A 107,827-nucleotide genomic window follows, 5' to 3' on the forward strand; every position below is an offset into this window, starting at 1 on the left:
CGATGATAGTGTAGCATTTGCTATGTGAAAGTAGGACATTACCAGGCTTCAAATTGTAGAGAGCCCGACTAGAAATAGTCGGGCTTTTTTACGTCTGCAGAAAAGTGAAATATGCGCAATTAACATACACTCATATCGCGCACAAAGAGAGTGTAGCATTTGCTATGTGACTTTCTACCGCTGTGGGCACTACGACATCCTACTGCGTAGCGCACCGACTTCAAATTGTAGAGAGCCCGACTAGAAATAGTCGGACTTTTTTACGTCTGCAGAAAAGTAAAATGTGCGCAATTAACACACTCATAGCAACACCATCACGTAGGTCGGGCGAGCGTAGCGACTCCCGACACAACGAGAGTGTAGCATTTCACTGTGGCTCTCCACCGCCGTGGGCACTACGACATTCTACTGCGTAGCGCACAGACCTCAAATTGTAGAGAGCCTGACTAGAAATAGTCGGGCTTTTTTACATCTTCACAAAAGTGAAATATGGGGAGTAACGGACATTACATACTCGATTCTTCTCTAATTCATCTAAATGTACAAGTTGAGCGGAATAGCTCATTATTCCAGTACTAAAGTTAATAACGCTATTTAAAATAGTCCATAAGCTTGGGTTTCTTCACTTTCAGATTCTTCTAGTTGAGCTGGTTTAAATATTACGCTTGGATCAATTAATACACTATGCTTTTGGGGGAGCTTGATTAATCCTAGCATCATATTTTTAGTTTGTGGGTCTAGATCAAAACCAACCTCAGTGAGCTTATCCAGTGGCTTTATGTCTTCTTCTTTATAGTCGATATTATCTTCAACCTTATCTACTAATAAACCAACATGTGGATTTAGTCCGTCTTTGGTGGTGAAAACAATAATAGGTTTATAGTCTAAGGTTATTTGCTCTTTAGCGGATTCAAATAAACGCTCAAGCTGAATTAGACTATTACGCTTAATTTTGTCGAGCAGAGCTGATACTTGTTTATGATCACTTCGATTATGGGCTGCTATAGCTGCTTTTGCTGTCTCTAGTAATGATTGGAAGGGCTCGTCAAGCCGAGACATTGTTAATTTTAAGTCTTCATTGTCGGTGTTGAATTCTTTGTAAAACAAAACAAAATCTTGTAGTTCTGCGTCATTATTTGAAATAGAAGCCGAGCTATTTAATAAGTTACTTTGAAGGGTATTAAACCAGTTTAATAGTTTGTCTTGCCATATTCTTAGTTGTTTTAGTACATGCGCATTACTTTGTTCAGTCGAGATATTATTTAAAATAATACCTAAATCAAAAACAGGTGTTGGTATATCCATATAATCTTTAACACCAATAAAGCTTTTATTATTGTTTGGTAAAGTTGTTAGATTATTGTCAAAGCGCTCAGTTAATAAAATATCGAGTATTTTTAGCGAAATTGTTTTGCAGCCCACTTTAAAGTTTATTAATTCCATGCCTTTATCTTAATTTACCTATTAATGCTTTAAGGATAGAACAAATTAAATAAATAGCTTAAAGATGGATAAAATTTAACAGAGATAGGGCAACTAGAAATTATTAGATGGTGCTAGTGAGGTTTTTTATGGCACGTTTAAATTGATTCTCAAGCTGCTTTTTTCCTAATAAACCTAAGTGTTGAATCACTTTTTCATTACTTTCATTTTGAAGTACTAATTTTATTAAAAGTTGTTTATCCGACTCTGTTAATTGAGATATATAAGAAGGTGACTGACTCAGTAACTGCCAAAGAGTTGCAGAGATACTAAATTGAGTGAAGTTACTTTTAGTGAGCAGTGCTAATCGCTCGTGAGTCTCTAGGCTTATTAACTCGTCGCTAAATCCTTCAATTATAATATTCACGAGTTGCCAATCTAGTGTTTTAAAGTGTGTTAGAAGAGCATAAAAGAAATCGTTTTTAAACTGCTTTTTTAGGGGTTGGAGAATTGTACTTTTGTCACTCAAGCATTTAACCACAAGCGCCGAATGTTCAGCGGTGCTTTTATCGCGTTGATAACCTAATTTTACAGTATCAAACCCTAGGTTTTGCCAAAAATTAAGTAACTGCGCTGTTGCGCCAAAGCTTGCACCAAGCCAACTACATTGGCTTTTTACCTGCGACTCGCAATAACTAAGTAACTTTTTACCAAGTCCTATATTGTGGGAACTCGGATCAATCGCTATTCGTACAACGCGGGCGCTCAGTTGTGTTAAACAGTCATTATTAAAGCTAAGTTGTGAGAGTGCTTGCGCCATTAAATGTCCTTGCGGACGGCGCTCTCCACTTATAACTTGTAGGGCAAGTTCTTCACTCAAACCACCTTCTATGGCGATTAAGCATACGCCAACTAATTGATTATTAATTTTGCTAATAAATAGTCTTTGCGATGGTGCGTCTAGTAGTTGGCGTAAGTCGTTGACACTACTTTGATAGTGAGCCAGTGCAAGTAGGGCAATAACTTGCTGCAGTAAAGATTCATTGTTTACAAGGGATTGCTGAGTTACTTCGCTATGAATTGGCTGCTCTAATTCATCACTCCTTAACTCTATATATTCTGCATCGAGTGCAAGCAAGGTGCGAATGTGCTTCTCGAGGGGATCGTGTTTAGCAAAACGCAGTGGCTCATCAAGCGTTACAACTTTAGAGGCTTTATAGTGTGCTTTAATATAGTTACTAAAGCGAATGGTATAACCCCTACCATTGCCCTCATACCCAACCAGAGTGCTTGCAAATACTATACGAGGGTAATGAGCTAGCATTAGTAGTAATAACGGAACAGGGATTGCTGCAGCTTCATCAACGAGTAGTAAATCGCACTCAGGTAGTGTGTTTAATAACGCGTCAGGTGCAACGTAGTGCAAGTTGGCGAGCTGTTTATGTTCAGCGTTGTATTGAAGGCTTAACTCTTGGGCTAAATGTTTGAAGCTGCTATGGGTCGCTTTAAACTGAGTGCTGCAAATAATTACTTTTTTATCAGTTAGTTTTGCCGCGGCTAAGCCAAGTGCTGCCGACTTACCTCTGCCTCTATCAGCATTAATGAGTAAAGGCCTGTTTGCACGGCCATTAGCTACTTTTACTATCTGCTCAATACAGTTTTGCTGTGGCTCATAATCAATTTTATTATGCATTACATAGCTAGCGTTATTACTAATACAGCCATTTTTTTCACTAAAGTGAAAAGCAGGTAACGGTTCAATAATAGTCGCGAAACGCTGATTAAATATGCTGTAGTCAATGCTCTGACCGTGTGATTGCACTGTACTTAATGCGGGATCTTGCCAAGAGGCTAAATCATCTAGTTCAGGCAGTAATAAAAACAGTATACCGCCTGCTTTAATGGTTCCGGCAAGTGCTGCAAGTTTATCAGGGTGCAAACCACTAAAACCATCGTAAACAGCATGAGCAAATTCTTGCCCTAAAATTTGGTGTGTGCGAGTAGGCCAGTACGAATTTTTAATTGCGCACTGCTTTGATACAACAAGTGTATTGTTTTCATCTATTAATGAGTTAAGTATTTCATAACACCAAGCTGGGCTGCCCGTGATCAACACTAGCTGACGATGATACGCGCCAGCTAATTGTTGCTCTAACTCATTTAGGTGTGCTTTATACCGCTTGTAATCGTGCATAAGCCGTTACTAACCATTTGCTACCAAGGTCGTCAAAGTTAACTTGTACGCGAGATTGTGCGCCACTACCTTCATAATTCAGTACAGTACCAATACCAAACTTAGCATGCAGTACGCGTTGTCCTAAGTTAAAGCCACTGTCTTCAAATGCGGCATGGCTAACTGATGCGCTAAAACGCCCAGCGGCAGGCGGGCGAGAAACCTGTGTTTTAATACGGATTTCTTCTACGCAGTCTTCAGGGATTTCGCGTAAAAAGCGAGATGGGCTATGGTATTTTTCTTGCCCGTATAAACGGCGACTCTCAGCATGGCTAATGTATAACTTATCCATTGCTCGTGTCATGCCTACATAACAAAGGCGGCGCTCTTCTTCTAAGCGACCCGACTCTTCGTTGCTTTGCTGAGAAGGGAACATGCCTTCTTCTACGCCTACCATAAACACTAGCGGAAACTCTAAGCCTTTAGCTGAGTGAAGCGTCATCATTTGTACGGCGTCTTCGTGTTCTTCTGCTTGTCCTTCACCTGACTCAAGTGACGTGTGGGCTAAAAAGCCTTGTAAAGGTGAGCTGTACTCTTCGTCTTCAGGCAGCTCATACTGATCACAAGCGCTAATTAGCTCTTCTAAGTTTTCTACGCGAGCACGGCCTTTTTCACCTTTTTCGGCTTGGTACATTGCCATCAAGCCTGAGGTTTGAATTGTGTACTTGGCTTGCTCATGCAAAGTTAGGTCGCTAATTTTATCTTCTATTTGTTCAACGAGTTCTACAAACTTACTTACTGCACCAGAAGCACGACCAGATAAATGCTGTTGTTCTACAATTGCTTTTGCGGCATACCAAAGCGGTAACGATTCTGCTCGTGCACAATCGCGTATATGGCTCAATGTTTTATCGCCAATACCGCGTGCTGGCGTATTAATTACACGCTCAAACGCGGCATCGTCTTGACGATTACCTACTAGGCGTAAGTACGACAACGCATCTTTAATTTCTTGTCGTTCGAAGAATCGCATACCCCCATAAATACGGTATTTTAAGCCTTCTTGCAGCATGGCCTCCTCGAGTACACGAGATTGCGCGTTACTACGGTATAAAATTGCGGCATCTTGTAGGGCATTACCTGCATTTAACCAGCTTCGTAGTTTGCTACTTACAAAGCGTGCTTCGTCTAACTCATTAAATGCCGCATAAATAGAAATTGGCTCGCCATCGTTACCGTCGGTCCATAAGCTTTTACCCATACGCTCTGAGTTATTTTGAATTAATGCATTAGACGCTTTCAAAATAGTTGCTGTTGAACGGTAGTTTTGTTCAAGACGAATGGTTTCTGCGCTAAAGTCAGTTAAAAATCGTTTAATATTTTCGATTTTAGCACCGCGCCAACCGTAAATACTTTGGTCATCGTCGCCTACAATCATGATACTGCTTGTATCGCCTGCAAGTAACTTTAACCAAGCATATTGAATGGTATTTGTATCTTGGAACTCGTCTACGAGCATATGTGCAAAGCGTTGCTGATAATGACGCAGTAACGTTGGGTTATTTTTTAACACTTCGTAGCTGCGTAGTAATATTTCGGCAAAATCTACTAGGCCTGCTCTATCACAGGCCTCTTGGTAGGCGGCGTAAACACGCAGCATCATTTGCTCGTTAATATCGTATGCTTGAATATCTTTAGGGCGAAGTGCTTCATCTTTTTTAGCGCTGATGTACCAGCCAAATTGTTTGGCGGGCCATTTTTTATCATCGATATTCATCGATTTTAATAAGCGCTTGATCATCCGAAGTTGATCGTCAGAGTCTAAAATTTGAAAGGCTTCTGGTAAGTTAGCTTCACGGTGATGAGCACGTAAAATACGATGCGACAAACCATGGAACGTACCAATCCACATACCACCTACAGGGGCTTTTAGTGTTTCTTCAACGCGGCTGCGCATTTCTTTAGCCGCTTTATTAGTAAAGGTTACGGCAAAAATACTGTAAGCAGATGCTTGCTCAACTTGCATAAGCCACGCAATACGATGAACTAACACTCGTGTTTTACCAGACCCTGCACCTGCTAATACCAGCATGTTTTGTAGTGGGGCTGCAACGGCATCGCGTTGTTTGTCATTTAAGCCATCGAGTAATTGTGAAACGTCCATCGTTACGCCTTTTTAATCAATATTGTGGGCAGTATAACAGGTGTTTTTGTTAGGCTAAATAAAATACTGTTTTTATAAACAGCTATTTATAAAATAGCCTTAAAAACGAGTAACTTGATAATTTTTTGAACAAACAAAAAAGCGTAAACGCACAATAAAAATTGCTAATTTGACCTAAAGTTAGCAAAATTTACTAACTCTCTAAATCTAGACTAATTTAACTATTTGATTTGTAAGCTTTAATAAATTGGCATAGAGTGTGTAAGTAAATAATTATAAAATCAAATAAATACAGAGGTTAGTATGGCAGATCAAGGTTCTGGCGGTAACGTAATCGCAGCATTATGTAATATATTTTTTCCTGGTTTAGGGCAGTTAGTGCAAGGGCGTATTTTAGCGGCTATATTTTTTGCACTCGCTATTATAATAAGTTACGCACTAATTTATGTGCTTGTAGGTTTTGTACTAGTGCCTATTATTTACTTATGGTCGATTATTGACGCAGCGCGTTATAGATCGCGAAGTTAACTGCTTTAAAGTTGAATAAAATAGCGCCCTTGTGGCGCTATTTTACTTTATATGTCCTGTGGTTTGCGGGCGTTTACGTATATAATTACGCAATTAAAGATTTACAGGCAAATCCTATGGAATATCAATTTATTCGCGACCCTATTAGTGGGCTACGTATTAAAATAAGTAGTGAACACGCTATTATTGGTCGCTGGCTAAACGAAGAAATAGGCAAAGACAAAGTAGCTATGGTTCAAGCGCTTATTGCATCGGTGAGTTCAAGCTATGAGCCGCTAACGCTAAAAGGCCAAGAAATAGATTTAATATTAACCAAAGACGAAGCACTATTTGAAGCCCATGCGCTTCATCAAGACAGTGAAGACCTAATAGCGTATCAAGATGACGATTTAGCGCTTGAAGAAAATGGTTTAAGTAGTGGTTGTGGCTTTGAAGATTTCATTGATTTAATTGATTCATGGGCTGAATTTAGCGGCTCAAAGTAAACTACATATTAAGATAGTGCTGATGCGTTAAGCTTCCTTTATCGGTACTATTACACTAATCAAAAACGACAGGAATGAATATGTCTGCCAATTTAAACAAGCTAGTAGTTATGCTAGAAATGCAAAACGCCATGAACACTAAAGTACATGAGCAATGGTTTACTCAAGGATTCGAATGGTACCGCGCTATTTGGGTTGAGTGCGCTGAAATGCTGGATCATCATGGTTGGAAATGGTGGAAAAAACAAACACCAGATACTGAACAAGTTATTTTAGAGTTGGTTGATATTTTTCATTTTGGTCTATCGCTTAGAATTGACGGCAAAACTAGCTACGAAGACTTAGCAAAGCAACTTGAAGCTGAGCTTAGTAATGCTCAACAAGCGGATGACTTTAAACAAACGCTAGAAATATTAGCGGCTTCCGCCGTTGCAGATAAAACGTTTAATGCCGCTGCCTTTGCCGGCTGTATGGCGCAAATGGGTATGGATATTGATGATTTATATCGCGGCTACGTAGGTAAAAATACGTTAAACTTTTTCCGCCAAGATCACGGCTACAAAGATGGTAGCTATATTAAAGAATGGAACGGGCAAGAAGATAACGAGCATTTAGTTGAAGTAGTTAAAAGCCTTGATACAGAACATGCAGATTTTGCAAAGTTAGTATACCAAGGCCTTGAAGCGCGTTACCCAAAAATCTAGCCCACGTAAACTGAGTTAAATAATCTTACGATAGTCGGTAACACTCAGGTAATCGGCTATTTCGTTATGTGGTTGTTGGCTATCAGGGTTAGCAACTGCAAGTAAGTGCTCGATGCCGTATTCTCGTGCGGCATTTAATACCGGCACACTGTCATCTACAAACAAAGTGCGCTGCTTATTAAACCCTAAGTCTTTTTGTACTTGGTGCCACAAACTTTGCTGCTCTTTACTTACTCCATATTCATGAGTAGACACTACACCATCTAGGTAGTTATCAATCGCTGTATGCTCAAATTTCAGCATGACACTCTCAGGGTGGGCGTTGGTAAGTAAAATTAACTCTTTGCCTGCTTTTTTAAGCTCGGTTAAAAAATGAGGTACGTCTTCGCGCATTTTAATTAAATGCTGAGACTCTCGTTTAAGCTCCATTATAGGCAAGTTTAATTGCTGCTCCCAATAATCTAAACAATACCACTGTATTTGACCGCTCACAGCTTGATAGCGTTTTAAAATATCTGCTTTAGCTGCATCTAGGCTAATGCCTCTAGCTAATGCGTGTTGCGCAGGGATAACGTTAAGCCAAAAATGACTGTCGTAATGTAAATCGAGTAATGTTCCATCCATGTCGAGCAAAACGGTATCGATTTTTGACCAATTTAACATAGGAATTTCAACTTATAAGGTTTATTATTGAACTAACTGCCATGATAGCAAATTAACGCCAATGACACAGAAAAAGCACCCAACACCACCACAAATCCTCAGTAACAATGTTGTTGCTAAAAGTCGCCTGTTTACTGTGGAGTCTTTAGAGTTAAAGTTTTCTAATAACGAAGAGCGCCAGTATGAGCGAATTCGCGGCGGTGGCCGGGGAGCAGTGATGATTGTTCCGTTAAGTGCAGATAATGAGTTACTACTTGTACGTGAATACTGTGCGGGCACAAACAATTACCAGTTAGGTTTTCCTAAAGGCTTAATCGATCCGGGCGAAACCCCAGAGCAAGCTGCTAACAGAGAACTTAAAGAAGAAATTGGCTTTGGCGCTGAGTATTTTAAACCATTAAGAACAGTAACAATGGCGCCGAGTTACTTTAATGCCACAATGCATATTTTATTTGCTAAGCAATTATACCCTCAAACCCTTATTGGTGACGAACCAGAGCCGCTAGTTGTTGTTAAGTGGCCATTAACTCAGTGGCAGTCATTATTAGACCAAGAAGATTTTACCGAAGCACGCAGTGTTGCAGCTTTGCTATTATTAGATAAGTATTTAGCGTCTGGAGCTGCCGATGAATAAATTAATCGAACCGTGCATTGAATTAGCTGAGCGTGCTGGCGATGCAATTATGGCCATTTATAAAAAAGGCGATATTGGCCAACAAGAGAAATCAGATAATACGCCTGTTACCAAAGCTGATCTAGCAGCAAATGACGTACTTGTTGCTGGATTAAAAGCACTTGCACCCGATATCCCAATTATGTCGGAAGAAACACCTATACCAGCACTCGCCGACAGACAAGATTGGCAGCGTTATTGGTTGCTCGATCCGATGGATGGTACAGGCGAATTTATTTTAGAAAGTGGCGACTTTGCAGTAAACATTGCATTGATTGAAAATAATCACCCTGTGCTTGGCGTTATTCATTGGCCTGCAAAAGGTGTGACTTATTTTGCTACTGCTAAAAATGGTGCCTTTAAACGTGAAAACTCAATTGATAAGCAAATATCTGTAGCGCCGCCAGAGAGCTTGACGCTTGCAGTGAGCCGCCGCCAAAAAATAGAAGCGGTGAGTCAGTATTTAAATAGTCAGTTTACAACGATTGCTATTGGTTCGTGTTCTTTAAAAGCCTGTACTGTTGCAGAGGGCAAAGCAGATTGTTTTTTAAGAATTGGTCCAACGGGAGAGTGGGATACAGGTGCTTCACAAGTTATTGTTGAAGAAGCCGGTGGTTGTATTACGGATGCAGAATTTAATCCGCTAACGTACAACCAACGAGAGAGTACTGAGAACCCTGACTTTATAGTGATGGGACATCCCGACTGGGAATGGCAAAAAATGATTAATCCACATCAAAGATTGATCGCAGAGTAGTAATTTGATTGCTTTTTGTTCGGTTGAACAACTTTAATTAGTTTAGGTCTTGCATTAAATGTTTATTCCTATATAGTAGCGCTCTCTTCAAGGCAGGCAAGTAAATATCACGAAAATGCTTTAAAGAAATTACAGGCGCGGGATGGAGCAGTCTGGTAGCTCGTCGGGCTCATAACCCGAAGGTCGTCGGTTCAAATCCGGCTCCCGCAACCAATTTCCTTAGGGATTGAGGTTACTGTAAACTCTAACTTAAGAGATAAAATAAAGTAGTCGATAGGCTTAAAATATACAGGCGCGGGATGGAGCAGTCTGGTAGCTCGTCGGGCTCATAACCCGAAGGTCGTCGGTTCAAATCCGGCTCCCGCAACCAATTCTTTAATTGGAAGCCAAGTTGTAATGTAAGCAACTTTAAATAAGTCTACAAATTTCAGGCGCGGGATGGAGCAGTCTGGTAGCTCGTCGGGCTCATAACCCGAAGGTCGTCGGTTCAAATCCGGCTCCCGCAACCACTGAAATAAATAAGAATGAAACGACACGCTTAAAGCGTGTTTTTTTATGTCTAAAATTTGGTGTGTATATTGTGGCTCATAACCCGAAGGTCGTCGGTTCACCTTTTATAAGTTCAGGCTCCCGCAACCACTGAAATAAATAAGAATGAAACGACACGCTTAAAGCGTGTTTTTTTATGTCTAAAATTTGATGAGAGTGGTGAGATCATCTTCACTGCATGAGGCATTCACTTCTCATAAGCGCAAGCTCCCGCCCCCCTGAGATACACTTTAAAATGTTATAAACTTCTTAAAATAAATCGTTATTACTTAAAACCTTGTTTGGTTTGTGTTAAAACGACACAAATATTTTTAGGTTGTTACAAATATGACTGAACTTTACCACTGGTTTGATTTAATAGGCATTGCGGTGTTTGCTGTATCGGGCACTTTGCTAGCGTATGAGAAAAAAATGGATGGCTTTGGGGTCGTAGTTTTAGCGACAGTAACTGCTATTGGTGGTGGTACAGTGCGAGATCTAATTTTAGATGTTCCAGTGTTTTGGTTACACGATCAAAGTTACTTTTTTGCCATACTCGCTTCAGTATTTGTTACAACACGCCTTATAAATAAACAAAAGCCGATACCTCATTATATTTTACAAACAGCGGACGCGTTTGGGTTAGCTTTTTTTGCAGTAATGGGGGCGCAAAAAGCACAGCTTGTTGGTATGCCCGATATGACTGCGGTAATTATGGCTGTAATTACAGGCTGCTTTGGTGGATTAATTCGAGATGTGCTTGCACGCGAGATCCCTATGCTATTAAAAGGTGAGCTTTACGCTATTACCTGTATAGCGGGTGGTACTGTTTATACGCTTGGCATTAGTTTTTCGTTAGTAACCGAAATGGCGATGGTATTAGGTATGTTAATGACCTTATTACTTCGTTTAGCTGCTATAAAATGGCAAATCACATTACACGTTTTTAAATATCCTGACTAAACTGGTGTAATCACACCATTTACTAGGATAAGGAATGTCGTTAGCTCGTATATTTTCTCGTGCTCAAGTGGGTATAAATGCCCCTGAAGTTATTGTAGAAGTTCACCTAGGAAATGGTTTACCCGCTTTTCATATAGTAGGCCTGCCTGAAGCGTCCGTTAAAGAATCAAAAGATAGAGTACGTAGCGCAATCGAAAACTCACAATTTGGTTTTCCCGATCAACGAATAACTGTAAATTTAGCCCCTGCCGATTTGCCAAAAGATGGCGGACGGTTTGATCTTGCTATTGCGGTGGGTATTTTAGTCGCCTCTGGGCAAATAGTGTGTCCTGATATTCACAAGTACGAGTTTTATGGTGAGCTTGCTCTTAATGGTGAGGTGCGTGGTGTAAACGCTATTTTACCTTCGGTACTTGCTGCAAAAGAGCAAGATCGTTGCTGCTTTTTACCTCTTGCAAACGACAGCCTAGCAAGCCTAGTTAATGGCGTTAAACGCAAAGCCGTAAGCTCTATTCAAGAAGTGTGGGGGGATTTACTTAATCAACAACCCTTACCATTAAATATAGAGTATCCCGACTGCACACAAGCCCCTGACTTTTTACTCGATTTAAGCGATGTGAAAGGTCAGCCCGGTGCAAAGCGAGTACTCGAAATTGCTGCAGCTGGCGGGCATAATTTATTATTTTTAGGTCCTCCAGGTACTGGTAAATCGATGCTGGCCCAGCGAATGGCAACTATAATGCCTACTATGTCGGACGATGAAGCTATTTCGACAGCTGCGCTTTACTCTATTATTGGGCAATCCATAGATTTAACTAATTGGCGACAGCGGCCATTTCGTAATCCACATCATACTTGTTCAGCTGTTGCCTTGGTGGGGGGCTCTTCGAATCCCAAACCTGGTGAAATTTCTCTGGCACATAATGGTGTGCTCTTCTTAGATGAGTTACCGGAATTCGAGCGTAAGGTACTTGATTCACTGCGTGAACCAATGGAGACCGGCACAGTAACTATTTCACGTGCAGCTAGGCAAATGGAGTTTCCAGCGCAGTTTCAGCTTATTACAGCATTAAATCCAAGCCCAACAGGAAGTCATACAGATAAGCGGGCAACTCCCGATCAAGTTATGCGTTATTTATCGCGCGTGTCGGGGCCTTTTATTGACCGTATTGATTTGCAAATAGAACTACCTCGTTTAACGAGTGTTGAACTACAAAGTACTCAGCCGGAGGAAAGTAGTGCTGAGGTTAGAGCAAGAGTTGAAACGGCTTATTATCTACAACTAAAACGTCAAGGTAAGGTTAATGCGAGGCTTAATAATAAAGAAATGAGTGTGCACTGTGAACTTGCGCCTGCAGAGTTGCAATTTTTAGCTAGAGCAAGCGAGAAGTTGTCTTTATCGCCACGCTCTTACCATAGAGTAATTAAGGTGGCGCGGACTATTAGTGATTTAAAAGGCGCTGAAAACATTAGTTTAAATGAGCTTAAAGAAGCACTTAATTACCGCGCATTTGAGCGCCTTATTGCGCAATTAACTAAGTATTAAATAGAAAGCATATAGCCTTTACCGCGTACGGTAACGATGCGTTTTTGATCTTTTTCGTCATTTAATTTTTTACGTAAACGACCAATAAGCACATCAACAGTACGATCGTTTGGGCTCCAATCGGGCTGGCCTATTTCTTCTGATATTTTTTCACGGGATGTGGCTTTACCTGCATTACTAATTAAGCAAATAAGCACTTTATGTTCGGCTTCAGTTAAGCGTGACTCAACGCCCGCAGCAGTAATTAATGTGCGGTTATCAGGATGAAGCTTAAAGTCAGCATATTCTATAAACTCTTCGCTTTCGTCGTCTTCTAGGTTAACTGCAACACGCTTATAGAGCGCGCGCATGCGAAGTTCTAACTCAAGTAAATCGACGGGCTTACAAATATAGTCATCAGCACCTTGTGCAAGACCTGCAATACGATCGGCTTGGGAGTCACGACTCGATAATACAATAACGCCAATATCGGTCAGTGTGTTTAATTCTTTTGCGAGCTGAAGCCCGTCGCGCTTTGGTAAGACAATGTCAATTATGGCTAATGATATAGCACCGCGCAGGTTTACCCGCTGCCTTACAATGTTAAGTGCATCAGCGCCAGTGGGGTCTACCTCTATTGTAAATTCGGTATCTGCAAAGTGATTTTGGATGCGTTTAACGAGTAGTTCATCGTCTTCAACCAATAAAACATTAATAGCCATAGTACTTTATTTTGAATGCTTATAGCTCTGTATGGTAGCACCAATAGGTAAATGCTGAGAAGGGGGTTTATTAGTTTTAAGTAACTTAATATTTCAAAGGGGTATAAGACGTTATTAGAGGATGAGGTTAGCACCTTTAAACTAATTAAAAGGTGCTAAATAATTAATTCTACTACTAATAAATCTGTATTAAGTTGTTATTTTAAAGGTTCAGGCTCAGTCATTTTTATACATCGAGTCCCACCATTGAGGCTCGTTTTTTAGCTTTTTATCAAAGTATGCGAGCATAGTGTTCCACCAATCAAATCGTTTATCGCGTGCAAAAATTTGATGGTCGGCGCCTTTGTATTCGATTAACTCTACGTCCTTATTAAGCAGTTTAAGTGCAGTGTACATTGTTAAGCTTTCGCCAACAGGTACATTGGTATCGCTATCACCATGAAGAAGTAGCATAGGTGTTGTTACTTTGTCGGCATGAAATACAGGGCTATGTTGGCTGTAAAGCTCAGGGTTATTCCACGGGAAGCTATTTTTTGATGCTTCGCCAGAATATAAGTAGCCCCACCAACCTTCACCCCAATACGAGGTAATATTAGAAATACCCGCATGAGCTATTGAAGCACTAAATATATCGGTTTTAGTTGCCAATAACATGGTCATGAAGCCACCGTACGATGCCCCTAAGTTACCTACTTTTTTACTATCAACATAGTTGTATTTATTTAAAAAGGCTTGTGTGCCTTCGATAATATCATCTGCGGTGTAGTCGCCCCAGGCATTAACATGCTGCGCTGAAAACTTTTGTCCAAACCCTGTTGCGCCAGTAGGTTGCACTACATAAACAACGTAGCCATTTTCTGCCCATAAGTTAAACGGGTAACGACCTGTAAAACCACGCGTAACTGGTGAAGTACCGCCGTAGTAATACACGAGCGCTGGGTGCTTTTTAGTTTTATCTAAATTGCTTGGAATGTAAACACGGCCCGTTATTTCAACCCCATGTTTATTTTTAAAATTAAACTCTTCTAATGTAGGGAGTCGTGTATTTGCATAGCTACTTGGTTTTGAATCCCATATTAAATCTGTTTTATTTTTACTTACGTTCAGGCGCTTTAGTTGTTGTGGTGTTAAAGCGTTAGTGCCACTTAATAAAATTTCGGTATTACGGTCGTGTGAGTAACTAAATTGTTCAACAATATCCAATCCTGTATTTAACTTTTTAAAGCGCTGTTTACTTAAATCAAATAGGTAAAGTGGTTGAGTGTCTTGCTCTGTTACTTTAATAAGCGCATCGCCGTTTTCTAAAACGTGCAGTTGGCCAATAGCGGGGTCGAACTGTTTACTGAGTGCTTTTACGTTTTTACCGCCTTCAGTAAGTAGGTAAAGTTGCCCGTCGTAGTTATTAGCAAGCATTGCTTTTGGTAATGCTCTGCCTGCGCCATTTTTAAAGTCAGGGCCTGCAACTACATAAATGTCTTTATTTGCATATTTAGCTAAATTAAACGTTTTAAATTTACCAAGCGATGAAAGCTTATTTGATTTTAAATCGAGTTCGACTAACTCTGTTTCAGGGTGTGTTGATGCCTGCATTGCCATTACTGGGCGGCTCATTAATATTTTGCCACGGTTACTATTTGAATCTTCAAGGCTGTAAGAAAGAGGGCCTTGGCTAAGTGCTTTTGTTAAACCACTTTTAGTATCAAGCATATAAATTTGGCTGGTGGAGCGTGCATACGACCAGCGATCTTGTAGACCTTTATAGTGCTTAGTTAAGTTGTTAGTGTTCTCAGGTGATTTAGACCAGCTAAACAAAAGACTGGTGTCGTTATAAAAGGTAAAGCCATTGGCTCCTTCTAAATCGTTTGCTAATGTTTTTATTGAGAAGTTTTTACGGCTAAGTTGTTTAAGCTCACCATTTAACAAATACACTAAATATTGGTTATCTGGACTCCAAATAATGTTACTTGGTTGGCCTGCTTCGAAGCGATAAGGCGTTTGATTATCTGAATCTTTAAGGACAGTAACTGTATTTGCTTGGTTTTGTGTTTTATCGCTATAAGTGCGAGTAGTAGTAACGTACTGCTTGGCGTTAGGTGCGAGTGATAATTGGCTAATTGTAGGAGCATCAAACAATTGTTTTGCAGATAAGCGCTTTGTTTGTGAGGCACTAAGCGTAATTTTATCAATGTCGTTTTTAGGTGCAAAATCAAGCATTACGTCGTGCCAATTAGCTACTTGCTGGGCTACTATTAAAACAGTGTGAGTACTGTTATTTAAAGCTAACTTATAGCTATTTTTATCACCTGTTTGTAGTTCGCCATTAATAAATAACTGACCTTGCTCAATCCCTTTTAAGGTAAGCGTACCTTGTGTAAAGCGGGTTGTTTCAATATTAAATTTTAGTGCCTGTAACCCACCTAAAGTGAGCGCATTGATTTTATTAAATGGCTGCCAATTTTGTTTTTTCCCAAATACAGAAAAACTATCTGAGTCTGCTTGTAATTGAGGTAATAGGTTATTAATAATGGCATTACCATGAGGTGTTTGAAAAGGCTTTAACTGCATGTCTTCGGCAAGTGGGCCGATAAACTGAATTTTTGATTTATCCAATGGTGCCGCTATTGCAGCAAAGCTTAAGCTGCTAAGCGTTAAAAGAGCTGCTGCGTACTTAAATAGCTTATTTTGATGACACCATGGTGCGCTAAATTTCATTATTATGCCTATTATTATTGGAAGTTTGGCCAAATATAGCATGTATTGTTACCATGCTCACATATCCAATATAGAGGAGAGAAAGTGACTTTACTGATAGTTTATATGGTAGTGGCGATTGTTATTTCGTTTTTATGTTCTGTGATGGAGGCTGTGTTATTAAGTATTTCGCCCAGCTATGTTGCATCACTTAGAAAAAAACACCCTGAGCTTGCTAAACAGCTCGAAAAGCTTAAAAACAATATAGATCAGCCTTTAGCTGCTATTTTAACTTTAAATACAGTTGCCCATACTGCAGGTGCAGCGGGAGTTGGCGCACAAGCGGCTGTCGTTTTTTCCGATGCGGCTGTAGGTATTGCATCAGCCATTATGACATTTCTCGTATTAATTCTTTCTGAAATTATACCTAAAACCTTGGGGGCTAATTACTGGCGAGCTTTAACCCCAAGTGTTACCTACGCTTTGCGTTTTTTAGTTATATCGCTAAAGCCTTTTGTATGGTTTGCTCAAAAGCTAACAAATTTAATGGGTCCAAAGCACGATGAGGCTTACTATATTCGTCAAGAGATAGAGGCAATGGCAGATATAGGCACGGAGTCGGGAGCATTACATCAAGATGAATCTGATATTATCCGTAATTTGTTGCATTTTAAGCATGCAAAATTATGTGATTTAATGACGCCGCGAACTGTTATTTTCAAAATCCATAAAAATTTAACAGTTAATCAGTATTTAAATGAACATGGGTCGTCATCGTTTTCTAGAGTGTTGGTATTTGATAAAGATGCCGATGATATCGTTGGGTTTGTGCATAAAAACGATATTATGCTGGCATTTCACCGCTTAGGCACCGATTACAAAATTAGCAAATTGATTAAGCCTATTTATACCGTACCAACTTCTCAGAACGTATCGTCGTTACTGCAAACTCTTTTAACAAAGCGCACGCATATATGCCTAGTTGTAGATGAGTACGGTGACGTGCAAGGTATTGTAACGCTAGAGGATATGATTGAAGCTTTAATGGGGCTAGAGATTGTAGATGAGCGTGACCAATCTACTAATATGCGCGCAGTAGCAAGGCAGCGTTGGCACAAACGTTTAGCAAGTAGTGCGCATATAGTCAGTGAAGAAGATAAACACACTCGGGGTGATAATTAGTTAACCAGCCCCGATTAAATATTAATACCTCTTTAAGCGGGGCTGCCATCAGTCTTCAGCCAATCTTTAGCCCAAGATATAAATTCGTCTTGTGGTTTAGGGCGGCTAAATAAAAAACCTTGTATGGCTAGTTTTCTTCTATAATGCCTTAAATAAACGAGCTCTTCTGGGCGTTCAACGCCTTCTGCTACTAAGTCTAAATTATCTTTACTCGTAATATTAAATAACGAACTTACGACCACTTGAGAAAATAAATCTGTTTCTATATGGCTAATAAGTGAACGGTCTATTTTAATTTCAGTAAAAGGAAGATTTCGAAGCTGATTCATATTAGTAAAACCAACACCAAAGTCGTCTAGCGATATACCAAAGCCATGCATTCTTAATCTGTTTAGTGTTTCTAATTGCATTAGGCTTGAGAGTGCATGTTGTTCTGTTATTTCTATAATTATGTTACTAGGCGTGAGTTGGTTTAATTCTAAAATGAGCAGTAATTTATTAGGGCAGTTTAAGTCGTCGAGCTGAGTTGGCGATAAATTAAATGCCATTTTAAAATCATGACCTAGTTGCGCTTTCATATTTTTGAATTCGCTGGTGGCCTTTTCAAAAAGAGAAAATGTAATTTGATTAATTAAGTTGTGTTGTTCGGCAGTGTTTATAAAACGGTTAGGTAAAATAATATTGCCGTCTTTACTTGATAAAATACGTGCTAAGACTTCAACGCTTTCAATTTTATTGTTATCAGCGTTTATTTTTGGTTGGTAAAAAGGCGTTATTTCATCGTTTTTTAATGCATCAATAAGCTCATCTTTTGAAATGGCTGACTCTTTTAATAAAGTGTGGCTGTTTAATTGCGCCACTTTAATAAGTAACCTACTAACCTGAGACAGTTGCACTGGTTTTGTAATATTACCAATGAGGTGAGCGTTATGTTGTTTCGCGAGATTGGCAGCTAAGCTAATAACTTTATGGTCCATTTCAGAAACAATTATAATACCGCCTTGATAATGTAGCTCTCCTAAGTGGCGGATTAGTTCCATGCCGTCCATTTCGGGCATATTGAGATCAGTAAAAATAGCATCAAAGTAGTTGATATCCTCTTTAACTTTTTCAAGAGCTTCTTTTGCATTCAGGCACGTAGTTATAGTGTTAGACATACCCAATTCGTTAAGTATAGCTTCCATAACGATCAAAATTGCTTTTGAATCGTCAACAACTAAAATATTAGGCACTATCTTCTTCACTGTTATCCCTTTCAATGTATCGCTTGGAGTTACTATAAAAGTAGTAGTGTTTTTTTATTTTGTCAGTATCAAATACTTTTATTTTGAAAATAGTTACCTAGCACCTTCACTCGTGTTTTTAAGCTGATTAGGTATACTAGCGCCATTATTTTAAACGGTCTTAATTATGATAAGAATAGATCTTACTTTAGCCGAGCAACCATTTTCGCTTATGGTGTCTGGGCAAAAAATTGTGCAGGTATTTCATGCGCAACAAGCCATTACCTTTGATAACCCTCGTGAAAACTACTATCAGTTTACTTACGACAATAAAAAAATAGGTATCGATACAGGGGCAGTCGAAGAGCAAAGCATTTCGCTTTTTGTAGATGATCAATTTGCAACACAACTTGCGCTACCAGCACCTACAAATGGCTCACCTAAAAAAGGCTTTTTAGGGCTAGCTGCATTAGGTTTTAAGCTTTTTAAAAGCGCTAAGGTAATTAAAGTAGTGCTTGCAGGGGCTTCTGTTGCTGGCTATGCGTGGCTATTTAGCATCGAATTTGCGCTGATGCTTATTGCGTGTTTAGTAGTACATGAATATGGGCACGTAAGAGCCATGAAATACTTTGGCATAAAAACCAAAGGTATTTACCTTATTCCCTTTGTTGGCGGGCTTGCTGTAAGCGACGATAAAATAACAACTCGCTGGCAAGATGTGGTTATATCACTAATGGGTCCTGCATTTGGCTTATTCACCTCTGTACTGGGCGTGGTTTTGTATTACGCCACGGAGATGGACATATTTGCAGGTGTTGCGGTATTAAGCGCACTACTTAACTTATTTAACCTACTACCCATTTTACCCCTTGATGGCGGACATGTATTGAAAAGTATCAGCTTTTCTATGCGCTCTTGGGTTGGTTTAAGTGTGTGTTTACTCGGTGTGTTATTTGGCTTATGGCTTAGTTATACATTTGGTTTAATGTTACTGGTATTCTTTTTGTTTGTAGGTGCGCTGGAAATTGTATTTGAATGGCGAGGCCGACATTACTCCCATTTAATACCACTAGATAAATACGGACAAGGTTTTTCAGCGGTTATGTATGCACTGGTAGTTGCTGGGCATGTAGCTGTAATGATGCACTTTGCCGATTCAGAAAATCCAATATTGAGCCTGCCGATGACTATTTTATCGAGCTAGCAATAATAACAGCATGGTAGCTCAAATCTCGCTCACTATGCTGTTTTTTGTACGTTGCTTTTAAGGTTTTTGTGCATTTGTTGTTTAGAAAGGAAGCTGTCGCTCAGTAAAGTGGGCGTTTAACAGGGGCAATTACGCTTGCCCAACCACTCTGAATAAAATTAATTGTGTTTATTTTAGCTTGTGTGGCGATAGCAAGATGTTAGTTTTGATTTGTTTCTTAATGGGGGAATTGATATGGTACTATCCCTCAGAATGAAAAATAACAATAAGCCGTGAGCTGATAAAATTATGGATGATGCGATAAAACAACAAGTAAATCAAAGCACAGGGGAATCTTTATTGTACACGCTTTATTGGTTAGCCTTTTTTGTACTGGTGCTCCCAATGGCCTCATACTTGATTATTTTTTTATCGGGTGGTGGGGCATTATTGTTAAATGACCTTACACATTTAGAGCAACTAGATTCGAATCCCGGCTTAGTTTTTATATCTACCTTCCTCACTGCTGTACTTACACTGCCATTTTTAAAGCCTACTCTTGATGCGCAAAATAAAAGCGAAGTTATTGGGCGCTTAGCAATAAAAAAAGTGGCTCTTTTTCCTTTAATCATCACAATGTTATTAACAGCGGCTTACGTTTTATTGGAACAATGGCTTTTTGGTTTTATGGAAGTCGCCTTGCCAGATTTTATGTTAGAAGTTGAAGCACAAACAAATTCGCTTTTAGCCAAAATTATGCTGCTTTTAGCAGTAGTACTTATTGGGCCTATATATGAGGAGGTGATTTTTCGAGGAGTGGCATTCTATAGGCTGAAAAAAACCGCTTTAGGAGTCAGTGGCGCAATTATTATCTCAAGTATTGTGTTTACATTGATACATGGGCAGTATGATCAAGTTGAAATTTTTATTTCTCTGTTTGTATTTTCTTGCTTGGTGGGGTTAATTCGTCATTTATCGGGTAATCTGTGGTATTGCATTATCGCTCACATGATCTGTAATTTATTAGCACTAGGTGAAATTATTTGGTGATATTAAATTACTTACCAGTTAGCTTTATTTTCTTGCTTAGTTCTTTTTGGTTTGCAGCTAGCAAGCGCGAAATAAAATCGCGCCTATTTATTACCAAAATACTTACGGATAAAAACTTAGCATCAATGCAATGAACACCCCTGTAATAAACAACTGCACAACACAAAACCCCATAATATCTTTTGCTCTTAAGCCTGCGATAGCAAGGACTGGTAATGCCCAAAAAGGTTGAATTAGGTTAGTCCACGCATCACCCCACGCAACAGCCATTGCAACGCGAGATATATCGGCACCTAGCTCTTGTGCTGCGGGTATAACAATAGGCGCTTGTACTGCCCATTGGCCGCCGCCAGAGGGTACAAACATATTAACGAGTCCTGCACTTATAAAACTAAAAAATGGCAAGCTATCAGCATCTGCAACGGCAATAAAGCCACGTGATATCTGTTGTGCTAATCCGCTATCAACCATTACCGCCATAATGCCAGCATAAAAAGGAAATTGAATAACAATTCCAGCCCCGCTTGGAATTGCTTGTTGCAGACTGTTAAGTAAATTATGGGGTGTTTGATGCAGCGTAATAGCTAAAAACAAAAATACGGCAATAACGCTATTAAGGTTTAAGTTTCCGCCAGTAATAAAGAAGTAATAGCCTAAATATGCCAAACCTAATAAGCCAATTGTCATACCGAGTAGTTTACTTTGTTCCAAATGTTGGGCAGGTCTGGTTATTGTTGTGGGCTTAGGTGTTGTCTCTTGTAAAAGAGCTGGGTCGATATATACGCTTTCTTGCTCGCTTGGCAGCATATAGCGATTAACGAGCGGCATAATAATGAATAAACCAACTAATATGGCTATATTAAAGCCCGCAAATAAAGTGTGCTCTGTACTAATAATACCAATGCTGGCCTCTGAAAAGTGACCATCGGTTGCGATGGTTAAAGGAATCGAACCCGCTAATCCGCCATGCCATACAACAAAACCTGAGTAAGCGCTGGCTACTAATAATCGATAATCAACACGAGTATGTTTAGCAATTGCTTTGGCAAAAAGGGCACCAATAACTAAGCCAAATCCCCAATTTATCCAGCTCGCTAAAAGCGAAATAAGCGTGACTAATATAATTGCTTTAGGTGCGGTGCTTGCAAATGTTGCTAGCTTTTCTAATAACTTACTTATAGGTGGCGTACTTGCCAACATATAGCCTGTAATTAACACTAGTAGCATTTGCATAGCAAAACTTAATAAGTTCCAAAACCCACCTCCCCACGCTTGTAATACTTCAATGTTAGTTGCGGTTGTAAATAAGCTCGCACTGACAAGGGTAATTATTGTAAGTAAAATTACAAATATAAAAGGGTCGGGAAGATAACGCTCTACAATTTTAGTAAAAGGGCGGGCTATTTTATTAAGCATAAGCACAACTGTTTTGGTTATTATTTTAACGCTAATTAATCATGAAAAATCACCATTGGCAAACAGCATTTAGTCTAATATTTGCGGTTAAAAGCTTAAACATTGCTTAAAAGCATCGCTTACAGTAACGTACTGTTTATAGATAATTTACTAACGAAGACTTTGTATTATGCCGGTGATATTTAAAAGGCTAGCGTTACTTGTTCGCGCTCATATAGATCAGTTGAGTTGGCAAGCAGTGGCATTAGCTATTTTGACTCATATGCTATTAACATGGAGCTTACTATTTATAGCGAATGAGAAAGCGTTAACCTCGCTTACTACCTTTTTTTACTATTACACAGTAACAACATCAACAGTGGGATATGGTGACTTTAGTCCAACTACTGATCTTGGTCGTTGGGTGGTTGCATTAATACAAATTCCATTTGGTTTAGCTTTATTTGGTGTTTTGCTAGGAAAAGCAGGACAAACTGTTACTTACTTAATTAGGCGCGCTATGACTGGTGATAAAAACTTTGCCCACAGTAACCACCATATTATTATTTTTGGTTGGCACGACACTCGTACAAAAAAGATGATTGATTACATTTTGGCAGATACGAAACGTACTGACCGTCGTATTTTACTCGCGGTAACAGAGCAAATGGATCATCCTTTTTTAGCTAACGAAAGCGTTGATTTTGCACGTTTAACGAGCTTTACTAATTTAGCTGAGCTAGAGCGGGTAGCTATTCGTAGTGCTGATAAGGTGATTATTGATGGTCAAGATGACGATCAGACATTTACAACAGCCCTGCGCATAAGTCGCTTAGTAAAAGATGATTGTCATATAAGTGCTCACTTTTTGGATGAAACCAAAGTTGAGATGATGTTAGAGCATTGCCAAAATGTAGAGTGTAGTAGTGCAAAATCAGCTGAGATACTCGTACGCTCAATGCAAGATCCAGGTTCGAGCCGTGTGCAAGAGGAGCTGCTATCTACTTTGCACGGCGATACACAATTTAGTTTGAAAATACCAGGCGGCTGCAAAGATATGGAATTTGGTACTTTGTTTCATCATTTTAAGCTTGAGCATGATGCAATACTGTTGGGTGTTGCTCATAATTTAAGTGCGCAAAATATGGATTTAAATCCACCATTAGATTACAAAGTAAGTGAAGGCGATATTCTGCACTATATATCGGTGGATCGAGTATTAAGTAGTGAAGTAGACTGGTCGAGCCTAGAAAAATAATGAATGAAGTTGTATTTTTAATTGTTGTTTTAAGTGCTTATATATTACCTGTCGTTATTGTACTCAACAGTAAGCGTACACAGGGTCATGAAAAGAATGGCTGGCTAATGGGAATAATTATATTTTCTTGGTTAGGGTTAATGATGTACTTTGCCATTGTGCCCAAGTATGGGCACAAAAAGAAAAAGGCCAAATAGAGTAGTTGGCCTTTACAGCTGCTTTTACTGGCGTAACTACTCTTCTAGTTGCTTAATTTTATGCTCAATTAAAGGATCGTCAGGTACAAGTTGTTGAGCAACTTCTAATAACTGAATGGCATCATTAGGATGCTCATCTTGATGCTTAAGGGCAACATCTATTAATGGCTGAATATCAATTTTTGCCTGATGTTCCTGTACGTGAACTTCTTTTTCATCAATCAAAATATTATGAGCTTTGCTTAATAGTGTTTGACGGTGAGCTGAGTTTACATTCGCTTTATTAAGGCTTTTGTAATAATCCTCTTTAAAGCGTAAGGTTTTAGTTTGCATACGAAATTGCGCAATATCAATTTGCTGATGCTGGATAAAATCGACGGCTACTTGCTTATAAAATCCAAACTTATTCAAATATGTGGCATGTGTGCCATGTCCCATACCAAATACTCGTAAGTGAGTTAACTGCTTATAGCGCTTAGCGTGCATTCGGTCTATACGATTAGTAGGATCGTAAATAATATAGCCTTGGGCATCTCCTAAATCTAGATCGTGATAATCTTGCTGCCAATCAAACTGCTGAGCTATATCGGTACTAGAGCGGTCATCCCACGGTACTAATTCTTTATTTTTAGTACTTACCGGATGGAAGAACAACACCTGATTTAGCTTTAATAGTTTAGCAAAAGCGCCAACAGCAAATCCGCCACGACTTAAACCATAGCCAAGTCGACAGTCAAACGGCGTAAGTAATGTTGATAATTGCTCGAGAAAAAAGATTAAATTACGATTACGAAACCAATTACTTTTACCCAAATGCTGAAAAGCGATTACGTTTACGTTTTGTTTTTGAGCTAAGTGATAACCCCATGGTGCAAAATCAGGATGAAGATCTTGCTCTTGCACGTTAGTGCCAGCTGGGGAAAAGGTAAAAAGCAGGGGTTTATTAACGTCAACAAAATCATACTTAACAAATACATCGCCGAGTAAATCACTACCCGTCATGGGTAATCGAGTTTGTTGCTCATTGTGCGGGAGAGTTAACCATTCATCTAACCAATACAGTAATTTCATTAATCCTCCAGCTATAAGTCAGCATAGATCATATCAAACTCAATGAAATTAGGTCAAACCGATAGGGTATTACTGCGCCATTTTGATTATTTCATCCCAGTCATTTTTAGTAACAGGCATTATTGATAGACGTCCGCCCTTTTTAAGTGCGATTTCAGTAATATTGTCATTGGCTTTAATATCTTTAAGGCTAATTAATTTTTTTAAATGGCTTTGATAAGTAACCTCAACAACAACCCAACGTGGTTTGTCGCTGGTGGCTTTTGCATCGTAATAGTCGCTGCTTAAATCAAATTGAGTGGGGTCTGGGTAGGCTTCTTTAGTAACCTCGGCAATGCCCGCTACGCCCACGTGTTTACAGCTTGAATGGTAAATCATGACTGAATCACCGACTTTGACGTCGTCACGCATAAAATTTCGTGCTTGGTAATTACGCACACCTTCCCAAAGAGTCGTTTGTTTTGGTGCGTTTTTTAAGTCATCTAATGAAAACGCATCGGGTTCAGTTTTAAATAGCCAGTAAGCCATAACAGTATTCCTAACAAATATTTACTTCCCACTATTGTATAGTATCATTTGGACACTAGGGTAATGAGGAAGAAATAATGAGCCAAGTATTAGATGATTTATTGTCGTTGTTAACACTTGAAGAAATTGAGCAAGGTTTATATCGAGGACAAAGCCAAGATTTAGGCTTTGGTGCTGTATTTGGTGGTCAAGTAATGGGGCAGGCGCTTTCTGCTGCCAAAGAAACTCTACCTGAAGGGCGAATAGTTCATTCATTACATTCTTACTTTTTACGCCCAGGCGATCCGGCTAAACCCATTGTTTATGACGTTGAAACTATTCGTGATGGTAAGAGCTTTAGTACGCGCCGAGTCAAAGCAATTCAGTACGGTAAACCTATTTTTTATATGACCGCGTCATTCCAAGGTGAAGAGAGTGGGTTATCGCATCAAGCGACAATGCCTGATGTTCCCGCACCTGAGGAATTACGTTCATCGCTTGAGTTTTACCAAGATAACGCTTCGCATATCCCAGAGGTTATCCGTAATAAGTTTACCCGTGAAATGCCAATTGAAATGCGACCGGTTACTTTTCATAACCCGTTTAAACCAGAAGTTATGGAGCCGGTAAAGCATATTTGGTTTAAAGCTAATGGTGAAATGCCGGACGATCAGCGTATCCATAATTACTTATTAGCGTATGCGTCTGATTTTGAGTTTTTACCAACTGCATTACAACCTCATGGTGTATCGTTTATGCAGCCAAATATGCAAGTAGCTACTATTGATCATGCAATGTGGTTTCATCGTCCATTTAGAATGGATGATTGGATTTTGTATTCAATTGATAGTCCAAGTGCGAGTAATGGGTGTGGTTTGGTACGGGGGCAGTTTTTTGATCGCCAAGGCAACTTGGTTGCCTCAACAATGCAAGAAGGGGTTATGCGTCAACGTTAACCCCTTCTGTAAATGCATTGCTAGTTACACTGATCTTGAACTATATCGCTGATTGACTGCCAGACGCGTGCTGGCAGTAATGTTTTAAGGTGTGCGTAGGTTTCACATAGTTGTGTGCTACCTACTAAGCCCTTATCACCCTCTGTTATTAACGACTCGCCACGTAAGTTTTCGATAAAACTAACAAGTACTTTTTTGTCAAAAAACTCAGGTGTTTTAATACCATGCAGTGTACCTAAACGTTGTGCGAGTACTTGGCTTTCTCTTTCAAGCTCGGCTTTTTCAATGCCATCACTTGTTTGAATAAAACCAATCACAATAGCGTAACGTTGTAGGGTAAAGCTAAGTGCTCGTCCAAGCATTTCTAGCTTAGCTAAGCAGTCGTTACTGTTTGTTATATGAATGTTATCGCCATCAAACTCAATTAAATTTTGATCGGCAAAATTAGCTAAAATACGCGTTATGTAGTTTTCATCAAGAGGTTGTAAATACCATTCTTTAGCAAATAGCGGATAAAATGTTTTTACAAGTTGTTGGCATTGAGCAATCGTAGTGCTGTGTTGTTTAAATAGATGTAGTGCAATTAAGCTTGGTACTGCAAACAAGTGCAAAATATTGTTTCGGTAGTAATTAAACAGTACTTTTTCTTTATCGCTAATCGTAATAATTTCGCCAAACTCATCACTGATAACTTCAAACTTATTAAGCTTTAATGCATGCGTTAGTAATTGCTCTGGTGTTTCGTCTGGTGTAGTTACTTTGTTACTGTAGCTTGCATCACGCTGTAAGCGCAGATAAAAATCAAGCTGAGCTAATAGCTTTGGTTTACTCAATGCTTGTTTATCGTTAACCAGCAATATCATCGCTAGTAAGTTAACCGCATTAAGCGCCGCTGCATTATTAATTTTAACCATTACTTGGTCGGCAAGTTTAGTTACTTGTGGTGCTAACCATTGTGGCTTTTGCACGTCAGTTGGGTGTATTGAATCACGCCAATCAGGTTGGTTATCGTTTAAGTATTGGTTAATAGAGATTGGATCGCCAAAGTTTAAGTTACCACGACCGTAGTTTTTAAGGTTTTTGATTGCCTTAAAAATACCAAATATAGATTCGCCTTTTTTATCTTTACCATCCAGCTCTTTAAGGTAGGTGTTAATTTCCATGACGTGCTCGTAGCCAATGTACACAGGAACAATAGATATTGGTCTGTCTATTCCGCGTAGCATTGCTTGTAATGTCATAGATAGCATACCCGTTTTAGGCGGAAGTAAGCGTCCAGTCCGGCTTCGACCGCCCTCCGTGTAAAACTTAACAGAGTAACCTTTAATAAACAGTTGGCTTAAATACTCTTTGAATATGGCAGAATAAAGTTTATTACCTGCAAATGAACGGCGAATAAAAAACGCACCAGAGCGTCTAAATATGCCTCCGGCAGGGAAAAAGTTAAGATTTATACCAGCAGCTATATGCGGAGGTACTAAACCCAAATGATAAATAGAGTAAGTAAGCAGTAAGTAATCCATATGGCTGCGATGACAAGGCATATAAATTATTTCATGTCCTTTATCTGTTAGTTCATGAATTTGTTCGGCGTGTTTAATATCAATACCATTATAAAGCTTATTCCATAACCAAGTTAAAAACCTTTCGGCCACACGTATCATTGCTTCAGAGTAATTAGCGGCTATTTCATCAAGTAGCTTAAGTGCATTTTGACGAGCTTCTGTTTGGCTAATGTTTTTAGCGTTAGCTTCATCTTGAATTGCTTTTTTTATAGTAGGTGACGCTAATAATGAATTAAATAATTGCTCACGAGATGGCATTTTAGGGCCTGTAGCAGCTAGCTTTTGGCGCTTAAAGTGAACACGCGCTACGCGTAATAATTTATGAGGTAACTCACTTACGTCGGCTTTTTCATTGACCAAAAGTGATAAGTCGAGTGGTTGGCTAAAGCGAATAAAGTTATCGCGCCCTGAAAATAACACCACAAAAAACTTTCTAAACCAGCTTGGAGTAAGAGAGTGTGTAATTAAAGTACGTAGTCCTGGCTTTTCTTTACCTGGATCGCGCCCCCATAAAATAGTAACAGGCACCACTTGTACGTTTTGCTGACCGCTTTTTATTAAGTACTCAATAATTTGCTTGCCTTGGGCTAAAGCATTGGTTGGTTTTGCTTCATCACCAAATAACGGTGGAGGATTTTTAATACCAATAAAACGGTCTAAATTTTGGGTCCCTAGCACTTGCTCTTCTGTTGGGCTAGGTAGGCCATTCTTTTTACAAACATGCGCCAGCGCGGCTAAATCAAAACGTGAATTTAAACGCACTATGTAAAATGTAGGGTACTCAGGGTTTAGATCATACTGTTTAATAGGATTTTCTGGCAGCACTTTGCTTTTCACAAATAAGCGGCTAAATCCAGCAGACATAACATTTAAACAATAATTTAAAATACGCATCGACTCACCATATTGAGAGTATTAAGGGCAAAATTAGCGCAACAGGATACCATAATATCTAAAAATCCCTTAGTTTGCGCAATTAAGATGTTTAGTTGTTTGTTGACTAGCATCAAAAGCATTAGTTCAAGTATAGCTATTGAACATGTATGGACGCATATTTAATCAAATTAGTATTCATTACATTGTTTCTAAATAGTTGTTGCATTTATCACCAATACCTCTATAATACGCAGGCTTTCAAAATTCCTCTGGGAATTAGAAAGGATAAATTAAGCTTGGATTTCAAGCTAATAAACAGGAGTTCCGATTTGGAACTCAACGTAGATATAATCAAACAGCCGACATCTTAAGTTTTAAGATTGTTTCGGTCGTTTTTTTATGCTCTTTTATATGCTCTTTATATTGAGGTTAAGAATGTCAAATCAACGCATTCGTATTCGCCTAAAAGCTTTTGACCACCGTTTGATTGACCAATCAACGGCAGAAATCGTGGAAACTGCGAAACGCACTGGCGCACAAGTACGTGGTCCAATCCCACTACCTACACGCTTTGAACGTTTTACTGTACTAACTTCACCGCACGTTAATAAAGATGCGCGTGATCAGTACGAGATCCGCACCCATAAACGTCTGATAGACATCGTAGAACCAACTGACAAGACTGTAGACGCGCTTATGCGTTTAGATCTTGCTGCTGGTGTTGATGTTCAAATCAGCCTGGGTTAATCGAAAGATTAGAGAGGTTTTAGGAAAATGGCATTAGGTCTAGTCGGTCGTAAAGTGGGTATGACACGAATCTTCACTGAAGATGGTGTATCTATCCCTGTGACAGTTATTGAAGCGACACCTAACCGCATTGCTCAGATCAAATCTGACGCAACAGACGGTTATAACGCGCTTCAAGTAACCGCAGGCACTAAAAAAGCAAGTCGTGTAAACAAAGCTAAAGCGGGTCATTTCGCTAAAGCTGGTGTTGAAGCGGGTCGCGGTCTGTGGGAATTCCGCCTTAACGGTGGTGAAGGCGATTTTGAAGTAGGCGCTGAGCTTACTGTTGAATTATTCAACGAAATCAACAAGGTTGACGTAACCGGTACTTCTAAAGGTAAAGGTTTCCAAGGTGGTGTTAAGCGCTGGAATTTCAGCATGCAAGACGCTACACATGGTAACTCTCTATCTCACCGTGCTCCTGGTTCAATCGGTCAAAACCAATCACCTGGTAAGGTGTTTAAAGGTAAGAAAATGGCCGGTCATATGGGTGCTGAGCGTGTAACGACTCAAAACTTAGAACTAGTTCGCGTTGACGCTGAGCGTAATTTGCTTTTAGTTAAGGGTGCAGTACCTGGAGCTATTGGCGGTGACGTTATCGTTAAACCAGCTGTTAAAGCATAAGTCCTGGAGATTTAGTGATGGAATTAGCAATTAAAGACGCTTCTGGCGGTCTTGAAGTTTCTGAAGCTACTTTTGGACGTGAGTTTAACGAAGCATTAGTACACCAAGTAGTTGTTGCATACGCAGCAGGTGCTCGTCAAGGTACTCGTGCTCAGAAGACACGTTCTGAAGTAAGCGGTGGTGGTAAAAAACCATGGGCTCAAAAAGGTACTGGCCGTGCACGTGCCGGTACAATCCGTAGCCCAATTTGGCGTTCAGGTGGCGTTAGCTTTGCAGCTAAACCACAAGACCACAGCCAAAAAGTAAACCGTAAAATGTACCGTGGTGCGATTAAAAGCATCTTATCTGAATTAGTTCGTCAAGAGCGTTTAATCGTTGTTGAAAGTTTTGCTCTAGCAGCACCAAAAACTAAAGAACTAGTTGCTAAGCTTAAAGAACTTGAGCTTAAAGATGTTCTTATCGTGACTGAAGAAGTAGATGAAAATCTTTTCTTATCGGCACGTAACCTTTATAAGGTTGACACACGTGATGTAGCTGGTATCGATCCTGTAAGCTTAATTGCTTTCGATAAGGTACTTATTACAGCCGCTGCTGTTAAGCAACTTGAGGAGGCGCTAGCATGATTCGCGAAGAACGTCTTTTAAAAGTGATCCTTGCTCCACATATCTCTGAAAAAAGCACAATTGCTGCTGAAGAAAACAATACTATTGTTTTTAAAGTAGTAAATGACGCAACTAAAGCTGAAATTAAAGTAGCAGTTGAGAAGCTTTTTGAAGTAGAAGTAACGGGTGTTCGCACACTTAACGTTAAGGGTAAAACAAAACGTACTGGCGCACGTTTCGGTCGTCGTAGCGACTGGAAAAAAGCTTACGTTACTCTTAAAGAAGGCAGCGAGCTAGACTTTGTCGGCGGCGCCGAGTAATAAGGGGATAGAATTATGGCACTTCAAAAGTGTAAGCCTACTTCTGCGGGCCGTCGTCACCTAGTTAAAGTGGTTAACTCTGATCTACATAAGGGTAAGCCATACGCACCACTTTTAGAGAAAAACTCTAAATCAGGTGGTCGTAATAACAATGGTCGTATTACGGTTCGTCATATCGGTGGTGGTCATAAACAACATTACCGTTTAATCGATTTTAAACGTACTAAAGATGGCATTCCAGCCACTGTTGAACGTTTAGAATACGATCCAAATCGTAGCGCAAACATCGCTCTTGTATTATATGCAGACGGTGAGCGTCGTTACATTATCGCACCAAAAGGCTTAAAAGCTGGCGATGCAATCCAGTCTGGTGTTGATGCACCAATCAAACCTGGTAATGCATTACCAATGCGTAATATGCCTGTAGGTTCGACTGTTCACAACGTAGAATTAAAACCAGGTAAAGGTGCTCAAATCGCACGTTCTGCTGGTGCATACGTTCAAATCCTTGCTCGTGATGGTCAGTATGTAACATTACGTCTTCGTTCAGGCGAAGTTCGTAAAGTTGAATCTGATTGTCGTGCGACACTAGGTGAAGTAGGCAATGCTGAGCATATGCTTCGTTCACTTGGTAAAGCAGGTGCAAATCGCTGGCGTGGTATTCGTCCGACAGTTCGTGGTGTTGCCATGAACCCGGTAGATCACCCACACGGTGGTGGTGAAGGTCGTACATCTGGTGGTCGTCATCCTGTGTCTCCATGGGGTAAGCCGACTAAAGGTGCGAAGACGCGTAAGAACAAGCGTACGGATAAATTTATAGTACGTCGTCGTACTAAGTAATATTGAGGAATAGCCATGCCACGCTCTCTCAAGAAGGGTCCTTTTATAGACCTACACTTGCTGAAGAAGGTAGAGAAAGCTTTGGAAAGCGGTGAGAAAAAGCCAATTAAAACTTGGAGCCGTCGTTCAATGATCATACCTAACATGATCGGATTGACCATTGCTGTCCATAATGGTCGCCAGCACGTACCAGTTTTCGTTTCTGACGAAATGATCGGTCACAAACTAGGTGAATTTGCACCAACTCGCACTTACCGTGGCCATGCTGCGGATAAGAAAGCGAAGAAACGATAAGAGGGGAAGATAAATGCAAGCATTAGCTAAACATAAATTCGCCTCTGGTTCGGCGCAAAAAGCACGTCTAGTTGCAGATCAGATCCGCGGGTTACCTGTAGATCGCGCACTAGAAATCCTGGCGTACAGCCCTAAGAAAGCGGCTGTATTAGTTAAGAAAGTACTTGAGTCTGCTATTGCTAACGCAGAGCATAACGAAGGTGCTGACATTGATGAGCTTCGTATAACAACGATCTTTGTGGACGATGGTCCTACAATGAAACGTATTATGCCTCGTGCTAAAGGACGCGCAGATCGCATCCTTAAGCGTACAAGCCATATCACTGTTATGGTTTCAGATAGCTAGGAGTATAAGTAATGGGACAAAAAGTTCATCCTACTGGTATTCGCCTAGGTATATCTAAACCTTGGGTTTCTACCTGGTACGCGAGTTCAAAAGATTTCTCTGCACAGCTTTTTGGCGATCACAAAGTTCGTACATTCCTTACTAAGGAATTAAAAACGGCTTCTGTGTCTAAAATCGTTATTGAGCGTCCAGCAAAATCAATCCGAGTAACAATTCACACGGCTCGTCCGGGTGTTGTTATCGGTAAAAAAGGCGAAGACGTAGAAAAATTACGTCAAGCGGTAACTAAAATCGCTGGTGTACCTGCTCAGATTAATATCTCTGAAGTACGTAAACCAGAACTAGATGCACAACTAGTAGCAGACGGCATTGCCTCTCAACTAGAACGTCGTGTTATGTTCCGTCGCGCTATGAAGCGTTCGGTACAAAATGCAATGCGCATCGGTTCTAAAGGGATTAAAGTTGAAGTTAGCGGTCGTCTTGGCGGCGCTGAAATCGCACGTTCAGAATGGTATCGTGAAGGTCGTGTACCTCTACATACTCTTCGTGCTGATATCGATTACGCAACTTCTGAAGCCTTAACCACTTATGGTATCATTGGTGTTAAAGTTTGGATCTTCAAAGGCGAAGTTATTGGTGGTTTACCACTAGTACAAGAGCAAGAGAAGCCAGCTAAACGCGCACCAAAGAAAGCCAAGAAAAGTGCTAAGTAGAGGTAGCGAGTAATGTTACAGCCAAAACGTACAAAATTCCGTAAAATGCACAAAGGCCGCAACCGCGGTTTAGCGCAAAACGGTAACAAAGTAAGCTTCGGTACTTTCGGATTGAAAGCAACTGGCCGTGGCCGTATGACTGCTCGTCAAATCGAAGCAGCTCGTCGTGCTATGACGCGTCACGTGAAACGTCAAGGTAAAATCTGGATTCGTGTCTTCCCTGACAAACCGATTACAGAAAAACCTCTTGAAGTTCGTATGGGTAAAGGTAAAGGTTCTGTTGAATATTGGGTTGCTGAAATTCAGCCTGGTAAAGTACTTTACGAAATGGAAGGTGTTTCAGAAGAGCTTGCTCGTGAAGCGTTTGACCTTGCTGCTCGTAAACTGCCATTCAAAACAACTTTCGTAACTCGGACGGTAATGTGATGAAAGCTAGCGAACTAAAAGATAAAAGCGTAGAAGAGCTTAATGCTGAACTTCTAGGACTACTTCGTGAGCAATTTAATATGCGCATGCAAGCTAGCACTGGTCAGTTAGCTCAGACACACACGCTAAGAACAGTACGCCGCGATATCGCGCGTGTAAAAACAGTTATTAACCAGAAGGCAGGTCAATAATGAGCGATAAAATTCGTACTCTTCAAGGCCGTGTAATCAGCGACAAGATGGAAAAATCTTTCACTATCGCTATCGCACGTTATGTGAAGCACCCAATCTATGGGAAATTCATTAAACGTACGACTAAGTTACACGTACATGACGAAAATAACACAGCAAAAGCGGGTGACGTAGTTACTATCCGTGAATGCGCACCAATTTCTAAGAATAAATCTTGGACTTTAGTAGACGTTATTTCTAGTCCAAAACAAGCTTAATTTTTAATTAAGTTAGTTTTGTAAAAAAGCCCTGGCATTAGCCGGGGCTTTTTGTTTTCTGGAACTGCCTTGTCTTGAAACGTGTTTACACATTTAGGACTTATACCAATCCGCAATAATACTTAATCATTTTGTGGGGCTAAACGTGTCGCTACCTGCTTTAAAAAATGCTCATTTAGAACAACTAAATAGCGAATTTCTGCCTAGCTATCAACACGTTTTTCCAGCCTCAAAATAGATCACTTAATTAAGCGAATTGGTATTATCTTTTTATCAGAAATACAAAAGCATGCAGGGTAGTTTTCTGGTTTGTGTCATCAACTCCGTTGTTGCTATATATTTTTTAGTATCAGAACTAGTGGCTGAATCATAAAAGTTTGATTATAAGCTTACATATCTCAGTAACTTTAATACTTGCTATAGGCATATAAGCCGTAGCGTTACTTTTCTCTTACTTTATTTCAATGTTACAGTTTTAAGGTATCGAAAATAGATATTCAAATATAACTTAATCATTCGCTTGTCTGGTTTTTTTATGTCTAAAACCTCAATTTATCGCCTTAAATGAATATTCTGGTATGATTAGCAAATATGCGCTTTTGAATGAATTTTTGAGGTAATAATGACGCGTAGTTTTGAATTTCATTTAACTGATGAGATTGCCACGGTTACAATGGGTAATCGCGTTGCTGATATTATAGAGCAAGGTGCGGTTATTTATTTACATGGTGATTTAGGTGCTGGTAAAACAACGTTTACACGAGGTGTAGTGCAAGGCTTTGGCCATACAGGTAAGGTTAAAAGCCCGACCTATACACTAGTAGAACCTTATGAGCTTGAGCGTGCAAATGTTTATCATTTTGACTTATACCGCTTAGGTGATCCTGAAGAACTCGAATACATGGGAATACGCGATTATTTCTCAGCAGACGCAATTTGTGTTGTTGAATGGCCTGAAAAGGGTGGTGAATTTATTCCTGTGCCTGATTTAGATATTACTCTAAGCTATGTGGGTAACGAACGTAAAATTGTTATAAATAGTGCGAGTGAGCGCGGTATAGCAATTGTCGAAAAACTAAATAATCAATAATAATATAGTTAAGGCAGTAATTATCCAATGAGCCGAGGTGTAGTTAAACTTTTTATTTATCTTATGGTTATCACCATAAGCTTGCCGCTATGGGCTAAAAACACAATCAATAGTGTGCGTGTATGGCCGTCTCCAGATAGTACGCGCGTGGTATTTGATTTAAATGATAAGCCCGACTTTAGCTATTTCATGCTTAAAAACCCTAGCCGCCTAGTGATTGATTTAGAAAATACTAGCGAGTTAAAAACATTGCCAGGTGTGCCCCCGAAACATCAAATAGTAAGCAAATTACGTTACTCAAAACCTAAAAATAAACAAAGCGTACGTTTAGTATTTGAATTAAGTGCGCCAATAAAGCCAGTGGTATTTGCCCTCGCACCTACAGGCCCTTATAAAAATAGACTCGTTGTTGATTTATACAATAAAAGCAAAGCTACTACAGTTGTTTCTCCTGCTCAAACAGCCGCTAAAAACCGTCAACTAAGCCAAGAACGCGACATTGTTATTGCAATTGATGCGGGGCATGGCGGCGAAGATCCTGGTTCAATTGGGCCATCAGGCACCTACGAAAAAACAGTTACACTGCAAATTGCGAAACGTTTAGAGCGCATGATTGATGGCGAACGTGGCATGATTTCGCGCATGGTACGAAGCGGTGACTATTTTGTAAAATTAAATACCCGTACTAATCGAGCCCGTGAAAAAAAGGCAGATTTTTTTGTTTCTATTCATGCTGATGCATTTACAAGCCCTGGGCCAAATGGTGCCTCTGTGTGGGTTTTGTCATTAAGACGTGCTAATTCAGAAATAGGTAAATGGATAGAAGATAAAGAAAAACACTCCGAGCTTTTAGGTGGCGCTGCTGATGTAATGAAAGATGCCGCCAATGAAAAATATCTAGCACAAGCGTTGCTTGATATGTCGATGGACCACTCTATGAAAACTGGCTTAAATGTAGCTGATGAAGTGGTTAAAGAGCTTCGTAAGGTTGCCAAACTGCATAAAAAAGATCCCCAGCATGCGAGCCTTGCAGTACTAAAATCACCAGATATTCCATCTATTTTGGTAGAAACAGGGTTTATATCTAACCCGCGAGAAGAAAAGCTACTTAAAAGTCCTAATCATCAAGAGCGTTTAGCTAAAGCTATATTTACTTCAATTAAAAATTATTATTTGAAAAATCCGCCGGATGATTCTTTATTTGCTAAATTAAAGTCGCAATATCCAACAAAGCATAAAGTACGCCCCGGTGAATCTTTAAGTATGTTAGCGAGTCGCTATGGCGTTACAGTCAATAAATTAAAACAAGTTAATAAGCTTAGTTCTAATACCTTATTTATTGGGCAAGAGCTCGATATACCTCAAAGTTAGTCATTATTATTAGCGCAATGTTTGCTAGGAAGTCTCATGAATATTGAAATATTACCCGCGCGTTTAGCCAACCAAATTGCCGCAGGCGAAGTGGTTGAGCGCCCAGCGTCGGTAGTAAAAGAGCTTGTTGAAAATAGCTTAGATGCTGGCGCAACGCGTATTCAAATTGATATTGAGCGCGGCGGCCACAAACTTATTCGTATTCGTGATAATGGCGCAGGGATAAGTAAAGATGAGCTAACGCTTGCACTTTCTCGCCACGCGACAAGTAAATTAAAATCACTTGATGACCTTGAAAACATTTGCTCACTTGGCTTTAGAGGGGAAGCACTTGCGTCAATTAGTTCTGTGTCGCGTTTAACGCTGAGCTCAAAACCAAAAGAGCAAGAAGCGGCTTGGCAAGCTTTTGCAGAAGGCCGCGACATGGCCGTTCAAGTAAAACCTGTAGCGCATCCCGATGGCACAACCATTGAAGTAAAAGATTTATTTTTTAATACTCCAGCACGTCGTAAATTTTTACGCACCGAAAAAACTGAATTTAGCCATATTGATGAGTTGATAAAGCGTATTGCGCTTAGTCGCTTTGATGTCTCTATTACACTAACTCACAACGAAAAAGTAGTAAGGCAGTATCGTGCCAAAACTGATCCCTCTCAGGCTATAACACGCGTAGCACAAGTTGCAGGCAAGGCCTTTGCCGAGCAAGGTTTGCATATTCAATCAGGAGAAGGCGGTTTACAGTTGCATGGTTGGGTGCTACCTGTAGGCTCAGCTAATACGACTCAGTACACTTATGTGAATAATCGCATGATGCGCGATAAGCTTATTTTGCATGCTATACGCCAGGCATTTGAAGAAGTAAGTGGAACACAAGAATTACCCGGTTTTGTCATTTATATTGATATTGACCCTCGGCAGGTTGATGTAAATGTTCACCCTGCTAAGCATGAAGTGCGTTTTCATCAAGGGCGGTTAATTCATGATTTTATATTGCAAGCTATTAAGCAGGTAGTAGTGCCATTGCAAGGCGAATTCACTAACGAATCAGCGAGCACAGCAGCAGAACTCACGCCAGCGTTCATTGAGTCGTCTCATAGCAGTACTAATAATATAGAAAGCGAAGGAGTGTTTGATTACCCTAAATCGCAATTACAGCCCTCTTCCTCTGGAAGTGCTGGTAGCTCAAGTTCGTCCTCAGGTACTAGAAGTGTTGGCGGTGCATACCGTGCTGCACCAAGTACGAGCCATCATGACGTAAATGCGTTTTATCAAGGAGTGAGTGAGCAACACGCCGCGCATTTTGATAATGCAGCCAATATATCTGCTGCACCACACCAGTCCATATCTGTGGATAATGTCTTAAAAGCTGTTTCTATTATAAGTGTTAGTGAAGGAGTGTGTGTCTTTAGTGAAGAGCAGCAATTGTATTGCTCACATTTTAAATATGCATTAGTTGATGATTGGCATAATCAAATTAAAGAGTTCGGAAGTTTAGAAGGGAAAGCCCTTTTGTTACCAGTGCGAGTAAACTTAGAAAAAGAAGATTGCTTACTTATAGAATCCCAGCAATCGTGGTTTACCTTACTTGGTTTTGAACTTGTAATAGAAAAACAATTTGTAATGGTTAAAAAATTGCCAGCGTGTTTATATTTACTTGACGTAAGTGCAGCGGTAGGTGAGCTACTTGATGCGTGTAAAGCAAAACTTGAAAATATAGAGAATTGGTTAGAATGGCAAATGAAATGCGTGCCGACCCGATTTTATTTAAGCAATGTATTTTTAGCGCAACAAATGCGCTTAAAAAATAATCCACAAACTATTGAACGCTTGCGTAAAAAAGCAGTTAAAATAGAGCTAAATCACTATTTAACGCAATTAGATTAAGGTATCAGTGTTGAGTAATTTACCAGTTATATTTTTAATGGGTCCAACTGCAGCAGGTAAAACAGCATTGGCAATCTCGCTGTGCGAGCATTTAAATACAGAAATAATCAGCGTAGATTCAGCGCTAGTGTATAAAGGTATGGACATTGGTACAGCAAAACCTGATGCCGAAGAATTAGCCAAAGCTCCGCATCATTTAATTGATCTACTTGACCCGAGTGAAACGTATTCAGTTGCAGATTTTAGGCGCGATGCAGTGCAAAAAATTGACGAATTTCACAGACAAGGTAAAGTACCTGTGTTGGTTGGAGGTACAATGCTGTACTTCAAATCTTTAATTGATGGTTTATCGCCTTTACCTGAAGCAGATACAGAGATAAGAGCAGAGCTAGAAGCGCAAGCTAAAGAATTTGGCTGGCCTCATTTATATAAAGAATTAGTTAAAGTTGACCCAAAAGCAGCCGAAAAAATAAGTGAAAATGATTCACAAAGAATTAATCGAGCTTTAGAGGTTTACAGGTTAACTGGTAAGACCATAACTGAGTTGCAAATGCAAAAACAGCCGGCTTTACCTTATACTTTTCATCAATTTGCAATTGCACCGCAAGAACGCAGTGAATTACACCGCCGAATTGAAGAAAGGTTTAAAATAATGATTGATCAGGGGTTTGAAAATGAAGTTTCGACCCTATATCTACGTGAGGATTTACACCCCAATATGCCTTCTATTCGTTGTGTTGGTTATAGACAAATGTGGGATTACCTTGCGGGTGAAACAAACCATGATGAAATGGTTTTTCGTGGCATCGCAGCAACACGTCAGCTGGCAAAACGGCAGTTAACGTGGCTTCGTAGTTGGCCTGATGTTACTTGGTTAACAACAGGCGACGAAGAAAACTTGCATCGTGTAGTAAGTTCGCTAAGCTAGTAGTAGTTGAATATTGTTTTTTATCAAATAAGTTCAGCCACTTAATTATAATAACACCTAGAACGAAGGAACAATAACATGGCAAAAGGCCAATCGTTACAAGACCCATTTTTGAATGCACTACGACGTGAGCGCATTCCAGTATCAATCTTTTTGGTAAATGGCATAAAATTACAAGGCAAAATTCAGTCATTTGACCAATTTGTTATTTTACTAGAGAACACCGTAAATCAAATGGTTTATAAGCATGCAATTTCTACAGTTGTCCCTGCTCGCGCAGTTAACTTCCAAGCAGTTCAAGGAAGTGATGACACTGAAGAGGCAGAAGCTGGAAACTTTTAATTAGGAGCATAATGTTTGTTTGACCGCTATGAATCCGGCGAACAGGCAATTTTAGTTCATATCGACTTGCCTAAAGAAGGAGATCGTGAAGATCTTCACGAATTAGAAATGTTGGTATCTTCTGCTGGTGTTAGTAGTTTGGCGGTTGTGCAAGGCAGCCGTCAAGCACCACATCCGAAACTATTCGTCGGTACCGGTAAAGCAGAAGAAATAGCTGAGATTGTCAAAATCCACAAAGCAGATGTCGTAATTTTTAATCATCAACTCAGGCCATCACAAGAGCGTAATTTAGAGCGCGTTTGTCAATGTCGTGTGCTTGATAGAACGACGCTAATTCTTGATATTTTTGCCCAACGCGCACGTACCCACGAGGGTAAGCTGCAAGTTGAATTGGCTCAACTTCGCCATATGTCGACTCGATTAATTCGAGGCTGGACTCACCTTGAACGTCAAAAAGGCGGGATTGGTTTACGTGGTCCTGGTGAAACTCAACTTGAAACTGACAGAAGATTACTTCGTGCCCGTATTCAAAATATTCGTGCACGTTTAGCTAAAGTTGCAGTGCAACGTGAACAAGGTAGGCGAGCTCGTACTCGCAACGAAATACCTACAGTTTCATTAGTTGGTTATACCAATGCGGGTAAATCTACATTATTTAATCGAATTACAAATTCAGATGTATACGCGGCCGATCAGTTGTTTGCCACGCTTGACCCGACTCTACGTAAGCTTGAGTTAGGTGATGTTGGCCCTGTTATCTTAGCTGATACAGTGGGCTTTATTCGTCACCTACCACATGACTTAGTTGCTGCTTTTAAAGCAACGCTTACTGAAACTCGCGAAGCTGATTTGCAGTTACATGTAATTGATGCCGCAGACTCACGTCTGCAAGAAAATATTGAACAAGTACAATCGGTGCTTAAAGAAATTGAGGCCGATGAAGTACCACAGCTATTAATTTATAATAAAATTGATGCGCTGGATAACGTAAGCCCACGTATTGATCGAGATGACGAAGGTCAACCTATAAGAGTATGGCTTAGCGCTCAGACTGGTGAAGGGTGTGAATTACTTAGCGAGGCTATCAGTGAGTTACTAGCTAAGAAGATGTTTAACGAAACATTATTTCTTACGCCATTGTATGGTCGCTTAAGAGCTGCATTGTTCAGTTTAAATGCAGTGCATGAAGAGCAATTTGATGAGCAAGGTAATTGGCTGTTAGATGTTAGAATGCCAATGGTTGAGTGGAATCGTTTAATTAAAGAATTTGGTCCTGAAATTGCTGGTTTTATCAACCGTAATTAAAAATTGACGTTTTAATGTCGGTTTTAGTATGAGAAACGCGGTAGATTTGTTAGATTTAACACAATTTCCTAATTTATTTAGATAACAATGGAGTATAGCTATGGCCTGGAATGAACCGGGTAATAATGGCAATGACAAAGATCCGTGGAATAATAAAGGCGGACGTGATCAAGGCCCACCTGATTTAGACGAGGTGTTCCGCAAGTTTAGTAACAAGTTCAGCGGCTTATTTGGCGGGAAAAAATCCGGCAATGGTAGCGGCGGTGGACTTGGCGGAGCCGGTATTTCATTCATACTTATTATCGCCGTTATTGTATGGGCGTTAAGTGGTATTTATACGGTTAAAGAAGCCGAGCGTGGTGTGGTTCTACAATTTGGTAAATATGACCGAATTGCTGATCCTGGTTTGCGTTGGAAAATGACTTTCATCGAAACGGTAATCCCAGTAGATATTGAAGCTGTTCGTTCATTATCGGCTTCTGGTTTTATGCTTACTGAAGACGAAAACGTCGTGAGCGTTGAGTTTCAGGTGCAATACCGTGTTATTGACCCATACCTTTATGAATTTAGCGTAACTAACGCTGATAGTAGCTTAGAAGAAGCGCTAGACAGTGCCCTGCGTTATGTTGTGGGCCATGCAAAAATGGACCAAGTATTAACTAATGGCCGTGAGGTTGTTCGTCAAAATACATGGGATGAGCTTAATAAGATTATCGAACCATATAACTTAGGTTTAATTGTTACTGACGTGAACTTTAAAGACTCTCGTCCACCAACTGAAGTTAAAGATGCATTTGATGATGCAATTGCTGCACAAGAAGATGAAGAACGTTTCATCCGTGAAGCAGAAGCATATGCTCGTGAAATTGAACCGCGTGCTCGTGGTCAAGTAACGCGTATGACTCAAGAAGCGGAAGGTTATCAAGAGCGCATTACATTGGAAGCACAAGGTGAGGTAGCTCGCTTTGAAAAGCTTTTACCTGAATATCAAGCAGCTAAAGAAGTTACTCGTGAGCGCTTATACATTGATGCAATGGAAGAAGTGTTAGGGAGTAGTTCTAAAATATTGGTTGATGTTAAAGGCGGCAATAACATGATGTATTTACCTCTTGATAAAATCATGGACAAGCAAGGAACCGCAACACGAGTTGCACTTCCAAGTTCAAGTGATATTCAAGACTTACGTAATAAAGTTAATACGTCGCGCAATAGCTCTGTTAATAGTGGCAATGACCGCTTTAACAACGACCGCTTCAATGATGGGAGATAATCATAATGAAAAACTTTAGTTTAGTAATACTATTAGCTGCCATTGTTATGTCTTTCTCATCGGTATTTGTTGTACCTGAAGGGCAAAAAGCAATTGTAATGTTATTCAGTAAAGTACAAAAAGATAGCGACGACAAAGCGATTGTATATGGCCCAGGCCTACAATTTAAAGTACCATTTTTTAGCCAAGTACGTCGTATTGATGCACGTATTCAAACGCTAGATGGTGCGCCAGATCGCTTTGTTACTAGCGAGAAAAAAGACTTAATTGTTGATTCGTTTGTAAAATGGCGAGTTAATGACTTTAGTGCTTTTTACTTACGTGCTCGTGGCGATAAGCAATATGCTGAAACGCTACTTAAGCAAAAAGTAAACAATGGTCTTCGTACAAACTTTGGTACACGTACAATTCGCGAAATTGTATCAGGTGAGCGTAGCGAGTTGATGGAAGAAGCGTTAGTACAAGCTTCTGAAAGTGCACGTGAGCTAGGTATTGAAGTACTAGACGTACGTGTTAAGCAAATCAACTTACCACAAGAAGTGAGTAGCTCTATTTACCAACGTATGCGCGCTGAGCGTACTGCGGTTGCAAAAGAGCACCGTTCTGAAGGTCAGGAAAAAGCAGAGACTATTCGTGCGGGAGTTGACCGTCGAGTAACTGTAATGCTTGCTGATGCTGAGCGTAATGCACGTTCTGTACGTGGTCAAGGCGATGCTGATGCTGCAGGCATTTATGCTAATGCGTATAACAAAGACCCTGAGTTCTTTAGTTTTGTACGTTCACTTGAAGCTTACAAAAAGACTTTTAAAGATAAGCAAGATGTTATGGTGCTTTCACCAGATAGCGACTTCTTCCAATATATGAAAGGCGCTAAAGCTCAATAGACTTTACGTTAATTATTTAAAAGTTAAAAAGCCTCGCATTTGCGGGGCTTTTTGTTAAATACAAACTAGTGCGTTAAATCACTGTTATTTATGTGGTTATTGGTCAATATTTGGATATAACAATTGCCCGCAGAAAAAATAAGCTGAACAGGGGTGATCTTTACTTTAGTTTTCTGGTAAAATCTCGTCCTAATTTTCTCTAAGTGAATTTACGATGGGTAAAAACGTTGTTGTATTAGGCACCCAATGGGGTGACGAAGGAAAGGGTAAGGTAGTTGATCTCCTTACAGACAAAGCATCTTTAGTAGTTCGTTATCAAGGTGGCCACAATGCGGGTCATACTTTAGTTATCGAAGGTGAAAAGACGGTTCTACACCTTATTCCATCGGGTGTATTACGTGACAATGTTAAATGTGTGATTGGTAATGGTGTAGTTTTATCACCAGAAGCGCTAATGAGAGAAATTGGCATGCTTGAAGAGCGCGGCGTACCAGTACGCGAGCGTCTTTTAATAAGTGAAGCATGTCCGCTAATCTTGCCTTTCCATGTTGCATTAGATGTAGCCCGCGAAACAGCTCGTGGCGATAAGCCTATTGGTACAACTGGCCGTGGAATCGGTCCTGCGTACGAAGATAAAGTAGCACGTCGTGGTTTACGCGTAGGCGATTTATTTAATCCTGAAGTATTTGCAGCTAAATTAAAAGAAGTGCTTGAGTACCACAACTTCACTTTAGTTAACTACTACAAAGTAGATGCTGTAGATTTCCAAAAAACGTTTGATGATGCAATGGCTGTTGCTGATATCTTAAAAGCAATGGTTGTAGATGTAACTGAGCTTTTAGATCAAACGCGTTTAGCAGGCGAAAACATTTTATTTGAAGGTGCACAAGGTACGTTACTTGATATAGATCACGGTACTTACCCTTATGTAACATCTTCAAACACTACCGCTGGTGGCGTTGCGACTGGTGCAGGTTTTGGTCCATTAAACCTTGATTACGTTTTAGGTATTATTAAAGCGTACACGACACGTGTTGGTTCAGGTCCTTTCCCTACAGAGCTTTACGACGGTCTTGATAAACAAGATCCAGTTGGTAAGCACCTAGGTGATAAAGGCCATGAGTTTGGCGCTACAACAGGTCGACTTCGTCGTACTGGTTGGTTAGATGCAGTGGCTATGCGCCGTGCAGTTCAAATCAACAGTATTTCAGGTTTTTGTTTAACTAAGCTTGATGTTTTAGATGGCTTAGAAACACTTAAAATCTGTACTGGTTACAAGCTTGAAGATGGCACAGTTACTAACGTAACACCATTAGCGGCTGAAGGTTACGATAAAGTAACACCAGTATACGAAGAAATGCCAGGTTGGTCAGAAAACACTGTTGGTGTAACTAGTCTTGACGGTTTACCAAAAGCTGCGATTGACTACATCAAACGTATTGAAGAAATTACGGGTGTTCCAATTGATATTATTTCTACAGGTCCTGACCGTGTAGAAACTATGGTGCTTCGCAATCCGTTTGCGTAATTACCATTAGATTAAAAAAAGCTGCTTCGTGCAGCTTTTTTTGTGTCTAAAATTCACCTTGGAACGATCTTTGTATATTATTTAATAAGTTTATTTATATAAGTGGTGAACATGCGTTTATTTAATCGTAATTGCGTACTAAGGCTTTCGTTAATACCGCTGTCTTTATTTATAGCAACCAACAGCTTAGCTACAGAAAGCCCTGCTGCTGTGCCGCTATATACAGAATCAGAGCTAATTGCGTTAATAAATAAAAATACGCATTTAGCGCGCGTAAAGGCAGATGATTGCCAGTTGGTGCAAGATATAGAAGCACGAGCCAATAAAATGGCATTGCCGTCTTATCAATTTTTATACGGCGATATGCTGGCTTATAACGTGTGCGTTGATCGCAATGTAGAGTTAGGTGTGTATTACATGCGAAAAGCAGCTGAGCAAGGCTTAGCGGCAGCGCTAGAGCAATTGGGACGATACTACGACACTGGTCGCTTAGTTCAGCAAGATAAAGCAATGGCAATTACCTATTTGCGTGAAGCCTCGTCGCAAGGCAATTTAAAAGCACAGCTACGTTTAGTTAAATTATTTAATGATGGTTATGGCAGCCCGCGTGATTTTGAAGATGCCTATCGTTGGCTATTTAATTCTATGGTGGCAGATAAAGCGACTCATAGAAAAATTGAGCGAGCGCTGACTAAGTTAGCGCAAAAAATGCCAGATAGTGTGGTTGCTCGAGCTCGCCTTCCTATTTAATGGCTGTTAAAAACAAAACCCTAACTTTTTAAGTTAGGGTTTTTTAGTTTTTACAGACTGTAAAAGTATTTAACTGTCTTCTTTAGCCTTTGTTTGCGGGTCTTTTAAAACTGACATTTTAGGCGGCTGTAAAGCAACAACGCGTTCGCCTTCTTGCGGCGGTTTTTCCATGTTGATTGTAAACGGTCTTAGCTTAATTGGTGTATCGTCATCACTGTCTTTATCACCTTTGAGAATAAATAAAGGGATAGCCTCAGGGTTCATTTCTAAGTATTGTTCCCAGCTAAACTCATCCGAGATACGTGTTGAACTAACCTTACCGCCTTTAGCTATAATACTGCTTAAACGTGCATACGAGCCTTCGTCTCCAAACAGTATTTGTCTAGATAAAAACGTTGCGCTGTCTTTATTTGCTTTTGCATGCGACGTTGATGAGCGTAGCGAAAATACATTTTTCTCATTAAGTAAATGCGAAAAGTATTGAACACCTAACGCATTATGATGACGATTTGGCGATAATGCTAATACACTACGAATCGTTGTTAGAGGTAAGTAGCGTTCAGCATGCTCTGATTGCGGGTTACCATAATAACAAGCTAAACCATCCATACGTGCCATTCTGCAGTTTTCCCATGCAGGATCTGACAGGTGAACCGGAATGTTTTGCTCTTGTAAGCCTCGGCCGATTGCACGCGATACATGGTTTGCACCAATAATTAATATTGTATTTGGCGATGGCTGGCGTACACCTAATAGCTTGGCGACAGGAATGGCGGTTAAGCTCTGTAGTACAACGGTAATTATAATTACTGTAAATATAAGAGGTACCATTTTTTCAGCATCAGCAACACCAGACTCCATCATGCTAAGCGCAAATACCGACCCAACGGCTGCGGCGACTATACCGCGTGGAGCTATCCAGGCAAGTACCAAACGAGACTTCATTGGTAAATCAGTACCAAAGGTCGAAATAGCAATACACAGTGGACGAGCAACAAAAAGCACGATAGCTAAAAATATAAATACATCGCTGTCGAGCATCATTAAATCAGAGAGCTGTAAGCGTGCTGCAAGTAAAATAAACAGCGTTGATATTAATATCATCGACAAGTCTTCTTTGAACTCAAGTACAGAATCTATTTCTAAATCGTCTTGGTTAGCAAGCCAAATACCAAATACAGTCACTGCTAATAGGCCTGATTCATGGCTTAAATAGTTTGATACAGAAAAACTAATGAGTACTAATGCCAATATACCAAACTTATGTAATTCAAATGGTAGCCACTCGCGGCGCATTAATAGTGTTGTTAACCAACCAGCAGCAACACCAATACTTAATCCAACACCTAGGGTTTTAACTAAAGCAATAATAGTGTGGCTAAATACTTCGCCTTGGCCTACCAGCATTACGGCTTCAAATACTAATACAGCGAATAATGCGCCGATCGGGTCTATTACAATACCTTCCCATCGAAGTATGCGGTCAATGTCTTGTGTTGGGCGCATTGAGTTTAATAGCGGTGCTATAACAGTAGGGCCTGTTACAACTAGCACTGCACCTAATACCGCAGCTACACGCCAATTAAGTTCAAGCAACCAATAGGCGCTGAGGCTAATAATAATACAGGTAGTAAGCATGCCGATGGAGCAAAGGTTCCTTACAACTTTTCCGATTCCTTTTAGCTCTCTGAAATGCAGAGTTAAGGATCCTTCAAATAAAATGATGGCAACACTTAGTGATACAACTGGAAACAGTAAATCACCTAACAATGCATCAGGGTCTAAAACACCACTAAATGGCCCAAGTAAAAGACCAGTAAGCAATAAGAAAAGAATAGCGGGCACTCTAAAAGCCCACGCGACCCATTGGGCAAGCACAGAGCAAAGTGCGATACCGGCTATGTAAATTGCTGACATAGATTAAGAATTCCTTATTTATGACGGTTTGTTTAGAAAGTATAACTTTTGTTAATTATTAATACAGGGGTATACACGGGAAATTCAAATATTACTAATCAATTTTAGCTGCTTATAGAAGATTAGTAGGCTTAAATTATTTTGCGCGTGTTAAGCCGCCTTATTTTAGGCTGTATTAATTGTTTAATTGGTTGAATTTTAATAACAATCTAACACCACAAACGAGGAGGAATTAGCTTCGCTCGAATTTTAACCTTGATTTTTAAGGGGGATTTAGTGTAATATGCTTCGTGTTCTAATAATTAGTTATCTAATGAAGTTTATTGGAAGTAAAAGTGGTTTGTTAATCTTAACGTCATTTTTAACCTTTATAATCATACATTAGTGGTGTTACTAGTATTCGAACACTATATAATTTCATTTGCCGAACTCTTGGTATGGTTTTGCTAAACAAGTTTATTTAATTATTTAAGTAAATAAAGGTTTGAGTTGAACTATTACTTTCAATGTTTAACCCCCATCGTGGCGGTTAAATCTCGGTCCTTTGGTCTTCACCCTATCTGTTGGTGTATCAGACTTTAGAGGCTCTATGTATGTTGTTAATAAAAAAGCCACACACAGCTTTTTACAGCGATGCATAAACAACACTTTTAAATTTTTTGATTAGTGCTGCTCGATATTATTGGGTTGTTGCTACTTTATACTTAACCTTAAATCTAAGCTTATTGTTTTAGATATGGTTTTCGCGTGTGTGTAAAAAAGTGTTGCCTAAATGAAAGACAAATTCGAAGCTATGTTTTAAACCTAGCTACTTAGTTTTAGCTCGTCTAATTAAGGTGAGCGCAGATAAAATGGAAAGTTGAGCATTTATGCAAAAGTTAAATTGGCGACGTATCGTACTTAAAGTAGGTAGTGCATTAATTGCACCAGATCAAGATGGCTGCCGTTCGCGTTACATATTAACCATCGCACAGTTCATTGTTCGTTGTCGTGCCCGTGGAATCGAGGTGATTTTAGTATCATCGGGTTCTGTAGCTGCTGGCGCGCATTTATTCCCATCAGACAAACCACGCTCTGTGGTAATGAAAAAAGCAATGGCGGCAGCAGGTCAAACAGAAATGATCGCCATGTGGGACCGCTTTTTTGACTTTCCATCTGCGCAGCTATTATTAACGCACGGTGATTTACGTGATCGAGAGCGTTACCAAAGTATTCGTGAAACAGTGTTTACTTTACTTGAGCATGGTGTTCTTCCTATCATTAATGAAAATGATGCTGTAACTACCGACGACTTAAGAGTGGGTGATAACGATAACTTATCAGCAATGGTTGCAGCAGCTGCCGACGCTGATGCTTTATTAATATTCTCAGATGTTGACGGGCTATATGATAAAAACCCTAACTTACATGATGATGCGGTGTTACTGCCTGAAATAAAATCAATTGATGAATCTATTTATGCTATGGCAGGATGTGCTACAAGTGCCGTTGGTACTGGTGGTATGAAAACTAAAATAGAAGCGGCAGAAAAAGCAACGTCACATGGTATAGCAACTTATATTATAAACGGCTTTAAAGAAGAAACATTTACGAAATTGCTAGCTGGGGAAAATCCTGGTAGCGTATTTTTACCGTACGAAAAACCGATGCAGGACTCTATTCATTGGATGACACATACAGCAAATGAGCAAGGTGAAGTTGTTGTTGATGGATCATTTGATGAATCTCTTGAAGGTGAAAGTGGATGTATTCGTGGTGACGAAATTATGGAAGTTCACGGTGAATTTGCCGTTGGTGATACTATTTTAGTTCGTAGTGAAGATGGCACCCGGTTAGCGAAAGCGACCGCAAATTATAGTAGCTGTTTGTTAAACTTTATTGCAGACAACGAACAGAGTGAATTCAGCGAAAAAATGCAGGATTCAATTGGACCAGTTATATCTGAAAAACATATCGCATTATTGGAGAAGTCATGAGCTTAATTACGGACATTTCACGCCAGACAGCTAAAGCTGCCCATACACTTGCTTTACTCGACACCGAGACTAAAAATCAAGTACTAGTTGAAATGGCAGCGGCACTAAGAGAGCAAAAAGCATTTATAATCAAAGAAAACGAGAGTGACCTAAGCGCAGCACGCGACAATAACTTAGCAGCCTCAATGATAGACCGCTTAACGCTAAACGATGAGCGTATTGAAGCAATGGCAGAAGGCATTGAAGTAATAGTAAGCCTAGATGATCCTGTTGGTCAGCTACGTGATATTACAGAGCGTCCAAATGGCATTAAAATTCGTAAAATGCGCGTACCTCTTGGCGTTGTATGTATGATTTACGAAGCACGCCCAAATGTAACAGCAGACGCTGGCGCATTATGTTTTAAATCAGGTAATGGCGTAATTTTACGTGGCGGTAAAGAAGCACTTAAAAGTTCGCAAGCTATCGCAAGTGTAATGCACAGCGTACTTGAAAAGCATAACTTACCAGTATCACTTATTTCAGTGATCCCAGATCCAGACCGTGCACTATTAATGGAATTGATGCAGCAACGTGAAAGCATTGATTTAATAATTCCACGTGGCGGTGAAGGCTTAATTAACTTTGTTACCGAAAACAGTACGATCCCAGTAATTCAGCATTACAAAGGCGTTTGTCATCTATATGTAGATAAAGATGCAGATCTTGAAATTGCGATTAACTTACTACTTAACGGTAAAACGCAGCGTACCGGTGTTTGTAATGCACTTGAGGGCTTAGTAGTTCATCAAGATGTTGCAGATGAGTTTTTAAATCTTTGCGCAGTTGTATTACGCCAAGAAGGTGTAAAAATAAATGCCGACAGCTTTGCAGCTAAATACTTTGATAATGCAACTGTGTTAGCCGATAACGAATTTGGTGAAGAATATCTAGACCTAGAAATCGCTATTCGCGTTGTACCAAACTTTACGGCAGCGGTTGAACACATTGCAAAGTTTGGATCAAACCATACAGAAGTAATTTGTACTAAAAATGAAGCTGCTGCAGAGTTATTCCAACGTAGTGTTGATGCTTCTGTAGTAATGGTTAACGCATCGTCTCGTTTTTCTGATGGCTCACAATTGGGCCTAGGTGCAGAGATTGGAATAGCTACTTCCAAGCTACATGCATACGGTCCTATGGGCCTCGAGTCACTAACGACAGAAAAGTATTTAGTTAATGGAGTTGGCCAAGTTCGCGAGTAACCGCAAAAATTAAGTCCATAAAAAGCCGAGCATATTTATGCTCGGCTTTTTAGTTTATAAATCACGCTACAGTTACTTTAACTTTTTTAACCAATCACTTGCAGGTTCTGGTCTATGCAAATAATAGCCTTGCAGAATAACCTCAGGATACTCCTGTAGTAAATCAAAGTGGGACTGGTTCTCTACGCCTTCAGCAACTATCTCGAGTTCAAATAAACGACCTAAGCTTACAATCATATCAATAATTAGTTTATCGTTGTTATCGGTAGGAGCCTCTAAAACAAAAGAACGATCAATTTTAAGTTCTTGTATTGGTAATTGTTTTAGGTAGGTTAAGCTCGAATATCCAGTACCAAAGTCATCAATTGATACTCTAATACCTAGCTTCTTGAGAAAGTGAACAGCTTCAATAGCCGCTTCCATATGATTAAGTAACGTACCTTCAATTATCTCAATAGTGAGTTGTTGAGGATTAATGTTATGTTGCTTTATCTGTTGGCTAATAAAGTTTAAAAAACGCGCTTCATGAAAGTGCCTGCCACTTATATTAATTGATAAGTTTAACTCAGGGTGGGTTTTACCAAGTTGCGTTAGTATTTCAAGTGCATTTGAAGTTACCCAGCAATCTAAATCATAAATTATGTCTGACTCTTCGGCTATAGATATAAACTCACCAGGGCTAATAAAGCCTTTTTGAGGGTGCTCCCATCTTAATAAAACCTCAGCGCCCTTAAGAGTTTGGTTTCGATCAAATTGGGATTGTAAATATAGCGATAGCTCATTATTTAAAATAGCTTTACGTAAATCTTGTTCTATTTCAAAACGGCGTTTTGCTTGCTCGCCAAATGAAGTATCAAAAAAGGTAACTCTATTGCCGCCTTTCTCTTTTGCTTTGTAACAGGCCGCTTCACAGTTACGAATAGTCTCAATAGCACTTTCCCATTGATCTTCTCGTGGAAAAATATAGGTGCCTATACTTACTGTTAAGCTAACGTCTTGTTCAGCAACGACAAATGGATGGTTTACACTTGCAAGTAGCTCTTGGGCTTTATTTTCAGCCATAGCTTGAGCTCTAGCTCTGCCCACACCTTTTTCAACTGTACACAGTACTGCAAATTCATCACTACCTAAGCGAGCAATAACATCTTTTTTACTCACGTGAGTATGGATTCGTTTAGTTAATTCTTTTAAAATATTATCGCCAGCGAGTAAGCCTAATCCATCATTGATTGAGTGGAAGCTGTCTATATCAATAATATAAATATAGGCATAACTATTTTCGGTACTACAAACTTGAAGTTGTTGCTCTAACTGCTTTAAAAACCCATTTCGGTTGGGTAAACCTGTAAGTTCATCATGCCATGTAAGGTAATGAATTCTTTCTTGGGTTACTTTAACGCTCGAAATATCACTGAATACACCAATATAGTGAACGTTAGTATCTTGATCGCCTTTAACCAAACTGAGAGTTAGTAGCTCTGGATAAAGTTCGCCATTTTTTCGTCTGGTTACAAGTTCTCCACTCCAATAGCCTGCTTGATTTGCATGTTCCCATACTTGGTCAAAGCTAATGCTAGGATGGTTATTTTGTTTAATATCGTGCAACTGCATTTGTAGTGAGTCTGATTCACAGTAACCGGTTATACGACAAAATGAAGGGTTTACCGCAATAATTTTGCCGTTACTATCGGTAATAACAACACCATCGGCAGTTCCCGTTAGGGCTTGATAAAATAATTTTTGTTTTGATGAGAGTTCTTTTAATTCTTCTTCTCGCTGGCTTAGCTCTTGTATTAGCGATTCTATTTCGAGTAGCTTGTCGTGCAGATCAAAGTTTTTTTCTATTAACCTGTCTAGCATGCCTTGCGCTGTAATGTGTGTACGAATACGCGCTCTAACTAGAGCTAGTTTATAAGGCTTATGTATGTAATCAATTGCGCCCATTGCAAAGCCTTTTTCTTCAGACTCTTCTTCTGTAAGCGCTGTTACAAATATGACAGGGATCCCTTTGGTATTTTGTTTCGCTTTGAGTATATTACATACTTCGTAGCCGTCCATGCCTGGCATCATTATGTCTAATAAAATCAAGTCAGGCCGAGTTGACTCAATAAAGATCAAAGCCTGCTCACCACTAGTAGAAATACGTACATCGTAGTCAGTTAAAAGTCCTTCTACTAATACGTGTAAATTACTAGGTTCGTCATCAACAATAAGAATTAAAGGTTTATGCTTTTGTTCTGTGGTTAATCCATTACTGTTTGCGAGGTAATTTGAATGCACTATCTGTCCTTCTCTGCGTTCTTTACAATATTAAATCTAGTTCAGGTTAGTGGTTATGCCTAATTTTTATTATCGTTTCTATACATATCAATAAGCTCAATTACTAACGCGTAGTTAAAATGATCAATTGCTTCTTTGAGCTTAAATAGGGAGTGGCCTCTCTCATATTGATTCATTTCTAGCTGTCTAACCAAACTGCTAGGTACGGGGCGAGCGGTTAATGCTAATGAGTATATATTATCGATAACCGAGTCTTCGTTTTCTAGTTCATGTTGCTGTATATGTTCTTTTTTAAAGCTGTCAGCTATCAAAAATTGTTTTACAGCAAAAAGTGTAAGTATTAATTGCTCATTAAAATGAGATAAATTAATAATTTTCTTATCTATTAAGCTTTTCTCAACACTTTGCGCGCTTTGTTGCAGCAGCTCCAAGCCTAATGTGCCGGCCAGTCCTTTGAGTGTATGTACTAGTCGAATTAAGCTTTCTAACTCTCTATTTTTGATTAACATATCAGCTTTAGTCGAAAAGTCATTGTAATCGTTGACAAACTGAGTAAATAATTTAGTTAACAATTCGTCATTGTTTTCTAGGTTTTCTTTTGCTAATGGCAGGTTTATAGTGCTCAGAGGTTCATTACTTTGCAGATGCTTTTCTATGCTTTCGTAAAGTGAATCAAAAATAATCGGTTTTACTAAAAAGTCATCCATACCGGCTCTAAATGCTGCTTTTTTATCATTAGGGTCTGCGGCTGCCGTAATAGCAATTATAGGAGTTTTGTAGCCTCGCTCTCTTAATATACTTGTTGCTTCTAGTCCGTCCATAACTGGCATTTGAACATCCATAAAAATAATATCGATGTCATTTGTCTCTATTTTATCTAATGCGTCACGTCCATTGTCAGCAATGTTCACGGTCATATCTAGTCTTGCTAAAAGGGCTGAGGCTATTTCTTGGTTAATTTTATTGTCGTCAACAACTAATACATTAAAACCCGAGAATTTAGGATGGGGCTTTAATTGCTTTTCTTTAAAATTATTTGGTGAGAGTGCTCTTAAAATTTCTACTTCACTATTTTTATTACCAATAATTATAACGTCGATATTTTCATTTTTTGCAATTGGTTCTGGAGACTTTTCATCGGTAATTAATAAAATAAGTTTCAATTTTTCATTAACGTTTTTATTTTGAGCGTACAGTTGTTGTAAAATAAAGTTATCGTTGAGCTCTTTTTTTTCTATCGACATTATTACAATACTAAATGGGCTACTAGGCTGAGACATTTTTGCAATGGCTCTTAATGGTTCTTGTGTTGTTTCTGTCGTTATATTTATATCACTTAGTAAGTCCATTAATTTTTTAATTTGCTCATTATCGGGGCTAATTAATAAGGCGTGTTTTTTAAGCTTTTGTTGCTCAGATAAAGTAAAGGGTAGAGTAAAGAAAAACTCGCTACCTTGATTAATCGTGCTTCTTACTTGTATATCTCCGCCCAGCAATTTAGTTAATTGTTTGCTTATAGTGAGTCCTAAACCGGTCCCACCATACTTTCTTGTTGTGCTTGAATCACCTTGCGAGAAAGACTGGAATATAATTTTTGATTGCTCTTCAGTCATCCCAATACCCGTGTCTTTTATACTAAAGCGAAGGTTTATTGTTTTTTCGTGTTGAGATGTCGCTTCTATAATTAATGATATTTCACCATGCTCAGTAAACTTAATTGCGTTACCTACACAGTTATTTATTATTTGGCTTAAGTGCATTGGGTCGCCAATAAGTTCAAGCCCTGCATCAACGTGTAAAGTAAAGTTTAATAACAAACCTTTTTGCTTGGCATTTGTTGAGAATAAATTTTGAACGTTAGAAACTATAGTATGTAAGGTAAAAGGGATTTGCTCTAACTGAACTTTTTCCGATTCTAGCTTAGAAAAATCCAGAATATTGTTTAAAATCTGCAATAAATTTTGAGCACTTGAAAAAGCTTTATCTGCGTAGTGTTTTTGCCTTGAGGGAAGCTCGCTGCTTTGTAAAAGTTGCAACATACCTAATATGCCATTCATTGGGGTGCGAAGTTCATGACTCATATTGGCTACAAAATCTATTTTTGTTTTATTGGCTTTATCGGTTTGCTCCATGGCACTCGTCAGGTCGGCATTCATTGCTTCCATTTGGGAATTTAATACGCGGGTTTCATTGAGTAGCTCTTTGGTTTGCTTATTTTTTAAATATAAAGCGTTAGCTGCTTTTATTACCGATGCTATTTCAGTTTGATTTTGGCTGTTATTTGAAATAGTTACTGGCTTTTCGCTATTCATATCTTTAAGTAATAAAGTGAGCTGAGTAATTGGTTTTATAACCGATCTAAAAATAAAATAGCTTAAAAATAAAATGATTAACATAATTAAAACGGCAAATATATTTGCCTGTTCTGTATTTTTTGTTAAGTGGCTACTTAGTAGCTCTTCTGTTTTGATTAGTTTATTTTTTTCTATGTTTTTAATTTCATTAGTTAAATACAGCAATTCGTTTTCTATGCCTGTAAGCACTACATTTACAGAAAAAGTGTAGCTACGGGTGAGTAATACAAGTTGGTTATAAGCTTGTTTTAAGCTTGTTGTTTTATTGGAGAGGGATTCATTTATTACAGAGGTGCTCGTTAGTTTTTTATGTAAGTGATTTAAGTTTTGTTTTACATTTTGTGCTTCATCAAAATTAGGTTTATAGAGGTAGCTTATAATTGCATGTTTTAAATTACTTATTGTGAGTAAAACATCGTTAAAAATAACTTTATTATCATTGTTTGAAGACCCTTCTAAATCACTAATTGTTACTTGTAAGTCATCAATAGGTTGTTTGAACTGAGTAATGTAAAGGTGTTCGCGTTTTTGTCTGTTTACGACAACTTGGCCAAATGTATCTTGGTAATTATTTAAATACTCGCCAAGGCGTATTAGTGAGTTTTGATACTCAGGGGTCTGGTTTTGAGTGTTTGTTTTTAGCTGCTCGAGATTTAGATTTGCCTTATTTAAGTAAAAATTAAATTTGGTAATCGTATTTTCATTTGCATTGTCAATAAATGAAACTGCATGCCCTCGCAGGGAAATAATATCGTTTTCTAAGTTAGTTACAGCTTCACTTTGAATAAGCGCGTTATGTTGCGATTTTTGCAAGTTAAGTAAAGACGTTTGCGAATAGTTAAACAAATAGCTCTGTAAAAGAAGTAATCCAATCAGCGAACACAGAGCTAATATTATTTTTGATTTAATTGAGTTTATTATCATTATCGGCTAATCAACTCATACCATTTTTGCAGGCTGTAGTCGTAGGTTGGCATAACTGTATTCCACACTGCTACATTACTAAAGCGTTTATGGTAACTACCGCCATTACGTTGCCCACCTGCTTTTACAGCTACGTCGCCATTGGTATTTAATAAATCTATGTTTGTTGCTTTTCCACCGTACCAGTAATCCCATTCAGACTGAGATAGGAGTAGTTTAGAGCGCTGCGGGTTACTAATGTAATAACCTTGGCGAGCAATAAATGCACCAGGCCAGCCTGAAAGCCACCAATTCATATAATCGTAAGCTGCATCTTTTGCGCTACTTTGTATTTGTGACGATAAACACATAACACCATGCCAGCCTCGGTAGCCTTCTTTTGGCGCGGCAAATCGTACATTAATATTTTGGCTGTTTAATGCAGAAACTGCAGGCGAAAACATGCTTTCTATATGGGCTCGCTTACTTCTCATAAATTCAATCGACTCAGGAACCGAATTCCAATAGCCACTGAAGTGACCTTGGCGTTTAAAGTCGAGTAATATACTAAACAACCTATCAAGTTCTGGGCGGGTCATTGCACCTATATTGTTAAATTTTATAAGTCCTTTACTTTGTGCTGCTAGGGCTAGGTCAAATAATCCAATGGTAGGCGCATTTACAATAGCTACTTTACCTCTGTTCTCGTCATCAAGCAGCCAACTCCAGCTTTCTGTTTCGTATGCTATACCTGGCTTAATAAAGTCGGTGTTGTAACCAAAAGAGTCAACATTATGCACATAAGGTAAAAAGCTAATATGATCGCTTTCTTGTGAGCTTAATGTGCCATCGGGTTGAACATTTAATAATTTATAGGGAGCATCACCTGCACCAATACTTGCAGTTTCGGTTAGTTTTCCCGTTTTAGTAAGTGGATTTATTTCGTTAAAGTAGGTGAGTCGTTTTTTTTCTATTGGCTGAATGGAACCTGCATCCCAAAGCACATTAATGCTGTTTGACCATTGTTCGTATAAATCAAAGGAGCCAGGGTCCATTGATGCCTTTTGCAAAACGGCAGCGCTGCCTGCGGGAGTAAATTCTATATTAATACCCAAGTCACTCATCGCTTGCTTGCGAATAGCCTCTTGGAGTGTTACATGCGTACCAAGCACTCTTAATGTGACTTTTTTTCGGGCAAAAACATAAGGCGCATGTGTTATTGCACCTGCTGTTAAACCTATTGCAGCTAGCTTTTTTAGCGTTGAACGCTTAGGGTTGTCCATGTTAAGCCTAAAGTACTAATGTGTGACATTATGTATAGCTAAGAACTTGTAAAGACACAAGTTGAATGGATAAATTTAAAATTATATAGAATGAAAAATTAGAATGTTAGGGTATCAAAAAATAATAAAAACAGTGGAAAAATAGAAGAGTAGAACGAATTTTAAAAGGAGTAGGAAAGTGGTGGAGCTAAGCAGGATCGAACTGCTGACCTCCTGCGTGCAAGGCAGGCGCTCTCCCAGCTGAGCTATAGCCCCACATTCCTAAGTTACATATAATGTAACTGCTTGACTGCTGAGTTCCAAGCGGGACGAACTTTAAGTTTTTTTATAAATTTGGTCAAGTATTTTTTCGTAAATTTTCACTGTTTACGTCAATTTTTGTTAGACTCGGCTTAATTCAAAACTAAAACGATAAAAAACAATGAAAAAATATGTTCTAGCGCTTATGGTTTTACTCGCTGGCTGTGCCTCAAATGATGAGCCGCCTTTTGAAATAAATAATAAACAGTTTCACGAAAAGCAAGATGAGCAAGGCAATAAGCTTTTTGCTTATGTTGTTTCGGTAAAAGCTAAGCATCGTGAAAACTTTAACTTAGACCGTGGTCCTAATAAGAGACCAAGTCGTGGTGAGGTTAAGCAGTATATAGAGAAAGAGCATTTTGAAGAATCGAGCATTCTGAAGTTACAGCTAGAAGACCAAGCAGTTGAATTATTAAATCAAGAGCTAAAAGATCGTAAGTATTGCGGCAACAAGCATGAAGTTAATGATGTTTTATGGCGAGATTTGAGTGTACAACTAAGAGGGCGTTGTTTGTAATATGCTGGCTGATAAAACTAAGTTAGCAGAGCTTTTGGCGCACCTAGATATTAACTATGATGTAATAGAGCATTCGCCGCTACATACTAGCTTAGCGGCAGATGAGTTTATGATTGAGCGCCCAGGTACTCGCCTTAAAAACCTATTTTTACGCGATAACGAAGGCAAGCGACACTTTTTAGTTATTACAGCGCACAATAAGCAACTCGACTTAAAGGCACTATCAAAGCAACAAGGGCTTTCACGCTTAGGGTTCGCATCGAGTGAGCGGCTAGCTAAATATTTAAAAGTGGCTCCTGGGTGTGTATCTATGTTGGCTCTTTTAAATGATAAGCAAAACGAAGTGAGCTTATGGGTTGACCAAGATATTTGGCACGGTGATTTGTTTCATTGTCATCCGTTTGAAAACACCCAAACATGGTTGCTTAGTAAAGCTGATTTAGAAACATTTTTTAATTACACAAAGCATCAACCGCGCGTTGTATTTTTACCCTCAAAATAAGCCCACATAATTAACGATAAACCACATAAGCAAACCGCAAGCAGCGTAAACATAAACGCTGTTTGCCCATGATGTTGGTATACCACACCGGGTAATAACGACCCCAATGCGCCACCACTGTAATAAAACGATACATATCCGCCATTGGTTACACTTGGTGGGGCTTTACTGATTTTATTAACGAGCGGTGCGGCAGTTGAATGAATCACAAACATAGCACCACAAAACAAAGTAAATGCGATTAAAAATAAGCTAAGCTGATGGCTCATTAATAAAATAATACTCACACTATAAAAACTAAATACCGCAGTCAATAAATGCCAAGGCGAAGGGACTTTTTTAAGTAACCAAGGTGCAGCAATAGAGGCGAGGGCACCAATTAAATAACCACTGTAAACTAAACCTATGTCACGAGTATTGGTAATTAAAAACGTGTTTTGTAATATAAACGGTAAGTAATTAAGCAGTGCAGCGAAACAAAAAAACATACAAAAAACGGCGCCGTAAACTTTAAGTACAGCGCCTTCTTTAAGTTGTTTAATGTAATCGAGAGGGGAGAGCTGCGACTGTTTAGCTGGGTTTGTAAAGCGAGAATGCTTAACTGTCAAAGCTAAGCAAAGAAGCATAAAAGCAATTACGTAATAAAAGCTCTGCCAATTCCATAAGTCGCTAAACAAAGCGGCAAGCACACGTCCAAAGTAACCACCAACTATACTGCTACCAATATATAGGGTCATATTTTTTTGAAGTGTATCAGCGCTATAACTCATGCCTATATAGCTAGTCATTGCTGTTAAAGCTGCGGGGAGCGTTAAACCTTGTAAAAATCTGACTAATAATAAAAGCTCAAAGCTAGGTACATAAATAAAAAGTAAGCAGCTAAGGCCTAAAAGCACCATTGCAATACGTAATATAAGTAGTGGATTTATTTTTGCTAAAAATAAACCATAAACGAGCGGGGCAATGGCTAGGGGCAGCATAGTTGCAGTCATTAAGCTGCCAGCTACCGCAGGTGCTACATTAAATTCGCTCGCAAAAAGGCTAAGTAGGGGTTGCGGTGCATAAAGCACAAAAAATATAAATACCGAGCAAACGAGTAGATGAGGTAAACGCATTATATGGCTTGTGCATTTGCTGATTGGTTGCGTGGTATTGTATTAAAAATTGCTTTTAATTCATAATTAAAACCATAGTCATTGCGCTATATCATGGTTTGTTTTAACTAGTTTGCTAGATTAATGTCGATAGCGCTGTTATTTGAACTCGTTGGTGATTAAAATAGCGATAATATTAGTTTTTAGTGGAACAAAGTCATGGGTTCATTACAAGACCAATTGCTTCAAGCAGGATTAACAACATCGCATAATGCTAAAGTTGCTAAATCAGAAAAGCGTAAGCAACAAAAAAAGCAAAAGAAAGGGGCTACTAGCAACCCAAGTGATCTGCAAAAGCATATTCAACAAACCAAGCTAGAGCAGCAAAAAAAAGCTGAAGAGCTTAACCAAACACGCCAAGTGAGCTTAAAGCAGCGCGAACAAGAAGCGCGTGTTAAACAAATTTTAGAGCACCACAACCAAGACGCTATTCGTGGTGAGCGCACATTTAATTTTACTTATCAAAATAAAGTAAAAAATATCGACGTGAACGAGAAAACGCAAAAAGCGTTATCGGGCGGTCGTTTAGCTATTTGTGTACTAGAAGGGCAATTTTACGTACTAGACGACGAACCAGCACGCAAAGTGGCTGAAGTTGACGAAAAGTATATTGTTTTTCATGTAGAGCCAGAAAGCAAACCAAAAGATGAAGATGACCCATACGCAGACTTTGAAGTACCAGATGATATAGTGTGGTAATAAGTTATTAAGGGTAAGCTCATTTTTATTTGCTAAAGTATATAAAAGTGAGATAGAAACGAGTTAGCGGTTTTTGGTTAAGTTGATCGTCTAGCGTCGTTTCGTACGTATGCTTTTTATTTGATTGTTTACTACAATCAATAGAACAGTTTTTCTAACCGTCAAAAAAGAAGAGTAAATACAATGAGCAAGATGAAAACACTACTATTAGGCGCGGGTATTACTTTAGCCGCAAGCTTCTCGTTTAATGCAACAGCTGCCGATGGCGCTGCACTTTATACCGCTAAAAATTGTCAAACTTGTCATGGCGCTGAAGGTAAAGCACCAATTATGGGTATGTACCCTAAACTAAACGGTCAAAACAAAGACTATTTAGTAGCGCAAATGAAAGATATTAAGTCAGGTGCACGTAATAACGGTATGACCATGGCTATGAAAGCAATGGTTGCAACGGTAACTGATGAAGAGTTTGAAGCAATTGCAGATTACCTAGCTAACGTAAAATAATTTACGCAGTTATACCATTTTAATGCAATTGGTATTTTAGTTTTATAAACAGCCACACAATAGTGTGGCTGTTTTGTTTGGTGTTTGCTATAAAATAGAGACTGCTTTAGACTTCTAAACATCTGTTCGTACAGGTTAATAATGTACGTTTTTATAAGGCTCATTATGTTTGATTTACCCCAACTCGATTTAAAAAATAAAGTATCAGCACAAGAGTGGCAACTTCGTGTTGATTTAGCCGCGTGTTATAGACTGGTAGAGCACTTTCGTTGGGGGGATTTAATCTATACGCATTTATCAGCACGTTTACCTGGCACCGACCACTACTTAGTGAATGCGTTTGGTTTAACCTTTGATGAAGTAACTGCCTCTAATTTAGTAAAGGTCGACTTAGACGGCAACATTATTGACGATACGCCATTTAGTATTAATCCAGCTGGATTTACTATTCACAGTGCGATTCACGAGGTACGCGAAGACGCTCATTGTGTTATTCACCTTCATACCAAAGAAACAATCGCAGTCGCTACACAAAAAAATGGTTTATTACCGCTTAGCCAATATTCAATGTTTTCACTGCCATCGCTTTCTTATCATGGTTACGAAGGGCTTGCAGTAAACGACGACGAGCGAAAAGTGCTGCAAGATGATTTGGGCAGCACTAACCATATGTTATTGGTAAATCATGGTGGCTTAACAGTAGGCCCAACGGTAGGCGATGCGTTTATGCGCTTTTATGATTTACAGCGAGCGTGTGAAATACAACTAGCACTACAATCAAGCTCGCAAGAGGTGATTGAAGTACCGCAACCTATAATCGACAATATTTATAATCAAGCAAACGTAGTACACAGTGGCAGCACTGGCGGGCAACTTGCGTGGCCTGCGATGTTACGTAAAGCGTATCGACTTGACCCTAGTTTTGCAAAATAACCCATAGCGGTTAATAAGGAATTTTAATGAAAGTAAATCGCGTTGAAGTATTTGATATTCACTGTCCTGATAGACCTTCTTGGACACCTGTGTTTGTACGTATTCATACTGACGAAGGTATTAGTGGTGTTGGCGAAGCGGGCCTTGCATACGATTTAGGTCACAGTGCTGCAGCGGCTATGATTAAGGAAATGGCCGACGCCTTTTTAATAGGCCACGACCCATTTCAAACAGAAAAACTATGGTCTCGTATGTTACGTGAAAGCTTTTGGGGTTTAGGCGGCGGACCTGTTGTATATGCTGCAATGAGCGCAATTGATACCGCACTTTGGGATATAAAAGGTAAAGCGCTTGGTTTACCTGTATACCAGTTATTAGGCGGTAAAGTTAACGACAAACTACGCACTTACGCTTCGCAATTACAGTTTGACTGGGATAGCGAATTTAAAGCCCTAGTACAACCGCAAGAATATGCAGAAGCGGCTTTAAAGGCGATGGCCGAAGGTTACGATGCAGTAAAAGTAGATCCAATTCAATACGATAAAGATGGCAATACTTATTACGACCGTACAAAAATAATTTCACGTACTGAAATGAAGCTATACCGTGCGCGCATGCAAGCTATTCGCGAAGCAGTAGGCGACGAAGTGGATATTATTTTTGAATGCCACAGTTTACCTGGCGTGACAACAGCTATTCAGCTAGGTGAAATTGCAGAAGAGTTTGACTGTATGTACTTTGAAGAGCCAGTTAACTATTTAAACCATTCATTACACGCAAAAGTAGCTGATAAAGTTAATGTGCCAATTGCTGGTGGTGAACGTTTGTATAATCGCTGGGGTGTGCGCCCGTATTTAGAAGATCAAAGTATTGATGTTCTGCAACCTGATATTGGTTTATGTGGTGGCTTTACCGAAACTAAAAAAGTATGTGATTACGCAGATATTTTTGATGTGCGTATTCAGGCTCACGTATGTGGCGGGCCTGTTGCAACAGCAGCATCACTGCACTTAGAAACGGCTATCCCTAACTTTTTGATTCATGAGCACCACACTTATGCGATTAAAAAGTGGAACCGCGAGTTATGTTTACAAGACCCACAACCTAAAAATGGTTTCTTTGAAGTGTCAGAAGAGCCAGGCTTGGGTATTGAATTAAATGATGAGATTGTTATGCGGTCTCAACGCGTAGAAATAAAATAATAGCCTTTTAACCTAACTTTAGGTCATGCATTAAAAAGCCGGTAAGTGATTAGTCACTTACCGGCTTTTACTTGTTTGGTAAAGTTTTAGCTTGTTATAACTCGTTAATTCTACATTCTACGTCTTTAAGCTCGATAGTGGCTTTACTATCAAGGTGGCGTATATAGCATTGCTTGCCTTTAATCATCAATTCAAACTGATCGGGTGTATTGCGACTTTGCGTGTCGATAATATTATTACCATCCACATTGCTAAGGGTTATTGTGCTGCTGGTAGTAAATACATTATCAGCTAATTGAGTTTCTTGTATATGTACAAGTGTTTTAATTGCTTTGCTAACGGCTGTTTTATTTGGCTTTGACAGTAGAGCATGTTGCAGCTTAGGTGTCGGATCTGGATTTTGAGATATGCAGCCATTGAGAAAAAACGCAGAAAATACAACGATTAGTAAAAAGTACATTTTCATAAATTGGCCGTATTATTATAAAAAGAGAGTTTAATATAACTAGTTTTACTTAAACTTGGTAGTAGTGCTTAGCGTTTGTATAGCTAAGGTCATGCCATGTCTTATCGTTTGAGCATAACGCCTTATGGGAGTGCCATAGGGTGTTGTAGCTTGTATTTATTTGGCACACAGGAAAGTTGCTTGCAAACATAATACGCTGCTGGCCAAAGTGATTAAAAAGGATATTAAAACACGCTGCTTGTTGCTCACTGGTAAGTTGTAGTAATTCAAAACCAGAGAATTTAATTGCTATGTTGTCGTGCTGAGCAAGTAACTCAACACCTTGTCGCCAATCATTTAAATTACTTGGCAGTCCTGCATGATTAATTATAATTTGAAGCTGCGGTAGCTGCTTAGCGTAGTAAGCTATTTGTTTGGTTATTTCGCTATTTTCAATATCAAATTGAGCTTCAAAATGCAGTTTATTTGTAGCCAATAAATTAAGGTTATTAATACAATGAGGGCTTTTTAGTCTCACTGCATCATCTTCTTCGGTTATATCTCTTATACCACAAAGGCTTGAATGAGCCAGTGCATTTAGCGCGTGATTAAATTGCTCTGCGGGCGCATCAATTTGGTTGTAACTAATAGCCTTAAATGAAAGGTTTTTTAAATGCGAGCTTAGCCAGTTTAACTCGTTTATAGGTGATTGATTATCAAACCCAGCCTCAATGTGCACAATACCCGCAAGTTCAAAATCAGTACTTTTAACAAGTTGCTTTGCACTTATTGGTTGTTTAATTTTTTCTAGGTTAGGCCATGCTGGTGGGTTTTCGCCTTGTAGCCAAGTATATTGCCCCTCGGCAAGATTAAAAAAATGCACATGAGGGTCAATAATTTGCATGCTCATTGGGCTGTATAGCCGCCATCAATACTTTGTAAGCTACCAGTAATAAAGCTGGCATCGTCGCTTGCTAAAAAGCTCACAAGAGCAGCAACTTCGTCGGCTTGACCTAATCGGTTAAGCGGTTGCAGACTTGCTTCCTCGGCAACTATTTCAGCTTTGTTTGCGCCACTTTTTGCGCAGTACGCATCTATCGCGTTATGAAATAGCGGGGTTTCTATTGTGCCAGGGCATACCGCATTTACTCTAATATTAAAGCTCGCGTAATCAAGCGCTGTTGTTTTGGCCATTGAGGCAAGGGCATGTTTTGTTAGGTTATACGCAAAAGAGTTTTGCTTACCTATAATTGCTTGATCGGATGCGACTAATATAATAGCGCCGCTATTTTGCGCTTTCATGCTTGGCAATACGCTTTGTACTGCGGCATACGCGCCTTTAACATTAAGCGCAAAAAGTGCATCGAGAGTTTGCTCATCGGTGCTTTCTATATTTGCGCTTAAGTGTTTTCCAGCATTAGAAACAAGTACATCAATGCGTTTGCTTTGTTCACAGATAGCGTTGATACAGCTTTGTACCGCCGATACATCACTTACATCACACTGATGAAATATACCAGTTTCGCTTGGCTCTATATCAAGGTTATGTACTTTATAGCCATTACTTAGCAAACGCTTTACAACGGCTAGACCAATTCCTTTTGTACCACCTGTAACTACTACAACTTTAGACATACTTACTTCCTTTATCGCTAACTAGTGAGAGTGACCACAGCCGCCTTCAGCGTGCACATGTCCGTGAGAAACTTCTTCACTTGTTGCTTCACGTACAGATACAACTTCAACGTCAAACGTTAGTGTTTTGCCCGCAAATGGGTGGTTTAAATCACAATCTGCGTTAAAACGACCAACCTTAACAATGGTAACCTGATGACGACCTTGGTTAGAGCTAACCATTGCTGTCATACCTGGTTTCCATACTTTAACGTCGCCTTGTAGATGCTTAAGCGGAATACGTTGAATTAAATCATCAACACGCTCGCCGTACGATTCACTTGGCTCTAGAGTTACACTAAATTTTTCGCCGGCTTCTTTACCTTCAAGTGCTTTTTCTAAACCAGGAAGCATGCCTTCGCTGCCATGAATGTAAGTAAGTGGCGCTTCGTTTGTGCTACTTTCAATTTGTTCGCCCGCTTCGCTAAGGGTGTAATGAAATTCAACTGCTGAATTTTTGCTAATTTGCATGCTTGTCTCTTCAAATAATAACTATGTTAGGGCGCAATTTTACGCGAAATATACTTGTTTATAAACTTAACGTGGCTGATTTAGTGTTTTTTGTAAATTTAGCAGAAAATCTTTTTTTGTTGGGGCTGCTTTTTGCTTTTCAGCCTGTGGTATAAACAGTACTAATTGAGTGCCAGGTTTTAAAATGCTCGATGCAGAGAGTTTGTTCCATTTTGCCAAGTCGCTATGAGGTACATCGTAAAGCTGACTTATACTCCAAAGGCTATCGCCCGACTTAACTTCGTAATCTATTTCAATGGTGGGAATCGCAATCTCTTGGTGTTCTAAATAAGGGCTGATTTTGTAATCAACAGTTAATGTGCTTGGCAGAGTTTTAGGTTGCCCAACTAATAACTTTTCTCCAACACCTATTAAATTATTATTTTTATTATTAAGTTGTTTTAAAGCTTTTACCGACATACTAAAACGCCTGGCTATACTGTAAAGCGTATCGTTTTGTTTAACGATGTACTCTCCAGCAAAATTTGATTTGAAGAACTGACTTTTTAATAATGCTTCTTGTCCTATAGGCAGCAGTAAAGTGTGCGGCCCGTTAGGTGAGCTTTGATTTTTTAAATATCCCTGATTAATAGCATGTAACTGCTTTGAACCTATACCAGAGAGCTTTGCAATGACTGAAAAGTCGAACTGCTGGCCTATATTCATCTGTGTTGTAAATGGTTTATATGCAAGCTTTGGACGTTTAATCCCTTTTTGTGGGTGTTTAACTAAATAGCTTAAAGCGAGTAACTTGGGTACATAGTCAGCGGTTTCTTTTGGCAGACTGAGCGACCAGTAATCGGTGCTTTTACCGCGTTTTTTATTTTTTTCTATTGCGCGTTTAACACGGCCTTCACCACTATTATAAGCGGCCAAAGCATGTAGCCAATTACCATCAAAGCGTTTGTGTAAGTAACTTAAGTAATCAAGTGCAGCATCGGTTGAAGCAAGTACGTCTTGGCGCCCGTCATACCATTGGTCTGACTTAACACCAAAGTGATGCGCCGTTGCGCCAACTAACTGCCAAACACCAACAGCTTGCTGTGATGAGGCTATTGTTGGTCTAAAATCGCTTTCTACAAATGGTAGTAATGCGAGCTCCATAGGTAATTGCTTTTGCTCAATTTTTTTTACGATGTGATACAGGTAAGGCGCTGCGCGTTTGCTCACCGTTTGTAAGTAGTTAGGTTGCTTTGCATACCAGCTGATACGCTTTTTTAAAGCGCGATTTTGATAAATCGTAAAGTGTAGATTATTGGCAATATGCACCCACAGATCGGTGGTTTTTGGTGGGCGCTTTTTTACGATTGTTTTTTTGAATTGAAGTGGCGTAACTGGCTCATTAACTTGAGGCGTTTGAGCTACTTCCTCGTCAATATCATAAGTATAGTCAGGCTCAAAATGAGTAAATATTTGTGGAGCTTCTTGTGGTTCTTGCTCCGTTGATTGACAACCAAATAACAAAATACCCAAACAACATAAAACCAAACTGCGCATAGTGATCACTTTTGTAAATTCCTTTTATTATTTTAACACAATCCGTTGTGTTGAGTTATTCTGCGCTTTTTACGCGATTTAGGCCTGCTTGTAAAAAAAAGTTACTCGATTTTATATTAAGCGCTTCTTGTTTATAAGGCTCAATAACTGATTCAGGAAACGACAGCATTAACTGCTCAATACTTTGATCTTTACTGTTTTTAACATGCTCCGTTATGGCTGTTAAAAATGATAGCGGCTGTTTCAGCTGCTCTTTTGTTAATGTGCCGCCGTGGCCAGGTATAATAATAGTGAGCTTTTCGTCGTTAATATATTGCTTAAGCAACGTTTGCCAACTTTTAAGTTCGCCGTGACCAGGGTAAGGAAGCCAGTCAACGATATCACCACCAATCAGCACACTGCCCTTATTAGTAGTAATAGTTAAATCACCGTTAGTATGGGCTTGCTGCGGCTCAAGCGTTACCTCAAAACCACCAAGGTCGATAATTTTACGACTATTAATTACTATTTCGGGTTTGCTAAGCTGATACTCCTGCCAGCGAAAAAGTCGCTTTTTTGCAAGCTTTAACTTATCACGCCATTTAGCTTGCTCTTCTTTAGGGACATTCGCTAATCGTTGGTAGCTCAGCTCAATGCTCTTTTCATAGGTGTCTAGTTTGTCGGTATATGCTGTTTGGTAAAGGCTAAAATTTTTATTTACTTGCTGATGAACAGTGAGCTTGGCATCAGGATAAAAATTTTGCATAACCGCCATACCTAGCAAGTGATCGTCATGGTAATGCGTGGCAACCAAATAGCATAAAGGTGTTTTAAGGCGTTTTTTTAAATCTTCAGCAAGTTGTTCAACTGCAGCAAAATTGGCACTCGTATCAACCAGTAGGGCACATTTTTCGCCTTCAATTAATACTTGGTTAGAGTCGTAAAAGCGAAGCTTGTCTTGTTGCTTTAAAAACTGAATATGAGGGTTTATTGTATTCCAAATAACGGCAGCGTAGGTGCTAGGTGCTATTGATAGTAAAGTGCATGCCAATAGTAAGTGCTTACATGAAGAGGTTATGTTTGAAAGTTTTAACTTCATTTATTATCTCTACGCTGAGGTTTAATTACTTTAATAATAAACAAAAAGCGCAGTATGCGCTTTTTATTTTTGGTGTTTGGGGTCATTTGCCAAATGCTGACTGAGTTTATCAATCAATTGGTCTTGATGCTGTTGTTCAACTGTAGCCTGTGTTTTTGCTTCTAGCAATTCGTGGCTTAAGTTTAATGCTGCCATTAGTAGGGCTTTTTGTTCGTTTCTAACGGTTGAGCGTTGTTTCATTTGCTCAACTAAGTCATTTAGATTTTTAGCTGCTGCTATTAATGCATCTTCCTGCCCTTCGGGGCAAGCAAATTGCTGCTCTTTACCTAGCAACTCAACAGTGACCCGCTGGTTTTGCAGCTCAGACATTAGCTAGCCTGTTGTGCGCTTTGTAATTTATCAAGAAGACCAGATAAAGTAGTGCTGGCATCTTTTTGCTTTTCTTCATTTTCTAAAGCTTCAAGCTGTAGTAATTCGTTTTCATCGCTTAGTTTAGTGTTCTGTTCTTTTAAAGTAGCAACATCTGTTTGTAATTGATTATTACGTTCGATTAAAGAATCGATCAGTTGTTCGAGTTGTTGAAGAGTAGTGTTGTTCATAAAGGCGCTCATATAACTGTAATTAATGTCATGCAAATGTAAAGCAAAGTGTGTTGATTTGCCAGCATTTACGGTGGTTTTAGCTGATTTTTCTTCTGCGTTAAGGGATAATTCAGCATATGAGCTTTTTCATTCAGAAATGGTTCACTTTAACACTCTCTTATCTTGGTGTGAGTTGCCAAAGCCTAGTGCTTATGGTTCACTTACGATATTAAATTGCGTATGGCGAAAATAAATAATGCTTAGTTACAGACACTCATTTCATGCGGGTAATCCTGCCGATGTACTTAAACATTTAGTACTGGCACAAGTACTAAATTACCAAACAATTAAAGATAAACCGCTTGATTATATAGACACGCATTCAGGTGCTGGCTTTTTTGAACTGGCAGCTGCTGATGCGCAAAAAACGCAAGAGTATCAAGATGGTATTGAAAAACTTTGGCAACATAAAAGTGAACATGCTGAGCTTAATGAGTACATTGAATTAATTAAGTCATTTAACGACACTGACGAACTTGCATTTTATCCGGGTTCACCAAAAATTGCAGGGCATTACTTGCGCCGCCAAGATAAGGGTTGGTTTTTTGAACTGCACCCGCGCGATTTATTATTACTTGAAGAAAATATGCAAGGTAAGCGCTCCATTCGTGTGCGCGGAGAAGATGGCTTTACCGGCTTAGTAGGATTATTACCACCAGCATCTCGCAGAGCGTGTGTGTTAATTGACCCTCCGTACGAAATTAAAGATGACTACGAAACGGTTGTAAAAACCTTAGTTAAAGCTCATCAGCGTTTTGCTACAGGTACTTATATGATTTGGTATCCGGTAGTAGACAGAGAGCGCATTGATAATATGGAGCAGGGCTTAATTGATTCAGGAATGCGCAACATTCAGCTATTTGAATTAGGCACTGAAGCGGACACTGACGTACACGGCATGACAGCATCTGGCATGATTGTGATTAACCCTCCATGGAAGCTAAAGCAAACAATGGATGCAATAATGCCTGAACTTGTTGATTTGTTGAGTGAGCCAAGTGGTTTTTACAGAAGTGAACAACTCGTTGATGAGTAGCTTTAAATAGTGCTTACAATGAATGATAAAATGCCCAGTTTTGCTGGGCATTTTATTTAAAATCAATACGAATGTGTTAGGTAACACATATATTAGGGAGCTAAATATTAATTAAAATAAACTGCGTTAAAAGTAGCAAGCGTATTACCGCTGTTGTTTTTAAGTTTTAGTGACTCGCCTGTAATTTCCCACTTTGAAGTATTGTTAAGTACGTTAGACATAGCTGCCTCTTGGTCCATATTCTCCGAACACATCTTTTTTGTACTCGCTAACTGACTAAGTGTAATTGTGTGCTGCTCGGTGCTATAACTTCCGCTAAAATTATTACAGCCTAAAAAGCCATTAACACGGTAGTCTTTATCGAACTGAATAAACGGCTCTTTAGTTCTAACATTTACTGTTTGAGCATTGATTGTTATTGCTTTCCAGTACGTGTTTGTAAGCGTTATGTCTGGCTTTTCAACGGATACTTTTGAAAGCTCAATTTTATAAGGGCCAGTTAGCTGTGACTCTCTAAATGGGTCGTTATTTGTGGTACTTGTGTAAAGTACTTTGTCTTTATTTATGATTCTGGCGCTTAGGCTATAGCGGTGTTTATCGTTAACTTTACTGGCATCATAAGTTAGCTCTACAGTAAATGGTGGGGCTTGGGTTATATCAATCACTTCTTGGGTTATTATATCTGCTTTTACATCCATTTTAGATACATCCGAAAGCGTAACGATTAACTGTGAACCGGGGCGAAGCATACTGCGATCTTTGTAGCTAACTTGGATAGTTAGAGTCGATATTGATTTTGCTTGCTCTGTATTTTCAGTCGGCTTTGTTTGTTGATCACAACCGGTTATAGCAAAAGCGCTCAGTGCTAATAAACTAAGTCCTGTAAGTGCTTTTTTACGTGAATGTACTGCTTGATGCTTTTCCATGTTTGTTATCCTTACTCAATATTATCCCCCTAGTGTATTACCTAGTGACTTAATCATTCCTTAACTTATTTTAAACATAAAAAAAGGCGCATTAGCGCCTTTAATAATTAAAAACAAACGATTATTTTTTAACAAACTTAGTTAAAATAACTATGCGCTGGCCGTCAACTCGCCCTTCAATATGTTCAGGGTTGCTGGTTAGGCCAATATTACGAACAGCTGTTCCGCGTTTAGCTGTAAGGCTACTACCTTTAACGTCTAAGTCTTTAATTAGGGTAACAGTATCGCCTGCTTGAAGTACTACACCGTTGCTATCTACATGCTTTAAATCGTCATCTTCAGCAAGTGCTTTTTTAGCCCACGTTAGCGTGTCTTCTTCAAGGTAAATCATGTCTAGCGCATCTTGTGCCCAGCCATTATCAGGCGCTAAACGCGAAAGCATTCTGTAAGCTACAACTTGTACTGCAGGTGTTTGGCTCCACATGCTATCGTTTAAACAGTGCCAATGTGTAGGCGTTATTTCGCTGTTATTCTCGATTTGATCTTTACATGTTTGACACGTGTAAATACATTTATCTGAGTGGGTTTCAGTTACCGGTGGTACTTCATAAACAGATAAGTTCTCGGTGGCTGCACACAATTCACATTGATTATTACTACGTTCGATTAAGGCTTTTTCAATACTCATGGGGCTCTTTCTGATTCTGGTCGAGTTAACATTTGCTGCTATTGTACTCCAAAACACGAGCTCTGCGCCATTAGTCCCTTAATTTTGTGTGGGTATATTACTCATATACTTATCTTCAATAGTTTTTATATATCCTTGAGCGTGAAGGTTTTTAATTGCTAGGTTTATCTGGGACAATAATTCTTTGTGTTTGCTCAATAAGCGAATTCTTAAAAAACCATGGGAATGCTGTGCGCCAAAGGCAATGTTTATCCCTAACTGCTTTGCCCAATAGAGCGCAGTTAACTTACCTACTAGTGCAGCTTCTACACGGTTTCTTGATAGGGCTGTCATAAGTTCTTTTTCGGATGGAAAGTCAACACGCTCAAAGGTGTTGTCATTAAAGTAATAGTAACCTAGTACCGTTCCTATATTTTTACCCTTCAAGCTATCAGCGCTTTGCCAATGCTGGGCATTTTTAGGCAAGGTAACAATCATTTCTGTGGCATAAATAAGCGGCTCTGAAAAAACATAACGAGGGTCATTTCTCTCACTCTTTGAGAGCCATTCTAATGAAATAACATCAAAATCGATTATTTCATCTTGTAAATATTTGGTAATACGCTTTGTAGGTAGGTCGATATGAGAAGCTGCAATATTGGCATCATCGAGTACTTTTTCAATAATTTCGGGTAATATGCCAGGCTTTTCTGGATCATTTGTATAATATGGATAATGACTCCCTGACGCGCTAACATTATATTTGAGGGGAGTAGGATTAATGCTGGCATAGCTAAAAAATACAAATAGCAGAGGGCTCAGTACTAATAACCGAATAAAGTTAGTCAAATCTCTACCTTTTATATTAATATTTTATACTAGTGTTGTGTAATTTTAACGTTTTTGCAATGACGACTATATTTATCTTATGCGTGTTGCATTAAAGTACACATATTATTGGCTGTTTTGCCATCTTTTATTTATAGGTTTAGAGCCAAGTGAAATTACATAACATACCTGATGAAGTACAAAAAATAACTCAGTTTGTTGCGCGGCAACCTATTTTTGATATAGACCAGAATGTTTTCTCGTACGAATTGCTTTATAGAGACTCAGCCAATAATGCGTTTCCTGCAGGCACTTCTGATGTCCATGCGACAAGCCGCCTATTTTTTAATGCTTTAATGTTGGTTGGTTTAGATAGACTTACCGCACACCATTTAGCTTTTATAAACTTGTCATCAGAAACTATTCTCGATAACTTCCCCAAACTTTTATTGCCAGAAAATAGTGTTATTGAAATAGTGGAGCGCACGGGTAATATTCCTGCGGTGGCTGAGCGTGTGCAAGAACTTAAAAAAGAAGGCTATGTTTTTGCACTTGATGATTACGATGGCGATCCAAAATGGGAGCCACTGTTAGCACATGTTGATTACATAAAAATTGAGATAGATGATCCGGTTATTAAAACCAATATGCGCATTAAAAAAATAAAACGCGCAAATCCACATGCAAAAATAATTGTTGAACGAATAGAGACGCATGAACAATTTAATGTATTAAAATTGGCTGGCTGCGATTTATTTCAAGGGTTCTTTTTTTCTCGCCCAGAAATGATTACGTATAAAGGTGTAGAGCCTTCAAAGCTAACCGTTTTTGATCTATTACGTTTTACAGCAAAAGAAACACTTTGCTTTAAAGAAGTTCATCAACGAGTGGCCAGAGATGTAGCCATAACAGCGAGGGTTTTAAAGCTAGCTAACGCGCGTTCAGGCAAAACAAATTTAGTCATTACGTCTATTTCACAAGCGGTTATTTATTTAGGTGAGGACACAATAAGACAATTTGTTCGCGTATTAGCAATTAGTGAGTTGGGGGTCGAAAAACCAACCGAATTAACTAAGCTTGCTTTAACGCGGGCTCAATTTATGTCGCTAATATTGGAGCAAAATAATAAAGAGTTGACCGAGCAAGGGTATCTGGTGGGGTTGTTCTCGGTGCTTGATGCTATTTTAGATGCTGATTTAAAAGACATAGTTAAAGAGTTTACTTTAGATGCTGCAATATCTGATGCGTTACTATTAGAGAGCGGCATTTTAGGGAACTGTTTATCGCTTATAAAAGAGTTTGAATTAGATAATATAGATGAAGCTATGGTCCATTTGGCCAACATAAACTCAGAGCTGCATATTGGCGATATATTTAATTTTTTATTGGATGCTGTTTTATACAGTGATGACATTATTGAGGCAATAGCAGAATAAATATGCGTAATTGGTTGTCGGTTATAAGTGTAGTGGTTGCTCTTTGTTTATTGTTTCCTGGTATTACAAAACCAGTATTAACAATAGAGGGCAACATAGATAAATCAAAATTAGCGCAAGCGGGCATTGAAATGCTTGCTGAAGAGGGTGATGGTCGGACTCGTAGCATGCTAATGATGTTCTCGAATATGCTAGGGCTTGATAAGTTAGAGGGCGAGATTAGCGCCTATAACAAAACACAAAGTATTTTAGGCACAGTTCAAGAGCTTTCTAGCAATAATAATTTATTTGTAGCTGCTTTAGTGGGGTTGTTTTCTATTGTTATTCCAAGCTTGAAGCTGCTATTACAATTGCTTTATTGTTGCCTGCCTTTGAATGGGTTGAAGCAAAAGCTCGGTCTGGTTATTTGTGCATTAAGTAAGTGGAGCATGGTTGATGTATTTGTTATTGCATTAATAGTGACTTACCTAGCAGGTAACGCTCATGGTAAAAGTGGTGAGCTACTTGTTATGAATGCACAATTTGGTGAGGGTTTTTGGTATTTTAGCGCATATTGTATATTTGCAATTATCGCGAGTAACTTAATTAAAACACCTGATAAACCGCAGTCTACATAATTAAAGTATTTGTGGTTGCCGTTAGGTTATCTTACAATCATTTTAAAATTTATTAAAAGGCATAATGTTGCAACGTTTTTACTCTAGTTTACTCATGATAACTTTACTGCTCACTTTTGTGGGTCAGGCAGTTGCGTCTGTAGCTATGGTATGCGAAATGCCACATTTGCCAACGAAAACAGCAACGCATGCCCAAATGCCAATGACACACAGTAGTGATGCAACAGCTGTTGCTAGCATGTCTGAAAATATGATGCAGATGGATTGTTGCGACGACGAAAGTACGCCACAAAATGATTGCAAATGCCCTATCAGTGGCTGCGCTGCTAATTCAATGCTTAATGTTGATACTTTATTTAGCGTTACTTTATTTGAATCTGAAAAAGTAAATATAAGTGTATTTACTACACAAATTAATATACCTCGTTCACTTTACCGCCCTCCTATGTCTGCTTAATAGCAGGATAGGTGTAATATCAATTTTATTGAAAACATGCTCATTCTAGGAACTAAATACCTCTCTAACTGCGTTAAAAATTACTTATATAAAGCAACTATACTGCGTAATTTTTTCCTTGTTATAGAGCAATTTTCCTACCGCAATAATAGATCATTAATTCAATGCAATTGATATAAAAGGTTTTTGTAAAACTCCTAAACACCTTTTTTGCTTCCTAATTTAAGAATTTCTTTTATTTTTAGATGGAGCAGGTGATGAACCACGCTGTAAGTATTAAAGCCGTATTATGTAGTGTTGTGTTTTTTAGCACAGCTGTTAATGCGCAAAACAATTCAAATAACCTAAATATCGATACGCTAAAGCAAGCCCGCAATGAGCAAACGCTTAGCTTAACGCAAGCGCTTAATTATGCACTAACGCATGAGCCATGGCTAAAAGCGAGTGGCTACCAAGAAGATGCCGCAATAGCACAAAGTATTGCCGCAGGCACCTTACCCGATCCTGTTTTAACGGTTGGCTTACTTAACTTACCTACTAACGGTTATGCGTTTGATCAAGAAGGGATGACGCAGCTTAAAGTCGATTTGAGCCAAAAGTTTAGCCGAGGGAATAGTTTAGCGCTTAAACAAAAGGCATTAGCTCAGTCTGCTCAACAATACCCTTGGCAGCGCGCCGATCGCTTAGCACAAGTAAAAGCAATTGTGATTGAGTCGTGGTTAAACGCGTATCGTGCTCAGCGAAGTATTGCTTTAATTGAGCAAGATAAAGGGCTATTTACTCAGCTTATTGAAGTTACCGAAGCAAGCTACGCAAGTACCTTAGGTAAAACACGCCAGCAAGATATTATTCGTGCGCAATTAGAGCTCACTCGCCTTGAAGATAAGCTGGTTATGCTTGAGCAGCAATTTGAAAGTGCTAAAAACCGTTTAGCACAGTGGTTACCTATGAATATGCTTATGCAGCCTTTAAATGCCGAATTTACTAAAACCACAGGGCTGGTTGATTTTGCAAACCTTGAATTTGATAAATTAATACAGTTGCTTATGGCGCATCCCGCAATTATTGCGATAGACAAAACCGCCACCGCAAAGCAAACCGAAGTTGCACTCGCCAAGCAAAGTTACAAACCTCAAATGGGCGTTAATGTGGGTTATGGTTATCGAGATGATACGCCTATGGGGGAGTCGCGAGCTGATTTACTTTCAGTAGGATTTAGCATTGATTTGCCATTGTTTACTGATAACAGACAAGATCAAAAGGTTAAATCGGCTATTGCTAGTGCAGAAGCTACTAAAACACAAAAGCTGGTGGCGCTTCAAAAACTCAAAGGCATGTACTTTAAGGAGTTTAGCCAACTCGCTCGTTTGCAAAAACGCGATGCGCTTTATCAAAATACGTTATTACCGCAAATGTCAGAGCAATCTCAAGCAACACTTAATGCTTATACGCGCGACGATGGGGATTTTTCTGACGTGATGCGCGCGCGTATTAGTGAACTTAACGCCAAAATAGACGCGCTTAATATTCAAGTAGATCAGCATATTATTACCGCTCGCCTTAATTATTATGCAAGTAGCTTAGACCCCCAAGTAATGAGCGAGCAAACTGGAGAATTACATAATGAATACTAATTTAAAGTTACTTGTTGCTGCCTTAGTTGGTGCGGGCGCATTTGCGTTAATTGGCGCCTTAGTGATGCAGTTTTTACCTAGCAGCTCGGCGATGCATGAACAGCAAAGTGCTGAAAAACAGCCCTTATATTGGGTAGCCCCTATGGATAGTAATTACAGGCGTGACGCGCCAGGGCTGTCGCCAATGGGAATGGATTTAGTCCCTGTATATGAAAACGATAGCAACGCTCAGGATGGACCAGGTGCAGTAACTATTTCGCCTGCAGTCATTAATAACTTAGGTGTAAGAACCGCCAAAGTAGAGCTTAAAACACTTCACAGCGATATAAATACTGTGGGTTATGTGCAATATAACCAAGACCAACTTATTCACATTCATCCGCGTGTAGAGGGCTGGATTGAAAGCTTGTACGTTAAAGCGCAAGGTGCACAAGTTAAAGCCGGTGAGCCTTTATATACATTGTATTCACCACAATTGGTGAATGCACAGGAAGAGCTTTTACTGGCGGTTAATCGTAATAATACCGTGTTAATTCGCGCTGCAAAGGCGCGTTTAGAGTCGTTAAATGTGTCTGATGGATTTATCGAGCGCTTACAAAAAAATAAAAAGATAATGCAAAATATTACTTTTTACGCAAAGCAAAGTGGTGTGGTAGATGAGCTAACAGTACGAGAGGGCTTTTACGTTAAACCAGGCACATCAATGATGAGTATTGCTCAGCTTGATGAAATTTGGGTAGAGGCAGAAGTATTCGAGCGCCAATCAGAACAAGTGAGCGTGGGCTTGCCCGTTACAATGACGCTTGATTACTTAAAAGGTCAAAAGTGGGAAGGTAAGGTTGATTACATTTACCCCGCGCTTGATGCTAAAAACCGAACTTTGCGTGTAAGGCTTAGGTTTGAAAATGCAGATCATCGGTTAAAACCAAATATGTTTGCACAAGTGAGCATTCACGCTAAAGCGAGTAAGGCGCAATTTACAGTACCAAAAGAAGCGGTAATTCGCACGCAGCATCAAAACCGAGTAGTTATTGCATTAGGTGAGGGTCGTTTTAAATCGGTAGAAGTCGAAGTTGGGCAAATTAATAGTAATGAAGCGGTCATTTTGTCAGGTGTAATGACAGGTGACACGGTAGTGACCTCAGCGCAATTTTTAATAGATTCTGAGTCAAGTAAGAGCTCCGACTTTAAACGAATGGAAATGCCTAGTTCTAGCATTAGCTCAGGTATGAGTTCGGATTCTGGTTCAGACTCAAATATGAACATGGATATACAGCCACAAAGCGCCACGGTTAACGGCACTATTAATGCCATAGATACACAAAATCGCATTATTAATATTAGTCGAGAGGCCATTGAAAAATGGAATCGAGAACCCGCCACAATGGACTTTGTATTAGCGCCAGATATTGATATTACCAAGTTTGAAAATGCCCAGTATATTAATTTTACTTTTAGCATTATTAATGATGAATTTGTAATTACTAACGCGCAAAACGCAGAGCCGATTGATCATTCTACTATGCAAACTATGCAAACTATGCAACCTATGCAACACAGTTCTCACTAGGAGCCATTATGATAACTGCCATTATTCGTTGGTCTGTTGGCAATCGCTTTTTTGTGTTGTTGCTTACATTAATTTTACTGGGTGGAGGATTGTTTGCACTAAAAAATACGCCCGTGGATGCCTTACCTGACTTATCTGATGTTCAGGTCATTATAAAAACTACTTACCCGGGGCAAGCGCCGCAAGTAGTGCAAGACCAAGTTACATTTCCGCTCACCACTGCAATGCTTTCTGTGCCGGGTGCACAAACTGTAAGGGGTTTTTCGTTTTTTGGTGACTCGTACGTTTACGTTATTTTTGACGAAAAAACTGATTTGTATTGGGCGCGTAGCCGAGTACAAGAATACCTAAGCCAAGCAGCAAACCGATTGCCCGATAGCGCTACGCCAGAGCTTGGCCCTGATGCAACAGGCGTAGGTTGGATTTACTTATACGCACTAATTGATAAAACAAATAAACACGATATTAGTCAGCTACGAAGCTTACAAGATTGGTTTTTAAAGTTTGAGCTACAAACTGTGCCCGGTGTATCTGAAGTGGCTTCTGTTGGTGGCATGGTTAAGCAATACCAAGTCAATGTAGAGCCTGATAAATTACGTGCATATGGTATCCCGCTTAGCCTTATTCAAACGGCGATTCAACAAGGCAACCAAGAGATGGGCGCCTCGGTAGTTGAAATGGCTGAAGCTGAATACATGGTAACAAGCACAGGCTACATTAAAAGTGTTGCCGACCTAGAAGCTATTCCGCTTGGTGTAAACGCTAATGGTACTGCGCTGCAATTGCGTGATGTAGCCGATATTAGAGTCGGGCCGCAAATGCGCCGTGGTATTGCAGAGCTTAATGGCGAAGGCGAAGTAACCGGCGGCATCGTTATTATGCGCTATGGCGAAAATGCACAAAAAACCATTGAGCTGGTAAAAGCAAAATTAGAATCGCTTAAAAAGGGATTACCAGAGGGCGTTGAAATAGTCCCTGTGTACGATCGCTCCAACTTAATAAATAACGCAGTAGATAATCTAACAAGTAAGCTAATTGAAGAGCTGATTGTAGTTGCTTTAGTGTGTGTGGTGTTTTTGTTTCATGTGCGCTCATCATTGGTGGCGATTATTACGTTACCGCTTGGGATTTTAACGGCATTTATAATTATGTATTGGCAGGGGATTAACGCCAACATTATGTCTTTAGGGGGAATTGCAATAGCGATAGGCGCAATGACCGACGGCGCTATCGTCATGATTGAAAATATGCACAAACATATGGAAAAAACGCCACTTACCAACGAAAACCGCTGGGAAGTTGTGGCTAAATCGGCGAGTGAAGTGGGTCCTGCATTATTTTTTAGTTTATTAATTATTACCGTCAGCTTTATGCCGGTATTTATTTTAGAAGCGCAAGAAGGACGTATGTTTGCGCCACTGGCTTACACTAAAACCTATGCTATGGCGGCGTCTGCTGGGCTTGCAATTACCTTAGTGCCGGTATTAATGGGTTACTTTATTAGAGGTAAAGTTATTTCGGAGCAAAAAAATCCAGTTAACCGATTACTCGTCGCAGCGTATCGCCCACTACTTAACTGGGTGCTTAAATTTCCAAAAATGACATTGGTACTCGCGGTGGTTGTTTCTGTTATTGGCTTTTACCCGGTAAACAAAATAGGCAGTGAATTTATTCCGCCACTTGATGAGGGCGACTTAATGTATATGCCCACAACGTATCCTGGTTTATCGGTAGGTAAAGCGCGCGAAATACTACAGCAAACCGACAAGCTAATTGCCACAGTACCTGAGGTTAAAACAGTATTTGGTAAAGTTGGGCGAGCAGAAACTGCAACAGATCCTGCGCCGCTTACAATGATAGAGACGTTTATTCAGCTAAAACCAAAAAACGAATGGCGCGAGGGTATGACGCTTGAAAAACTTAAAAAAGAACTCGACGGTTTGGTTAAGTTTCCGGGGTTGACGAACGCGTGGGTAATGCCAATTAAAACACGTATTGATATGCTCGCGACCGGTATTAAAACCCCTGTGGGTATTAAAGTTGCGGGACCAAAGTTGAGTGAAATTCAAAAAATTGGTCAACAAATAGAAGTGTTATTGAAAGATGTGCAAGGCACTGCATCGGTTTACTCAGAGCGAGTAGCCGGTGGACGTTATATAAAAGTAGATATAAATCGTGAAAAAGCCGCGCGCTATAGCTTAAATATTAGCGACATACAGCAAGTTGTATCTACTGCAATTGGTGGTACAAACGTAACTCAAACCGTAGAAGGGCAAGAGCGCTACCCAGTTAATTTGCGTTACCCGCAAGCATACAGAGACTCGCCAGAAGAGCTAATGCTGTTACCCATTGTAACGCCTACAGGGCAGCGTATAGCACTTGGTGATGTAGCCAATGTATTTATTGAAGATGGACCGCCTGGTATAAAAAGCGAAAATGCACGTTTAAACGGTTGGAGTTTTATTGATATAGATGGCGTTGATATTGGTACTTACGTTGAGCACGCTCAGCAAGTGCTCGATAAGGACCTAATACTACCTGCTGGCTACTCAATTACGTGGGCTGGGCAGTATGAATACATGCAGCGCGCTAAAGACAAACTGACTTATGTATTACCACTTACATTAGCGATTATTATTGTGTTGCTTTATCTTAATTTTAGAAGCTTTGCTGAGGTCACTATTATTATGGCTACGTTGCCACTGGCAATGATTGGTGGCGTATGGCTAATGTATTTAGAGGGCTTTAACTTTTCAGTTGCAGTGGGTGTAGGTTTTATTGCCTTAGCTGGGGTAGCGGTAGAAATTGGGGTCATTATGTTGGTGTATTTAAACCAGGCCTATCAAGAAAAATGCATCGAAGCAGAGCAGGCAGATAAGCCACTTAGTTTAGTGCAATTACAGCAAGCTATTATTGAAGGTGCAGGGCTTCGAGTACGCCCGGTTATGATGACTGTCGCGACAATTATTATTGGCTTGCTACCTGTGCTGTATGGCACAGGCACCGGAAGCGAAGTAATGAGTCGAATAGCTGCACCTATGGTTGGCGGTATGGGCAGTGCAATTGTACTCACCTTACTTGTTATTCCTGCGGTTTACCTACTGTGGCGCAAACAAGGACTTAAATAATATAAAGCAACAAGACGATAGAGCAGTGCGGTTACTACCCACGCATTGCTCTATAAAAATTACCTATAATTTGTAAGTTATTCTATTAAATTGCTAACTAATATCCATTTTAAAATTAACCTTCTGTTTTTAAATGGTTTTTTAATTGGCACGCTTTACGCAGTGTAGTACCTATACAGTCAACTAAGTAAGGAATGCACATGCAAGTTAAAACAATTAAAGAGGTATACGATTGGACCGTTTTGTTTCATACGCAAATGGCGGCTAATTTTCATAGCGTAAAGGATTTACTCGATGAACATAATGCAATGCTGGTGGACTACTACCTAAATTACGAAAAAAAACTCGCTGAAGATTTAGTCGGGTTTAAAGCGATAACCGAAATAAATACGCTCGATACGTACTGTTATGAATACTTTGCTAAAAATCCTGAGCTAATTACTTTCGAAGACATTAGTAAAGACCAGCAATTTGATGAGAAAGTTATTCAAGCTTATTTATCAGAGCAGCATCAAAAGGTAATTGAATTATACGAATACTTACTTGAGCGCGCTGAAACTCAAAGTGGCCAAGAAAAGCTGCAACAAATACTAGAGCTGGAAAAGCAAGGTATAAAGCAAATGATGCAAAGTACGAATCGTCATATGGATATGTAGCTTTATAAGATAACTATTCAAAATAGCCGATGCTTGCATCGGCTTATTTTATGTCTGCGTTAAATAACCCGCAGAGGGCTTTGATAAACTGGCTAAAATAATATGCGTGTCAACAGTGTGGCACGCACCTAGGGAGATCAAATTTCTTCTGTATCTACAATTAAATCACTTGTTATTGATTCCAATGCTTCAATGACTTCGTCTTTATTCATACCATTGGGTAAAGTAACGGTAGCAACAGCGCTAAAAATAGGCACCCCCCAATTAGGCGCACTTTGCTGCCTTGAATTTAAATGAGTAATGTTAGCGCCTTTGTGGCGTATTACACTCGCCAACTCTTGAACAATACCTGGGCGATCGTTACCTGTTATAACCAGATTGATTTGTTCTAATGTTGATGGTTCAATTTCTGTGTTTCCGGTTTCAATTCGAACGTCTAACTTAGGTAACTTATTTAAAGCGCTTTGTAGTGATTGAAAGTGCTCCTCAGCAACTTCAAGTTGAATAATACCTGCAAAATGACCTAATAAATGGCTTAAGTTACTGCTTAGCCAGTTGCCATGATTTTGTAACACGACGGATGAGATACTCTCTACTAAACCAGGGCGATCTTGCCCTAAAATAGTTATAACCAACTGCTTCATAAATAATTCTCTTTTTAAGCCCAAAGAAAGTAAATGCATAGGCATTAAGTGTATTGTCTAATCTAAATTGTGTATTGTTGCACTTTTATAAATCGTTGATTTTAAAATAATAAAATTGAATGTGGTTGTGTTGACTATACGCGGTATTAATAGTCATTCTTATTTAGTAAGTACTCTTTTAGTATTGACCTCGATAAATGCTTTGTCCAATTATTTTATAATTTAGTTCACTTAAAAATCATCTATATGAGACTTATTTAGCGATTTTCTTCGCTAGTTTTATTTAAAACCGTTTTAACGTGCTTATTATTACTGCTGTAACATTACTGTCATCTTGATGAAATATAATTTATAGAACGTTAAGATTTAAGGGTGTTTTGATGACTTCAAATCCGAATAAACCGACTTTTAATACGGATCGAAGCCGTCTATTTAAAGATCGGTTTGCCAAATTTGGTATAACCGCAGGTGGGATAATGGTATTGGTAGCACTGCTATTAATTTTCTTTTACCTTCTTTATGTAGTACAGCCAATTTTTGAATCAGCAAAAGTAGAAAAACGCGATAGCTTTCAGGTCGCTAATTCGCAGCAAATAGCAGGCCTAGGTGTAGAAGAGCAAACTGAAGTTGCTTATTTACTCAGTCAGCAAGGTCAGGTTGATTTTTACAGTGTGCAAGATGGCAGCTTTGGTAAAAAGCTTAAAACATTAAACGCCGAGCTACCAAGTGATGCAACAAGCTTTGCAACTAGCGCGCCTTTTCAAGGGTATTATGCGTTTGGTTTAAAAGATGGCACTGTAATGGTCGTAGCACCTAAATTTTTGGTCACCTTTCCTAATAATGAGCGTAAATTAACGCCTCGTTTAGACTTTCCTCTTGGGGAAATGGCTTTGGAAGTAGATGAACAAGGCTCAGCTATTAAACGCTTTGCATTTAGCCACTATGAAGACAGAACAGCTGTTGTCGCACTTACAGAAGACAAACGGGTGCTGTTTAGCAGTTTTGTTGCTGAAGAGAATATGTTTACTGGCGAAGTTGAGTGGGTTGTTGAGCGCACAGAGCTAGATGTTGAAGGGCGTGTAGATGAGCTATTAATGTCGCCAGATACAACCCGTACTTTTGTACGTTCTGCTAATCAAGTTTACGTATACGATACACGTGACCCAAGTGATGTAGAGCAAATTCAGCTACTTTCAGCTAACGAAGAAAATGCCAATATTGTATCTGCACAATTACTAGCAGGTGCAAACTCATTAATGCTTGCCAATGATAACGGCGAAGTTTCGCAGTGGTTTGAAGTTAACACTGACACTGGCCGCGAATATGAAAAAATACGTTCATTTGAAACGACTAAGCAAAGTAAATTAAATGTATTTACAGAGTTCTACCGTCGTACTTTTTTTACGACCAGCAGTAACGGTGAGCTTGGGGTGTACTACACAACTAGCGAAGCAAAATTATGGCAAGGTAAAGTAAGTGAAGGCGCAATACAAAACTTTGCAATTTCACCGCGTTCAAATGCTGCATTAATTTTGGCGGATAACAAACTAACAGTATTAGAAATACATAACGAGCATCCAGAAGTCACTTGGTCAGCGCTTTGGCAAGAAGTGTGGTACGAAGGTTACCCAGAGCCAGGTTATATATGGCAGTCAACATCAGCCAGTGATGACTTTGAATCTAAGTTTTCATTAGTGCCAATTTCGTTCGGTACATTAAAAGCAGCCCTTTATGCGATGTTATTTGCAGTGCCTATTGCGCTTTCGGCGGCAATTTACACGGCATACTTTATGTCGAGTAAATTACGTAAGGTAGTTAAGCCTACTGTTGAAATAATGGAAGCATTACCAACCGTTATTTTAGGTTTTTTAGCCGGTCTTTGGTTAGCTCCTTTGATAGAAGAGCACTTACCTGCAATTGTTGGGTTACTCATATTATTACCTTTAGGTATGTTAGCGACAGGTTTAGCTTGGACTAAATTACCAACCAAAATCCGTCATCGAATTCCTGAAGGATCTCATTCAATTATCCTTATTCCGGTCGTTTTACTTATTGGCTGGTTTTCGTTTGCGATGAGTGAATTTGTTGAGCTTTGGATGTTTGACGGCAATGTACGTCAGTACTTAACAAATGAGCTAGGTATGACATTCGATCAACGTAACTCGCTGGTTGTAGGTATTGCGATGGGGTTTGCAGTTATTCCAACTATATTCTCAATTGCAGAAGACGCCGTATTTAGTGTTCCAAAGCATTTATCAAATGGCTCATTAGCATTAGGTGCAACGCAGTGGCAAACACTAATACGTGTTGTATTACTAACAGCAAGCCCTGGTATTTTCTCTGCGGTAATGATGGGACTTGGCCGCGCCGTTGGCGAAACCATGATTGTACTTATGGCAACGGGTAATACACCTATTATGGATTGGAGCATCTTCCAAGGTATGCGTACGCTTGCAGCAAATATTGCAGTTGAAATGCCTGAGTCAGAAGTAGGTAGTTCGCATTACAGAATATTGTTCTTAGCGGCCTTTGTACTATTCATATTCACATTCATTTTTAACACAGTCGCTGAGTTTGTTCGCCAGCAACTGCGTGAAAAATATAGCTCAATGTAAGCGGAGAGACATGACATGGTAAAGCAGTGGTTTAAGTCTGGTTCTCCTTGGATTTGGATGACCGGTGGTGCAGTGAGCATCAGTTTAATTTCAGTTCTAGGCTTATTAGCAATGATAGCCTGGAAAGGATTAAGTTTTTTCTGGCCTTCAGAAGTTGTGCAGTTTGAACTTGAAGGGTCAATTTCAAAACAAACCGTTATTGGCGAAGTTTATGACCGTGAATTAGTACCAAAAACGCGTTTAGCCGCGACAGGTATTGACGTTAGCGGATTTGAAAAAGAAGAAATAGAGCGCTTACTTATTAAAACAGGTAATCGTGAGTATGTAGATTTAGACTTTCGTTGGATATTAGAAACCGACATTAAAAATAAAACAACGCCTGCAACGCTTGCTGTATTTGAGCGTAGTAAAAACGGTAATTTTTATGGTTATGTTGAAAGTGTAATTAAAGATGGTAAACCAGTCGAAGGCGATAAAATTGAAGCTCTACATGAACTTGTAGAGCGTGCCGTGGATTTAAACGACGAAGCACTTGATTTACAAAATGGTGACATTGGGCATATTAACTATGAGCTTGAGCGTCTTCGTTTAAAAGAAAAGGGCTACTTACTAGATAACGCACTCACTGATGAACGTGTTGCTGAGCTTGCTCAAGAGCGTGCTGAATTACGTGCGCAGTATGGTGTACTTGAAAAAGATTTATTTGCACTACGTAAACAAGCTAAACGTGACCACGTAACTGTAAAAGATATGCGCGGTGAAGTAGTTACGATTCCAATGTATCAAGTACTTGATGTTTGGTTTCCAAATGATATGGGCTTTTTTGCAAAGCTAGGGCACTACTTTGTGCAGCTAGGTAAGTTTGTATCTGATGACCCACGTGAAGCAAATACAGAGGGCGGTGTTTTCCCTGCTATATTTGGTACTGTGTTTATGGTTATGCTGATGGCTGTAATAGTGACGCCGTTTGGTGTTGTTGCTGCAATTTACTTACACGAGTATGCCGCTAAAAATGCAGTCACTAAGATGATTCGTATTGCGGTGATTAACTTGGCCGGTGTGCCTTCAATTGTGTACGGTGTGTTTGGCCTCGGCTTTTTTGTATACATGTTAGGTGGTAGCTTAGACCAATTATTTTACCCTGAAGCGGCACCAACGCCAGTATTTGGTACGCCAGGTGTAATGTGGTCGGCGTTAACGCTTGCTATATTAACTTTGCCAGTTGTTATTGTATCGACTGAGGAAGGCTTATCTCGTATTCCAAGTACCGTACGTGACGGTTCACTAGCGCTTGGCGCAACAAAGGTTGAAACGTTATGGCGCATAATTATTCCAATGGCAAGCCCTGCAATTATGACTGGTTTAATACTGGCAGTTGCGCGTGCTGCAGGTGAAGTTGCACCATTAATGTTAGTAGGCGTTGTAAAAATGGCCCCTACATTACCACTTGATGGTAACTTCCCGTATTTTCACTTAGATAGAAAGTTCATGCACTTAGGCTTTCATATATACGATGTTGGCTTCCAAAGCCCTAATGTTGAAGCGGCACGTCCGCTGGTATACGCCACTGCCTTTTTATTGGTGTCGGTGATTATTACCCTAAACATAACGGCCATTGGTATACGTAACCATTTACGTGAAAAATTCAGATCGCTTGAACACTAATTAGTAAAGATTTTATAGGTAACAAAAATGATTACAGTCGCTCCACAAGTAAACCAAGCTAATATTGGTCAAAAGTTAGACCTAGAAAATTTAACGGATGATCAAAAAGCGCTAGAGATTAAAGACCTCGATCTTTACTACGGTGATAAGCAGGCGCTTAATAAAGTTAATATGAACATTCCTAAAGGCCAAGTAACTGCGTTTATCGGGCCGTCTGGGTGTGGTAAATCAACATTACTGCGTTGTATTAATCGCATGAATGATTTGGTTGATATTTGCCGTATTGAAGGTGAAATATTACTCCATGGTCAAAATATTTACGATAAGAGCGTAGATGTAGCAGCACTTCGTCGTAATGTAGGCATGGTGTTTCAGCGCCCTAATCCATTTCCTAAATCAATTTATGAAAATGTAGTTTATGGCCTGCGCTTACAAGGCATTAAAGAGAAACGTAAATTAGATGAAGTAGTAGAGCAATCACTACGTGGTGCTGCTTTGTGGGATGAAGTAAAAGATAGATTGCACGATAGCGCGTTTGGCTTATCGGGTGGTCAGCAACAACGTTTAGTTATAGCTCGCTCAATTGCAATTGAGCCTGAGGTACTTTTACTTGATGAACCAACATCAGCACTCGACCCTATTTCTACTTTGGTAATCGAAGAGCTAATAAACGATTTAAAAAACAAATTTACCGTTGTTATTGTTACACACAACATGCAACAAGCAGCGCGTGTATCTGATCAAACAGCCTTTATGTATATGGGCGAATTGATTGAATACTCAGACACAAATACCTTATTTACTACACCAACGAAGAAAAAGACTGAAGATTACATTACCGGTCGTTACGGTTAATTAGCCCGTTATAGCGTGTTGTACAAGATTAAGAGAGAAGGTAACTATGGAACATAATATTAATAAGCATATTTCTGGGCGCTTCAACCAAGAACTAGAAAATGTACGTAACCATGTATTGAGTATGGGTGGCTTAGTTGAGCAGCAATTAAATAGCGCGCTTGATGCGGTGAGTCGTAACGATGCTGAGCTTGCTCAAAAGGTACGTCAGAACGATTACAAAGTAAATGCAATGGAAGTCAGCATTGATGAAGAATGTACGCGTATCATTGCTCGTCGTCAGCCTGCAGCAAGTGACTTACGTTTAGTGATTGCAATTGCAAAAACTATTGCAGATTTAGAACGTATTGGCGATGAAGCTGAGCGAATTGCTAAAGTTGCACTAGACTCATTTACTAAAGATCAACAAGACTTGTTAGTAAATATTGAGAATATGGGCCGCCAAGTTCTAAAGATGTTACATGATGTACTAGACGCATTTGCACGTATGGATGTGCAGCGCGCATTTCAAGTACATAAAGAAGATGCAAAAGTTGACCGTGAATATGAAGCTATCACACGTCAAATAATGACTTATATGATGGAAGATCCACGCTCAATCCCTAAAATTATGGACTTAGTTTGGTCTGTTCGTTCATTAGAGCGCATAGGTGATCGCTGTCAAAATATTGCGGAATACATTATTTATTTTGTAAATGGCAAAGATATTCGTCATACATCTCAAGAAGATATAGAAAAATCGCTATAATTTTTTACCTATTTTTCTTTTTTATTAAAGCGGCTTAGTGCCGCTTTGTGCATTGCAAGCCTTAGTGAAGTAATAAAAAGCGTTCACAATCTTGGTTAATACTGTAAAATTCATGCTGCAAAGCATATCAATTTGATTAAAGGGTCAGTTATGCCTACAAACGCGTTTTTAGGAGTATTTGCAAAATCTCCTATCAAACCAATGGAAGAACACATCAAGAAGGTTCATCAAGCAAGTAAAGCTTTGATACCTTTTTTTAATCACGTATTTAAAGAAGAGTGGGTACAAGCTGAAGAGCTTCGCATCACTATTCGCAATTTAGAACGTGAAGCTGATGATATGAAAAGAGATATACGCTTACAATTGCCACGTGGTTTATTCATGCCGGTAGAGCGTACAGATCTTCTCGAATTAGTAACTCAACAAGATAAAATTGCCAACAAAGCAAAAGATATTGCAGGACGAGTGATTGGTCGTGAAATGACCATCCCAAAAGTTATGCAAGCAGACTTTTTAGCTTACTTAACCCGTTGTGTAGATGCGACTAAACAAGCATCTAAAGCAATTAACGAATTAGAAGAATTGCTAGAAACGGGTTTTAAAGGTCGAGAAGTCACCTTAGTAGAAAAAATGTTAGTTGAATTGGATGCCATAGAACAAGACACGGACGAAATGCAGATAAAAGTACGCCGCCAGCTACGTGATGTAGAGGGTGAGTTAAATCCAATTGATGTGATGTTTTTATATAAAATCATTGAATGGGTTGGCGAGCTTGCAGATATTGCAGAGCGCGTAGGATCACGTCTTGAGCTGATGTTAGCTCGTTAATTTAAAATCAGTTCAAACACGAAAGATTAAGGTTTTACAATGGATATCATTGCATCTTACGGCACGGTATTAATTTTAATTGCCGCAGCAGTCGGCTTTTTTATGGCTTATGGTATTGGCGCGAACGACGTAGCGAACGCCATGGGTACATCTGTAGGTTCAAAAGCGCTAACAATCAAACAAGCTATTTTTATAGCGATGATTTTTGAATTTGCAGGCGCCTATTTAGCAGGTGGTGAGGTTACATCAACAATTCGTAAAGGAATTATTGATGCAGCACCATTTGCAGATATTCCGGAATTAATGGTTCTGGGTATGATTTCGTCTTTATTTGCAGCCGGTGCTTGGTTATTAATGGCCTCGTTCTTAGGTTGGCCTGTATCTACAACTCACTCAATCATTGGTGCAATCATTGGTTTTGCGTTAGTTGCAGTAGGTACTGAGGCGATTCAATGGGATAAAGTAGGTGGTATTGTAGGTAGTTGGATTATAACACCTGCCATATCAGGCTTTATTGCATACTTAATATTCATGAGTGCACAAAAACTTATTTTTAATACAGATGCACCACTAAAAAATGCTAAACGTTATGTCCCTCTTTATATGGGCTTAGCAGGTTTTATCATGGCATTGGTTACAATTAAAAAGGGCTTAAAGCACGTTGGTATAGACCTAGGCTCAGCTGAAGGCTATGCACTGTCAGTAGGTGTTGCAATAGTTGTTGCTGTGATTGGTAAAATTGCCATATCTCGCTTAAATATTGATCCAAAAGCAGATAAACAAATGCAGTTCAACAATGTTGAAAAAGTATTTGCTGTTCTTATGGTACTAACAGCATGTTGTATGGCATTTGCACATGGTTCTAATGACGTTGCTAATGCAATTGGTCCACTAGCAGCTGTTGTAAACATTGTTGAAAACAATGGTGAAATTGCTAAAAAAGCAGCTATTGCTTGGTGGATTCTACCTCTAGGTGGTTTTGGTATTGTTGCTGGTCTTGCTATTTTAGGCAAAAAAGTAATCAAAACAATCGGTGAAGGTATTACACATTTAACACCTAGCCGTGGTTTTGCTGCTGAACTAGCTGCTGCTTCTACCGTTGTTATTGCCTCAGGTACTGGTATGCCAATCTCTACTACTCAAACCCTAGTGGGTGCGGTATTAGGTGTAGGTATGGCACGTGGAATTGGCGCGCTTAACATGGGTGTTATCAGAAACATTGTAGTTTCTTGGGTAATTACATTGCCAGTTGGCGCTGCCCTTGCTATTGTTATTTTCTACGTACTAAGAACCGCATTTGGGGTTTAATAAAAAAGTACTCAAAGACTTTTAGCTTGAAAAGATCTCAATGCCCTAGGTGTTGGGGTCTTTTTATTTGTGGAAAGAAAAAATGACTAACCTTCCAAGTATTAAACAACTACAGTATTTATTAGCTGTTCATCAACATCAGCACTTTGGCAGAGCCGCTAGCGCCTGCTTTATAGGACAATCTACTTTAAGTAGCGCTATTCAAAATCTTGAAGAAACACTAGGCTGTCAGCTAATTGAGCGTGAAAATCGCAGCCTTATGTTTACCAGTATTGGTGAAGAAGTTGTTGAGCGTTCTCGTAAAATAATTAACGATACAATTAGTTTAAAAGAACTTACAAAAAGCTTTTTAACACCACTAAGTGGTAAGCTGACTGTGGGTGTTATACCTACAATTGCAAGCTTTATAGCGGCTCCGCTTTATCATTTTAGTAAAGAAACCTTTTGTGATTTAGAGCTGGTATTAATTGAAGATACGAGTGACAAGCTACTGGATAAACTTGAACATGGGCATATTGATTTAGCGCTACTTGCACTGCCGTACGAAACAGATAAATTTCATACACAAGTATTGGCAAAAGATCAGTTTAGTTTAGTGCACCATAAGGATTACAGCGCTGCAAAGGGCGTAGTCGACTTTAACCTATTACCAGAGGCTAGCGTATTCTTATTAGAGCGCGAGCACTGCATGACGGGCCATGCGCTTAGTGCATGTCACTTAAACCGTGCCAGTTGTATTAACCCATTTGAAGCTGCAAGCTTACATACTCTATTAAGCATGGTTGAACATCAGCTCGGGGTGACTTTTTTACCACAGATGGCGATTAATGCGGGTATTTTAGATAATAAAAATATGGTGGCTACACCATCACAAAGTGATGCATATAGAGATATTGGTATCTTGTGGCGTAAAACTACGGGCCGAATTCGAGACTTTAGGCTATTTAGTCAACAGCTTGAGGTGTTTTTAAAGCGTCAATGTAGTTTAGATTTTTCTAAAGCAGAATAATAAGTGAACTAAAGCAGCCTACAAAGGCTGCTTTTGATTTTGAAGATGACTTTCAAAAGGCTCAAGTTCAGGTAAAAATAATAAATAAATCCATACCACCAAGTTAAAGTAAGGCACGCAGCCTAATACAGTAAAAACCTTAACTGGGTAGCCTTTAATATTCGCGTAGCGGTAACACTGATACGCGATTGCAAAATGTATAATCAGTAATAACATAACTAGTTGTGTCATACCTTCTTCCTTAAAAGCTTAAATAGCTTTGAAACCCACTATAAATATCGGTACTACGCCGCCAAAAGGTAATGTCATGTTTTTAAAGTGAAAAGCATAAAAAGGCACGACATTTTTATTTGATGCTGAAAGTATAGGCAAGAAAGGTAATATTGGTAGTAATAAAATGATTAAAATTGTTTAATTTTGTTTATTTTGGGCTAGCTTGTTGTTGGTAAAACGTTTTATTTTTAGAAATTTTTTCGAGTTCATCTTTTACTTTTTCAACAGGTATTGGGCGTGCAATAAAGTAGCCTTGCCCATAATCAACACCAATTTCTTTTAGTGCAAAAAATATCTCTTCGTTTTCAACGTACTCAGCTACAGAGCGCTTATCGAGAGACCGACTAATATCATTTATTGCTTTTACTAACGCTAAATCTATAGGGTCATTGAGCATATCACTTACAAATGAGCCATCAATTTTTACATGCTGTGCTGGTAGCTGTTTTAAATAATTAAATGTACTAAATCCAGTTCCAAAATCATCGATAGAAAAATGACAGCCTAAGCTATTAAGCTTCTCAATCATTTTACGAGTGGCCTTTAGGTTATTAATACTCGCAGATTCAGTTATTTCAAAAATTATCCGCGAAGCAGGCACGTTATACTTTTCAAGGTTTGATTCAATTAATGGCAATAAGCGTTCATCTAAGAACGATTGTGCTGACAAATTAATAGCAACTTGGTTTAACTCTGGGTGCTTAGATACACAAGCAATAGCATTACGTATAACGCATTGATCCATCAAAAATGTGTCGTTAAGCATTTCTAAAGAAGGAATAAACTGATTTGGGTATACGAGTTCACCTTTTAGTTTTAAGCGTAAAAGCGCTTCAAAATAAGCAACTTTACACTCTTTAAAATCCCAAATAGGTTGGTAATGTAGTTCAATATTATCTTGCTGTAGTGCTTGGCGAATTTCATGGCCCCATTCAAGCCCTGTTTGTAGTGTATTGTTTTGAGCATCTTCTTTTGAATAGCAATGTACTAAGTTACGCCCTAGGTTTTTGGCAATATACAAAGCAATATCGGCTTGTTTTAAACACTCATTAGGGTCATTATTTTGTGTCGTGATTTGAGTTAAACCAATAGAGCAGCTAATAGTGTATATCTGATCTTCTGATTTAAAAGCATGTTTTTCTATCGCACTACACACACCTTCTGCAATAAGGTGTGCATCCAGTAAATTCATATTGGTAAGTATGACTGCAAATTCATCCCCACCAATTCTGCATACCAGGTGATCGTCGCCAATATTTGCTTTAAATAATTGCGCCACTTCTTTTAAAACTATATCGCCCTGATGATGGCCTTTACTGTCGTTTATTATTTTAAAGTGATCGAGGTCAATATAAATAACAGCATGCTCAATGCCATCATAGGTGTATTTATCCTGGCATATTTTATTAAGCTGTTGATCAAAATAATAACGATTATGCAAACCAGTTAATGGGTCATGGTGTGCTAAATGACGTAGTTGAATCTCAGCTTGCTTTCGTTCGTGTATATTGTCGATAGTTGCGGTTATAGTCGCGTTGTTACGACTATTTTTTATTAGCTGCAATCTGCATTCAACCCAAATTAAATTGCCATTTTTGTGGGTTAACTTTACTTCTATTTGTTGCTGTTGCTCGCCACCATGTAAAATATCGTTAATAGTGTAGTCAAGCCTTCCTTTATCTTCGTTATTACAATAAGCGCTTAATGGGTTTTGTAGTGATGATTTAACACCAAAACCGCTTAATGTTTCCCATGCGGGGTTAATAAAACGAATATTACCTTGCTGATCGAGCTCTAAAACAACTGTATTTAAGTGCAATAAAATACGCTGATGAGCTGAAAATAACTCTTTGTAACGCACTTCGCTCACGCTTAATTGTTCTACTTTGTAAGCAAATTCAGCATAACTCACCATAAAATCTTCACGTCGTGCGGCGTGGTCACACACTTTGTTTAAAAATGAAGGATCGTAAGGGGCTCTAATAAAGTCGGTAACACCCGAAAGCAAAAGCTGCTCAGCGTAATCGGCATCGTCACTTTCTATAATTGTAACAATAGCTTGTTTAGAATTGTGCTGGAGGATTTCTTCAACGAGTACACTCGAGCTCTCTGCACTTGATGTAGTGGCATCGAGTAGCACAATTGAAAACTGCTGTTGGTTATAAGCGTTAAGTGCCGCTTTAGCTGAAGTTACGTGAGTGATAGCAAAGTTTAACTTTAACTGTTCACTTATTTTGTCGGCCGTATTTTGAAGTGGCTCTAATAATAATAAGTTTAGCCGGCTACTTTTTTCTAAGTGAGTAGATAAAACATTCGCAAGTACTTGAGGGAGCATATCTTTGTGCTCAAACGGTAGTACAGCATCTATCCCATAGCTTCGGGCTGTTGTTTCGGCAATCCGCTCACAGTAAATTGGCGGAATAAGTAAGATTGGTGTGTTTTTTGGTGTTTTTAATAACCCTGAGCGGATCATCCTAGAAAAGCGCCAGCCATCAATTTTACCAACATTAATGCCCGTTATTATAATATCAACAGGGTGTTGTTTTAAAAGCTTTAAAGCTTGTTGGCTGTCTTGGGCATCAATAAAGGTAAATACATTTAAGCTCTCTAAAGTGCCCTTAATCGCGCGACGTTCAGCACTACTTGCGTTTAATATTAGCAATTTAAGCTGGTTTGGCACGAGTTGAACACCCCTAATATAACTTATAATAATTTAGCCGAATAAGAATAGTGACATTTAACCATAAGAACAAGAGAATTTAATGGCAAACACGCAAACACGCAAACACGCAAACAGACATTATAAGTTTGGCTGATTTCTTGAGCTTAATATCCGATACATATACACTTGGCGCGATTTTAAATGATGTGGATTACTAATTATGCGCGTGGCTGACTTTAGCTTTGACTTACCTGATGAATTAATAGCTCGTTTTCCTAAAGCGGACAGAACCAGCAGCCGTTTACTCACTTTAGATGGCCCAAGCGGAACTTTAGAACATAAAGTGTTTAGCGATATACTTGATTTAGTAAACGAAGGCGATTTATTGGTCTTTAACAATACACGCGTTATTCCAGCACGTATGTTTGGTCAAAAAGCTTCAGGCGGAAAAGTTGAAGTACTTGTAGAGCGGGTATTAGATGAGCATCGCGTACTTGCGCATGTACGGGCAAGTAAGTCGCTTAAGGTCGGTAACGAAGTTATTTTAGAAGGCAAAGCCAAGGCAATAATGGTTGCACGCCACGATACTTTATTTGAGCTTGAGTTCGATCATAGCCAAAACGTGCTAGATATACTTAATGATATTGGCCATATGCCACTGCCTCCTTATATTGACCGGCCTGATACCGATGCTGACCGTGAGCGTTATCAAACTGTTTATGGAGAAAAACCAGGTGCAGTTGCAGCACCAACTGCAGGTCTACATTTTGACGATAAATTAATGACAGCACTCAAAGATAAAGGCGTAAACATGGCTTTTGTTACGCTACACGTTGGTGCTGGTACTTTTCAGCCGGTACGAGTTGATAGTGTTGATGAGCATGTAATGCACTCAGAGTACATAGAAGTACCTGATGACGTAGTTGCAGCTGTTGCGCAAACTAAAGCAAATGGTGGGCGTGTAATTGCGGTAGGCACAACTTCAGTTCGCTCATTAGAGTCGGCTGCTAAAGTTCACGGCGGCAAGTTAGATACGTATTTTGGTGATACCGATATATTTATTTTTCCGGGTTATCAATTTAATGTTGTTGATGCCATGGTCACAAATTTTCACTTACCAGAATCAACGCTTATAATGTTAGTCAGCGCATTTAGCGGCCAAGACAATATTATGGGCGCTTACAATACTGCAATAGAGCAGCAGTACCGCTTTTTTAGTTATGGCGACGCCATGTTTTTAACACGAAAGTAACAAAATATTGTTTAATACTCAGTAGAATATATTAAAACCCCCAGCTTAGTTGCTGGGGTTTTTGTTTGCGGCAATTGGCAAAACTGAATTTATCGCAGCTAATAGTATTAGTGAGGCAAAAAGGGTAGAATCAGGCGGTTAAATTATAGCTTGTTGGACTGTTTTTCCGACATTGAGGATGATATGAAATTTGAATTAGATTGTACTGACGGAAAAGCGCGCCGCGGCCGCTTGATTTTTGACCGTGGTGTAATAGAAACACCTGCTTTTATGCCTGTTGGTACTTACGGTACTGTAAAAGGTATGACGCCAGATGAAGTTAAAGCCACTGGTGCGCAAATATGTTTAGGTAATACCTTTCATTTAATGCTTCGCCCAGGTACTGAGATCATTAAACAACATGGTGATTTACACGACTTTATGAATTGGGACTTCCCAATTTTAACTGACTCAGGCGGTTTTCAAGTATTTAGCTTAGGCGCAATGCGCAAAATCACTGAAGAAGGCGTTTTATTTCAATCTCCAGTAAATGGTGATGAAATTATGATGTCGCCTGAAAAGTCGATGGAAGTACAGCGCGACTTAGGCTCAGACATCGTTATGATTTTTGACGAGTGTACGCCATACCCAGCAACTGAAAAAGAAGCTAAAGATTCTATGGAGTTATCTCTTCGTTGGGCTAAGCGCTCAAAAGAAGGGCATGGCGATAATCCATCTGCTTTATTTGGTATTATCCAAGGTGGTATGTACCCAGAATTACGTGCACAATCACAAGCTGGCCTTGAAGAAATTGGTTTTGACGGTTATGCATTAGGTGGCCTATCAGTAGGTGAGCCTAAAAACGAAATGATTAATATCCTTGATCATTGTGCGTTTAAAATGCCAGAAGACAAGCCTCGTTACCTTATGGGTGTAGGCAAGCCAGAAGACTTAGTTGAGTCGGTTCGCCGTGGTATTGATATGTTTGACTGTGTTATGCCAACACGTAATGCGCGTAACGGCCATTTATTTATTACCACGGGTGTAGTAAAAATACGTAACGCAGTGCATAAAACAGATACAGGGCCACTTGACCCTGAGTGTGATTGCCATACGTGTAAAAACTATTCACGAGCTTATTTGCATCACCTTGATAAATGTAACGAAATTTTAGGTGCGCGACTAAACACAATTCATAACTTACGTTACTATCAACGTGTTATGGAAGGTTTACGTAATGCAATTAGCGAAGGTAAATTAGAAGAATTTGTACAAGATTTTTATGCTCGCCGAGGCCAAGATGTGCCAGAGTTAGCAGATATAAAAAATTAAACTTTAAAATTAAAGAGGAAGTATCATGAGTTTATTTATTTCAAATGCACACGCAGCAGCTGGTCAACCTGCGGCAGGCGGTGGTTGGGAAATGCTAATAATGTTAGCTATTTTCGGTTTGGTTTTTTACTTTTTAATCTACCGCCCACAAGCTAAGCGCGTTAAAGAGCACAAAAGCTTAATGAGTATGATGGCTAAAGGTGATGAAGTACTTACCCAAGGCGGTTTAGTGGGTAAAATTGTGAAAATTTCTGAAGAGAAAGATTTCATCGTTATCTCTTTAAACGAGCAAGCAGAAGTTACAGTACAAAAATCTGCAGTATCTGCAGTATTGCCAAAAGGCACAATGAAGTCGCTATAAAAATAATAAGGACGACCCCGTGTTAAACAAGTTTCCAGTTTGGAAGTATTTACTTGTTTTAGCTGTGGTAGCCATTGGCCTTTTATATGCCTCTCCAAACTTGTATGGTCGTGATCCGGCCATACAAGTTTCAGGTGCTAAAGGCGCTGATGTCGATCTCAGTGTTGTAGACAAAGTAAACGCAATCCTTGAAAAAAATAATGTAACCGCTAAATCGACAATACTTGAAGATGGGCAAATTTTAGTTCGTTTAAAAAATGTTGAAGAACAGCTTAAAGCGCATGATTTACTGCGTGATTCGCTGAGCGACGATTACATTTCCGCTATTAATATGGCACCTGCTCAACCAGCTTGGTTAAAAGCGGTTGGTGGTAACCCTATGAAGCTAGGTCTTGATTTAAGTGGTGGCGTACATTTCACCATGGAAATCGACATGGCAACAGCGGTTGATAACCAGCTTGAGCAAATGGAACAAGATTTTCGCAGTGACCTGCGCGAAGAAAAACTACGTTATCGTAGTGTTCGCCGCGTAGCAGGCTCCGATCGTATGCGTGTAGAAATGCGTACTGAAGAAGACAAAAATGCTGCAGAGAGTTTCTTAGAAACTCGCTACCCGCTAAATGTCTACATTGATGACAGCAGTAACGATAAAGCATTTTTTGCGACAATGAGTGAGCAAAAACTCAAAGAAATTCGTGACTACGCTATCAAGCAAAATGAAACGATTATTCGTAACCGTATCAACCAAATTGGTGTTGCAGAGCCTAACGTACAACGCCAAGGCGCTGAGCGTATTATTGTTCAACTACCAGGCATTCAAGATACTGCACGTGCTAAAGAAATTTTAGGCGCGACAGCAACACTTGAATTTCGTGAAGTAGACGAAAACGCAGATATTAGCGCTGCTGCCCAAGGTCGTATCCCAGCGGGTACTGAAATGATCATGAGCCGCGACGGTTACCCTGTTGTACTTAAAAAGCGTATTATTTTAGAGGGCAGCCATATTACGGGCGCGCAATCTGGCGCTGATGAATACCAACGTCCGCAAGTAAGTATTACGTTAGATAGCAAAGGTGGGGCAAAAATGAATGCCTTTACCAAGCGTGCTATTGGTAAGCGTATGGCAACGGTATTTATTGAGTACAAGCCATCAGGTAAAAAAGATGCAGACGGTAAAGCGCTTCCGCCTATTAAGGTTGAAGAAGTTATTAACGTAGCAACGATTCAAGCCCGTCTTGATCGCTCGTTCCGTATTACCGGCATTGATAACCCAGCAGAAGCACATAACTTAAGCTTACTACTTCGTGCTGGTGCACTTGTAGCGCCAATTCAAATTGTTGAAGAGCGCACAGTAGGTCCAAGCTTAGGACAAGAAAATATTGAAGCGGGTATGACTGCGGTTGCACTTGGCTTTGCGTTTGTACTTGTGTTTATGCTTGTGTACTACAAAGGTTTTGGTATGGTTGCAAACCTTGCGCTTGCGGCTAACTTAGTACTAATTGTAGGTGTTATGTCTTTAATTCCGGGCGCTACACTTACGCTACCTGGTATTGCCGGTATTGTATTAACGGTAGGTATGGCGGTTGATGCTAACGTACTTATTTTTGAACGTATTCGTGAAGAGCTGGCCGATGGCCGTAGCCCTCAACAAGCGATTCATTTTGGTTACGATAGCGCATTTAGTACTATATTTGATGCCAACATCACGACACTAATTGCTGCCATTATACTGTTTGCAGTGGGCACTGGTCCGATTGCGGGCTTTGCAGTGACACTTGCGATTGGTATTTTAACTTCAATGTTTACAGCCATCGTTGGTACCCGTGCGGTAATCAACTTATTTGTTGGTGGTAAACGCATTGATAAACTTTCGATTTAAGGAGCAGACATGCAAATTTTAAGTTTGGGTAGTAGAACCCTTCGTTTCATGTCTCTTCGAAAAGTGGCTATGGGTTTCTCGACGCTACTAATTTTAGCGTCGTTTGCATCAATTTTTATCAAAGGCCTAAACTTTGGTTTAGATTTTACCGGCGGTACTGCGGTAGAAGTGGGTTTTTCACAACCGGCTGACCTTAAAAAAGTACGTGATGCACTAGCTGATAATGGTTTTGCTGATGCATCAGTGCAGCTATTTGGTTCAAGCCAAGAAATTTTAGTTCGCTTAGCACCACGCGGTAGCGATGTAAAAGCTGAAGTAATTGGTAACCAAGTAATCGATGCACTTAAAAAAGCAGACGACAGCGTAGTAATGCGCCGTATTGAATTTGTAGGCCCAAGTGTAGGTGAAGACTTAAAAGAGCAGGGTGGCCTTGCCATGTTAACTGCGCTTATTTGTATCTTAATCTACGTTGCGTTTCGTTTTGAATGGCGCTTTGCAGTAGGTGCGGTAGGTGCACTACTACACGATGTTATCATTACTGTGGGTTTATTTTCGGTATTAGGTTTAGAGTTTGATTTAACTATATTAGCGGCAATTCTTGCGGTAATTGGTTATTCACTCAATGATACGATTGTTGTATCAGACCGTATACGTGAAAACTTCCGTAAGGTACGCATTGACGATACGATAGAAATTATTGATATTTCACTTACGCAAACACTTAACCGTACACTTGTAACATCAATCACGACTATTTTAGTATTGATTGCCTTGTTTACATGGGGCGGACAAACCATTCATGGTTTTGCAACTGCATTACTGTTTGGTGTGTTTATTGGTACTTATTCTTCGATTTATGTTGCAAGCTCTGTTGCTATAGCAATGGGCGTAAGCAAAGAAGATTTAATACCAGAAGTAATTGAAAAAGAAGGCGCAGACCAAGACGCTATGCCGTAACTAGGTTTGTACTTAATAAAAACCGCTCTTATGAGCGGTTTTTTTATGAGCGCATTTTTTTGCGCAATAAAAATGTCATACACACTTGGTACTTTATTGCTCCAATCAAAATAGTTGTAAGGCAAATACGTGACGATTCAGCGCAAAGTATTAGAGTACATTTTAAAAAGCGGTGAAATAACAACGCTGTTTCAGCCTATTTTTGATATTAGTAATCAAGTTATTTTAGGTTACGAAGCACTTAGTCGAGGACCTAAAAATAGCCCGTTAGAAATGCCTAATACGTTATTTAAAGTTGCCCATGAGGAGTGTTTAATTTCGGAGCTTGAATTACTATGTCGCTCTAAAGCGATTGAAAACTTTGTAAGGCTTAACCTACAAGGTAAATTATTTTTAAATGTAAGCCCTAAAACACTACTAGACCCTTGCCACCCTAAAGGGGAAACATTGCACCTAATAGAGCAATTTGGCTTAGCTGCTAACCGTGTAGTTATAGAGGTTACTGAGCAAGAAAAAGTAGATGATGGCTTCTTGTTATTAAAAACGATAGCCCATTATCGAGAGCTCGGTTTTACTATAGCAATAGATGATTTAGGCGCTGGGTATTCAGGGTTAAAGCAATGGTCTGAACTATGCCCTGATTTTGTAAAAATTGACCGCTATTTTATTGATCATTGTGATGAAAGCGAAGTTAAAAAAGAGTTTTTGAAATCTATTACTATTTTGGCCAGAGCTACTAATACTCAGGTTATTGCCGAAGGCATCGAACGTCCAGAAGAGCTTACATTTGTAGAAAACTTAGGCATTAGTAATGTACAAGGGTTTTTACTCGAAAAGCCAAGCATAAAGCCAAGTGAAGATTTCAGCTCAGAGCAACTAAAAGCTCTTTCATTTACGCAATCAAACACATTGTTTGATCAATCTATGGCCATAGGTCGCTTATCGATTACGCAACTTGCAATAAGCAGCGACACTCGCTGTAAAGATGCGCATAAGCTCTTTGAGCAAGATAAATCACTCATAAGCATTGCAGTGTTAAATACTGAAAACCAGCCAGTAGGGTTACTTCACAGAGATCAATTAACAGAAGTTTTTGCAGCGCCCTATGGGCATGCTCTTTACGATAAACGCCCCGTTACTGCACTGATGGATAAGCAGCCCTTAGTCGTTGACGAAAACCAATTACTCGATACCGTAAGTAAACAAATAACTGAGCAAGACTTTGATATACGCCGCCATATAGTGATAACCAGAGAAAACGCTTATTTAGGTTTAGCGCCGCTTCGCGATATTTTAAAACACATAACCGAAGAAAAAATACGCCATGCACAACACGCTAATCCACTGACTATGCTCCCTGGTAATGTGGCAATTAATGAAGCTATAGAGCAGCGATTAAAAGGTAGTAATCCGTTTTCACTCGCGTATATAGACTTAAATCATTTTAAGCAATTTAATGACTTATACGGCTACGCTAGCGGCGACAGTGTAATTAAACTATTAGCTGATGTAACAGTGCAAGCGTGTAAAAATAGTGCTAACTTTGTAGGACATATAGGTGGCGATGACTTTATGGTGGTGTTTGATCAGCACAACGCGGTTGATATATGTAATACCATTATTGAGCAATTTCAACTCCAGTCTCGTATATTTTTTACACCTGAGCACATAAAGAGCGAAGGGTATTGGGCCACAAATCGTGAAGGAGAAAAGCAATTTGTGCCGCTACTAACGTTATCGATTGGCTTAGTTGAGCCTGATTTACAACAATGTAAAAACAGTCACCAAGTTGCAGCACTCGCAACTGATGCTAAAAAAGAAGCCAAACGTTATCGCCATAGTTATTTGTTTATTTGCAAACGTAAAGGGCCTGCGCCCGCAGTGGTGCGCCTAGCAAGCAATAAGCAGGTAATTTAAATAAAAATAGGTAATTATTATGTTGCCAATAAAAATCTCGACCAGTGTACTTGGTCTGCTTGCAAGTTTTGCACTTATGGCGCAAGAGCAAATAATTAATGTAGCCCAAAAGCAAGATACTCAAAACGCACGAGAAGAGTACTTAAGTGAGCTACTGGTACGTGCACTTGAGAGTGTTAACTATCCTGGGGTTATTAGGATGACTCCCATATCAGATCAGCAAAAACGTAAGCTCATAAACCTAAATGATAACGAACTAGATATGTATTGGAGTATGAGTAGTCCAGAGCGAGAGGCACTTGCTTTAGCTATTAAAATACCACTATTTAAAGGTTATATAGGAAAGCGGGCTTTACTCACTAATAAACAAAACGTAGCACGCTTTAAAGACGTAAAAACCCTAGAGCAGCTAGGAGAGTTTTCAGCAGTGCAGGGTCACAACTGGCCAGATACAAGAATAATGTCCTATAACGGCTTACGTGTAAGGCCGCTTACCAATTACCAAGCCATGTTCACTTTAACGAGCCGTGGGCGAATAGATTACTTTCCTCGCTCGTTTATTGAGGTTAATTCTGAGCTTATTGAAAACAAACAAAGTAACTTAGTCGTTGTGCCTGATTTATATATAAGCTACCCAACGGGTATTTATTATTTTGTGACTAAGAGTAAACCCGAATTGGCAAAGGCAGTAGAGGAGGGCTTAATATTAATGCAGACAAACGGCGAGTTTGATGCATTATTTAATGAATATTTCGCAAAGGATTTAAATACACTACCTTATACAAAAGGTAAAACGATAGAGATTAAACTCGATAACCCTTATTTTTAGGCACAAAAAAAGGAGCCTAGGCTCCTTTTTAGTATGCTATTCATAGCATTTAATTAGCGAAGTAACGACTCAGTTAATACTGGACGAATTTCGCGAATAATTGCTTGAGTCAGTTTTGGTGAACCACAGATAATATTGCCGCTGTGGTTATAGTTATTACCACCGGCGAAATCTACAACCATACCGCCCGCTTCTTTAACCATAAGTTCGCCTGCAGCAGAGTTCCAAGGTTTTAAACCAATTTCAAAAAATCCATCAACACGGCCAGCTGCAACGTATGCCATATCTAAAGCAGAACAACCTGCACGGCGAATATCAGCAGTGTGTACAAATAATGCTTTAAACGCTTCAGTGTATGCATCCATGTGGTTTTTGTTTTTGAACGGGAAACCAGTAGCAAGTACAGTGCCTGCAAGAACCGTAGTTTTGCTAACGCGTAGACGTTTACTGTTTAACTGAGTGCCTTGACCGCGAGATGCAGTGAAAAGCTCACCACGAATTGGATCATAAATAACAGCTTGGTCTAAACGACCTTTAACTTTAAGTGCGATAGAAACCGCGTAATGAGGGATACCTTTGATGAAGTTAGTTGTTCCATCGATAGGATCTACAATCCATTGGTAATCATCATCCTTGCCTTTATGCTCACCTAGTTCTTCACCAACAATTGAGTGAGTAGGGTAAGACTGTAAAATAGTGTCACGAATTACGGCTTCGGCTTCTTTATCAATGTTAGTTACTAAGTCGTTAGCGCCTTTTTGTTGCACTTCAACTTTTGATAAATCTTCACTTGCGCGAAGTAAAATTTTGCCTGCGTTGCGCGCAGCGCGAACCGCAATGTTTAACATTGGATGCATGGTATTACCTTTGGGTTGTAAAAGAACGTTTATATATTTCAGCCGGCGTATTTTAGCGACTTTTGCCATAAAGTAAACAATAAACCCCAAATACTTGTGTTTGTTTTTTATACAAGATTGAAAAGTTTATATATTTTTAAAAAATAATTATCTGCATTTAAATAAATTAAATTTAAATAACACTTTACCTAAAGTTAACTTGAGGTTTTATCGTACTCCTAACTTAACTGATAGGATAACATTATGTATTTAGAGCACGTAAACTTAGTCGCGAGTGATATAGATAGTATGCTTACATTTTATCGCGCTGTATTTCCACATTGGTCGATTAGAAGTGAGGGCAGAGGCGATTGGCATGGAAAACCAAGACGCTGGGTACACTTTGGAGATGACACGCATTACATTGCGATAAGCAGTCATGGTGAAGGTGAAAACAGAAACTTATCGGGCCATCAAATTGGTTTTGCACACTTTGCTTATGTAACTAATAATTTAAGCGCAGTAGTAATGCGCTTAAATAAAGCGGGTTTTACTCTAAGCAAGCAAGGTAGCGAGAATCCTTTCAGAAAGAATGTCTACTTTATTGATCCTGCAGGGTTTGAAGTTGAGTTTGTAGAGTATTTAAGTGATATACCAAGCGAGCGAAATAACGATTTATAATAAAATACTAAGCAGCACGCTAAAGTGCTGCTACTCAATTATAGTGAGCGATTATTATTACCCGTGCCAAACTGGGTTTTTAGCTCATTTGCAAAGCTCATAAATTTTTCTTTAATTGTGCGCTTTATTTTTACCTCAACCGAGCCCATTACTGCCTTTCCTTCAATATGAATTGTAGGGCCTTGGCGTTTGTTAAGCGACACAGATTTATTTTCAAGGCTACTTAAAATACAAAACATTTTAGACACTACATTGACATGCTCTGGTACGTAAATTTCATCGCTACCAAAAATACAGTTAACGTGAATAGTTACATTTTGATGCGCAAAAATAGCATCGGTAAAATCAAGCACCACCGATCCCATAAAGTTACTCAAATATATATTTTTTGGCACAACCCACTGACCACTTCGCTCGTTAGATCCTAAAATACTGCGTAATGTAAAATCATCATCACTGTTTTGCTGTGCACTATAATGTGGTGTAAATTGCGATTGTTTTTCTGCTTTATATTGCTGATCGGTATTAAGTGTTAAGTCTTCTACTAAGGCTAGCAGAGCTTCGTTATTAGGTGCATCCATCGCATTATCTAAACGTCTTTCGAATGCATCAACAGAAATAACACCATGACTGTAATTATAAATTAATTGATCAATCACTTGTTCGCGTACTTGCTCTATTGGGCGGTCTTCAACTTTTACAGACATGAGTTATTCCTTATTATATTTACTATTGATACTGCTCTTGTAGTTAGGCTGCAAACCGCGTACCAAATATAATTTCATTAATTATCAATTGGTTATTTTTTAACGGTGTTTTTTGTTTTGTTATATTAACGATAGATTAACCAAAAGAGCAATTATCTAGCTATTTTCACTATTTGAGAAAGTTTTACCGAGTAGCCTGTAAATAGTTACACAAACATAGATAAGGTTTTATCTTTTAATTAATTCAAGCCTTTGAATTTTAAGTATAAATAAAGTTGGCCTGAAGCTCGCATTAGTTAAAGTGTCTTTAATCAAAAGGAGAAAGATTATGAAAACATTTAACAAATCTATTATCGCAGCTCTAGTTCTTGGTACTACGGCTATGGGTGCCCAAGCAAACAGCTGGGAAAACGAAAGTAAAGATGCTTGGATTGATGGTAAGGCAGAAACCGTTCTACTTATGAACACTAATCTAAACAACTTTGACATTAACACTGATGTAAAAAATGGCAAGGTAGTACTTACAGGTAAAGTTAATAGCGAACTCGATAAAGAGCTAGCAGAAGAACTTGTACTTAGCCTAGATGGTGTAACTGATGTTGATAACAGCCTTACTGTTGTTAAAAGCATGGACACCGAAGATAAAAACAACGACATGATGGACGATGATGATAACGACCTAACGGACGCTAAAATCACCACTGTAATCACAACTCGCTTCCTGTTTGACTCAGAAGTAGGTGGTACAGACATTGATGTTGATACCGACAACGGTGTGGTAACTCTGAATGGCTCTGTAGAGTCTGAAGCTGAAAAGCAACTAGCAGTTAAAATTGCTAAAAATGCTGAAGATGTTCGCGACGTAGTTGATAAACTAGCTATTGTTGCTGAATAATACAGTATAGTTAAGGCCCAGTAATACTGGGCTTTAAGTCTTTTCAATGTTTAATTTAAATGGAGTTTGATCATGGATATTATTCGTATAATACTTTCGGTTTTATTACCGCCATTAGGTGTGTTTTTGCAAGTTGGCTTAGGTATGCATTTTTGGTTAAATATTCTATTAACACTGCTAGGTTATTTCCCAGGGTTAATACATGCAATCTACATTATTGCGAAAAAATAATGACAGATTATATATTGTGTAAGCCGACTACTGAGGTTTAGCTAAATACTTTAGTACCGATCGGCTCACAATATTAGTTTTTAGAGAGTTTTTAGATTAAATCCATTTTTTAAAACTCTTCAACCCATTAATTCACTTCCTTAACTCACTCCCAATATTATTTTAAAACTATACTTATTGTTTACTAATAAGCTTCCAGCTAACAGTCGCGCTCAGATTCTGATTTGATGCCATTTAGGAAATCTTCAACATTAGTGTGTTTATACATCTATAATATACAATCAAATACCTTATTATTTAGTGACAATATTACCTTCACTTCTAGTGTTATCATTAAACTAGGTTTTTAGGCATGTTGAGGTAGTTAATTGAATATTCGACTTATAATGTCAGGCGTTGTGTCATTCATTTTTTATTTTAGTTGGGCCTTCTGGGCAAATAGTGCGGCAGACATTGCTAAATCGGTCACTTTTCAAGCTGCATTAGTGCAAGGGTTGTATAGTGGATTTGTAACGCTGTTTTTTACCTTTATTTTAGAAAAGGTCGTCAACAAGTATAAGTTTAGTTATGTAACGCTTGCGTTCGTAACTCCAATTATTTGTATGTTTCATTCTAAAACACCACAAAACGTCGCAATACGACAAAGTTTTAATAATGCAATTAACTCTAGCGCCTCGTATTTAAGTAATAAAAAAATAGCAGGCGTACTTTTTGCGCCTATTATTCCGATTACTGTTCAATCGAGCTTAGTGATTATGGTGAATGTAGTTAATCAGACACCTAATCTGGCACTGACAGTAGCCCCAAGCATATTTTTTACAGCCTTGTATGCCTACACATATATGTTAGCTTTGCTTAAAAAGTAGAGGGTTAAATATAAAAGACTATATGGGATAGGTTTTGTTTATAATTTAATGCAGTGAATAGCACGGTAAATATCTTACATTTTATGTTTATGCTCACTTAAAAGATTACTATTTAAGCAGTTAGCTTGTTGATTGTTAAAATAAAGGTTTTTGGTAGTGACAAGCACCTAAAAAGTTTTTATACTGCAACCCGCTTTAGTCGCTCTGTGACTGAACGCTTCAAAAATTAACTGCCTAGCAGTTATATAAAGTTGGCCCCTTAGCTCAGTTGGTTAGAGCACACGACTCATAATCGTTAGGTCCCCAGTTCGAGTCTGGGAGGGGCCACCACTTTTACCAAATTCCCAAGTAAATATCTATCCAAATTATTTAAAGCTACATTAATTTAATATTGTGTAATTTTTATTCTTTAGTTACCCCTAAGAATAAACGTAATCTAAATAAAGTTAATCCATAGATTAAGCTAAGCTTTCTTAAATTTGGAATAGTGCGAATGCACTATTAAATTCCAGCGTTAGATCAGATGCTTTGCTTTATAAGTGACAGTGATCAGCATTTAATGTCAGAAGACAAAAAAGCCCCTATTGGCTGTCTCTTATACACAAATCCCTGCTAAGAAATTAGCGGGGATTTTTTTGAACTAAATCTCAATGTCATGATCAGATCTTCAAATCTTGTTTGAGGGCACATTATGATTAACGAACATACTCAT

At 39.2% G+C, this 107,827-nt stretch carries 100 protein-coding genes and 5 tRNA genes; 72 read left to right on the forward strand and 33 right to left on the reverse strand.

All coding sequences use genetic code 11. From position 1 onward, the window contains the following. Nucleotides 1-594: 594 nt before the first annotated feature. The 3 genes from H5159_RS10100 to uvrD form a co-directional block, all read right to left on the reverse strand. A complete protein-coding gene (locus H5159_RS10100; protein ID WP_182712000.1) occupies nt 595-1,443 on the reverse strand; it encodes a chemotaxis protein in 849 nt (282 codons plus the stop codon). Nucleotides 1,444-1,546: 103 nt separating this feature from the next. Further along, nucleotides 1,547-3,616 carry a GNAT family N-acetyltransferase gene (locus tag H5159_RS10105; protein WP_182712001.1) on the reverse strand — a complete coding sequence of 690 codons (2,070 nt, stop codon included), beginning with the start codon at nt 3,614-3,616 and terminating at the stop codon, nt 1,547-1,549. Beyond that, nucleotides 3,594-5,759: a DNA helicase II gene (gene uvrD / locus H5159_RS10110; RefSeq protein WP_002963007.1), complete on the reverse strand. Its 2,166-nt coding sequence runs from the start codon at nt 5,757-5,759 to the stop codon at nt 3,594-3,596. Before uvrD ends, H5159_RS10105 begins: the two co-directional genes overlap by 23 nt. A gap of 303 nt (nt 5,760-6,062) precedes the next feature. On the opposite strand from uvrD, the gene H5159_RS10115 reads away from it, so the two are divergent. The 3 genes from H5159_RS10115 (at nt 6,063) to H5159_RS10125 (ending at nt 7,476) form a co-directional block, all read left to right on the forward strand. Continuing rightward, a complete protein-coding gene (locus H5159_RS10115) occupies nt 6,063-6,287 on the forward strand; it encodes a hypothetical protein (protein ID WP_002963009.1) in 225 nt (74 codons plus the stop codon). A 116-nt stretch (nt 6,288-6,403) separates the two neighbouring features. Further along, nucleotides 6,404-6,772, forward strand: coding sequence for a YacL family protein (locus H5159_RS10120; RefSeq protein ID WP_002963010.1), 369 nt, complete (start codon nt 6,404-6,406; stop codon nt 6,770-6,772). 80 nt (nt 6,773-6,852) lie between these two features. Then, complete coding sequence (locus H5159_RS10125) at nt 6,853-7,476, forward strand: dUTP diphosphatase (RefSeq protein ID WP_002963012.1); 624 nt, start codon at nt 6,853-6,855, stop codon at nt 7,474-7,476. 15 nt (nt 7,477-7,491) lie between these two features. Here H5159_RS10125 and yrfG read toward each other — a convergent pair whose 3' ends face one another. Further along, nucleotides 7,492-8,139, reverse strand: a complete 648-nt coding sequence (gene yrfG, locus H5159_RS10130; protein ID WP_165724387.1) for a GMP/IMP nucleotidase — start codon at nt 8,137-8,139, stop codon at nt 7,492-7,494. Nucleotides 8,140-8,200: 61 nt separating this feature from the next. On the opposite strand from yrfG, the gene nudE reads away from it, so the two are divergent. The 7 genes from nudE to H5159_RS10165 all read left to right on the forward strand — a co-directional run bounded on the left by nudE (nt 8,201) and on the right by H5159_RS10165 (nt 12,606). Further along, complete coding sequence (nudE, locus tag H5159_RS10135) at nt 8,201-8,773, forward strand: ADP compounds hydrolase NudE (protein WP_154903622.1); 573 nt, start codon at nt 8,201-8,203, stop codon at nt 8,771-8,773. Next, on the forward strand, nt 8,766-9,569 hold the full coding sequence (gene cysQ / locus H5159_RS10140; RefSeq protein WP_182695533.1) for a 3'(2'),5'-bisphosphate nucleotidase CysQ: 804 nt from the start codon (nt 8,766-8,768) through the stop codon (nt 9,567-9,569). Before nudE ends, cysQ begins: the two co-directional genes overlap by 8 nt. A 136-nt stretch (nt 9,570-9,705) precedes the next feature. Further along, nucleotides 9,706-9,782: transfer RNA gene (locus tag H5159_RS10145), tRNA-Met, on the forward strand. An 80-nt stretch (nt 9,783-9,862) separates the two neighbouring features. Continuing rightward, a tRNA-Met gene (locus H5159_RS10150) sits at nt 9,863-9,939 on the forward strand. 62 nt (nt 9,940-10,001) lie between these two features. Continuing rightward, nucleotides 10,002-10,078, forward strand: a tRNA-Met gene (locus H5159_RS10155). 367 nt (nt 10,079-10,445) lie between these two features. Further along, nucleotides 10,446-11,060, forward strand: coding sequence for a trimeric intracellular cation channel family protein (locus H5159_RS10160; protein ID WP_007587018.1), 615 nt, complete (start codon nt 10,446-10,448; stop codon nt 11,058-11,060). A gap of 34 nt (nt 11,061-11,094) precedes the next feature. After that, on the forward strand, nt 11,095-12,606 hold the full coding sequence (locus H5159_RS10165; RefSeq protein WP_182780232.1) for a YifB family Mg chelatase-like AAA ATPase: 1,512 nt from the start codon (nt 11,095-11,097) through the stop codon (nt 12,604-12,606). Here the strand turns inward: H5159_RS10165 and H5159_RS10170 are convergent. After that, nucleotides 12,603-13,307: a response regulator transcription factor gene (locus H5159_RS10170; protein WP_002957913.1), complete on the reverse strand. Its 705-nt coding sequence runs from the start codon at nt 13,305-13,307 to the stop codon at nt 12,603-12,605. The two genes, H5159_RS10165 and H5159_RS10170, sit on opposite strands and share 4 nt — an antisense overlap. 216 nt (nt 13,308-13,523) lie before the next feature. Continuing rightward, entirely contained in the window at nt 13,524-16,019 is a 2,496-nt protein-coding gene (locus H5159_RS10175; RefSeq protein ID WP_182780233.1) for a S9 family peptidase, read from the reverse strand. 84 nt (nt 16,020-16,103) lie between these two features. On the opposite strand from H5159_RS10175, the gene H5159_RS10180 reads away from it, so the two are divergent. Next, nucleotides 16,104-17,180: a hemolysin family protein gene (locus H5159_RS10180; RefSeq protein WP_182780234.1), complete on the forward strand. Its 1,077-nt coding sequence runs from the start codon at nt 16,104-16,106 to the stop codon at nt 17,178-17,180. A gap of 32 nt (nt 17,181-17,212) precedes the next feature. On the opposite strand, the gene H5159_RS10185 is transcribed toward H5159_RS10180, so the two are convergent. Beyond that, nucleotides 17,213-18,424, reverse strand: coding sequence for an EAL domain-containing protein (locus H5159_RS10185; protein WP_182780235.1), 1,212 nt, complete (start codon nt 18,422-18,424; stop codon nt 17,213-17,215). A gap of 166 nt (nt 18,425-18,590) precedes the next feature. On the opposite strand from H5159_RS10185, the gene H5159_RS10190 reads away from it, so the two are divergent. Both H5159_RS10190 and H5159_RS10195 read left to right on the forward strand, forming a co-directional pair. Further along, nucleotides 18,591-19,607, forward strand: coding sequence for a metalloprotease (locus tag H5159_RS10190; protein ID WP_182780236.1), 1,017 nt, complete (start codon nt 18,591-18,593; stop codon nt 19,605-19,607). A 291-nt stretch (nt 19,608-19,898) separates the two neighbouring features. Then, nucleotides 19,899-20,639, forward strand: coding sequence for a CPBP family intramembrane glutamic endopeptidase (locus H5159_RS10195; protein ID WP_182695528.1), 741 nt, complete (start codon nt 19,899-19,901; stop codon nt 20,637-20,639). Nucleotides 20,640-20,741: 102 nt separating this feature from the next. Here the strand turns inward: H5159_RS10195 and H5159_RS10200 are convergent, their stop codons facing one another. Next, the gene (locus tag H5159_RS10200) at nt 20,742-22,055 is read right to left on the reverse strand and encodes a short-chain fatty acid transporter (RefSeq protein ID WP_182780237.1); all 1,314 of its coding nucleotides are present in this window, start codon (nt 22,053-22,055) and stop codon (nt 20,742-20,744) included. 169 nt (nt 22,056-22,224) lie between these two features. On the opposite strand from H5159_RS10200, the gene H5159_RS10205 reads away from it, so the two are divergent. Beyond that, nucleotides 22,225-23,292 (forward strand): potassium channel family protein, encoded by a 1,068-nt coding sequence (locus H5159_RS10205; protein ID WP_002957906.1) that lies wholly within the window; start codon nt 22,225-22,227, stop codon nt 23,290-23,292. Beyond that, entirely contained in the window at nt 23,292-23,489 is a 198-nt protein-coding gene (locus H5159_RS10210; protein WP_002957905.1) for a PLDc N-terminal domain-containing protein, read from the forward strand. The genes H5159_RS10205 and H5159_RS10210 overlap by 1 nt, the downstream gene beginning before the upstream one ends. Nucleotides 23,490-23,525: 36 nt before the next feature. On the opposite strand, the gene H5159_RS10215 is transcribed toward H5159_RS10210, so the two are convergent. Beyond that, nucleotides 23,526-24,560, reverse strand: a complete 1,035-nt coding sequence (locus H5159_RS10215) for a cytosolic protein (RefSeq protein ID WP_182724389.1) — start codon at nt 24,558-24,560, stop codon at nt 23,526-23,528. Nucleotides 24,561-24,629: 69 nt separating this feature from the next. Then, nucleotides 24,630-25,088, reverse strand: a complete 459-nt coding sequence (locus H5159_RS10220; protein ID WP_024597276.1) for an EVE domain-containing protein — start codon at nt 25,086-25,088, stop codon at nt 24,630-24,632. Nucleotides 25,089-25,165: 77 nt separating this feature from the next. Here H5159_RS10220 and tesB point away from each other — a divergent pair, with 77 nt between their 5' ends. Continuing rightward, nucleotides 25,166-26,023 carry an acyl-CoA thioesterase II gene (tesB, locus tag H5159_RS10225; RefSeq protein ID WP_024597275.1) on the forward strand — a complete coding sequence of 286 codons (858 nt, stop codon included), beginning with the start codon at nt 25,166-25,168 and terminating at the stop codon, nt 26,021-26,023. 20 nt (nt 26,024-26,043) lie between these two features. Here the strand turns inward: tesB and plsB are convergent, their stop codons facing one another. Further along, nucleotides 26,044-28,482: a glycerol-3-phosphate 1-O-acyltransferase PlsB gene (plsB, locus tag H5159_RS10230; RefSeq protein WP_182780238.1), complete on the reverse strand. Its 2,439-nt coding sequence runs from the start codon at nt 28,480-28,482 to the stop codon at nt 26,044-26,046. 417 nt (nt 28,483-28,899) lie between these two features. Here plsB and rpsJ point away from each other — a divergent pair, with 417 nt between their 5' ends. The 21 genes from rpsJ to H5159_RS10335 all read left to right on the forward strand — a co-directional run bounded on the left by rpsJ (nt 28,900) and on the right by H5159_RS10335 (nt 45,215). Then, entirely contained in the window at nt 28,900-29,211 is a 312-nt protein-coding gene (gene rpsJ / locus H5159_RS10235; RefSeq protein ID WP_002957900.1) for a 30S ribosomal protein S10, read from the forward strand. 27 nt (nt 29,212-29,238) lie between these two features. Beyond that, complete coding sequence (gene rplC / locus H5159_RS10240; RefSeq protein WP_002957898.1) at nt 29,239-29,874, forward strand: 50S ribosomal protein L3; 636 nt, start codon at nt 29,239-29,241, stop codon at nt 29,872-29,874. Between the two features lie 17 nt (nt 29,875-29,891). Then, entirely contained in the window at nt 29,892-30,497 is a 606-nt protein-coding gene (gene rplD / locus H5159_RS10245) for a 50S ribosomal protein L4 (protein WP_002957897.1), read from the forward strand. Beyond that, the gene (rplW, locus tag H5159_RS10250) at nt 30,494-30,796 is read left to right on the forward strand and encodes a 50S ribosomal protein L23 (protein ID WP_002957896.1); all 303 of its coding nucleotides are present in this window, start codon (nt 30,494-30,496) and stop codon (nt 30,794-30,796) included. Before rplD ends, rplW begins: the two co-directional genes overlap by 4 nt. A gap of 15 nt (nt 30,797-30,811) precedes the next feature. Next, entirely contained in the window at nt 30,812-31,636 is an 825-nt protein-coding gene (rplB, locus tag H5159_RS10255) for a 50S ribosomal protein L2 (RefSeq protein WP_002957895.1), read from the forward strand. Nucleotides 31,637-31,651: 15 nt separating this feature from the next. Then, on the forward strand, nt 31,652-31,930 hold the full coding sequence (gene rpsS / locus H5159_RS10260) for a 30S ribosomal protein S19 (protein ID WP_004588689.1): 279 nt from the start codon (nt 31,652-31,654) through the stop codon (nt 31,928-31,930). A 13-nt stretch (nt 31,931-31,943) separates the two neighbouring features. Then, a complete protein-coding gene (rplV, locus tag H5159_RS10265; protein WP_002957892.1) occupies nt 31,944-32,276 on the forward strand; it encodes a 50S ribosomal protein L22 in 333 nt (110 codons plus the stop codon). Nucleotides 32,277-32,287: 11 nt separating this feature from the next. Further along, nucleotides 32,288-32,989, forward strand: a complete 702-nt coding sequence (gene rpsC / locus H5159_RS10270) for a 30S ribosomal protein S3 (RefSeq protein ID WP_002957891.1) — start codon at nt 32,288-32,290, stop codon at nt 32,987-32,989. Nucleotides 32,990-33,001: 12 nt separating this feature from the next. Further along, nucleotides 33,002-33,415: a 50S ribosomal protein L16 gene (rplP, locus tag H5159_RS10275; protein WP_002957890.1), complete on the forward strand. Its 414-nt coding sequence runs from the start codon at nt 33,002-33,004 to the stop codon at nt 33,413-33,415. Beyond that, nucleotides 33,415-33,606: a 50S ribosomal protein L29 gene (gene rpmC, locus H5159_RS10280; protein WP_002957889.1), complete on the forward strand. Its 192-nt coding sequence runs from the start codon at nt 33,415-33,417 to the stop codon at nt 33,604-33,606. Before rplP ends, rpmC begins: the two co-directional genes overlap by 1 nt. Next, complete coding sequence (rpsQ, locus tag H5159_RS10285) at nt 33,606-33,863, forward strand: 30S ribosomal protein S17 (protein WP_002957888.1); 258 nt, start codon at nt 33,606-33,608, stop codon at nt 33,861-33,863. The genes rpmC and rpsQ overlap by 1 nt, the downstream gene beginning before the upstream one ends. 622 nt (nt 33,864-34,485) lie before the next feature. Further along, on the forward strand, nt 34,486-34,953 hold the full coding sequence (gene tsaE, locus H5159_RS10290; protein ID WP_182712012.1) for a tRNA (adenosine(37)-N6)-threonylcarbamoyltransferase complex ATPase subunit type 1 TsaE: 468 nt from the start codon (nt 34,486-34,488) through the stop codon (nt 34,951-34,953). Nucleotides 34,954-34,980: 27 nt separating this feature from the next. Beyond that, the gene (locus tag H5159_RS10295) at nt 34,981-36,324 is read left to right on the forward strand and encodes an N-acetylmuramoyl-L-alanine amidase (protein ID WP_182780239.1); all 1,344 of its coding nucleotides are present in this window, start codon (nt 34,981-34,983) and stop codon (nt 36,322-36,324) included. 36 nt (nt 36,325-36,360) lie between these two features. Beyond that, nucleotides 36,361-38,208, forward strand: a complete 1,848-nt coding sequence (gene mutL / locus H5159_RS10300; protein ID WP_182724388.1) for a DNA mismatch repair endonuclease MutL — start codon at nt 36,361-36,363, stop codon at nt 38,206-38,208. Nucleotides 38,209-38,218: 10 nt separating this feature from the next. Beyond that, nucleotides 38,219-39,136, forward strand: coding sequence for a tRNA (adenosine(37)-N6)-dimethylallyltransferase MiaA (gene miaA, locus H5159_RS10305; RefSeq protein ID WP_182724387.1), 918 nt, complete (start codon nt 38,219-38,221; stop codon nt 39,134-39,136). A 78-nt stretch (nt 39,137-39,214) separates the two neighbouring features. After that, on the forward strand, nt 39,215-39,478 hold the full coding sequence (hfq, locus tag H5159_RS10310; protein WP_002957883.1) for an RNA chaperone Hfq: 264 nt from the start codon (nt 39,215-39,217) through the stop codon (nt 39,476-39,478). A 15-nt stretch (nt 39,479-39,493) separates the two neighbouring features. Next, on the forward strand, nt 39,494-40,783 hold the full coding sequence (gene hflX, locus H5159_RS10315; protein WP_024597267.1) for a ribosome rescue GTPase HflX: 1,290 nt from the start codon (nt 39,494-39,496) through the stop codon (nt 40,781-40,783). A 100-nt stretch (nt 40,784-40,883) separates the two neighbouring features. Continuing rightward, nucleotides 40,884-42,053 (forward strand): FtsH protease activity modulator HflK, encoded by a 1,170-nt coding sequence (gene hflK / locus H5159_RS10320; RefSeq protein WP_002957881.1) that lies wholly within the window; start codon nt 40,884-40,886, stop codon nt 42,051-42,053. A gap of 5 nt (nt 42,054-42,058) precedes the next feature. Continuing rightward, complete coding sequence (gene hflC / locus H5159_RS10325) at nt 42,059-42,937, forward strand: protease modulator HflC (protein ID WP_002957880.1); 879 nt, start codon at nt 42,059-42,061, stop codon at nt 42,935-42,937. A 214-nt stretch (nt 42,938-43,151) separates the two neighbouring features. After that, nucleotides 43,152-44,465 (forward strand): adenylosuccinate synthase, encoded by a 1,314-nt coding sequence (locus tag H5159_RS10330; protein ID WP_024597266.1) that lies wholly within the window; start codon nt 43,152-43,154, stop codon nt 44,463-44,465. A gap of 111 nt (nt 44,466-44,576) precedes the next feature. Continuing rightward, entirely contained in the window at nt 44,577-45,215 is a 639-nt protein-coding gene (locus H5159_RS10335; protein ID WP_039489024.1) for a tetratricopeptide repeat protein, read from the forward strand. Between the two features lie 69 nt (nt 45,216-45,284). Here the strand turns inward: H5159_RS10335 and H5159_RS10340 are convergent, their stop codons facing one another. Continuing rightward, on the reverse strand, nt 45,285-47,132 hold the full coding sequence (locus H5159_RS10340; RefSeq protein WP_002957877.1) for a sodium:proton antiporter: 1,848 nt from the start codon (nt 47,130-47,132) through the stop codon (nt 45,285-45,287). Nucleotides 47,133-48,001: 869 nt separating this feature from the next. Here H5159_RS10340 and proB point away from each other — a divergent pair. Together proB and H5159_RS10350 are read left to right on the forward strand one after the other, a co-directional pair. Beyond that, on the forward strand, nt 48,002-49,108 hold the full coding sequence (gene proB / locus H5159_RS10345) for a glutamate 5-kinase (RefSeq protein WP_002957876.1): 1,107 nt from the start codon (nt 48,002-48,004) through the stop codon (nt 49,106-49,108). Continuing rightward, nucleotides 49,105-50,352, forward strand: coding sequence for a glutamate-5-semialdehyde dehydrogenase (locus H5159_RS10350; RefSeq protein ID WP_182780240.1), 1,248 nt, complete (start codon nt 49,105-49,107; stop codon nt 50,350-50,352). The genes proB and H5159_RS10350 overlap by 4 nt, the downstream gene beginning before the upstream one ends. Before the next feature lie 72 nt (nt 50,353-50,424). Here H5159_RS10350 and H5159_RS10355 read toward each other — a convergent pair whose 3' ends face one another. From H5159_RS10355 to H5159_RS10370, 4 genes are all read right to left on the reverse strand, one after another. Continuing rightward, nucleotides 50,425-52,632 (reverse strand): EAL domain-containing protein, encoded by a 2,208-nt coding sequence (locus H5159_RS10355; RefSeq protein ID WP_182780241.1) that lies wholly within the window; start codon nt 52,630-52,632, stop codon nt 50,425-50,427. Nucleotides 52,633-52,691: 59 nt separating this feature from the next. Then, the gene (locus H5159_RS10360; RefSeq protein WP_182780242.1) at nt 52,692-55,910 is read right to left on the reverse strand and encodes a response regulator; all 3,219 of its coding nucleotides are present in this window, start codon (nt 55,908-55,910) and stop codon (nt 52,692-52,694) included. Continuing rightward, on the reverse strand, nt 55,910-57,172 hold the full coding sequence (locus H5159_RS10365) for a PotD/PotF family extracellular solute-binding protein (protein ID WP_182780243.1): 1,263 nt from the start codon (nt 57,170-57,172) through the stop codon (nt 55,910-55,912). The genes H5159_RS10360 and H5159_RS10365 overlap by 1 nt, the downstream gene beginning before the upstream one ends. Nucleotides 57,173-57,351: 179 nt before the next feature. Continuing rightward, nucleotides 57,352-57,427: transfer RNA gene (locus H5159_RS10370), tRNA-Ala, on the reverse strand. A 166-nt stretch (nt 57,428-57,593) separates the two neighbouring features. Here H5159_RS10370 and H5159_RS10375 point away from each other — a divergent pair. Together H5159_RS10375 and H5159_RS10380 are read left to right on the forward strand one after the other, a co-directional pair. Further along, nucleotides 57,594-57,989 carry a hypothetical protein gene (locus H5159_RS10375; protein ID WP_182780244.1) on the forward strand — a complete coding sequence of 132 codons (396 nt, stop codon included), beginning with the start codon at nt 57,594-57,596 and terminating at the stop codon, nt 57,987-57,989. Between the two features lies 1 nt (nt 57,990). Beyond that, nucleotides 57,991-58,491, forward strand: a complete 501-nt coding sequence (locus tag H5159_RS10380; protein ID WP_182780245.1) for a prolyl-tRNA synthetase associated domain-containing protein — start codon at nt 57,991-57,993, stop codon at nt 58,489-58,491. Here the strand turns inward: H5159_RS10380 and H5159_RS10385 are convergent. Beyond that, entirely contained in the window at nt 58,458-59,606 is a 1,149-nt protein-coding gene (locus H5159_RS10385) for an MFS transporter (protein ID WP_165723902.1), read from the reverse strand. The two genes, H5159_RS10380 and H5159_RS10385, sit on opposite strands and share 34 nt — an antisense overlap. A 198-nt stretch (nt 59,607-59,804) precedes the next feature. Here H5159_RS10385 and H5159_RS10390 point away from each other — a divergent pair, with 198 nt between their 5' ends. The 4 genes from H5159_RS10390 to H5159_RS10405 all read left to right on the forward strand — a co-directional run bounded on the left by H5159_RS10390 (nt 59,805) and on the right by H5159_RS10405 (nt 62,986). Next, nucleotides 59,805-60,344 (forward strand): DUF2058 domain-containing protein, encoded by a 540-nt coding sequence (locus H5159_RS10390; RefSeq protein ID WP_182715863.1) that lies wholly within the window; start codon nt 59,805-59,807, stop codon nt 60,342-60,344. Nucleotides 60,345-60,527: 183 nt separating this feature from the next. Next, a complete protein-coding gene (locus tag H5159_RS10395) occupies nt 60,528-60,851 on the forward strand; it encodes a c-type cytochrome (RefSeq protein WP_182694165.1) in 324 nt (107 codons plus the stop codon). A gap of 165 nt (nt 60,852-61,016) precedes the next feature. Continuing rightward, nucleotides 61,017-61,784 (forward strand): class II aldolase/adducin family protein, encoded by a 768-nt coding sequence (locus tag H5159_RS10400; protein ID WP_010554363.1) that lies wholly within the window; start codon nt 61,017-61,019, stop codon nt 61,782-61,784. Between the two features lie 26 nt (nt 61,785-61,810). Then, the gene (locus H5159_RS10405; protein ID WP_007375956.1) at nt 61,811-62,986 is read left to right on the forward strand and encodes a mandelate racemase/muconate lactonizing enzyme family protein; all 1,176 of its coding nucleotides are present in this window, start codon (nt 61,811-61,813) and stop codon (nt 62,984-62,986) included. A gap of 94 nt (nt 62,987-63,080) precedes the next feature. Here the strand turns inward: H5159_RS10405 and H5159_RS10410 are convergent, their stop codons facing one another. The 8 genes from H5159_RS10410 to zapB all read right to left on the reverse strand — a co-directional run bounded on the left by H5159_RS10410 (nt 63,081) and on the right by zapB (nt 68,789). Further along, on the reverse strand, nt 63,081-63,452 hold the full coding sequence (locus H5159_RS10410; protein ID WP_182780246.1) for a hypothetical protein: 372 nt from the start codon (nt 63,450-63,452) through the stop codon (nt 63,081-63,083). A 49-nt stretch (nt 63,453-63,501) separates the two neighbouring features. Then, entirely contained in the window at nt 63,502-64,341 is an 840-nt protein-coding gene (locus tag H5159_RS10415) for an amidohydrolase (protein WP_182780247.1), read from the reverse strand. Next, nucleotides 64,338-65,066: an SDR family NAD(P)-dependent oxidoreductase gene (locus H5159_RS10420; protein WP_182780248.1), complete on the reverse strand. Its 729-nt coding sequence runs from the start codon at nt 65,064-65,066 to the stop codon at nt 64,338-64,340. The genes H5159_RS10415 and H5159_RS10420 overlap by 4 nt, the downstream gene beginning before the upstream one ends. A 21-nt stretch (nt 65,067-65,087) precedes the next feature. Then, complete coding sequence (locus H5159_RS10425) at nt 65,088-65,576, reverse strand: peptidylprolyl isomerase (RefSeq protein ID WP_002957860.1); 489 nt, start codon at nt 65,574-65,576, stop codon at nt 65,088-65,090. A gap of 66 nt (nt 65,577-65,642) precedes the next feature. Beyond that, nucleotides 65,643-67,112 (reverse strand): LysM peptidoglycan-binding domain-containing protein, encoded by a 1,470-nt coding sequence (locus tag H5159_RS10430; RefSeq protein ID WP_182780249.1) that lies wholly within the window; start codon nt 67,110-67,112, stop codon nt 65,643-65,645. A 55-nt stretch (nt 67,113-67,167) separates the two neighbouring features. Continuing rightward, nucleotides 67,168-68,190, reverse strand: a complete 1,023-nt coding sequence (locus H5159_RS10435) for an MBL fold metallo-hydrolase (RefSeq protein WP_182715866.1) — start codon at nt 68,188-68,190, stop codon at nt 67,168-67,170. A 63-nt stretch (nt 68,191-68,253) separates the two neighbouring features. Beyond that, nucleotides 68,254-68,559: a cell division protein ZapA gene (locus H5159_RS10440; protein ID WP_182780250.1), complete on the reverse strand. Its 306-nt coding sequence runs from the start codon at nt 68,557-68,559 to the stop codon at nt 68,254-68,256. Next, a complete protein-coding gene (gene zapB, locus H5159_RS10445) occupies nt 68,559-68,789 on the reverse strand; it encodes a cell division protein ZapB (RefSeq protein WP_002957855.1) in 231 nt (76 codons plus the stop codon). Before zapB ends, H5159_RS10440 begins: the two co-directional genes overlap by 1 nt. Before the next feature lie 238 nt (nt 68,790-69,027). Between zapB and H5159_RS10450 the strand changes: the two genes are divergently transcribed. After that, complete coding sequence (locus H5159_RS10450; protein WP_182780251.1) at nt 69,028-69,867, forward strand: 23S rRNA (adenine(2030)-N(6))-methyltransferase RlmJ; 840 nt, start codon at nt 69,028-69,030, stop codon at nt 69,865-69,867. Between the two features lie 107 nt (nt 69,868-69,974). On the opposite strand, the gene H5159_RS10455 is transcribed toward H5159_RS10450, so the two are convergent. The 3 genes from H5159_RS10455 to H5159_RS10465 form a co-directional block, all read right to left on the reverse strand. After that, nucleotides 69,975-70,793 (reverse strand): META domain-containing protein, encoded by an 819-nt coding sequence (locus H5159_RS10455; RefSeq protein WP_182780252.1) that lies wholly within the window; start codon nt 70,791-70,793, stop codon nt 69,975-69,977. A gap of 121 nt (nt 70,794-70,914) precedes the next feature. Then, nucleotides 70,915-71,481 (reverse strand): PhnA domain-containing protein, encoded by a 567-nt coding sequence (locus H5159_RS10460; RefSeq protein WP_007586451.1) that lies wholly within the window; start codon nt 71,479-71,481, stop codon nt 70,915-70,917. A gap of 78 nt (nt 71,482-71,559) precedes the next feature. Then, the gene (locus H5159_RS10465; RefSeq protein ID WP_182780253.1) at nt 71,560-72,309 is read right to left on the reverse strand and encodes an ABC transporter substrate-binding protein; all 750 of its coding nucleotides are present in this window, start codon (nt 72,307-72,309) and stop codon (nt 71,560-71,562) included. 149 nt (nt 72,310-72,458) lie between these two features. Here H5159_RS10465 and H5159_RS10470 point away from each other — a divergent pair, with 149 nt between their 5' ends. The 7 genes from H5159_RS10470 to H5159_RS10500 all read left to right on the forward strand — a co-directional run bounded on the left by H5159_RS10470 (nt 72,459) and on the right by H5159_RS10500 (nt 81,786). Beyond that, on the forward strand, nt 72,459-73,724 hold the full coding sequence (locus H5159_RS10470) for an EAL domain-containing protein (protein ID WP_182780254.1): 1,266 nt from the start codon (nt 72,459-72,461) through the stop codon (nt 73,722-73,724). 2 nt (nt 73,725-73,726) lie between these two features. Continuing rightward, complete coding sequence (locus tag H5159_RS10475) at nt 73,727-74,341, forward strand: paraquat-inducible protein A (RefSeq protein ID WP_182695511.1); 615 nt, start codon at nt 73,727-73,729, stop codon at nt 74,339-74,341. Nucleotides 74,342-74,435: 94 nt separating this feature from the next. Next, the gene (locus H5159_RS10480) at nt 74,436-74,798 is read left to right on the forward strand and encodes a hypothetical protein (RefSeq protein ID WP_310736024.1); all 363 of its coding nucleotides are present in this window, start codon (nt 74,436-74,438) and stop codon (nt 74,796-74,798) included. A gap of 257 nt (nt 74,799-75,055) precedes the next feature. Beyond that, nucleotides 75,056-76,432, forward strand: coding sequence for a TolC family protein (locus tag H5159_RS10485; RefSeq protein ID WP_182780255.1), 1,377 nt, complete (start codon nt 75,056-75,058; stop codon nt 76,430-76,432). Beyond that, nucleotides 76,422-78,002 carry an efflux RND transporter periplasmic adaptor subunit gene (locus tag H5159_RS10490; RefSeq protein ID WP_182780256.1) on the forward strand — a complete coding sequence of 527 codons (1,581 nt, stop codon included), beginning with the start codon at nt 76,422-76,424 and terminating at the stop codon, nt 78,000-78,002. The genes H5159_RS10485 and H5159_RS10490 overlap by 11 nt, the downstream gene beginning before the upstream one ends. Nucleotides 78,003-78,010: 8 nt before the next feature. Further along, the gene (locus H5159_RS10495) at nt 78,011-81,130 is read left to right on the forward strand and encodes an efflux RND transporter permease subunit (protein ID WP_182780257.1); all 3,120 of its coding nucleotides are present in this window, start codon (nt 78,011-78,013) and stop codon (nt 81,128-81,130) included. 200 nt (nt 81,131-81,330) lie between these two features. Then, a complete protein-coding gene (locus tag H5159_RS10500) occupies nt 81,331-81,786 on the forward strand; it encodes a hypothetical protein (protein ID WP_002957844.1) in 456 nt (151 codons plus the stop codon). A 137-nt stretch (nt 81,787-81,923) separates the two neighbouring features. Here the strand turns inward: H5159_RS10500 and H5159_RS10505 are convergent, their stop codons facing one another. Next, nucleotides 81,924-82,430, reverse strand: a complete 507-nt coding sequence (locus tag H5159_RS10505) for a glycine cleavage system protein R (protein WP_182780258.1) — start codon at nt 82,428-82,430, stop codon at nt 81,924-81,926. 380 nt (nt 82,431-82,810) lie between these two features. On the opposite strand from H5159_RS10505, the gene H5159_RS10510 reads away from it, so the two are divergent. The 7 genes from H5159_RS10510 to H5159_RS10540 all read left to right on the forward strand — a co-directional run bounded on the left by H5159_RS10510 (nt 82,811) and on the right by H5159_RS10540 (nt 91,458). Beyond that, the gene (locus H5159_RS10510) at nt 82,811-85,045 is read left to right on the forward strand and encodes an ABC transporter permease subunit (protein ID WP_024597535.1); all 2,235 of its coding nucleotides are present in this window, start codon (nt 82,811-82,813) and stop codon (nt 85,043-85,045) included. A 15-nt stretch (nt 85,046-85,060) separates the two neighbouring features. Beyond that, entirely contained in the window at nt 85,061-86,710 is a 1,650-nt protein-coding gene (gene pstA, locus H5159_RS10515) for a phosphate ABC transporter permease PstA (RefSeq protein WP_002957841.1), read from the forward strand. A 27-nt stretch (nt 86,711-86,737) separates the two neighbouring features. Continuing rightward, the gene (gene pstB / locus H5159_RS10520) at nt 86,738-87,565 is read left to right on the forward strand and encodes a phosphate ABC transporter ATP-binding protein PstB (RefSeq protein ID WP_002957840.1); all 828 of its coding nucleotides are present in this window, start codon (nt 86,738-86,740) and stop codon (nt 87,563-87,565) included. Between the two features lie 46 nt (nt 87,566-87,611). Further along, a complete protein-coding gene (phoU, locus tag H5159_RS10525; protein ID WP_007586465.1) occupies nt 87,612-88,313 on the forward strand; it encodes a phosphate signaling complex protein PhoU in 702 nt (233 codons plus the stop codon). 150 nt (nt 88,314-88,463) lie between these two features. Then, a complete protein-coding gene (locus H5159_RS10530) occupies nt 88,464-89,141 on the forward strand; it encodes a TIGR00153 family protein (protein ID WP_002957838.1) in 678 nt (225 codons plus the stop codon). Between the two features lie 39 nt (nt 89,142-89,180). Next, nucleotides 89,181-90,449 (forward strand): inorganic phosphate transporter, encoded by a 1,269-nt coding sequence (locus H5159_RS10535; RefSeq protein WP_024597536.1) that lies wholly within the window; start codon nt 89,181-89,183, stop codon nt 90,447-90,449. An 82-nt stretch (nt 90,450-90,531) separates the two neighbouring features. Continuing rightward, nucleotides 90,532-91,458, forward strand: coding sequence for a hydrogen peroxide-inducible genes activator (locus tag H5159_RS10540; RefSeq protein WP_182780259.1), 927 nt, complete (start codon nt 90,532-90,534; stop codon nt 91,456-91,458). Between the two features lie 18 nt (nt 91,459-91,476). Here the strand turns inward: H5159_RS10540 and H5159_RS10545 are convergent, their stop codons facing one another. Both H5159_RS10545 and H5159_RS10550 read right to left on the reverse strand, forming a co-directional pair. Beyond that, nucleotides 91,477-91,689, reverse strand: a complete 213-nt coding sequence (locus tag H5159_RS10545) for a hypothetical protein (RefSeq protein ID WP_002957835.1) — start codon at nt 91,687-91,689, stop codon at nt 91,477-91,479. Between the two features lie 190 nt (nt 91,690-91,879). After that, on the reverse strand, nt 91,880-94,411 hold the full coding sequence (locus H5159_RS10550) for a GGDEF domain-containing protein (RefSeq protein ID WP_039489071.1): 2,532 nt from the start codon (nt 94,409-94,411) through the stop codon (nt 91,880-91,882). A 202-nt stretch (nt 94,412-94,613) separates the two neighbouring features. Here H5159_RS10550 and queA point away from each other — a divergent pair, with 202 nt between their 5' ends. The 7 genes from queA (at nt 94,614) to H5159_RS10585 (ending at nt 102,899) form a co-directional block, all read left to right on the forward strand. After that, nucleotides 94,614-95,645, forward strand: a complete 1,032-nt coding sequence (gene queA / locus H5159_RS10555; RefSeq protein WP_002957832.1) for a tRNA preQ1(34) S-adenosylmethionine ribosyltransferase-isomerase QueA — start codon at nt 94,614-94,616, stop codon at nt 95,643-95,645. A gap of 183 nt (nt 95,646-95,828) precedes the next feature. Then, nucleotides 95,829-96,956: a tRNA guanosine(34) transglycosylase Tgt gene (tgt, locus tag H5159_RS10560; RefSeq protein WP_182780260.1), complete on the forward strand. Its 1,128-nt coding sequence runs from the start codon at nt 95,829-95,831 to the stop codon at nt 96,954-96,956. A gap of 25 nt (nt 96,957-96,981) precedes the next feature. After that, the gene (gene yajC, locus H5159_RS10565; protein WP_002957830.1) at nt 96,982-97,317 is read left to right on the forward strand and encodes a preprotein translocase subunit YajC; all 336 of its coding nucleotides are present in this window, start codon (nt 96,982-96,984) and stop codon (nt 97,315-97,317) included. Nucleotides 97,318-97,336: 19 nt separating this feature from the next. After that, entirely contained in the window at nt 97,337-99,196 is a 1,860-nt protein-coding gene (gene secD / locus H5159_RS10570) for a protein translocase subunit SecD (protein WP_007586473.1), read from the forward strand. 9 nt (nt 99,197-99,205) lie between these two features. Beyond that, nucleotides 99,206-100,153, forward strand: coding sequence for a protein translocase subunit SecF (gene secF, locus H5159_RS10575; RefSeq protein ID WP_182682574.1), 948 nt, complete (start codon nt 99,206-99,208; stop codon nt 100,151-100,153). 129 nt (nt 100,154-100,282) lie between these two features. Next, nucleotides 100,283-102,070, forward strand: a complete 1,788-nt coding sequence (locus H5159_RS10580; protein WP_182695501.1) for a bifunctional diguanylate cyclase/phosphodiesterase — start codon at nt 100,283-100,285, stop codon at nt 102,068-102,070. A gap of 19 nt (nt 102,071-102,089) precedes the next feature. Continuing rightward, nucleotides 102,090-102,899: an ABC transporter substrate-binding protein gene (locus H5159_RS10585; RefSeq protein WP_182695500.1), complete on the forward strand. Its 810-nt coding sequence runs from the start codon at nt 102,090-102,092 to the stop codon at nt 102,897-102,899. 53 nt (nt 102,900-102,952) lie between these two features. Here the strand turns inward: H5159_RS10585 and suhB are convergent, their stop codons facing one another. Next, a complete protein-coding gene (suhB, locus tag H5159_RS10590) occupies nt 102,953-103,756 on the reverse strand; it encodes an inositol-1-monophosphatase (RefSeq protein WP_002957826.1) in 804 nt (267 codons plus the stop codon). Between the two features lie 243 nt (nt 103,757-103,999). Here suhB and H5159_RS10595 point away from each other — a divergent pair, with 243 nt between their 5' ends. Next, nucleotides 104,000-104,416: a VOC family protein gene (locus tag H5159_RS10595; RefSeq protein WP_002957825.1), complete on the forward strand. Its 417-nt coding sequence runs from the start codon at nt 104,000-104,002 to the stop codon at nt 104,414-104,416. Between the two features lie 38 nt (nt 104,417-104,454). On the opposite strand, the gene H5159_RS10600 is transcribed toward H5159_RS10595, so the two are convergent. Further along, the gene (locus tag H5159_RS10600; protein ID WP_024597540.1) at nt 104,455-105,123 is read right to left on the reverse strand and encodes a LiaF domain-containing protein; all 669 of its coding nucleotides are present in this window, start codon (nt 105,121-105,123) and stop codon (nt 104,455-104,457) included. Nucleotides 105,124-105,451: 328 nt separating this feature from the next. Between H5159_RS10600 and H5159_RS10605 the strand changes: the two genes are divergently transcribed. From H5159_RS10605 to H5159_RS10620, 4 genes are all read left to right on the forward strand, one after another. Next, nucleotides 105,452-106,018: a BON domain-containing protein gene (locus H5159_RS10605; RefSeq protein ID WP_182693927.1), complete on the forward strand. Its 567-nt coding sequence runs from the start codon at nt 105,452-105,454 to the stop codon at nt 106,016-106,018. A 72-nt stretch (nt 106,019-106,090) separates the two neighbouring features. Further along, nucleotides 106,091-106,249, forward strand: coding sequence for a YqaE/Pmp3 family membrane protein (locus H5159_RS10610; RefSeq protein WP_002957822.1), 159 nt, complete (start codon nt 106,091-106,093; stop codon nt 106,247-106,249). A 368-nt stretch (nt 106,250-106,617) separates the two neighbouring features. Then, nucleotides 106,618-107,115: a hypothetical protein gene (locus H5159_RS10615; protein WP_259395960.1), complete on the forward strand. Its 498-nt coding sequence runs from the start codon at nt 106,618-106,620 to the stop codon at nt 107,113-107,115. 253 nt (nt 107,116-107,368) lie between these two features. After that, nucleotides 107,369-107,445, forward strand: a tRNA-Ile gene (locus H5159_RS10620). Nucleotides 107,446-107,827 lie beyond the last annotated feature (382 nt).

This window comes from Pseudoalteromonas sp. SG43-1, assembly GCF_014164415.1.
Classification (GTDB): Bacteria; Pseudomonadota; Gammaproteobacteria; order Enterobacterales; family Alteromonadaceae; genus Pseudoalteromonas; species Pseudoalteromonas distincta.

What these genes read in the sequence shown, in the direction of transcription:
- H5159_RS10100 (WP_182712000.1), bottom strand. Translation starts at nt 1,443, where the DNA reads ATGGAATTAATAAACTTTAAAGTGGGCTGCAAAACAATTTCGCTAAAA.
- H5159_RS10105 (WP_182712001.1), bottom strand. Translation starts at nt 3,616, where the DNA reads ATGCACGATTACAAGCGGTATAAAGCACACCTAAATGAGTTAGAGCAA.
- uvrD (WP_002963007.1), bottom strand. Translation starts at nt 5,759, where the DNA reads ATGGACGTTTCACAATTACTCGATGGCTTAAATGACAAACAACGCGAT.
- H5159_RS10115 (WP_002963009.1), top strand. Translation starts at nt 6,063, where the DNA reads ATGGCAGATCAAGGTTCTGGCGGTAACGTAATCGCAGCATTATGTAAT.
- H5159_RS10120 (WP_002963010.1), top strand. Translation starts at nt 6,404, where the DNA reads ATGGAATATCAATTTATTCGCGACCCTATTAGTGGGCTACGTATTAAA.
- H5159_RS10125 (WP_002963012.1), top strand. Translation starts at nt 6,853, where the DNA reads ATGTCTGCCAATTTAAACAAGCTAGTAGTTATGCTAGAAATGCAAAAC.
- yrfG (WP_165724387.1), bottom strand. Translation starts at nt 8,139, where the DNA reads ATGTTAAATTGGTCAAAAATCGATACCGTTTTGCTCGACATGGATGGA.
- nudE (WP_154903622.1), top strand. Translation starts at nt 8,201, where the DNA reads ATGACACAGAAAAAGCACCCAACACCACCACAAATCCTCAGTAACAAT.
- cysQ (WP_182695533.1), top strand. Translation starts at nt 8,766, where the DNA reads ATGAATAAATTAATCGAACCGTGCATTGAATTAGCTGAGCGTGCTGGC.
- H5159_RS10160 (WP_007587018.1), top strand. Translation starts at nt 10,446, where the DNA reads ATGACTGAACTTTACCACTGGTTTGATTTAATAGGCATTGCGGTGTTT.
- H5159_RS10165 (WP_182780232.1), top strand. Translation starts at nt 11,095, where the DNA reads ATGTCGTTAGCTCGTATATTTTCTCGTGCTCAAGTGGGTATAAATGCC.
- H5159_RS10170 (WP_002957913.1), bottom strand. Translation starts at nt 13,307, where the DNA reads ATGGCTATTAATGTTTTATTGGTTGAAGACGATGAACTACTCGTTAAA.
- H5159_RS10175 (WP_182780233.1), bottom strand. Translation starts at nt 16,019, where the DNA reads ATGAAATTTAGCGCACCATGGTGTCATCAAAATAAGCTATTTAAGTAC.
- H5159_RS10190 (WP_182780236.1), top strand. Translation starts at nt 18,591, where the DNA reads ATGATAAGAATAGATCTTACTTTAGCCGAGCAACCATTTTCGCTTATG.
- H5159_RS10195 (WP_182695528.1), top strand. Translation starts at nt 19,899, where the DNA reads ATGGATGATGCGATAAAACAACAAGTAAATCAAAGCACAGGGGAATCT.
- H5159_RS10200 (WP_182780237.1), bottom strand. Translation starts at nt 22,055, where the DNA reads ATGCTTAATAAAATAGCCCGCCCTTTTACTAAAATTGTAGAGCGTTAT.
- H5159_RS10205 (WP_002957906.1), top strand. Translation starts at nt 22,225, where the DNA reads ATGCCGGTGATATTTAAAAGGCTAGCGTTACTTGTTCGCGCTCATATA.
- H5159_RS10210 (WP_002957905.1), top strand. Translation starts at nt 23,292, where the DNA reads ATGAATGAAGTTGTATTTTTAATTGTTGTTTTAAGTGCTTATATATTA.
- H5159_RS10215 (WP_182724389.1), bottom strand. Translation starts at nt 24,560, where the DNA reads ATGAAATTACTGTATTGGTTAGATGAATGGTTAACTCTCCCGCACAAT.
- H5159_RS10220 (WP_024597276.1), bottom strand. Translation starts at nt 25,088, where the DNA reads ATGGCTTACTGGCTATTTAAAACTGAACCCGATGCGTTTTCATTAGAT.
- tesB (WP_024597275.1), top strand. Translation starts at nt 25,166, where the DNA reads ATGAGCCAAGTATTAGATGATTTATTGTCGTTGTTAACACTTGAAGAA.
- plsB (WP_182780238.1), bottom strand. Translation starts at nt 28,482, where the DNA reads ATGCGTATTTTAAATTATTGTTTAAATGTTATGTCTGCTGGATTTAGC.
- rpsJ (WP_002957900.1), top strand. Translation starts at nt 28,900, where the DNA reads ATGTCAAATCAACGCATTCGTATTCGCCTAAAAGCTTTTGACCACCGT.
- rplC (WP_002957898.1), top strand. Translation starts at nt 29,239, where the DNA reads ATGGCATTAGGTCTAGTCGGTCGTAAAGTGGGTATGACACGAATCTTC.
- rplD (WP_002957897.1), top strand. Translation starts at nt 29,892, where the DNA reads ATGGAATTAGCAATTAAAGACGCTTCTGGCGGTCTTGAAGTTTCTGAA.
- rplW (WP_002957896.1), top strand. Translation starts at nt 30,494, where the DNA reads ATGATTCGCGAAGAACGTCTTTTAAAAGTGATCCTTGCTCCACATATC.
- rplB (WP_002957895.1), top strand. Translation starts at nt 30,812, where the DNA reads ATGGCACTTCAAAAGTGTAAGCCTACTTCTGCGGGCCGTCGTCACCTA.
- rpsS (WP_004588689.1), top strand. Translation starts at nt 31,652, where the DNA reads ATGCCACGCTCTCTCAAGAAGGGTCCTTTTATAGACCTACACTTGCTG.
- rplV (WP_002957892.1), top strand. Translation starts at nt 31,944, where the DNA reads ATGCAAGCATTAGCTAAACATAAATTCGCCTCTGGTTCGGCGCAAAAA.
- rpsC (WP_002957891.1), top strand. Translation starts at nt 32,288, where the DNA reads ATGGGACAAAAAGTTCATCCTACTGGTATTCGCCTAGGTATATCTAAA.
- rplP (WP_002957890.1), top strand. Translation starts at nt 33,002, where the DNA reads ATGTTACAGCCAAAACGTACAAAATTCCGTAAAATGCACAAAGGCCGC.
- rpmC (WP_002957889.1), top strand. Translation starts at nt 33,415, where the DNA reads ATGAAAGCTAGCGAACTAAAAGATAAAAGCGTAGAAGAGCTTAATGCT.
- rpsQ (WP_002957888.1), top strand. Translation starts at nt 33,606, where the DNA reads ATGAGCGATAAAATTCGTACTCTTCAAGGCCGTGTAATCAGCGACAAG.
- tsaE (WP_182712012.1), top strand. Translation starts at nt 34,486, where the DNA reads ATGACGCGTAGTTTTGAATTTCATTTAACTGATGAGATTGCCACGGTT.
- H5159_RS10295 (WP_182780239.1), top strand. Translation starts at nt 34,981, where the DNA reads ATGAGCCGAGGTGTAGTTAAACTTTTTATTTATCTTATGGTTATCACC.
- mutL (WP_182724388.1), top strand. Translation starts at nt 36,361, where the DNA reads ATGAATATTGAAATATTACCCGCGCGTTTAGCCAACCAAATTGCCGCA.
- hfq (WP_002957883.1), top strand. Translation starts at nt 39,215, where the DNA reads ATGGCAAAAGGCCAATCGTTACAAGACCCATTTTTGAATGCACTACGA.
- hflK (WP_002957881.1), top strand. Translation starts at nt 40,884, where the DNA reads ATGGCCTGGAATGAACCGGGTAATAATGGCAATGACAAAGATCCGTGG.
- hflC (WP_002957880.1), top strand. Translation starts at nt 42,059, where the DNA reads ATGAAAAACTTTAGTTTAGTAATACTATTAGCTGCCATTGTTATGTCT.
- H5159_RS10330 (WP_024597266.1), top strand. Translation starts at nt 43,152, where the DNA reads ATGGGTAAAAACGTTGTTGTATTAGGCACCCAATGGGGTGACGAAGGA.
- H5159_RS10335 (WP_039489024.1), top strand. Translation starts at nt 44,577, where the DNA reads ATGCGTTTATTTAATCGTAATTGCGTACTAAGGCTTTCGTTAATACCG.
- H5159_RS10340 (WP_002957877.1), bottom strand. Translation starts at nt 47,132, where the DNA reads ATGTCAGCAATTTACATAGCCGGTATCGCACTTTGCTCTGTGCTTGCC.
- proB (WP_002957876.1), top strand. Translation starts at nt 48,002, where the DNA reads ATGCAAAAGTTAAATTGGCGACGTATCGTACTTAAAGTAGGTAGTGCA.
- H5159_RS10350 (WP_182780240.1), top strand. Translation starts at nt 49,105, where the DNA reads ATGAGCTTAATTACGGACATTTCACGCCAGACAGCTAAAGCTGCCCAT.
- H5159_RS10360 (WP_182780242.1), bottom strand. Translation starts at nt 55,910, where the DNA reads ATGATAATAAACTCAATTAAATCAAAAATAATATTAGCTCTGTGTTCG.
- H5159_RS10365 (WP_182780243.1), bottom strand. Translation starts at nt 57,172, where the DNA reads ATGGACAACCCTAAGCGTTCAACGCTAAAAAAGCTAGCTGCAATAGGT.
- H5159_RS10375 (WP_182780244.1), top strand. Translation starts at nt 57,594, where the DNA reads ATGAAAAAATATGTTCTAGCGCTTATGGTTTTACTCGCTGGCTGTGCC.
- H5159_RS10380 (WP_182780245.1), top strand. Translation starts at nt 57,991, where the DNA reads ATGCTGGCTGATAAAACTAAGTTAGCAGAGCTTTTGGCGCACCTAGAT.
- H5159_RS10385 (WP_165723902.1), bottom strand. Translation starts at nt 59,606, where the DNA reads ATGCGTTTACCTCATCTACTCGTTTGCTCGGTATTTATATTTTTTGTG.
- H5159_RS10390 (WP_182715863.1), top strand. Translation starts at nt 59,805, where the DNA reads ATGGGTTCATTACAAGACCAATTGCTTCAAGCAGGATTAACAACATCG.
- H5159_RS10395 (WP_182694165.1), top strand. Translation starts at nt 60,528, where the DNA reads ATGAGCAAGATGAAAACACTACTATTAGGCGCGGGTATTACTTTAGCC.
- H5159_RS10400 (WP_010554363.1), top strand. Translation starts at nt 61,017, where the DNA reads ATGTTTGATTTACCCCAACTCGATTTAAAAAATAAAGTATCAGCACAA.
- H5159_RS10405 (WP_007375956.1), top strand. Translation starts at nt 61,811, where the DNA reads ATGAAAGTAAATCGCGTTGAAGTATTTGATATTCACTGTCCTGATAGA.
- H5159_RS10410 (WP_182780246.1), bottom strand. Translation starts at nt 63,452, where the DNA reads ATGAAAATGTACTTTTTACTAATCGTTGTATTTTCTGCGTTTTTTCTC.
- H5159_RS10415 (WP_182780247.1), bottom strand. Translation starts at nt 64,341, where the DNA reads ATGAGCATGCAAATTATTGACCCTCATGTGCATTTTTTTAATCTTGCC.
- H5159_RS10420 (WP_182780248.1), bottom strand. Translation starts at nt 65,066, where the DNA reads ATGTCTAAAGTTGTAGTAGTTACAGGTGGTACAAAAGGAATTGGTCTA.
- H5159_RS10425 (WP_002957860.1), bottom strand. Translation starts at nt 65,576, where the DNA reads ATGCAAATTAGCAAAAATTCAGCAGTTGAATTTCATTACACCCTTAGC.
- H5159_RS10430 (WP_182780249.1), bottom strand. Translation starts at nt 67,112, where the DNA reads ATGCGCAGTTTGGTTTTATGTTGTTTGGGTATTTTGTTATTTGGTTGT.
- H5159_RS10435 (WP_182715866.1), bottom strand. Translation starts at nt 68,190, where the DNA reads ATGAAGTTAAAACTTTCAAACATAACCTCTTCATGTAAGCACTTACTA.
- H5159_RS10440 (WP_182780250.1), bottom strand. Translation starts at nt 68,559, where the DNA reads ATGTCTGAGCTGCAAAACCAGCGGGTCACTGTTGAGTTGCTAGGTAAA.
- zapB (WP_002957855.1), bottom strand. Translation starts at nt 68,789, where the DNA reads ATGAACAACACTACTCTTCAACAACTCGAACAACTGATCGATTCTTTA.
- H5159_RS10450 (WP_182780251.1), top strand. Translation starts at nt 69,028, where the DNA reads ATGCTTAGTTACAGACACTCATTTCATGCGGGTAATCCTGCCGATGTA.
- H5159_RS10455 (WP_182780252.1), bottom strand. Translation starts at nt 70,793, where the DNA reads ATGGAAAAGCATCAAGCAGTACATTCACGTAAAAAAGCACTTACAGGA.
- H5159_RS10460 (WP_007586451.1), bottom strand. Translation starts at nt 71,481, where the DNA reads ATGAGTATTGAAAAAGCCTTAATCGAACGTAGTAATAATCAATGTGAA.
- H5159_RS10475 (WP_182695511.1), top strand. Translation starts at nt 73,727, where the DNA reads ATGCGTAATTGGTTGTCGGTTATAAGTGTAGTGGTTGCTCTTTGTTTA.
- H5159_RS10480 (WP_310736024.1), top strand. Translation starts at nt 74,436, where the DNA reads ATGATAACTTTACTGCTCACTTTTGTGGGTCAGGCAGTTGCGTCTGTA.
- H5159_RS10485 (WP_182780255.1), top strand. Translation starts at nt 75,056, where the DNA reads ATGAACCACGCTGTAAGTATTAAAGCCGTATTATGTAGTGTTGTGTTT.
- H5159_RS10490 (WP_182780256.1), top strand. Translation starts at nt 76,422, where the DNA reads ATGAATACTAATTTAAAGTTACTTGTTGCTGCCTTAGTTGGTGCGGGC.
- H5159_RS10495 (WP_182780257.1), top strand. Translation starts at nt 78,011, where the DNA reads ATGATAACTGCCATTATTCGTTGGTCTGTTGGCAATCGCTTTTTTGTG.
- H5159_RS10500 (WP_002957844.1), top strand. Translation starts at nt 81,331, where the DNA reads ATGCAAGTTAAAACAATTAAAGAGGTATACGATTGGACCGTTTTGTTT.
- H5159_RS10505 (WP_182780258.1), bottom strand. Translation starts at nt 82,430, where the DNA reads ATGAAGCAGTTGGTTATAACTATTTTAGGGCAAGATCGCCCTGGTTTA.
- H5159_RS10510 (WP_024597535.1), top strand. Translation starts at nt 82,811, where the DNA reads ATGACTTCAAATCCGAATAAACCGACTTTTAATACGGATCGAAGCCGT.
- pstA (WP_002957841.1), top strand. Translation starts at nt 85,061, where the DNA reads ATGGTAAAGCAGTGGTTTAAGTCTGGTTCTCCTTGGATTTGGATGACC.
- pstB (WP_002957840.1), top strand. Translation starts at nt 86,738, where the DNA reads ATGATTACAGTCGCTCCACAAGTAAACCAAGCTAATATTGGTCAAAAG.
- phoU (WP_007586465.1), top strand. Translation starts at nt 87,612, where the DNA reads ATGGAACATAATATTAATAAGCATATTTCTGGGCGCTTCAACCAAGAA.
- H5159_RS10530 (WP_002957838.1), top strand. Translation starts at nt 88,464, where the DNA reads ATGCCTACAAACGCGTTTTTAGGAGTATTTGCAAAATCTCCTATCAAA.
- H5159_RS10535 (WP_024597536.1), top strand. Translation starts at nt 89,181, where the DNA reads ATGGATATCATTGCATCTTACGGCACGGTATTAATTTTAATTGCCGCA.
- H5159_RS10540 (WP_182780259.1), top strand. Translation starts at nt 90,532, where the DNA reads ATGACTAACCTTCCAAGTATTAAACAACTACAGTATTTATTAGCTGTT.
- H5159_RS10545 (WP_002957835.1), bottom strand. Translation starts at nt 91,689, where the DNA reads ATGACACAACTAGTTATGTTATTACTGATTATACATTTTGCAATCGCG.
- queA (WP_002957832.1), top strand. Translation starts at nt 94,614, where the DNA reads ATGCGCGTGGCTGACTTTAGCTTTGACTTACCTGATGAATTAATAGCT.
- tgt (WP_182780260.1), top strand. Translation starts at nt 95,829, where the DNA reads ATGAAATTTGAATTAGATTGTACTGACGGAAAAGCGCGCCGCGGCCGC.
- yajC (WP_002957830.1), top strand. Translation starts at nt 96,982, where the DNA reads ATGAGTTTATTTATTTCAAATGCACACGCAGCAGCTGGTCAACCTGCG.
- secF (WP_182682574.1), top strand. Translation starts at nt 99,206, where the DNA reads ATGCAAATTTTAAGTTTGGGTAGTAGAACCCTTCGTTTCATGTCTCTT.
- H5159_RS10585 (WP_182695500.1), top strand. Translation starts at nt 102,090, where the DNA reads ATGTTGCCAATAAAAATCTCGACCAGTGTACTTGGTCTGCTTGCAAGT.
- suhB (WP_002957826.1), bottom strand. Translation starts at nt 103,756, where the DNA reads ATGCATCCAATGTTAAACATTGCGGTTCGCGCTGCGCGCAACGCAGGC.
- H5159_RS10595 (WP_002957825.1), top strand. Translation starts at nt 104,000, where the DNA reads ATGTATTTAGAGCACGTAAACTTAGTCGCGAGTGATATAGATAGTATG.
- H5159_RS10600 (WP_024597540.1), bottom strand. Translation starts at nt 105,123, where the DNA reads ATGTCTGTAAAAGTTGAAGACCGCCCAATAGAGCAAGTACGCGAACAA.
- H5159_RS10605 (WP_182693927.1), top strand. Translation starts at nt 105,452, where the DNA reads ATGAAAACATTTAACAAATCTATTATCGCAGCTCTAGTTCTTGGTACT.
- H5159_RS10610 (WP_002957822.1), top strand. Translation starts at nt 106,091, where the DNA reads ATGGATATTATTCGTATAATACTTTCGGTTTTATTACCGCCATTAGGT.